Source organism: Amycolatopsis sp. WGS_07 (assembly GCF_045278895.1).
GTDB lineage: Bacteria > Actinomycetota > Actinomycetes > Mycobacteriales > Pseudonocardiaceae > Amycolatopsis.
On the sequence record NZ_CP136053.1, the window covers coordinates 2,960,971 to 3,073,865 of the forward strand.

Below are 112,895 nucleotides of genomic sequence, written 5' to 3' on the forward strand. Positions count from 1 at the left end.
CTCCACTGTCCCTCCACGCTTTGTCGTCCCGGGCGGCGCATCTTGCGGGATGCACCTGTCCCGGCAGATCTGTGTCGTCGGGTCCATCGCTCTCCGTGATCGCTGCGGGTGTCCGGGCGGTGACGGAGATCTGGCAACTACAGTGAAGTGAAACCGGGTGCGAGAGAAGGTCGAAACCGCGTCATAGCGGTGACCGGACCGCGTTCCACGGTAAGCGGTCAGCGGAGTTCGGCCCTGCCGATCAACCCCGCTGGTCGCGCGTTTCACAAGGTTCTCGCGTGTGCTTAGGGTGCTGATCAGACGCCCACGAGACGGTGAGGGGGCGCAGTGGCAATGGATGCCAGTGCTGGCAGTGGTTCCGGAGTCTCTCACGCAGACGCCCGGTCAGGCAGTCCGGTTCCGGCCGACGCCTGGGAACAGCCCGAGATGCGGGAGGCGCTCGCCGCCCGCGAGGTCAGCGCCGTGTACCGGCTGTTGCGCAAACACGGAGTATCGCAGCGCCAGATCGCCGCGATGACCGGCCAGTCGCAGTCCGAGGTGTCGGAGATCCTCAAGGGTCGCCAGGTCATGGCCTACGACGTGCTCACGAGAATCGCCGACGGCCTGGGTGTCCCCCGTGGATACATGGGTCTCGCTTACGACGAGACCACGGCGATACGGGTCGTCGGCGCGTCCGACGGCCGGCAGGCTGAGGAGGACGAGTCCGTGAAGCGACGGAGGTTCCTCGCGCACGCCGCCCAGGTCACGATGGGTGCGGCGGTGTTCGGTCCGGAATCCGGCACGTGGTCGGAGGCGCCCGCGCGCACTCCCGCCCCCGGGCGCATCGGGACGACCGACGTGCGCCAGGTCGAGGCGGCGACCAGAGCGTTGCGCGCGCTCGATTACCAGTACGGCGGCGGATTCTGCCGCGACGCGGTCGTCGCGCAGCTGTCCTGGGGACAGCAGATGCTCGACTCCAGTGCGGCCGATCCGGTGAAACAGCGGCTGTTCACCGCGATCGCCGACCTGCACAGCCTCGCCGGGTGGACGTCGTTCGACACCGGTCTCATGGACTCCGCCCGCGGCCATTTCGCGCAGGCGCTCGACCTGGCCAAACAGGGCGGCGACCACCATCTGGTGGCGAACGTGCTCTACCGGATGGGCCGGGTCTACCTGCACCAGGACGCCGCGAACGACGCGCTGAAACTGTTCCAGCTCGGCCAGATCGCCGCGCAGGAATCCGGTTCCGAGCTGGCCGTCGCCGTGCTCTGCGCCAACGAGGCGTGGGCCTACGCGATGATGGGCAACGAGGAACAATCGGTGAAGCTGCTCGGCCGGTGCAAGGACGAATTCGCGCGCGCCGACCTGGCCAAGGCCGAATCGTGGGTCAAATTCTTCAACGAGACCGACGTCTACGCGATGACCGGCACCGTGCACACCGTGCTGGCGATGAAGAACCCCGAGCACACGAAGTACGCGATCCCGGCGCTGAGCCGCGCGGTCGACGCCTACACCGACGACATGGCGCGCAGCAAGGCGTTCATGCTCAGCGCGCTCGCCACGAACCACCTGCTCGAGGGCGATATCGACCACGGCGTGAAGATCGGCGGCAAGGCCATCGAATGCGCGGAAAGCATCAAATCCGCGCGGGTCAAGGACCGGATGCGGCCGCTGCAGGCGGAGGCCGAGCGGCGGAGCAACAACCCGGACGCCCGTGACCTCGCCGACCGGCTCAAGATTTTCTACGCGGCCTGAGCCGACCGGATCCGCCTTGCCCGAAGGCAGGTTCACCCTTGCGAAACTGCACCGGGTGCTGGTCGCCACGTGCGCTCGGCTCGGCCTCGATCCGGCGGGCGCGCGCCTGCTGCGATTCACCAACAACGCGGTTTTCGCGCTGAACGGCGCACCGGTCGTCGTCCGGATCGTCGGCTCCACCAAACTGCGTCACCGCGTCGGCACGGTCGTGCGCGTCGCCGAGCATTTCGCCCGGCACGACGTGCCCGCGGTCCGGCTGCTTTCCGGGGTCGAGCAACCGCTTGACGTGCAAGGACATCTGGTGACGGTGTGGGATCTGGTCCCGCTGTCCGGACCCGCGCCGACGCCTGCCGACCTGGCCGGTTTGCTGCGCCGGGTGCACGCGCTGCCGCCGCCGGACGGGCTGCCCGCGTGGGAACCGCTGCGTTCGGTCGAGGCGAGGGTGGCCGACGCGGAGGAACTTTCCGACGACGACCAGCGGTTCCTGCTGGAGCGCTGCGCCGAGGTGCAAGACCGGCTCGACACCCTGGATTTCCCGCTGGCCAGGGGATTCGTGCACGGCGACGCGCATCCGGGGAACGTGCTGCCCGGCCCAGACGGCCCGGTGCTGTGCGATTTCGATTCCTCGTGCGTCGGTCCGCCGGAATGGGATCTGACGCCGCTGGCCGTCGGCCGCGAACGGTTCGGTGACCCGCCTGCCCGATATGCGGAGTTCGCGTCGGCTTACGGTTTCGATGTGACCGCGTGGCCAGGGTTTTCGGTGCTCCGGGCGGTGCGGGAGCTGAAGCTGACGACCAGCGTGCTGCCGATTCTGCGCAGTCATCCGCCGGTACGAGCCGAATTGCGCCGCCGGTTAGCGGACCTGCGTGCCGGGCGGACGGCCACCGCCTGGACGAGATACCGCTGAACGGCATTCTGCACGTGCATTCGCCGACTGCAGATGACCGTTCGCCGCTTTCCCGTCGATGGCTGATGTCGTATCGCTGCGCAGCGATAATTCGGTCCGGCGGGTCGCCCTACTTAGCGTAGTGCTAGTCCCATTGTGCAAGTTGCGGCTACCCGCCGTCACTTCGGCCGGTCAGGACACCGCGACCGGGGCTCGGGTCAGCACCACGGCGAACCCGAAAGCCAGCCCCATCACGGTCAGTTCCAGCGTGGCCCACGACGCGAGCGCCGTCCGCTGATGCCGAACGATGCGCGGCATCAGCCGCCACCGCAAGTTGGCGGCCAGCAGCGCGATCGCGCCGGTGCACAGCACCTTTAGCACCATCAGCTGGCCATACGGCGTGGTGAAGACGCCCGCCCAGAAGCCGATCGTCGGGTTGGCCAGGATTTCCACGATGCCGTTGAACAGACCGGTCACCGCGGAGAGCAGCAGGCAGAGCGTCGCCAGTTTCGAGAACCGCGGCAGCGCGTGCGCGAGCAGCGTCCGGTTGGCGGCGAGCAGCACGATCATCGCGCCGAGCCCGCCGCACCAGGCGACCGCGCTCATCACGTGCAGCTCCATCGAGATCATCGTGTAGTCGTGATAGGCCCAGTTCGACGCGTGGCCGGTGACCGGCAGCGGCAGCAGCGCGAACATGCCAAGGCCCACCCGCACTTCGGCGGGCACCTTCTCGCCCTTGCGCAGCGCGACGAAGCCGAGCGCGGCGTGCAGCAGCGCGAGCACCGCGACGATCACCAGCGCCTTGCCCGCGCCGACGTCGGCGATGTAGCTGCCGATGTCGCCCGCGGTCAGCATCTTGTTGCCCGGCTTGTACTCCGCCGTCTGCAGGATCAGCGCGATCACCGCGGTCGCCGCCCAGATCAGCGCGGCGGCGACGGCGGCGGGCCGAGCCCGGCGCATGACCGGCTCGGTGAGCTTCGGCCGGTCGTAGCCGACCAGTACGGACAACAGGGCCAGCCCGATCGTCGCGACCGCCGCCAGATCCAGCAGCACGCGCACGATCGGGATGGCCGCCGAGACCACCTCGCTGGGTTCCACCACGCCCGGAATGGGCGAGGACGCGGTGAGCGCGATGCCGATCAGCGCGCCCAGCAGCCCCGCGACGACCACGCAGGCGAGCGTGGCCCAGCGGACCGCGGAGGTGGTCTCGGCTCGCGTCACTGGTCCGCCTTGTCCGATCCGGGGTCGCGGCCGGTGCGCAGCGCGACGGTGAGGCCGATCGCGAGCAGCACCACCGCACCGGCGATCCACACCCAGATCGGCACCCCGCTCGACGACGAGGACTCCGCCGGAGCGGCCTGGGCCGGAGCCCCGGCCGCCTTGGCCGCGTCGCCCTTGGCCGGGGTGCCGGTGCCCGCGGTGGTGAGGGTGAACGGGATCTCGCCGGACACCGGGTGGCCGTCGGCGGAGAGGACCCGGTAGCCGACGGTGTACTTGCCCGCCGGGCCGAGCGGCCGCAGCGGCGCGCTGAGCACGTTGTTCTCCACCGTCACCGGACCCTCGGCCCACTGGCTGCCGTCCGGTCCGGTGACCGCGATCTGGTTGACGTCGGCGTTCTGCACGTACTGGTCGAACGTGAGCGTGACCTTCGCCGGGCCCTTGGCGAGCGACGCGCCATTGGCCGGGTCGGAGTTGATCAGTACGTTGTGCGCCAGCGCCGGGGTGGCCGTGCCGAGCAGGGCCACCCCGGAAATCGCCAGCGCGAGAAGCGCTTTACGCATTACTTGGTTCCTTCGGTCTTTCCTGCGGCTGGGCGGCGGGAGCGCAGCACCGCGCCCGCGCCGACGCCGAGCCCGAGCGCGCCGACCACGAGGCCGGCCCCGCCGAGCCAGCGCGCTGTGCTGTCGGACGACGACGACGCGGCTTCAGCGTTCTCTCCGGCGGCTGTGGTCTGCGTGTGGCCGCCGTGCTCCGAGGATTCGGCGGCGGCGAGCTTGATGGTCGGGGCCGGGTGCTCCGGCTCCTCGCCGCTGGGCGGGGTGGGCTGGTTCCAGTCCACCACCTTGCCACCCTCGTAAGTCTGGATGGCCGGGAACTCCAGCTGGTCGACATTGGACGGCAGCGGGCCGCCGCTGATCTGGAACTCCTGGAATTCGGTGGCGCCGATCTTCGTGCCCGGCTGCGCGGTCCAGACGACCTTCGTGACCGCCTCGGTGATCTTGGTGCCGGACGCGGTGGTCACCGGCTGCGGCAGCTTCGACTTGGTGACCTCGGCGGTCCAGCCGGGGATCGGCTTGGTGCGGATGTTGCCGATGCCGTAGTCCGGTTTGACGTCGATCTCGACCTTGACGGTGCCGAGCTTCGCGTCCTCGTTGGGAACACGGAAGAAGATCGTGCCGTAGCCGCCCTTGGCCGGCTGTTCGCCGTAGACGTTGGCGGTCACGTGCGCGGAGGCGATACCGGCACCGAGCAGACCGGTGGCGGCGACGGTCGCGGCGAGCACGCCGGCGCGACGGAAGACATGGTGGGACACAACTGCTCCTGAACAGGGAAGGGCCGACGGAGGGCGAAGCCTGCGCCGGAAAAGGGGGAAGGGGTGGTCGTGAGCGGCAATCACGGTTAGAACCGGGATTAACACTCACGAGGGGTTCAGGAGCCCCCTCGGCGGCCCACGCCGCCCACGCACGCGCCGCAACTCAACGCTCAGCAACGGCACCACCCGCACCGCACGAGGCCGCGCGACTCCACCCGCCGCCGCGGGCACCGGCAACGGCCGAACCAGCAGCGGAAGGATCACCCGCACCACGTGCAGCACCGCGAGCAGCATCGCGTCCGCCCGCGCCAGCACGAGCGCGGTGAGCAGGGTCGCGACGGCGTGCGCCGCGGTCATCGCCCAGCCGTCCGACGGAGCCGCCCCGCTCGGGTCGTGTCCGCCGAGCGTCGTCAGCACCAGGTGCATCACGAGCTGCCCGCCGCCGAGCACCGCGACCGTGCCGAGCGGTCCGCGGGCACGGCCGGCGAGCGCGGTGGCGGTCCAGCCGAGCAGGCCGGTCAGCAGAAGAGTGAGCGCCGGATCCGGCAGCCCGCCGTCGGCGGCCGCGTGCGCGGTGACGGCGAGTGACGCCGAACTCAGAGCGAGCAATCCGCCACGGACAGCGGCGAGTGCGCCGCGGTGCCGGGCTGGAGTGCTCATTCGGGCAGCTTAACGGCACTCCGGTGGGTGACTGAAGCGTCTCGAATGGTGAGCTTCGACGGAAAACGCACAGGTAGGCGGGTCTCGATCCGGTAAAAACCGCTCGGTCGAGCCCGGCGCTTCGGTTGCCGACCCCTGGCTGATGCGAAACGGTGGGTAATCACAACCGAGAAGTGGGGGTTTCGACCGTATCCGTTCCGGGTAGTCACCCTGCCGATTGTTGGGCTACTCCGAACGGGTGACGTCCGGGGCTCGCAAGCTGGCGGGAGAACGAATACGGATGAACCTCTTCGAGTACATCTCGGACCGGTGGGGAAGGCTGCTGCTCCAGGCGTGGCTACACACCAGCATGGTGGTGCAGTGCACGATCCTCGCCGCGATCCTTGGCGTGCTGATCGGCATCGCCGTCTATCGCAGCCCCATCGGCTCCGCCGTCGCCACGGCACTGGCCAGCACGATCCTCACCGTCCCGTCGTTCGCCCTGCTGGGGCTGCTGATCCCGCTTTCGGGGCTCGGCTCGACCACCGCGGTGATCGCGCTCGTGCTGTACGGCCTGCTGCCCATCGTCCGCAACACGATCGTCGGCCTCGACGCGGTCGATCCGGCGATCACCGACGCCGCCCGCGGCATCGGGATGAGCAGGCTTTCCGTGCTCACCCGGGTCGAACTGCGGCTGGCCTGGCCGGCGATCCTCACCGGCATGCGGGTCGCCACCCAGATGCTCATGGGCATCGCGGTGATCGCGGCGTACGCCAAGGGCCCCGGCCTCGGCGCCGAGGTCTTCTCCGGCCTCACCAACGCCGGGAGCACGAACTCCCTCAACCAGGCCCTCACCGGCACCGTCGGCGTCGTCATCCTCGCGCTGGTGCTCGACGGCATCTACGTCCTGATCAAGCGATTCACCATTTCTAGGGGTGTCCGTGGCTGAGCACACTGCGACCGAAGAAAACGTCTCCGGCGTCGAGATCGAACTCGACCACGTCACCAAGCGCTACTCCGGTACCCGCGCCCCCGCGGTCGACGACTTCTCGATGGTCGTGCCCGCGGGCAAGATCGTGGTGTTCGTCGGCCCGTCCGGCTGCGGCAAGACCACCACGATGCGGATGATCAACCGCTTGATCGAGCCGACGTCCGGCCGCATCACCATCGGCGGCCAGGACGCGCTGAAGCTCGACGTGGACACCCTGCGCCGCCAGATCGGCTACGCGATCCAGCAGGCCGGGCTGTTCCCGCACTTCACCGTGGCGCAGAACATCGCCGTCGTGCCGGGTCTGCTCGGCTGGGAAAAGAAGAAGATCACCGCGCGGGTCGAGGAGATGATGGACCTGGTCGGGCTCGACCCGGCCGATTTCCGCGACCGCTACCCGCGCCAGCTGTCCGGCGGGCAGCAGCAGCGCGTCGGCGTGGCCCGCGCGCTCGCCGCCGACCCGCCGGTGCTGCTGATGGACGAGCCGTTCGGCGCGGTCGACCCGATCACCCGCGGCAACCTGCAGGACGAGCTGCTGCGGCTGCAGACCGACCTGAAGAAGACGATCGTCTTCGTCACGCACGACTTCGACGAGGCGGTCAAGCTCGGCGACCGGATCGCGGTGCTCGGCAACCAGTCGAAGATCCTGCAGTACGACACGCCGGAGTCGATCCTGGCGAACCCGGCGGACGACACCGTCGCCGGTTTCGTGGGCGCCGGCGCCTCGCTCAAGCAGCTGACCTTGCTGCGGGTGCGCGACGTCGAACTGCAGCAGGACGCGCTCACCACGACGATCGACGAATCTCCCGCCGACGTGCGGGAGAAGCTGAGCAAATCGCGCAAGCCGTTCGCGCTGGTGCTCGACCAGCGACGACGGCCGATCCGCTGGGTGCACGTGCGCGAGCTGACCAACGCCACGTCGCTGGGCTCGGTCGGCAAGCCACTGCGTGACATCGTGAGCCTCCAGTCGACTCTGCAGGACGCGCTCGAGGCGATGCTCGCCGAAGGCGGTTCGGTGCCGGTCACCGGTGCGCGCGGCGAATACGCGGGCACGATCAAGCTGGACACCGTCATCGCGACCATCCAGCAGCTGCGCGACGAGCACGCCGACGACCACGTCGACGAGGACGGGGCCACGGCATGACCGCTGCCGTCGATACCGGATTCAGTACCGAGTCAGGCTCCCGTCGCGCGGAACGCGTCCGCCTGTTCGCCCAGCCCGCCGTGGTCGTGCTGATCGTCGCGGTGACGCTCATCTGGGTGTTCGCCAGCGGGCTCACCGCGACCGAGAAGGAAACGCTCAACGCGGAGTCGCTGCTCACCGCGCTGCGCGACCACGTGGCGATGACCGTCGTGGTCACCGCGATCGTGGTGCTGGTGGCGGTGCCGCTCGGCATCATCGTGACCCGGCCGTGGGCGAAGTGGCTCGCGCCGGTCTTCCTCGCGGTCGCCAACATCGGACAGGCCGCGCCCGCGCTGGGCGTGCTGGTGCTGTGGTTCATCTTCACCGGCGCGGTCGGCGGGCTCTGGGTCGCCGCGCTGCCGCTGGCGTTCTATTCGCTGCTTCCGGTGCTGCGCAACACGATGGTCGGCATCCAGCAGGTGGACCCGTCGCTCATCGACGCGGGCCGCGGCATCGGGATGTCCGCGCAGAAGGTGCTGTGGCGGGTGGAGGTCCCGCTCGCCGTCCCGCTGATCCTGGCCGGCCTGCGCACGTCGCTCGTGCTGGCGGTCGGCACCGCGACGTTCGGCATGTTCGTCAACGCGGGCGGGTTCGGCCTCCTGATCGACACCGGCTACAAGCTCAACCTCACCAAGGTGCTGATCACCGGTTCGGTGCTGGCCGTCGCGCTGGCGCTGCTGGTGGACTGGCTGGGCGCGGTCGCCGAGCAGTACTTCGGACCGAAGGGACTGCGCTGATGAACGTCCTGAAAAAGGCGGGTGCGCTGGTCGGCGCCGCCCTGCTCGCCGGGACGCTCTCGGCGTGCGGGCTCGACGTCAACACCTCGATCCCGTTCAAGATCGAACCGGGGTCGATCCGGCCGATCCCCTCGCTGCAAGGCCAGCGGGTGGTCGTCGGGTCGAAGGACTTCACCGAGAACATCATCCTCGGCTACATGGCCGAAATGGCGCTGAGCGCGGCGGGCGCGGACGTCATCGACCTCACCGACATCAAGGGGTCGAACTCGTCCCGGCAGGCGCTGCTCAACGGGCAGACCGACGTGACCTGGGAGTACACCGGCACCGGCTGGATCAACTACCAGGGCAACGAGCTGCCGGTGCCGGGCGGGGAGAAGGCGCAGTACGAGGCCACGAAGAAGGCGGACGCGGAGAAGTACGGCGTCACCTGGCTGAACTACTCGCCGCTGAACGACCAGTACGCGTTCGCCACCACCGAGGCGTACGCGGCGAAGAACAACCTCAAGTCGACCTCGGACCTGGCGAAATTCCTCACCACGCATCCGGACCAGAACCGGTTCTGCCTGGAGACGGAGTTCACCAGCCGCCAGGACGGGTTCCCGGCGGCGGTCAAGGCGTACGGGTTCAAGAACCCGAAGATCGAGAACTTCGGGATCGGCACCATCTATTCGGCGGTGGCCAACGGCACCTGCCCGATCGGCGAGGTGTTCACCACCGACGGCCGGATCTCCGGGCTGAACCTGCGCGTGCTCGAGGACGACAAGAAGGCGTTCCCGCAGTACAACGCGGCGGCGACGCTGCGGACGGAGTTCCTGAACAAGTACCCGGAGATCCGCGGTCCGCTGGAGACGGTGGCGGCGGCGCTCGACAACAAGCAGATGGTCGAGCTGTGCAAGAAGGTCGACGTGGACGGCAAGGACGCCGGCACCGTCGCGCACGACTGGATGCTGCAGAAGGGCTTCATCAAGTAGTGGCTCGTGCGTGGCTGTGCCGGTGCTGACCGGCACAGCCACGCACGAGGTCAGATGCCCAAACGGTGCAGCAGCTGGTCTTCCAATCGCTCGAGTTCGCCGGTCACCGCGCGGTGTGCGGCCTTGCGCCGAGCCGCCGGCATGCGCTCTGCGGCACGCACCGTCGCCGACAGCTGCTCCAGCGTCGACTGCGTCTCAGCGGCGAACTTCTGGTCCTGCTCGGTCGCCTTCGCCGACTTCTTCAGCTCGCCGAGCCCCTGCACGAGACCCGCGATCCGGGCGTGCAGCGCCGCGCCGCGGCCGGTGTACTCGCCGAGCTGGTCGACGGCGACGCCCAGCTTGCGGGCCTGGTAGCGGTCGTACGCCTCCCGCGCCGCGCCCGCCGCGCGGACCGCGTACGGCGCGAGCACCGGCAGCACCGCCGGCCCGAGCACCTTGGCCACCGCGACCGCGTTCTTCGCCTTCTTCGGGGTGATCCGGGCTTCACCCTCGTCTTGCTTGGCCTTGCGCGCCATGGCCGTTACCTCCCACGCCTTCTCCGGCATGAACTTACTGGTCCCCGACGTGACGGGCATGTCGGCTCGCGCAGGGAATGTCGTACCCACGATCTATTGTGATCGCTATGGGAGATGAGGTGTTGCTCGACGCGGGAGCGGTGAGCCGTTGCCGCCGCCGGGTGCACCTGGAGCACGACCCGGCGATGCGCGACGTTCCGCTGCCGCCACCGGATCCGACCGCGCAACAGCGCATCGACGACGCGACCGCGCACCGCGAGGAAATCCTCGAACAGCTGGTCGCGGCTTCGGGGCCGGATGCCACGTGGGCGCGGGTGCCGCGCACGCTGCCCGCGGGCGAGCGAGTGCGGCTCACCGAGCAGGCGTTCGCCGACGGTGCGCAGTACATCTGGGGCGCGCTGCTGCCCGCCGATCCGGTCGGGCACCGGCGCGGCGGCATCGACCTGCTGGTGCGGGTCGGCGAGGGTTACGTGCCGGTGCTGGTGGTCCGGCACCGGATCACCGATCGCGGCCAGGGCGCGCCCACCACCGCGATGACGGAGCTGGATCCGGCCCGCCGTTCGCCGGACGAGCTGCGCAAGGTGCGTTCGCAGCCGCGGGACCAGCTGCGGCTCGCGCATCTGCGGCGCATGCTGGAGGCGTACGGGAAGGCAGCCAGCGGGCGCGCGGTCGGCGGGGCGATCGGCCTCGACGCCGATGTCGTCGTGTGGCACGACCTCACCGCGGGCACCTGGCCGGGCGGCCGCAGCGCACTGGACGAATACGACGCGCGGTTCGCGGACCGGCTCGCGGTAGCGACGGCGGCCGCCACCGGCGCGGAGGCGCTGGCCGCGCCCTCGCGGGTGCTGGAGTGCCGGCGGTGCCCGTTCTGGGCGACCTGCGAGGTCGTGCTCACCGAAACCCGCGACGTGAGCCTGGTGGTGCGCGGGGAGGACGCGGGCGAGCTGCGCCGCGTCGGCGTGTCCACTGTGGACAAGCTGGCCGCGCTGGATCCGGCCGCGGAGCCGCCGCCGATGAACTGGACCGGTGGCACGTTCTCCGACGCGATCATGCTGGCAAGGGCGTGGCTGGCGGATCTCACCGTGGTGCGCCGCACGCCGCAGGTCGAGGTGCCGCGCGCGGACGTCGAGGTCGACGTGGACATGGAGAGTTTCGGCGACGCCGGGGCTTATCTGTGGGGGACGCTGCTGTCCGGGGCGGACATCGGGGTGCCGCAGGGATACCGGGCGTTCGCGACCTGGGAGCCGCTGCCGACGGTGGACGAGGCGCGGTCTTTCGCGGAGTTTTGGGCTTGGTTCACGGATGTTCGTTCGCGGACTCTGGCCGCGGGGCTCACGTTCCGGGCCTATTGCTACAACGCGCTCGCGGAGAACCGGTGGCTGTTCGGGTCGGTGGATCGGTTCGGGGAGTATCCGGGGGTGCCGGAGAAGCGAGCCATTCAGTCCTTTGTGGACTCTGACGAGTGGGTGGATTTGTTCCGCAGTGTCACGGATCAGTTCCTGTGCTCGCGGGGCAAGGGGTTGAAGGTGATCGCGCCGGTGGCCGGGTTCGCGTGGCGGGATCCGGAGGCTGGCGGGGAGGCGTCGATGCGGTGGTATCGCGACGCCGTGGGGATGGATGGCGCGGTTCCCGATGATGAGCAGCGGGAGCGGTTGTTGCGGTACAACGAGGATGATGTGCTGGCGACCAAGGCGTTGCGGGAGTGGATGAGCGAGCGGGCTCAGGGTGAGGTTCCGTACATGCTGGATATCTGACGCTTTTTTTGGGGAGTGGGCACCCCTCAGCCTGATTGTGACTACGGCGCGGAGGTGCTTGTCAAGGCGGGAAAGATGCCTTGACAAGCACCTCCGCGCCGTGTTTTTGGCTTCGTATCGGGGTGCGGGGGGTGTGGGTGCCTGGGTGGTCGGCTTGGTGGGGTGGGCTCGTAGCCGAACACCACTAACGAGACGACCGGCACCCAGGCCGACCGGACACCACCAACTAGCGAGACCACCGGCACCCAAGCTGACCCGGACATCACCAGCTAACGAGACCGCTGGCGCCCAAGCCGACCCGGACACCACCAGCTAACGAGACCGCTGACGCCCAAGCCGACCGAACACCACCAACCAACGAGACCACCGACGCCCAAGCCGACCCGAACACCACCAGCTAACGAGACCGCTGACGCCCAAGCCGACCGAACACCACCAACCAACGAGACCACTGGCACCCAAGCCCGACCGAACACCACCAACCAACTTGTGGTGTCTTGCTGGCTGACCTCGCGGGCCGTCTGTGCTTGCTCGTTGCCGTCCGGTGCGGTTCTGCATATACTCGTCGGCGAGTACTCGTCTGCGAGGAGGGTTCGTGAAGCGGCGGAAAGTGTCCAATATGCTGGGCCTCGCCGTGCTGGCCACGTTGTGCGAGCGGCCGATGCATCCGTACGAAATCGCCACTCTCCTGCGGGAACGAGGTAAAGAGGGCGACCTGAAGATCAAGTGGGGCTCGCTCTACACGGTGGTCGGCAACCTGGAAAAGCACGGCTTCATCGAGGCGGTCGAGAACGTCCGGGACGGGGCCCGGCCGGAGCGGACCGTTTATCGGATCACTGGGGACGGTCAGGCTGAGCTGGAGGATTGGGTCGCCGAGCTGCTGGGCGTGCCGGATCGGGAGCCGACGCGGTTTCACGCTGGGCTGTCGGTGATGCTCGCGCTCGGGCCGGACGTCGTCGACCAGCAGCTTGAGCAGCGGGTCGGCGAGTTGGAGCGGATGATCGACGACCGCGTGGAAGCGCTGGCGAAGACGCGGACCGAGGTGCCGCGGCTGGTGCTCGTCGAGAGCGAGTATCAGCTGGCGATGTGGCGCGCGGAGGCCGAGTGGGTGCGCGGGCTGCGTGACGAAATGGCTACTGGCGCGCTGCGCGGGGTCGAGGAATGGCGGCGCTACCGGGAAACCGGGGAGGTGCCGGACATGGCTGCCCTTGTGGAGAACGAGGGCGAATAAAGAGGTCCCGGAGGAGGTGCTGGCACACCGCCGCCGGGACCGGGAACCGTCGAACTGGAACCGCGAGCGGAATCCTGTCCTCAGGCTGCGATCTACAGGGTACGGGTTGTCCCTTTCGCGGTGCGGTTCGGTAACCAACCGAACAGGGAGAAGCACTATGGGGAACACCCAGGTAAAACGGCACCGCACGAAGCTGCTGCCGGAGATGGAGGGGCCGGTCGCCCGGGCGTACGCGCGTGGGCGGAGAACCGAACCGCAGCTCGTGCAGTACCGGGAATCGGCCGAGATGCTGGCCACCGACCTGCCCGAGGGCGCTGACGTGCTCGAGGTCGCGCCGGGGCCGGGATTTTTCGCCGTCGAACTGGCTCGTACCGGGCGGTGCACGGTGACCGGGCTGGACGTCAGCCGGACGTTTGTCCAGCTGGCCAGGGAGTACGCGCAAGAACAGGGCGTGACGGTCGATTTTCGTCGTGGTGACGTGGCGGCGATGCCGTTCGCGGACGGATCGTTCGACTTCCTGGTGTGCCAGGCGGCGTTCAAGAACTTCGCCGATCCGGTGGACGCGCTCGACGAAATGCACCGGGTGCTGCGGCCCGGCGGCGTCGCGCTGGTGCAGGACCTGAGCAAGAGCACCACGGACGCGCAGCTGGACGACGAGGTCGCGCGGATGAATCTCGGTCCGGTGGCCACGTTCACCACCGTCCGCACGCTGCGCGGGCTGAGGCGGCGGGCGTACACGCCGGAGCAGTTCGTCGCGACGGTCGCGGAGAGCCGGTTCCGCACGTGTGTGGTGACGCCGGACGGGATCGGGCTTGAGGTGCGGATGCGTAGGGAGTGACGTCGTGAGTGGCAATCCCGGTTAGAACCGGGATTGCCACTCACGAGCAGGTCAGCGCGGGGCCATCCGCAGCGAGCCGTCCATACGGATGACCTCGCCGTTCAGGTAGTCGTGGTCGATCAGCGACAGGGCGAGCTGCGCGTACTCGTCCGGCCGCGCCAGCCGCTTCGGGAACGGCACCCCGGCGGCGAGGCCGGCGCGGAACTCTTCGCTGACGGTGGCGAGCATCGGGGTGTCGACGATGCCGGGCGCGATCGTCAGCACGCGGATGCCGTGCGAGGCGAGGTCGCGCGCGGCGGGCAGGGTCAGTCCGACCACGCCGCCCTTGGACGACGCGTAGGCCACCTGCCCGATCTGGCCGTCGTACGCGGCGACGGACGCGGTGTTGATGATGACGCCGCGTGCGTCGTCGGCCAGCGGTTCGGTCTTCGCGATCGCCTCGGAGGCGATGGTGAGCACGTTGAAGGTGCCGACCAGGTTGATCTGGATGACCTTCGCGTACAGCCCCAGGTCGTGCCTGCCCTTCTTGGACAGAATGCGCGCGGACGGTCCGATGCCCGCGCAGTTGACCACCGTGCGCAGCGGTACGCCGGAGCCCGCCGCGGTGTCGACGGCGGTCTGCACCTGGTCCGGGTCGGTGACGTCGGCCTCGACGTAAGTGATGCCGTCGATCTGCTCGGCCTTCTCGATCGAGGGCGCGAGGTCGAGGGCGAACACTCGAGCGCCCTTCGCGGCCAGTGCCTTGGCGGTCGCGCCGCCGAGACCGGACGCGCCACCCGTGACGAGCGCTGCGGTGTCGGTGATCTGCATCTTCAGCCTTCCTCCTGCTCTCCGGTGCCGCGGTGCACCTCCGCGCCCAGGTTAACGCTCGTTCGCACCCGCGCTGGAGTGTGTCGCCTCACCCGCTTCTCGTCGCGAGGAGTATTCGGCCACGACTGCTTCCGTTAGCACTGAGGTCAACTCCGGCTGTCACCTTCAGCAGCATGAGCGCAGCTCGGATCGTGGTGGTAGGGACGGGATACGTCGGATTGACCACGGGGGCATGTCTCGCGAGCCTCGGGCACCGCGTCACCTGTGTGGACGTGGACGTGGCGAAAGTGAACCGGCTGTCGGCCGGTCGCGTGGACATCCTCGAACCAGGACTGGCCGAATTGGTCTCCCGCGGACTGGCGAACGGACGGCTGTCGTTCGTGGTCGGCGCGCGGGAAGCCGTTCGCGGTGCGGAGGGCGTGTTCCTCTGCGTGCCGACGCCGATGGGCGCGGGCGGGTCCGCGGACTTGCGCGCGGTGGAGGCGGTGACCGCCGAGATCGGCGACGTGCTGCCGCCCGGCTGCGCGCTGATCACGAAGTCGACGGTGCCGGTCGGCACCGCGAAACGGATCGCCGCGATGGTCGGCCGCGACGACGTGCCGGTGGTGTCCAACCCGGAGTTTCTGCGCGAAGGCACTGCGGTGCAAGACTTTCTGAACCCGGACCGGATCGTGGTCGGGTCGGATTCGCGAGCCGCGGCCGCGTGGGTCGGGCAGCTGTACGGCGATCTCGCCGCCCCGATCGTGGTCGCCGACGCGGCGAGCGCGGAGCTGGTCAAGTACGCGGCGAACTGCTTCCTCGCGCTCAAACTGTCCTATGTGAACTCGATCGCCGAACTGTGCGAACGGCTCGGCGCGGACATCGACCTGGTCACCGAAGGCATGGGCTACGACCGGCGGATCGGCCGCACCTTCCTCAAACCCGGCCCGGGCTGGGGCGGTTCGTGCCTGCCCAAGGACACCAGCGCGCTGGTCAAGGTCGCCGAGTCGGTCGACTACGACTTCCGGATGCTGACCTCGGCGATCGACGAGAACATCGCCCAGCGCGACCGCATTGTGGCGAAGATCGCTGGAGCCTGCGGCGGAACGCTGGCCGGTGCGCGGATTGGCGTGCTGGGCTTGGCGTTCAAGGCGGGCACGAACGATCTGCGCGATTCCCCAGCGCTGGCAGTGTCTTCGGTGCTGGGCGCGCTCGGCGCGGAGATCACCGCGTACGACCCGGCGGTGTCCGGCGGGATCGCCGGGATGACCGTCGTGGACGATCCGTACCAGGTCGCCAAGGACGCGGATGTTGTTGTGGTGCTTACCGAATGGGCTGAGTTCCGCAACCTCGACTGGGTCGCGATCGCGGACGCGATGGAGGGCGACGACGTCGTCGACACCCGCAATCTGCTTGACCCGGGGATGATTCTCGACGCGGGGTTGTCCTGGCAGGGCGTCGGCCGCCCGCGCGCGGCCCGGCGACGGGTTCCGGTTTCCTGATTGGAGATCCGCTTCCGCTGCGCTATGCTTCCCGGCGGCATCGCGTGTCGGTCACCGGCTGGGTGAGACATGGAGGTGCTGGGATGCCTTCTGGAGGCATTGCTTCGTGTCAGTTTCTCTTGAGTTGAATCACCTGATGGTCCCGTCCCGGAACAACCGGGAATCCGCCGAGTTTTTCGCGAACCTGCTTGGCTTCGAGATCGGCGAGGAATGGGGCCCGTTCGTCCCCGTCGAAACCAGCAACGGCGTGCGGCTCGACTTCGCCACGGTCCCGGATGAGGATCGGAAGCTGCAGCACTACTGCTTCCTCATTCCCGAGGACGACTTCGACGCGTTTTTCCTGCGGCTGAAGGAATCTGGGGTCACCTACCACGCCGACCCGATGGGCAAGCAGGTCGGCGAGATCAACCACAACCACGGCGGCCGCGGCGTGTATTTCCTTGATCCGGGCGGCAACGGGATCGAGGTCATCACGCAGCCGTACGAGCCGGAGCGGAAGCGCCCGGCCAGCTGGTAGGTCCTTTGTGGACGGACGGCGGGCGGGTCACAGCGGAAGCGAGGCCCACCCGCCGCCCGCGGCCAGCAAAGTACGCACGCCTTCCGCGTGATCGGCGAACGCGGCCAGATCGGCGTGCAGCAGCGCGGCGCGTTCGGAATCGAGCGGATTCGCGTCGTCGCGCCAGAGTTCGAGCGTCCAGTTGGCGGCCAGGATCATCGAGCGCACCAGCCCCGCGACCGCGGAGTCCGGCTGGTCGTACGCGGCGAGGATTTCGTCGCAGGTGGTGAAGCACCGTTCCAGGCCGCGGACGGCCTCGGCCGGCGTGCCGTCCCAGTCCGGTCCCGGCCAGGCGCACGAGCCCAGGGCGAGCCACAGCTGCCAGCCGACGGTCAGTTCGGCTTCGTCGCGGGGCGTCCAGTGCGCGGCCATCTGTCGAGTGTGCGCCCTGGCGGCCGATTTGCCGCCAGGGCTTTGGGCTATGTCACGTGCGTGGCTGTTCCCACAACCAGAACTCGATGCCCTGGTCGTCGGCACAATCCGCCGATCGGCCGTACGGCTGGTGCTCCACCTCGCCTGCCCGGCCGCCGTGCTCGCGGACCCGGCCGAGAGCGGCCTCGAGGTCGTCGACGGCGAACATCAGCTTCCAGCCGGTCTGCAGTTCCGACCCGCCCCACAGCCCGCCGGGCAGGCCGTGGCCCTCGATGCCCCACGCGGTCGGCAGGCTGCCCTTGCTGAACTGCCAGCCGAGCACCGCGCCGTAGAACGCCTTGGCCCGGGCGTCGTCGGGCACCTGGAAGGTGAAGTACCCGGCCTCGCCGTGCCGATACGTACGCTCCTCCGGCGCCTTCGCGCGCGGCGCGGCCAGCCCGATCATCCACCGCTGGCCGAACGGGTCCCGGATCGCGCCGTGCAGTCCGTGGCCGCGGTCCTCGACCGGCCCCAGCTGCTCCGCGCCCAGTTCCACGGCTCGCTGCACAGCGCGTCGAGGGTCGGGCACCTCGACCCGCATCGTCGTGCCGCTCTGCGGGGCCACGACCAGGCCCATCTCCGGGAACTCGTCGGCCAGCATGAGCACGCTGCCGCCGATGTCCAGTTCGGCGTGCCCGACCCGGCCGTCGTCCATCACGATCGGCTCGGCCCGGCGGCGCGCCCCGAAGACCTCGACGTAGAAGTCGAGGGCGGCACGCGCGTCGGTTACCGCCAGATACGGCGTCAGCGCGCCCACTTCGGCCTGCTGGGACGTGGTTTCGGTGGTGGTCATCTCCGCTCCGTTCAGGATCAGGCGGCGGAGGTCGTCGCGCAGCTGGTCGGCGAAGGCCGGATCCGGGTCGGCCGGAGTCGAGGGCAGTGCGAGCGCGTCGAATGGTTCAGGCATCGCGTCCCTCCTTCTCCTGGTAGCTGCGGCGGAACGCGGTCTTGGCCCGCGTCAGCAACGCCTCCGTCGCGTGGATGGTCCGGCCTAGGTGCGTCGCGACGTCGCGCACCGGAAGGCCGTCGACGTACCGCAAGGTGAGCACCGCCTGATGCGAGACCGACAGCGATCCGAGCACCTGCCGCGCGCGCAGGGCGTCGAGCTGTTCGTCCCACGGGTCCTCGACGTCGCATTCGGCGTCGTGCACGAGCCGCAGCCCGCGCTGTTCCCGTTCGGCGCGCCGCCAGTGGTCGGCCAGTTTGTGCCGGGCCACCCCGATCAGCCAGGGCGTGCTCACCGGTGGTGCGTGGTCCTTGCGGCAAGCGGCGACCGCGCCGAGGAACGTCTCCGAGGTCAGTTCCTCCGCCAGCACGCGGTCGCCGCACCTCGCGAGCAGGTAGCCATAGACCTCCGGCAGGGCCGTCTCGTAGAGGCCGAGCAGCGCGAAGGCCGGGTCTGGCTGCACCCGAGGTTCCGTCACATTCCCATCGTCGTCCGGGAGCGGGGTTTTCCGTCGGTCGAATTTTCTCAGCGCGGGTCGGGCAGTTTCCGTGCCAGCCCGCTCACCAGCAGCGCCAGCGCCGCCAAGATCCCGATGACCAGCACGAACGCGCCCTGGTAACCCATCGCGCCGGGCACGCTCAGACTCGCGAACAGGCTGCCGAGCACCGCCACGCCCAGCGCCAGCGAAGTCTGCTGGGTCGTGGTCAGCACTCCGCCGCCGACTCCGGCCAGGTCCGCGGGCACTCGCGAAAGCACGACCCGGAACAGCGTGCTCATCGCGAGCCCGTTGCCGACGCCGATCAGCACCATCGCCGGGGCCAGCTGCCAGATCGACAGATCGGGCCAGTCCAGCAGCGCGGTCCCGGCGAGCGCGAGCAGGCCGACGGTGAGGATCAGCCCGCCGATCGGCACGATCTTGCGGCCGAACCGGGCGACCAGATGGCTGCTGACCAGCGAGGTCGTGAAGTACGCGACGGCCATTGGGGTCAGCGCCAGTCCAGCTCCGAGCGGGCCGAGGTGCAGGCCGTTCTGCAGGGTCACCGCGTAAACGAACATGAACGACCCGAAGGAGCAAAAGAACGGCACCGCGACGGTCAGGCCGTGCCGCACGCTCGCGGTGCGCAGCAGGGCTGGTGGCAGCAACGGCGTGCCGCCCGAGGCTTCCAGCCTCCGCTCAACCCGCGCGAAGCCGAACGCCGCGAACGGGAAGAGCACCAGCAGCGCGATGCTCCACCACGGCCAGCCGAGCGCACGGCCTTCCATGATTGGGATCAGCAGCGACAGCAGCGAAACGGCCAGCAGCACGGTTCCCCAGCGGTCGACGCCGAGCGGGTTGCTCGCCCGGCTGTCGGGCACCGTGCGACGCGCGAGCAGCAGCCCGATGATCCCGATCGGCACGTTGACCAGGAAGATCGGCCGCCAGCTCAGGTCCCACAGATTGGCGGCCACCAGCGCGCCGCCGAGCAGCTGCCCGACCACGGTGGCGATCCCGCCGGTCGCGCCGAAGAGGCCGATCGCGCGGGAGCGGCGTTCCCCGGTGGTGCCGGCCTGGATGATCGACAGCACCTGCGGCAGCAGCATCGCCGAAGCCGCGCCCTGTGCGACGCGGGCGATGACCAGCGTGCCCGCGTCCGGGGCGACCCCGCAGGCCAGCGAGGTGAGCGTGAACAACGTGAGCCCGAGCAGGAAGAGCTTGCGGCGGCCGAAGGTGTCGCCGAGCCGCCCGCCGAGCACGAGCAGCACCGCGTACGCGATGCCGTAGCCGGCGACGACGAGTTCGAGCGTCGCGGTGGAGGCGTGCAGGTCGGCATCGATCGTGGGCAGGGCGACGTTGACGATGAAGAAGTCGATGATCGGCAGCGCTGCCCCCAGCAGCACGGTGATCAAGCCGGCGGACGTGAGTCCCGTTCTCGCCGGCGTCCCGACAGCGGCGGTGGCCGACGTCGGGGCGGAGGTGGTAGTCGTCATGAGTACTACGTTCCGCCGCCGCACACCCTGGTACCAGGTGTGCTTTTATCCTGGTACTGGAACTACCTGGTAACAGGGTCGACGCTGTGCTTACCTGGTAGTCGTGACCACTGGCATCGAAGACCGCCTGCGCCGGACCGAGCTGGGCGAGTTCCTCCGCAACCGGCGCGGCCGGATCACGCCCGAGCAGGTCGGCCTGCCGGTCGGCGGGCGGCGGCGCACCCCAGGGCTGCGCCGCGAGGAGGTCGCGCAGCTCGCCGGGGTCGGAGTCACCTGGTACACGTGGCTCGAACAGGGCCGCGACATCAACGCGTCCGAGCAGGTGCTCAGCGCGATCTCCCGCACGCTCCGCCTCGATCCGCACGAGCACGTGCACCTGTTCACTCTGGCCGGAGCGCCGGAGCCGGTCACCGAGAAGAAGAACTGCTCCGCGATCACGCCGTCGATGGACGACATGATGACCCAGCTGGAGCCGTTCCCGGTCGCGGTCCGCAACGCGCGCTTCGACGTGATCGGCCACAACGCCGGTTACGACTGGCTGATGGGCGGCGTCGACGCGATCCCGTACGAGGAACGCAACACGCTCGTCCAGTGCCTGCTCAACCCGGAGTGGAGGAAGCGGATGGTCGACTGGGAGCAGAACGTGCCGCGGATGGTCTCGTCCTTCCGCGCCGCGATGGCCGAGCACATGGGCGAGCCCGGCTGGAAGTCGCTGGTCAAACGGCTGCGGGCGGAGTCGCCGTGCTTCGCGGAGCTGTGGGACCGCCACGACGTGAACACCGAGCAGGCCAAGACCAAGCGGTACCTGCATCCGGAGGCGGGCCTGCTGACGTTCGACTTCACCTACCTCTACGCCGGCCGCCGCTCGGAAATCCGGATGTCGGTCTACACCCCGGGCAACACCGAGACCCTGGAGAAGCTGCGCGAGTTCGTGCCTGTGACCGGATAGCGCAGGTGCGTCACGCCCTCGCCGACGGTGACGTCCGGCGTACCGAGGCGCACCGGGTCGAGCCCGAACTCGCCGAAGAGCGGCACTCCGCCGCCGAGCAGCACCGGCACCAGATCAATCCGCACCGCGTCGAGAAGCCCGGCTGCCAGGCATTGCCGGGCCATCTCGCCCGCGTTCACGCCGACGTCGCGGCCGTCGGCCAGTTCCTTCGCGCGTGCCACCGCGACCTCGATGCCCTCGGTGACGAATGTGAACGGCGAGTCCTCCCATCCGGCAGGCGCTCGATGCGTCACCACGACCACTGGTCCGCCGAACGGATGCATCCCGCCCCACCCCGAGGTCAGGTCGAACAGCCGTCTTCCGACGAGCAGCGCCCCGGTCGATTCCAGCTGCGCGTGCAGCACCTCGGCGCTCGCCGGGGACATGCGCAGCACGCGATCCGGCTGCGCGGTCGGCACCTCCTCGGAACCGCCGCCCATCCAGCCGAAGAGCAGATCGAACCCCGATTCGCCCGGTCCCGCCACGAAACCGTCCAGCGACATGCTCGCCCCGGCCACTACCTCGCCCATCACCGTCTCCGTTTCCGTCGTTTGCCCAGTGAACGGAGCCGGACGAGCGTTCTCGACATACCGCGCCGCGCGTAGCCCGATCCCACGCTCCACGACGGACGCGCCGCACGCGGTTCCCCGGTAGTTTTCGCACCATGTACTGGTGGCGGGCGCAGAACCCGTGGTTCGGGCGGGTGTTCCGGACCCTCGTCGTGCTCGCCTTCGTGCTCGGCGGCTCCAGTGCGTCCGGCCGCTGGCAGCACGCCGAGCATCCGCTGAGCCCGCTCGGTGCCGCCTGGCTGGCCGCGACCGTGCTGACGCTGCTGCTTGTCCACCGGTATCCGCTGCCGCTGTTCGTCCTCACCGCGGCCTCGGCCTACGCCTACTACCTGTCGCCGGAACCGGGCGGGCCGGTGATCCTCGTCCCGACCATCGCGCTGTTCGTCCTGACCCGGCACAAGGGTCCGGTGGTCGCCGGAAGCACCGGCGCGGCGGTGCTCGTGGCGGCGTACGTGACCCACATCGTCGTCGCGCAAACGTTTGCGATCAGTGCTTGGGCGTTGTTCGCCGTGGTCTGGATGGTCGCCGTGATCGGCATCGCGACCGCGGTGCGGTTCCAGTTCGCGGCCGTCGCCGCCCGGCGCGAGCAGGCCGACGAGCATCGGCACCGGATGGCTGAGCAGGAGCGGCTTCGCATCGCCCGCGAGGTGCACGACGTCGTCGCGCACAGTCTCGCGATGATCAACGTCCAGGCCGGCGTCGCCGCGCATGTCGCGGATCGGCGGCCCGAACAGGCGAAAGAGGCGCTGCTGAACATCAAGGCGGCCAGCGCGTCCGCGCTCAACGACCTCCGCGCGACGCTCGCGGTGCTGCGTTCCGGCGAGAACCGCGCGCCCGCGCCGAGCCTCGCGCAGGTCGACGAGCTGCTCGACCACGCGCGCACCGCCGGGCTGGAAGTCGAGCTGCACGGCGAAGCCGGTGAGCTGCCCGCCCCGGTGGACGGCGCGGCGTACCGGATCCTGCAGGAATCGCTCACCAACGTCGTCCGGCACGCCGACGGGGCACAGCGCGTCGAGGTCCGTTTCGAGCGCAAGCCGGGCACGCTGGTCCTGACCGTGCGCGACGACGGCCGCGGCACCGTCCAGCCGACGCCCGGCCACGGCCTGCGCGGCATGCGGGAACGCGCGACGGCGCTCGGCGGCAGCGTCGAGGCGAGCGTCACTGGGCAGGGTTTCCAGGTGCGGGCGGAACTGCCCGTGGAGGGGGAGAAATGACCATCCGCGTCGTACTGGCCGACGACCAGGCCCTGGTCCGCGCCGGATTCCGGCTGCTGCTGGACACCGAGGACGGTTTCGAGGTGGCCGGTGAGGCGAGCGACGGCGAGCAGGCCGTCGCGCAGGCGGTCGAGCACCGGCCGGACATCGTGGTGATGGACATCCGGATGCCCGGCACCGATGGGCTCGAAGCGACCCGCCGGATCACCTCGCATCCCGACCTCGCCGGGGTAAAAGTGCTGGTACTGACCACCTTCGACGTCGACGAGTACGTCTACGAAGCACTCCGCGCCGGGGCCAGCGGCTTCCTGCTGAAGGACACCGAACCGGTCGAACTGCTGCACGCGCTGCGCGTCGTCGCGGCAGGGGAGGCCCTGCTCGCGCCGACCGTCACGCGCCGGTTGATCGCCGAGATCGTCGGACGGCCGGAGCACCGGCGGATCGACACCTCGGCCGTGCAGGAGGTGACCGAACGCGAACGCGAGGTGCTGGCGCTGGTCGCGGGCGGCTTGTCGAACGACGAAATCGCCGCCCACCTGGTGATCTCCGCCGCGACAGCGCGGACGCACGTCAGCCGCATCATGACCAAGATCGGCGCGCGCGACCGGGCGCAGCTGGTGGTGCTGGCCTACGAATCCGGCCTCGTCACCCCGCGTCGCGGCTCGCACGAGTGAGCTAAGCCGGGAGTGTGAGTTAGGCCGTGTCGGTGAACGCCCTCCCACCTTCGCACGCCCTACAGGCAGAGCATCACTCAGCGAGGGGTGTGGCGGAAGGAGTTCCGGTGGCGTGGGAAATCGTCCTGGTCGCCGCGCTGGGCCTGGTTTTCCTGGTCCGGCTGGTAGCGCAGCTCCGGCGGAGCTGACGGCCGACGGCGCGGCGGCATCGCCCGGCGCACCGGCGGTTCGGCGGTGCGGTCGACGCCCGATTCGGCGGGACGCGCCCGGTGCGCGCCGCCATTAGAACGCATCGCTCGCGGCTGCTCGTCGCCATTCGCGCGAGGCATGCGTGGCTGCTCGCCGCGCGGGGCGTCGTTCGGCGGCGGAGTGCCGTTCCTCGGCATCCGCCCGTTCGGCTGCGGACGCGGCCGAGGTGCCGGACGGCGCGGCGGCCTCGGATCGGCGGGCACCTTCGGGATCTCGATGGTCACCTCGGCGGCGTCCACGAGCTGCGTGGCTTCCCCCGGCGTTTCGACCGGCGGCTCGACCGGAGGTTCCGGCTTCTCCGGCTCGGGCGGAGTCGGCTTCTGCCGATGCGACAACCGCCGCGCCAGCGAATGGCTCGGCCGCTCCACGAACCGGTAGCTCACCTCGACCACCCCGAACACCGCCGGGATCACGATCAGCAGTGCGATCGGCAGCGGCACCGCCGGGCGCAGCAGCTGCAGCAGCACGAACGTGACCAGCATGTGCAGCAGGTAGATCGAGTAGCTGCGCTCGGACAGCATGGTCCAGACCTTGCGCTGCTTCAGCCGGTCCTCGGCGAACATGCCCATCAGGAAGCAGGCGACGGCGAAGGCCAGCGCGAGGTTGTACGAGCTGTCCACGCGGCCGACGTTGATGATGTCCGCCAGCACGTACAGCGACCACGCGCAGCCGCCGTACAGCGCGCCGGTCCAGAGCGGGATCTTCTTCTTGGTCGTCGCCCAGATGACCTGGCCGATCACCATGGCGGGCAGGTACGAGACGTTCACCGCGAACAGCGACCACGACGGTCCCAGCTGCGAGCGGCTCATCATCACCACGAAGATGAACGTCAGCTCCACCGCGATCCCGAGCCACACCCACCGGCGCAGCAGCGGCAGCACCGCCATCAGCAGCACGTAGAAGATGACCTCGACGATCATCGTCCAGGCCACCGGCACCAGCACGACCTGCGGGAAAATCAGGTAGTTGACCAGCGCGGTGTTGGTGAAGACGGTGAGTGGGTTGAGCGTCTGCGCCTGCCCGGTCGACGGCGGGTGCAGGTTCACCAGCAGCAGGAACACCGTCAGCAGCACCACGAACAGCATCGGCGCGTACACCCGGATGAACCGGTTGAGCGCGAAGCGTCCCGGCCCCTGGCGCAGCGCGATCGGCGTCACGACGAAACCGCTGACCAGGAAGAAGAACGGCACGGCGATCTGCCCGATGCCCTGCTTCGACATGTGCATCGGGTCGCTCGTGAGCGCCTCGATGAAATCGGCGTACGGGGCGTTCTCGTTCTTCGCGATGATCCACGGATGGACGATGTGGCTGTAGAAGACCAGCAGCGCGCCTAGACCGCGGCCGATGTCGATGAAGACGATCCGGGTCTTCTTCGGCGTCGCGGACGAGGGGTCGGCCAGGGCAGCGGAATTCGGCTCGGCCAGCGTGATCACCCCCGTCTTCCGCTACCGACAACCTCGTGAAGGTTACCGCCTCTCCGGCGGGCCACGGACGTACTCCCCGCATTTGGCGGAGACAAGGGGATAATTCACAAAACCCGGTCTGGCCTCGGATTATGTGGTTGCCAGGTACGATCAGGCAGGAATTCGTCCGGTTTTGCGCGAGTGAGTTCAGGAGTTCGGGGAGCGTGCAGCAGTCCAGTCTCGACGGCGCCGTCGAGCGTTCACCGACCCTGCGTGCCGCGTTCCGCCAGGCCGCCCCCGCGATCAGCCTCTACCTGCTGTTTCAGGTCCTCGCGTTCGGCGTGCTGTGGATGATGAGCTGGAAGGCCGACGTGTCGCCGGGCCGGTTCATCGACAATTTCGACGCCAACTGGTTCCTGTCGGTCGCGCAGCACGGCTACGACCAGCCGGTCACGCTCGGCGCCGACGGGCTGCCCGGCGAGAACAGCCTGGTGTTCTTCCCGCTGTATCCGGCGATGGTGGCTCTTCTCACCCTGGTCGGCATCCCGCCGCTCGGGGCCGGGATGACGATCTCGCTGCTGGCCGGATGCGCGGCCGCGTGGGGTCTGTTCGTGCTGGGCCGCGACCTGGCCGGACCGCGGGTGGGCCTGCTGGTCGCCGTGCTGTGGTCGATCGGGCCGGGCTCGACGGCGCTGCATCTGGCGTACTCGGAATCGCTGCTGATGGCGCTCGTGTCCTGGACGTTCGTGATGCTCGCGCGCCGGGAATGGCTGGTCGCGGGCGGGTTCGCGGTGCTCGCCGGGCTGACCAGGGCGAGTTCGGGAGCCCTGATCGCCGCGGTCGGCATCGCCGCGCTCGTCGCGGTTTTCCAGCGCCGCGACGGCTGGCGGCCGTGGGTCGGCGGGCTGATCGCGCCGCTCGGCCTGCTGGGCTATCTCGGCTACGTCTGGATCCAGACCGGCCGCCCGGACGGCTGGTTCTGGCTGCAGAACGCGTGGCAGATGCACTTCGACTTCGGCGTCTTCACCTGGACCCAGGTCCGCGACGGCCTCACCTCGGACCACGCCAGCTGGATCACCGTGACCGCGCTCGTCGTGCTCGCCGCGGTGGTGCTGCAGTTCTGGACGTGGGCCACGCGGCTGCCGTTGCCGTGGCAGATCTACGGCACGCTCACCGTGGTGATCGCGCTGTGCTCCTCGAACTTCTTCCAGTCCCGCGCGCGCTTCCTGCTGCCGGCGTTCGTGCTGACCGTGCCGGTCGCGCTCATGCTGGCGAAGCTGCCGAACCGGGTACTGGCGGTGCTGCTGCCGGTGATCACCATCGGAAGTGCCTGGTACGGCGCGTTCCTGCTGACCATCGCGCACGTGGCGCCCTGAGGCACCACGTGCGCGATCAGCTCAGGGCGCCAGCCAGAGGGTGACGAATTCCTTCTCGTCCGCCTTGGCCGCGGCGATGATCGCCGGGTCGTCCAGCACCTTGTCGGCCGGACCGTCGTCGGTGACCACCTTCGGCGTGTAGCCGAGCGAGCGGTACCCGGCGAGCACGGCGGCCGGGTCGTCGCCCAGTTCGGTGATCGCGCCCGGGTCGAATTCGCAGACGACGTGCGGCTGGTCGCGGCGCAGCACCTCGGCCAGCCCCGCCAGCGCACGGTGGTCGCGGCCCTGCAGGTCGACCTTCACCAGGCCGATCCGCTGCTCGGTCACCTCGGGCACGGAGTCCAGCCGGACCGCCGGGACCTCGACGCCGGAGCCGTCCGTGGTGACGCGGTTGTCGCCGCTGTTGCCCGGGGTCGCCTGCGCCAGGTGCACGGTGCCGGGCTCGTCCCACGCGGCCGACTCGACCACGGTGACCAGCTCACCCGCCGCGGCGGGCAGGTTGACCTCGACGTTGCGGCGCAGGTACGCGGCGTTGACCGGGTCGGCCTCCACCGCGATCACCCTGGTCACCTCCGGCGTAGCCCGCAGCAGCCGCAGCGTGTGGTAGCCGACGTGCGCGCCGACGTCGAGGAACGCGCCCTTGGCCAGCGACGCCATCAGCTCGGCCTCGCTGTCCTCCCAGGACCGGTGGAACAGGATCCAGGGCAGCATGACCTCGTCGATCGGCATCAGCAGCGCGCCGACGTCGCACTGGACGACGTCCGCGCCACGCGGCACCGGAGCGTGCCGGAGCCGGGCGGCGTCCCGCATCGCGCTGACATCGAGGGTCACCCGCTGGATGGCCTTCTCGTCGGCGTCGAGCCGTTCGTCGCGGCTCGCGAACATCTTGTGCACGGTGCCCGCCGCGGTTTCGACCTGCGCGCCGACGCCGTCGTAGCCCTCGGCCAGCTTCGCCACGTCCGCTTCGAGATTGCGCAGCGCGAGGTCCGTTTCCGGGGCCTGCCGGCGCAGTTCGTTGACCGTGCCGCGCAACGCTTCGAGCCGTTCGCCGAGCGTGCGCGTGGACAGCGCGGCGCGGCGGGATTCGTCGATGCTGCGTTCCAGGCCTTCGATCCGGTCCAGCAACCGCCGGTTGCTTTCCTCGGTGGCCGCGAGCAGCGCGCTCATCACGTGCCGCTGATGCACGTCGTAGTGGTCGATCGCGCGCAGCACGGCCTTGCGCAGCGCGGGCGCGAGCGGCAGCCGCGACGGCGTGTCCGCTTCCGGACGCCAGCGCAACGCCTCGGTCGCCTGCTGCAGCGGGCTGAGCGGGTGCTCCGGTGGCGGTGCCGCGGCGCGCTGCCGCTCCTGCCACGTCTCGTGCGCCTGCTCCAGCTCACGCCGCATCCACTCGGCCGCGGTCGCCATCGACCGCTCGCGCAGGATGACCTCCCGCGCGCGCTTGCCGCGGGCGATCGCCTCGGCCGGGTCGTCGGCGATCCGCACCATCGCGGCCGCGGCGGCGTCGAGATCGGGCTCCGCCCAGACCGCGTCGGCGTGGTACGGGTAGTTGCCCTCGCCGACCGGAACCAGCCGGTACGGGATCGGCCAGCCCGTGGACGCGTCGAGGAATTCGGTGGTGCTGGAGTAATCCGTCGAGATCACCGGCATCGCGCGCGCCATCGCCTCGGCGACGGTGAGCCCGAAACCCTCGCTGCGGTGCAGCGAAACGTACGCGGTGCTGGTCTCGTACAGCTCGTGCAGCTCAGTGACGCTGAGGTAGCGCTCGATCAGTTCGATCCGGTCGTCGCCGCGAACCGCCGCGCGCAGCCGTTCGGCCGCCTGCGGGTGCAGCTTCGAGTTGATCGCCTTGACGGTGAGCCGGACGTCGTCCCGGCCGGGGAACGCCCGCTGGAACGCAACGACTGCGCCCCAAGGGTTTTTGCGTTCCGCGACGCTGTTGAAGTCGAAGGCGAAGAGGAACCGAACCGGCTCGCCCTTGTCCCGCGCGGGCGGAGACGGCTCGCCCGGATCGCGCACCGGCACCGGGATCGTCTTGACCGGGATCGTCGAATGCGCGGCGAACGCCCGGCGGCAGAAGTCGCTGACCGTCCAGATCTCGTCGAGCATCCCGAACGCTTCGTGCTGCCACTGCGGGAAATCCTCGAGTTCCCACGCCCACAGCCCGATCCGGTAGCGCCCGGCGCCGACCTCGGGGTGGTTGGTGAGGATCGTGCGGGTCTGGTCCGCGTTCACCGCGAACACGCTGACCGGGAACCGCGGGTCGCCGACCGTCGCCGGCCGCTCGATCCCGGTGCGGTTCGAGACCGCCTTCTCCTCCAGCACCGTGACCACCGGCACGCCGCCGGTCTCGATCGCCTCGAGCACGATCCGGCCCATCTCGCCGAGCCCCAGCTCAGCGGTCAGGTAACCGAGCAGGTTCACGCCGAACTCGTCGTGCGGCGGACGCGTGGCGACCGGTTCGGACGGCAGCGCCCACTCCGGCAGCCCGGCCTCGGCGACGCCGGACCCGGCGCACCAGTGCCGGAAACCGTCGGCGTCGTCGCCGTAGGGATGCGGGAACGCCATCTGCAGGTCGATCCGCGACGCCCAGATCGCGTGCGTCAGCCGGTTCAACCCGGCCGCGGCCTGGCCCTGGTCCTCCGGGGTCGCGAGCCATTCGCGCAGCGCGAGCCCGCCGTCCTCGGCGTACGCGTGCGGCGGCGCGGGCTTCTTCTTGCGCTCGGACTTGATCCAGCCCTCGCGGAAGACGCGCCGGGCGAGCTTCGGCACCGGCGTGCCGTCGCGGAAGTCCTTGAAGCCGTACGGAATCGAGTCGAGCGACTCGGCGTACCCCGCTTCGCGCAGCTTCGTGCCGTACGAGTCACAGATGGCGCGAAGGTCGTCGTTGTGCGACAGCAGCACGCGAGGCTTGCGCGCGCAGTGGAAGCTGAGCAGCCACGGCTTCTCCGGCCGATAGCCGCTGAAGTGGAAGAAGCGCAGCTTCGCGCCGCCGGCGGTCAGGTTGCCGTCCTCGTCGCGGCCGATCGGACGCTCGTGGAGGTTCCAGTACGCGACGTCGAATCCGGGGTCGGTGACGACGTGGTGCCGGAACAGCGACGGCACCTGGTCGACCCAGCGCTGGTCGGTGAACAGCTGCTGCTCGGGCGCGACGATCGCGTCGTGGCGCAGCCTGCCCGCCCAGAAGTCGAGGAACGGCCCGGCGCCGCGGCCGACGCCGATGAAGCCGAGGTTGAACATGCCGGTGCCCATGATCACCGCGTCGTCCGGCTCCATGCCGTCCTGCGGCAACGGGGTCAGGAAGTGCGGCGCGAGCACGATGTCGTGCTCCTTGGCGAGTTCGGCGACCTCGGGGATCGGCGCGAACAGCTCGATGTCCGGATCGAGGTAGATCGCGGCCTCGGACTCTTTCAGCAGCTCGCGCAGCAGGTACGGCTTGACCGACGTGGCGAGTTCGGTGACCGAGTACGCGGTCGCCATCCGCAGGTAGTCGTCCTCGTCGATGCCGAACGCGGCCGGGCCGACGACGGTGAGTCCGTCGCCGGCCCGGTCCGACTGGTCGCGCGGGGCGTCGATGACCGCGATGACGAAGCGGCCGCCCGGATGGTGCTCGAGGTACGAGCGGGCCAGCACGCGCGCGGCTGGCACATAGTTGCGGGCGACGATCGTGCAGGCGGTGGTCCCGGGCTCAGGCATCGGCGGTCAGAACCGTGAGCTGCTGGTTCAGTGCGGTGGTGAAGTCGGTCTTCGTCTGGGCGGCGGCCTTGCCGGACACCTCGACGCGGACGATCACGTTGCCGTGCGCGTAGTGCCCGCGCGCCTGGGCCGACTGGCCTTCCTTCGCGTCGATCGACGTGGCGTACACGCCGTTCGGGGCGGTGGTGTCGCGCTTGGCCCCGTTCGTGACCTGGACCTCCATCAGCTTCTCGGCCGCGGTCTTCGCCGCGGTCGGGCTGCTGGCCTGGGTCAGGAAGAGCGTGATCAGGTTGCCGTCGTCCAGGTGGTACACGACGAACTTGACCTTCGACGCGCCCGCTGACTGGTAGGCGCTCAGCTCCTGCGGGTTCAGGTACTGCAGCGTGTCGACCTGCGAGAACGACGTGATGTCGTCGTGCGTCTCGGCCTTGCCCGGCATGTTCGCGACGCCGAGCGGGTCCGGCGGCTTCGGCGCCGCCGACGAGCTGTGCTGCGCGGTGGTCTGCTCGGTGCCGCCGCCTCCGCTGTCGCGGCCCCACAGCCAGTACGCGCCGAACGCGATGCCGGCCAGCACGACCACGGCGCCGACGATCGCGCCGATCTTCTTGCCGTTGCTCTTCTTCGGCTTGTCGCTGAAGTACTCCGGACCCTGGCGGACCCATTCGGAGTCGCCCCCGGACGGGCCGAGCGGAGGCAGATCGCCGCCGCCCCACGGCGGGGTCTGGTCGCTTTCGGCCGCGTTCCACGGCTGCTGCTGCGGGAAGCCCCCGGGCGGCGAGGACGGCGTGCCCTGCGGGAACCCGCCGGGCGGGGAGTAGTGCGCCTGCGGCTGGTGCTGCTGCGGCTGCACCACCTGGGTGCGCTCGGGACCAGCGTCCGCGGGCGGCTGCTGCTGTTGCTGCTGCCACGACTGCACGACCTGGGTGCGCTCCGCGCCGCCGTCGGCGGGCGGCTGCTGAGCCTGCGGGGCCTGCGGCTGCTGCTGCGGCACTCCGCCGGGCGGGCTGACCGGGGCGATCACCTGGGTCGAGTCCGCGCTCTGGCTCGGCGGCGGCGGGGCGGGCTGATCCTGCTGGCCCACGGCCGAGGACAGCACCTGATCACGCCGGATGCGATAGTCGTCCGCGGAGAGGCGCCCTGACGCGAGCTCCTCGTCCAGCCGGCGCAGCTCCTCCTGCCAGGACACCAGGGCCCCCCTTATCTGTCGGCATGGCGACGGGTCAATGCGTCGGCACTACCCGATTGTGGTGTGACGACGTGGACATTGTGCACGGGTCCGACCCCACGTGACCTGGCGGGTCGCCTTCCGAGCCGGGGTGAGTTCAGCTGGCGGGCAGCGCGGCCGCGACCTTCGCGCGGATCTCTTCCATCCGCGACCGCAGCGCCGCCGGATCCTGGCCGACCGGGCCCGACACGCCGATGCCGATCGACACCCCGCCCGAGGTGTACCAGAAGGCCAGCACGCGTCCGGCCGGGCTGCTCGCGCCATAGAGCAGGTCGGTGGCCGCCGGGCCGAGCGGGCTGCTGTCGAACCCGCCGGTGACGAGGTTCTGCCGCAGCCCCTGGACGAGCTGACCCGCCTGTGCCTTGGACGGCGTCGGGACGGCGATGAGCGTCGTGCCGCCTTCGGGCGCGGCGTAGGCGTGGTAGACGAGCTGGTCCGCGCCCGCCGCGCGCATGAGGTTCGCGTCGGCGTCGGAGACGGCCTTGGCCTGGACCGCCTTGTCCAGCGCCATGGTCGAGTTCTCCGGGCTCGCCGTCCCCGGCAGCGTGGGCAGCTTGTCTTCGAGCGAGGGCGGCTGGGTGTTCGGCGTGGACGACGCGGGCGGCGGCGAGGCCGTGCCGGACGTGTCGTCCTTGTTGCCGATGAACCAGATGACGCCGACGACCAGCGCCAGCACCACGAGCACGGCCAGCGACAGGAACAGCCAGGTCGGCTTCGACCCGCGCGGTTTGGCGTCGTCCTCCCAGAGCCGGCGCGGCTCCGGCTGCCCGCCGTTGGCCGGGACCGCTCCGAAGACCGCGGTGGGCCGGTCGTCGGCCGGGCTGGGCGCGGTCGTCGGCCGATCGGTGGAGAACGGGGTGCCCGGGGTGTGGGAGAACGCGGGCTGGGTCTTCTCCGCCGACGGGACCGTCGCCCCGGAGTTCAGGAACGACTCGACCGCGGGCGGTTCCGGCGCGGGCATCGCCGGGTTGGTGCTGGCCCATCCGACGACCGGCTGCTGCTGTTGCTGCTGACCAGGGGTATTCCACTGCACGGGAGCGACACCGGGCCACGTTCCCGGCTGCGCGGGCATCTGCTGCTGGGGCTGGTGCGGTGCGGCCGGGTTGGGGTTTGGCGGTGGCGTGGCCGGGCTCGGTTGCTGGGCGAAGAACGGGGGCGCTGAGCTGGTCGCCGGGGGTGCCGGGGTGGCGGGAGCCGCCTGACTGGGCGTGGAAGGGGCGGCGGGGTTGGTCGTGGCGGAGGCCGCCGGGCTGGCGGCGGAAGAGGCTGCCGAACTGGTCGTGGAGGAGGCTGCCTCGCTGGTGGTGGAGGTTGCCTCACCGGCTGCGGAGGCCGCGGCGGGACTGGTGGCGGACCCTGCCGGGTTGGCCGCAGCGGAAGTCGCCGCGCCGCCGGACTGAGCCGAGCCGGTGCGGTCCGATCCCACCCGCTGGGTGGCCGCCGCATCCCCGGAGCCGGGCTCCGCGATCGCCGCGACGTCCTGCGGAGCGCTCGCCGCCGGGCTGCTCCAGGTGGGTGACCCGCCGTTCGAGGGCGCGTCCTGCCGCAACGGCGACGCCACTGGCGAAGCCGCCCCGCCGCCCGACGCCTCGGCGAGCAGTTCGTCGCGCTGGCGGCGGTGTTCGGCGTGGCCCAGGCGGCCGGCGGCCAACTCGGCGTCCAACCGCCGGAGTTCTTCCTGCCAGCTCATCACGCAACCCCCTGTCACCGGTTCGGGCGACAGTGTTCCATGCGTCCCGGCTCCGTGGGGCTCAGGCGCACAAGATCAGCCGAGATCAGCGGCTCGTAGGGGAAACGGCGTCCGTACGATCGGGAGCATGTCCTCCGCGCGCGGTGCGCTCGCCGCCCTGGCCGTGGATCGGCTCGCCGGTCTCGACATCACCGCTGCCGAACTCGTCGAGGCCGGGGCGCGGGCCGTCAGCGAGGGCCTCGACGCGCCGTCCCTGCCCGAACTGGCCGCCCTCGACCACCGGAATCACCAGGCGGTCTCCGACGCCTTTTCGCACGTCGTGGAGGAGTTGGGCATCGAGCTTCCGGCCGATGCCACGGCCGCCCAATGGCAACTGCTCGGCGAACATCTCGGCGAAATGGTGCGCGGCGACGTCCCGCTCGCCGAAGCCGCGAAGGGCGTCAAAGCCTTCGACGGGCGGCTCGGCCACCCCGCCGCGCTCGCCGAACTTCGCCAGTGGCTGGCGATGCTCGCGACCTGGATTCCGACCGACGTCACGCCGGTCAGCTACTGCGAGCAACAGGTTCTGCAGCAGGCGCGCGCGGTACTGGCCGGTCCATGGCCGCCGGTCACCCGTTGAGCGGCAAAAACTGTCGTACATATGTTCTAAAATTGGCCGTGTACTGGGGAAACCATCCACCGGAAGGCGGCCGCCCATGACTGCTCCCAAGCCCGCTTACGTCACGCTGCCCACGTTCGTCGGATACAGCGCCAGCAAGGGCCCGTCGCGTTCGTCGTTCGTGCGCAGGCAGCGCCGGCTGTACGAGGACCCGGCGCGGGCGGCGTTCAACTACTACCGGCGCGCGGCGAACGCGGTCCGGGCCGGCCGGGCGGCGCGGCAGGACGAGGTCGCCATGCGCGCGCTGGTCAACAACGCCGACGAGCGCACCCGTCCGCACTACGCGGCCATCGCCGAGGGCTGGCTGCGCTACCTCGGCCGCCGGGATCCGAAGCTGATCGAGGTCGGGCGGGCGAAGTTCGCGCTCGGCGAGCTGGAAATCGGCATCAGCCCACAGCTCGGGCTGCGGAAATCGAACGGCCGCCGGTATGCCACCTGGCTGTACTTCAAGGAGGAGCCGCTCACCCGGGACGCCGCGCAGCTCGCGTTGTGGCTGCTCACCGAGGGCATGCCGGATCTGCTGCCGGGCGGTGAGGCGCTGGTCGTGGACGTGCGCCGGGCGAAGGAGTTCACCCTGTCCGCGCGGGACCGGGAGCGGCTGCGGCCGTGGGCGGCCAGCGAGGCGTCGGCGTTCGTCACGCTGTGGCGCGCCGCATAACGGCTGCGTGCATGACCGGCGGGCCGGTCGGGTAAAGGTAGCTGCGGACCGGGTCGTGGTTCCCGGTCCGCAGGCCACCCGGTCGAGTGACAGCTTCGCGCTCGGCTCCCGTGGACTGGACAATCCCGGCCCCGGACACGAAGCTTTCGGCAGTTTCGAGCCCGGTCGATGACTTCGAGGTCGACAAGTGAACGCTGCTGCAGCCTGGGAGCCGCTCTCGCGAGTGGCCGACGAGCCCGCTTGGTATTGGGTGCACGACAAGCTCAGGTTCTGGCCGAGCACCTTCGCGCACGATTGGCCGGGCTTCCATGAGCCGCGCCCGTCGGCCGCCTGGGATCTCTCCACCGGCGAGTACGACCGTGCCTCGGCCGAGTTCCGCCTCGGCCCGTACGCGGTGGAGGAGCACGACGTCGCCCGCGCGGTGCTGGCCGCGCTGAAGGAAACGACCGCCGAGGACGAGTGGCTGTGGGTGCTGCACTGGCAGCACCAGTCGTTCAAGTTCTGGCCGCACCGCATGCGGCCGGACGCGCCCTGGCTGGTGTCGGTCTTCCCGCGCGGCGACTACCACCTGTTCCTCGCCGCGGACTTCAGCTACGGCACCCTCGGCCACCCGTGGGAGCGCACCCTGTGCGTCTTCGGGGACAAACTGCTCCCGGCGGTCGAAAAGCACGCCGACGGCATCCTCACGAACCAGCTGCGCCGGGACGGCCAGCCCTCTGCGCTGACCCGCTGAGCAGTGCCGCTGCTACCGTCTCGCACGTGTTCGAATACCACGGCTGGGTGACCATCGCCGCCACCGCAACGGGCGACGACGACGCGGCTTTGCTGCAGCGGCTGGTCGAGCGCGTCAACCGGTCGTTGCGCGACGCGGGCATGCTGGATTTGGTGGATCTGCGGTGGAGCGCCGGGCTGCCGATGCTCCACCTGGGTGGTCTGGACAAGCACGGCGGCGCGATCGGACCGCAGCTGCTGGAAACGTTCGCGCGGGTCGGCGAACTGGCCCCCGGTTCCTACGGCCTGCTGCACGTGTGGGACGACCAGGACCCCGAACACGACAACGACTTCCGCGTGTACCGGATGGCCCGCGGTCAGGTCACCGACCACAGCGATCCGCATTTGTCGCCCGTCGCGCCGACCGCGCTGGACGGCTACGAGTTGTGAGCCCCTGCCCGGCTGCGGACAGGGGCTCAACAGCTCAGCGCGGCGGGGTTTGCGGCCGGTTGCCGGGTTCCTGCCGCGGCGGTTTCTGGTCAGTGCCGGGGAATTTCGGCGCGGGCAGGTGCGCGGCCTCGTAGCGGGAGAGCGTCAGCGGCCCGGAGGTGTCGGGCAGCGCCGGCGGCTTGGCCTTGGTGTCGCGGAACCGGAACGCCGAGGTCAGGTCGCCGAAGGTGGAACGCCGCCAGTCGGAGATGTTGGGCTCGGCCACGCCGGTGACCTTCTCCAGGAACTGCAGGGTCGACGTGTGGTCGAAGCGTTCGGTCGCGACCCAGCCGCCCGCGGTCCACGGCGACACGATGATGCACGGCACCCGATAACCGGCCCCGACGGACAGCCCGTTGCCCTTGGTGCCGCCGGGCGAGGTCTTGGTGACGAACTCGTGCGGCGTCCCGGGTTTCGGGATGGGCGGGATGACGTGGTCGAAGAGGCCGTCGTTCTCGTCGTAGTTGAGGATGAACGCGGTTTTGGCCCAGACGTCCGGGTTGGAGGCGATCGCGTCGATCTTGGACGCGACGAAAGCCGCGCCTTCGGCAGGCGTGTAGTCCGGATGCTCGGACGCGGTCGAAGTGCAGATGATCCACGAGACGGTGGGCAGTTTGTCGTTGCGCGCGTCGTACTCGAACTGGCCCTCCGGCCGGTGGGTCGTGCCGTTGACGACGAGCGGTGAGTCCGCGTCGGCGTTCTTGAAGTTCGCGAAGTTCTCGAGCATGTTGCAGCCGTAGGTGTCGCTCTGCTCGTACACCTTCCAGCTCACGCCCGCTGCCTGAAGCCGCTCGGCGTAGGTGGTCCAGGTGTACCCGCCAGCCGGAGCCTTGTTGTCCAGAATCGGCCCGCCGTGCTTCCCGTCCGGGTCGATCGTCCCGGTCATCCACATCATCCGGTTCGGCCAAGTAGGCCCGAGCACCGAGCAGTGGTAGGCGTCGCAAATCGTGAACGCCTCGGCCAACGCGAACTGAAACGGCAGGTCAGCCCGGGTGTGATAGCCCATCACGTAGGGCCCGTTCTTCCCGTCGGCCTTGCGGTGCGCGGGCAGCCAGTTGTCCATTTTGCCGCCGTTGAGGGCGTCGTGCTGGACCTGCCAAGCATGCGAGGTGGAGGGAATCTTCTGTGCGTTGGTCGCATGCGTGTCCAGATGAAACGGCAACGCGTACCCAGCCGGATTCAGCGCATCAGGCTGATAAAACACCGACCGCCCATTAGGCAACCGAGCCGCGCCAGGATCGGAAAACCCCCGAACCCCGGACAACGTCCCAAAGTAGTGGTCGAACGACCGATTCTCCTGCATCAGCAACACAACATGCTCAACGTCCGCCAGAGACCCCCGCCCCGGCACCCCCCGAGCCAACGCCTCCCGAACACTGCCAGGCAACAAAGAAGCAGAAGCCGCCGCAGCCCCAGCCACCCCAAGAACCCGCCGCCGAGTCAACTCAGTCATGCAGCCACGGTCCCGCGCCCTAGCGACGCCAAAAACCAACCAAGTAAAAACAATCCATGAACGCCCCCAACACAAGGTCGGGCAGCAGCTCAAGATCGCAAGTGGCCTAGACCAGCCATGCTTCTCCGCTCGCTTCGCGAGCTACAAAGCCTCCCCGCCCCCAACCGCAGCTCACCGCACCGTGGGGGTCCGGGGGCTCGGCCCCCGGGTGAAATGGCGAGAGGCCCGTATCCACGCTTTCCGTGGATACGGGCCTCTCAGCCGCGAGCGGATGACGGGATTCGAACCCGCGACCCTCACCTTGGCAAGGTGATGCGCTACCAGCTGCGCTACATCCGCGTTAACCGCTTGGTGCTCGGTGTTGAAGACACTCTATACCGTCGCCTCGGTGACACTTTCGGGGGCCCCGACATACGCGTGGACCTGCTGAGACTTGGTGCTCGCGCGTCACGTCGGGCGCACAAGGGGTGACGACGGGCGCTCTGCTCCGTATGGTGTCCCCAATCGACTTCAGTGGTGAGTCCTTCGGGGGAGGAGGTGCCTTGCCGGATGACCGAGCTGGGCACGGCGCCGCCACCAGCGGCCTCGGAATCCGACGAGCAGGCACTTTTGAAGCGGCTGCGCGACGGCGAGGATGCCGCGTTCGGGGAGTTGTTCGAGCTGCACGCGGCGGCGGTGCGCAGATTGGCGCAGAGCCTTGCCTCGGATCGCTCCGAAGCTGAAGACATCACCGCGGAGACCTTCTTCCGCGTGCTGCAGGCGTTGCGCCGCGGTGCGGGTCCGCGGGATTACATCCGGGCTTATCTGCTGACGGTGGCGCGCCGGGTGTCGTGGGAGTGGCACGGCGCGCGGCGCGATGTTCCGGTGACCGACGACGAGCTGACGTTCCGCGCCGGCGCTGGGGTGGACACGCCCGCGCGGACGGCTGAGCACACGTTGATCACCACGGCGTTCACGAGTTTGCCGGAGCGCTGGCGGACCGTGTTGTGGCAGACCGAGGTCGAGGGCGAGCAGCCGTCGATGGTGGCTCCGCATTTCGGGTTGTCGGCGAACGCGACGGCGGCGTTGGCGCGGCGGGCGCGGCAGGGGCTGCGGGCGGCGTATCTGCAGGCGCATCTTTCGGTGAATCGTGGTCCGGAGACGTGCCGGGCGGTGGTGGAGAAGCTGGGCGGGTTCACCGCGGGCAGCGTCACCGGCGCGGAGGCGGAGCGGATCAAGGCGCATTTGCTGGGGTGTCCGTCGTGCCGGGCGACGCAGGACGAGCTGCGGGATGTGTGCTCGTCGCTGCGGGCGCATGCCGAGGTGCTGGTGGTCGCGGTTCCGGCGCTGGCCGGGATCGGGAAGGCCAGCGGCGCGCTCGCGACGGTGAAGAGCGTGGTGTTCGGCTCGAAGGTGAAGGTCGGGCTGGCGCTGGCGTCGACCGCGGCGGCGGGTGCGGTGAGCCTGACCGCCGGTCCGCTGGTGTTCGGGTCGCATCCGGCGCAGGACGTGGGGCTGGGCGGCGGTGCGCCGGAGCTGGCGTTGCAACCGCCGGAGCAGCCTCCGCCGCCGGCGCAGCAGGGTCCGCGGGTCATCGCCGGGAAGCTCTACGGCAGTGCGCGGCCGGTGCGATCGGCGATTCATCCGGGGATTTCGCCGCATCTGGGCGTGGCCGAGGTGCCGAATTTGCCGCCGGTGCATCAGCCGGTTCCGCAGGAGGAGTCGTCGACGTCGGATACCTCCGGTACGACGCCGCGGGACGATCTTCCTGGTCAGGACAGCAGCAGTTCGGGTACGCCGATGACGAGCCGGTCGTCGAGCACTGAGTCGCGGTCGGATCTGGACACGTCCACCAACTCGTCCAGCCCGGGGGTCATGAGCACGACGACGGACACCACGAGTTCGTCGTACGCTCCGCCGCACTCGTCGTACGTGCCGTCGCCGGATTCGTATCTGCCGCCGTCGGTCACCACGACGCCGGCGGGGTCGCGGCACGTCGCTTCGGCCGCTCCGGAGTCCTCCGCCGCGGCTGGTTCCGCTGGTTCGGAGAAGCCCGTCCGGTCCGCGAAGTCTGCCAGGACCGGCTCCACGGACGAGCAGGATGTCACCAATTCGGCCGATTCCTCAGCGGACGCAGGTCGCCGAACAGGCAAAACCCGGCATAACGCCAATCACTCTCGGTGACCACCTCGCGCTCGACCGCGCGGTCACGGTAACGTTGACCGAGTTCGGCGTCGCCCGGGAGGCAACAGGATGAACCGGCTGGTACGCGGCGAAGACGGTCGCGACTGGGTGGTCCGTGCCCAGATGGAATGGCGGGCTCCCGCCACCGCGGACGATTTCGAACACGACGTCGCGGGCAGTTACGGACCTGGCATCGCGATGATCGTGGTCATGGTGTTCCTGGTGGCCGCGCTGGTGATCTGGACGCCGGATGTGGTCAAGGTGCCCGCGTGGGTGCTGCTGGCGTTGCTGCTGGTGGTGTTGTTCTTCCCGCTGCGGTGGATTCTGCGCCGCCCGTGGACGGTGGTCGCCGAGACCGAGGGCGACGTCGCGGGAGACCGGCCGTCGGAGCGCTGGGTCGGCACGATCCGCGGCATGTTCACCGTGTCCGGCGAGGTGAAGCGGATCTCGAAGACGATCCAGAAGCACTCGCTGCCGGACTTCGACGGTCCGCTGCACCCGGTCGAATAGACCTGGCCGGAACGGGACTGGCGCGCGAGACTGGTGCCATGCCCGAGCTGCCCGAGGTCGAAGCACTGGCCCATCACCTGCGCGAACACGCCGTAGGGAGCACCGTTTTCCGGATCGACGTCGCGTCGCTCAGCGTGCTGAAGACCGCGGTGCCGCCGTACACCGAACTGCATGGCCGCGAGATCACCGGCGCGACCCGTCATGGCAAGCATCTGGATGTGGTCCTCGGCGACCTGCATCTGGTGGTGCATTTGGCCCGCGCGGGATGGTTGCGCTGGTCGGACGGGCTGGCCCCGGCTCCGTTGAAGCCCGGCAAGGGGCCGATCTCGCTGCGCGTGCACCTGGAGTCCGCGTCCGGTCCTGGCTTCGATCTCACCGAGGCGGGGACGAAGAAGGGCCTGGCGGTGTGGATCGTCGCGGACCCCTCGGAGGTGGCGAGCGTGGCCCGGCTGGGTCCGGACGCGCTGGCGGTTGACGCGTCGCAGCTGCGGGAGTTGTTCCAGGGCAAGGGGACGCGGCTGAAGTGGGCGTTGACCGATCAGTCGGTGATCGCGGGGATCGGAAACGCTTATTCGGACGAGATCATGCACCGGGCGAAGCTCTCGCCTTACGCGACGGTGGGAAAGCTGGACGAGGGCGCGCTGGAGACCCTGGCCGAGGCTATCCGTGAGGTGGAGACGGACGCTGTTTCGCGGTCTGTCGGGCAGAAGGCCGCGCGGTTGAAGGGGGAGAAGCGGTCTGGGCTGCGGGTGCATGCTCGGACCGGGTTGCCTTGTCCGGTTTGCGGGGACACTATCCGGGAGATTTCGTTCGCGGATAAGTCGTTTCAGTATTGCGCGACTTGTCAGACCGGGGGAAGCCGTTGGCGGATCGGCGGATGTCGCGGTTGTTGAAGTGAATTGTGGTGGCGTGGGGCACCCCGAAGCCTGAATTGTGCTGACGGTCTGGGGGTGCTTGTCAAGGCGGGAAAGATGCCTTGACAAGCACCCCCAGACCGCAGGGAGGCTTCGTATCGGGGTGCGGGGGTGGGGCTGGGTGCCTCGATGTTTGGGTGCGTCGGCGGCGGTTCTTGCGGTGGGGTGGGGCTGCGCCCAAATTCGGAAAAGAGGGGCCGGGCCGTCGGCAAATTGGGCTGGGCTATCGGCAAACACGGCCGGGCCGTCGGCAAAGACAGCCGGGCCAAAGGCAAAGAGGGCCGTGCCAAGGAGCCGAGGCTGTGGGGCGCTCGACCATGGGGCACCCGACCACAGGCCTCAAGAACCCTCATCCGCACTAGCCAAGCAATGAAGGGACCCTTCACCCCTAACCTTCCGTAGTGATGAAGGGTCCCTTCACCCCACTCATCGGCGACCTACAGCCACCGCCACCACCCGAATGGCGCAAGATCCTCACGCTCACCGGGAGTGACGGTAGGGTTTGCCCACCCTCGGTCGTCGCTACTGGACAGAAAGTGGGAAGCAGACCTTGCACCCGGTCGGTCGAGCGCAGAGCATGGACGTCGTGTCCGACTTCCCCTATGCGCTGGTCGTCCCGTGGGTACTGGTCGGCATCCTGGTGATCGTGGTGCTGGTCCTCGCCTTCCGGGCGCGCCGGCCCAAGGGCGTGATCCAGGACGCCGTGTTGCAGGCCGTCCACCGGATGTCCAAAGCCACGCCGAATTTGCGGGCGGGGCTTGACGAGGAGGCCGCCAACCGGATGACGGCGGAGCTGCTCGAGGTGCTCGACTGTCTCGCGGTCGGCATCACGGACAGTGAAGGCACGCTGCTGTCCTGGGCGGGCGAGGCCACTGACCACTACCTGGACGTCGTCGAGGACATCGGCACCGCGCTGCGGAAACACCGGCGGGCGGTCGCTGATCACAACAAGATGCCGTGCAATCACCGTGGCACCTGCAAGATGAAGACCGCCGCGATCGTGCCGATTCTCGTTGAGGGCGAGGCCGAGGCGACGCTCATCGTTGTCGGGCGCACGCGCGGCAAGCTGGTGCAGATGGCCGAGGCGGTGGGGCAGTTCGTCTGCACGCAGTTTGAACTCGCACGGCTGGAGGAGTCGCGCAATCAGCTGCAGCAGGCGGAAATCAAAGCCCTGCGCGCGCAGATCTCGCCGCACTTCGTCTACAACGCGCTCAACACGATCTCCGCGCTGATCCGCACCGATCCGGAGGAAGCGCGCGAGCTGCTTCAGGACTTCTGCGGACTTCACGCGCTATTCGTTCCGCACCTCCGGCATGTACACCACGCTCGCCGAGGAACTGCGCAACATCGACCGGTACCTGACCATCGAAAACGCTCGTTTCGGCGGGCGGCTCGAGGTGCGGATGAAGATCGCGCCCGAGGTGCTGAGCGTCGTGGTGCCGTTCCTGATCATTCAGCCGCTCGTCGAAAACGCCGTGAAACACGGGCTGGCCAGCAAACCGAGCGGTGGCTGCGTCACGGTGATCGCGCGGGACGACGGGCACGAGGCACTGATCACGGTCGAGGACGACGGCATCGGCATGGATCCGCGTCAGCTCACCGATCTGCGCAACGCGCACCGCACCGGCGCGCACGTCGGGCTCGGCAACATCAACCAGCGCATGCGGCAGGTGTTCGGCGAGGACTACGCGCTCACCGTCGAGACCGCGCCGGGCGCGGGGATGAAGGTCGCGCTGCGGGTGCCGAAGTTCAAGCTCGGGGTGCGGCCGAACATGCCGGACTACTCCGCCGACGTGCCCCAGCAGCCGCCCGCGCCGGTTCCCCGGCCCGCGGACCCGGAGCCCGAACCCGACGGGGTGCACGGCTCGCGTTCGGGCATGCTGCCCGCGCACTGAACTGGTTAGCCTGGGCTGATGAGCGTGACCGACAAGCTGACTGCCCGCCTTCCCGTGCTCGGCGACCGGGGCGACCGCAAGGACGTGGTCGCCGTCGTGAAGCTGCACGGGGTGATCACGCCGACGCCGTCGCCGCTTGCCCGCGGCGCGATCAACCTCGGTGCCGTCGAATCCGCGCTCACCAGGGCGTTCGCGCACGATCGGCTCAAGGCGGTCGCGCTGCAGATCAACTCGCCCGGCGGCGCGCCGACGCAGTCCGGCCTGGTCGCGGAGCGGATCCGGCAGCTGGCCGACGAGAAGGGCGTGCCGGTGCTGGCGTTCGCCGAGGACGTTGCCGCTTCCGGCGGCTACTGGCTCGCGTGCGCGGCGGACGAGATCTACGCGCACCGGACGTCCATGGTCGGCTCGATCGGCGTCATCAGCGGCGGGTTCGGGTTCACCGGGCTGCTCGAACGGTTCGGCATCGAGCGCAGGCTGCACACCGCCGGCGCGAACAAATCGCGGCTCGACCCGTTCAGCCCGGAGAAGCCCGAGGACGTCGAGTGGCTGAAGAACATGCACAGCCAGCTCCACGAACTGTTCGTCGAATGGGTCAAGGAGCGCCGCGGCGATCGGCTGACCGATTCCACCGACCTGTTCACCGGCGACGTCTGGCTCGGGCAGAAAGCCGTCGACCTTGGGCTGGTCGACGGGCTCGGTTCGCTGCGCGAGATCGTCCGCGAGCGGTATCCGGACGCCGAGATCACCGTGGCCGAGCCGAAGAAACCGCTGCTCGCGCGGCTGGGCATCGGTGCGCCGGCGGCCGCGAGCGCGCTGCTGGACGCGGTTACCACGAAGGCGGCTTGGTCGCGGTTCGGCCTGTGACCGCGGGTGAGTGGCGACTCCGGTACGCCACTCACAAGGGGCGAGCTTCGATCGGGTCTGGACAATGCACCTCGCAATCGGCAGGATGCGTCTCACTGTGAGTGCTCACGACGACACCCGGAAACTCATCGTCCTCGCCGTGGACGACGAGCTGGCCGGGCTGGACGAACTCAGCCACGGACTCCAGAACAACCCGCACATCCACCGCGTTTTCCAGGCCTCGGACGCCTCCGACGCGCTGCGGCTGTTCTCGCACGACGACCCGGAACTGGCTGCCCGGCGGGCAAACGGCCTGCCGACGGTCGACGCCGTGTTCGCCGACATCGACATGCCCGGCTTGTCCGGGATGGAGATGTCGCGGGTCATCGCGGCGATGAACCCGTCGCCGGTACTGGTGTTCGTCACCGGGCACGCCGAGGAAGCGGTGAACGCGTTCGACCTCGGCGCGGTGGACTACGTGCTCAAGCCGTTCCAGCAGGACCGGCTCGACCGGTCGGTCTCGCGGGTTCGCGAGAAGCTGGCCACGGCCGCCGGCCCGCCCGCGGGCCAGGGCGGCGGCGAACCGGTGAAGACCGATGACGAGGTCATCCCGGTCGAACTGGCCGGCACCACGAAGCTGATCCCGCGCTCCTCGGTGCGCTGGGTGGAGGCGCAGGGCGACTACGCGCGGCTGTTCACCACCGAGGGCAGCCACCTGGTCCGCATCCCGCTCGCCCAGCTGGAGGAACGCTGGGAGAAGGCCGGATTCGTGCGGATCCACCGGTCGTTCCTGGTCGCGCTGCCGCTGATCACCGAAATGCGGATGGGTCAGGGCGGCTACCAGGTCGTGATCGGCAACGAGGAGAAAGTGCTGCCGGTCAGCCGACGGCACACCCGGGCGCTGAAGGACCGCATCGTCGGCTCCGGCCGGGGCGGCTAGCCGTCGATGTCCTCGCCCGAAGACCCCTACCACCGGCTCTCGAACGGAGTCCGCGAACCGGACCCGACGCTGGGCGTGCGGCCGGAGGACCGCGCGGTGGTCGAACCGGTTCCGCCCGCTCCCGAACCGGCCCCGCGGTCAAGCGAACCCGCGCACGTGCGGCCGAAACGAGAGCGCGTGGTGCTCGCCGACTCGCGGCAGTCGTCCGGCCGGATGCGCGGGCGGGTCGAACTGGAAGAACAGACCAGCTGGGGAAAACTGCTGGTCCGCGACCTGGTGAAGGTGCAGCTGCGCACGTCGGTGTGGCTGGCGGTGCTGGTGCTGGTCGTGCTCGGGGTGCTGCCCGCGCTGTTCTACTTCCTCCCGGCGGTCGCGCGGTTCACGGTGATCGGCATCCCGATCCCGTGGCTCGTGCTCGGCCTGCTTCCGTTCCCGTTCCTCTTCGCCGTCGGCCTCTGGTACAACCGGCTCGCCGAGCGGCACGAACGCGATTTCGTCGACATGATCGAGAACTGACCCGCGCGGGGGATGCGCGCACTGGTGGCGGCGCGTCCGGAAACCGTGCGGTCGTGCGAGGATTCACGCCGTGCAGCTGACCCCGTGGACGTTGACCGGCCTCGCGCTGGTCGCCTTCGCGACGTTCTACCTTGGCTTCCGTTCGTCGCGCGGGGCCACCAGCACGCACGACTTCCTCGTCGCCCGCCGCACCGTGCGGTCCAGCCGCAACGCCGCGGCGATCTCCGGCGAATACCTCTCGGCGGCTTCGTTCCTCGGCGTGGCGGGCATGGTGCTCAAGCAGGGGGCCGACGCCACCTGGTACCCGATCGGCTTCACCGCTGGGTACCTCGCGCTGATGCTGTTCGTCGCCGCGCCGCTGCGCCGGTCCGGGGCGTACACGCTGCCGGACTTCGTGGAGGCCCGCCTCGGCTCGCTCGGCCTGCGCCGGTTCGCGACCGCGTGCGCGGTGTTCATCGGGATCCTTTACATGGTCCCGCAGCTGCAGGGGGCTGGGCTGACGCTCGCGCAGATCATCCCGGTACCGGCGTGGGTCGGCGCGCTTGTCGTCATCGTCCTGGTGGCGGTCAACGTGATGGCCGGCGGGATGCGTGCGATCACGGTGGTCCAGGCGTTCCAGTACTGGCTCAAGCTGTTCGCGATCGCCGTGCCGACTTTCGTGCTGTGCATGGTTTTCTTCTCCGGCGGCGGGCCGGGCGGCGTGCGTGCGCTGGGTGCGCCCGCGCCGCCGGTGTTCCCCTCGGACACCAAGGTGACGGTGCAGACCGACGTGACCGTGAAGGTCACCACCGAGACGTTCTTTTACGCACACGGCCGCATCGACGGCGGTCCCGCGGGCGGTATGGCGCGCTGGTCGCCGCTCGTGCCGCACAAGGTTTCCTCAGGCACCACACTGGAATTCGCCGCCGGAACGCCGGTGCCGATCGTGAGCGACGCCCCGACGTCGAACGACGCGTGGCTGCATCCGGCGTCGAGCGGCATCAGTGATCTGCTGCAGACGTACTCGCTGATTTTCGCGTTGTTCCTCGGCACCATGGGCCTGCCACACGTGCTGGTCCGCTTCTACACCAACCCCGACGGCAAGGCCGCGCGCCGCACCACCGTGCACGTGCTGCTGCTGCTCGGGTTGTTCTACCTGTTCCCGACGATGCTGGGCGCGCTCTCGCGGATGTACGTGCCGCAGCTGCTGCTCACCGGCAACACCGACGCGGCGGTACTGCTGCTGCCGACCGCGGTGCTGCCCGGCTGGCCAGGGCAGATCCTCGCCGCGGTGACGGCGGCGGGCGCGTTCGCGGCGTTCCTGTCGAGCTGCTCGGGGCTGCTGGTGAGCGTGGCCGGGGTGGTGTCGACGGACCTGCTGCCCGGCCGGGTCCGGGACTTCCGGGTCGCGACGCTGCTGGTCGCGGTGTGCCCGATGGCGCTGACGCTGATCTTCCGCACCGAGGACATCTCGCTGTCGATCGGGATGACGTTCGCGCTCGCCGCGTCCACGTTCAGCCCGCTGCTGCTGCTCGGCATCTGGTGGCGCAAGCTCAGCTGGCCGGGCGCGCTGGCCGGGATGATCGTCGGCGGCGGGATGGTGCTCGGCGCGCTGGCGTACAACATCGTCTGCGAGTACACCGGAGACAAGATGCCGTGGTACACCGTGCAGCCGGCGCTGATCTCGGTGCCCGCGGCGTTCCTGGCGACCTACGTGGTGAGCAGGCTGACCCGGTCCGGCCGCCCGGAACTGGTGAACGACATCATGCTGCGCCTGCACGCGCCCGACCCGCTCGGCCTGATGCGCGACCGCGCGGTCGCCCGGTTCGGCCAGGCCGACGAGAAGCTGCGCGCCGGCCGCGGACGACACCGCAAGGCGTAGCGGTTAGCGTTCCTCACACGCGTACAACGTCATGACATGGGAGCATGGAACCTGTGGTGAGCCCTGCTGAAATTCCGACCGCTGAAGTCCGCGACCTTCCGGCGGACGTCGCACTGCTCGACGTCCGCGAGGACGACGAGTGGGCCGCCGGGCACGCCCCCGCCGCGGTGCACATCCCGCTTGGCGAACTGCCCGCACGGGTCGGCGAGCTGTCCGAGTTCCCCGAGGACGACCCGGTGTACGTCATCTGCCGCTCCGGCGGCCGCTCGGCGCGCGCCGCGGCCTGGCTGAACGCGAGCGGCTGGGACGCGGTCAACGTCGCGGGCGGCATGGGCGCCTGGGCCCGCGAAGGCCGCCGCATGGTGAGCGAACACCCCGACGCCGAACCCGAGGTTCTCTGACGGATGCCTGCCCAGTCTGTTCCCGAGCCGCCGGAATCCGCGGATCCGGCGTCTTTCGTGCCGGGCTTCGGCCGGGACGAAGGGGACGCTGGGGACGGTTCCCGGCCTGATCCGGCGGGCTTGCCGCCGGTGACCGGGGGCCCGGCGACTGGCGGGGGACACTTTGGAGCGGCGGGTGCTCCGGCAGCGAACGGACCGGTTCAAGGCTGGGCTGGCTCGGCTGCGCAGCCTCCCGCCCAGCCCGGCGTGAATGCCGCTCCGGGCAGCTTCGTCCAGCCGGGGACGCCTCCTGGCTACCCCGGCGGGCCGGGTGGTCCCGCTCAGCAGGGGATGTCTCCCGGCCAACCCGCTGGACCAGGCGGCCCCGCCCAGCCGGGCGGCCACTGGGCACCGCAACCGGGCCCAGTGCATCCTGGCCAGCAGTTCGCCCATCCGTACCAGCCGCAGTACCCAGTGCACCCGCAGTACGCGGCGCGGGCGTACCCGCGCCCGTTCACCGCGGCACCGCAAGGCGCGGTCCACCGTGCCGCGCAACAGCCGCAGCCGATTCCGCCGAAGCGCGCGCCCAAGCTGCGCTGGGTCGCCTCCCCGCCGCCGAGCGCGATCCGGCGTCGCCGTGCCGTGCCCGCGACGCCCTACTCCGGTCCGCCGTCCTATCCGGTGCCGCCGCGATGGGGCTTTCCGAATCTGACCTGGCGCCGTCCGACAAATGTGCCCGGCACCGCCTCCGGCGAGATCCGGCCGATCGACCGGATTCCGGTGCTCGCGCGGAGCCTCACGACGATTCTCTGGACGTTCGCCGTCCTCGCCGTGGTCGCGGCGGCGGCGGAGATCTGGCGGTACGCGCTTCTCGTGGAAAGCCGGGATTCCGCGCTGAGCACCGGCGTCGTCGGGTTCTCCGACGCGTTCGTCATGCTCGCCGGCCTGCTCACCACGATCTTTTCGCTGCTCCCGGCGGGGCTTTCGGTCTGGTGGCTGCTGGTCGCCCGGCAAGCCGCCGCCGACGAAGCCGGGGAAGCGCCGCCGCGGCCCGTCTGGCAGGTGCTCGTGGGAGTGCTGGTGCCGATCGTGAATCTGCTGGGCGCGTTGTCCGTGGTCAGCGAGCTGGAGCACGCCGTGCTCCGCCGGTCCCGCGACGAGCGGCCGAAGCCCTCACGGCTCGTGCTCGGCTGGTGGGGCGCGTGGGTGGCGAACTGGGTCCTGCTCGTCGTCACGATCATCTGGCGGATCCGGCCGGGTGTGCAAGCGATGGCGGACAGCGTCCTGCTGGTCGCGCTCACCGACCTCGCCGCGGCGGGGCTCGCGATCGTCACCGCGCTCGTGATCCGGCGGTTCTCGCACCTGCTGATGCCGATCGCCCCGGAGCGGCTGCGCGACCTCCGCGTGCTCAAGATCGAGGGCGCGCCGGAGCCGGAGCTGCGCACCGCGCGCCCGGTCGGCGCCGCGCGTTAAAGGTCGCCGAGCGCCGGTTCCAGCTGGCCGAACCCGACCGCCGCCGATTCCCGGATCTGCTCCACCAGGTCGTCCATCTTGACGTCCCGCCAGATCAGCTGCCAGACGTCCTCGAGAAGCAGCCGCAGCACTGACGTCAGGTGCGCCCCGGCGGTCCGCGACAGCATTTCCCGGTCCGGATGCCGGTCGAGCAGCGCGGCGACGAGCTGGACCTCCCGTTCGGCGTGCATCTCCATGAGCGCGGTCGTGAGGCGCTCGCTTTGGCGCACCATCCGCACGAAGGACACGTCCGCGAACCCGAGCAGCGCGCTCTGCTTGTCCAGCTCCGCGAAGAATCCGTCCCGCACGGCGTCGAGCGCCGGCGTTTCCGGGCTGGCCCGGACCAGGTTCGCCGGCCAGTCCGTGAAGTCCATCCGGATGTCGAAGACCAGGTCTTCCTTCCGGCTGAAGTGATTCGTGACGGTCATCTTGGCGACCCGCGCCGCCTCCGCGACCTCGGCGATCGTCACCTGGTCGAACCCGCGCCGGATGAACAGCCGGGTCGCCACCGCGGAGATCGTCTGCCGCGTCTCCAGCTTCTTCTGCTCCCTGAGGCTCACGCCGCCCAGTGTACTAGGTCCGACCTAAATTTGTGCTTGACCCATTCGCTAGGTCCGACCTAATCTCAGGTCCGACCTAACGAAGGGGGTGACTCGATGACCACGCACGTTCCGGTCTCCGATTCCGGGCTTCGCCGGCTCGGCGGGGTGCTGATCCTCGGTGCGGTGCTGTCGATCCTCGACGCGACGATCGTGTCGGTCGGGATCGGCGTGATGGCGCGTGACCTGGACAGTTCGCTGCCGACCGTGCAGTGGGTGGCCAGCGCGTACCTGCTGGCCGCCTCGCTGACCATCCCGTTGTCCGGCTGGCTCGCCGACCGGTTCGGCGGGCGTCAGGTGTGGATCGCGGCCGTCGGACTGTTCACGCTGGGCACGGTGCTGTGCGGGTTCGCCTGGTCGGCACCGGCGTTGATCGCGTTCCGCGTGCTGCACGGCCTCGGCGGCGGCCTCATGCAACCGGTCGGCCAGGCGATTTTCGCGCAGGCGGCCGGTCCGAGGCTGGGCCGGATGATCGGCGTCGTCACGCTGCCCGCGACCGTCGCGCCCGTGCTCGGCCCGATGCTCGGCGGTGCGCTCGTGCAGGATCTGGGCTGGCGCTGGCTGTTCTTCGGAATCGTGCCGTTCGGCGTCGCGACCTTGCTGCTCGCCGTGCGAGTGCTGCCGCGCGAGGAACCCGCCGGCATGCGCGACCCGCTCGACGTCCGCGGCCTCCTGCTGCTCCCGCCGGGACTCGGCGCACTGGGCTACGGGCTAGGCGAAGGCTCCGAATCGTTCGCCGTCCTCGGCGCAGTGCTGCTGATCGCCTACGCCTTGCACGCCCGTCGCGCACAACGGCCGCTGCTCGACCTGAAATTGTTCACGCACAAGGCTTTCGCTGTCGCCAGCGCGAGTACTTTTCTGCTGGGCGCGTCGCTGTACAGTTCGATGTTGCTGCTTCCGCTTTACTACCAGCAAATCGAGCACACCTCCGCACTCGCCGCCGGACTCCTGCTCGCTCCACAAGCCTTGGGCTCAGCCGTCGTCCTCATCGCCGGCGGAAAGCTCTTGGACCGATTCGGCTCGCGCACGGTCATGCTCGCTGGCATCGGATTGTCGCTGGTGGGCACGATCGCCTTTACCCAGCTCGGCGATTCCCCCGGCCCGACCCTGCTGACCGTGTCGCTGCTGATTCGTGGGCTCGGCCTAGGCGCGACGACCACGCCCGGCATGACGATGCTCTACACCTCGCTGGAACGCAGCCAGATCCCGCGCGCGGCGAGCGCGATCAACGTCGTCAACCGCATCGGCGGCTCGCTGGGAACGGCGTTGCTGGTCGCCGTTCTCCACGCGCAACCGCCAGGTGCCACCGCATTCGGTACTACTTTTACTTGGGCGCTGGGCCTTTCGCTGCTGAGCCTGGTACCTGCTTTTTCTTCCCGAAAGGAACCCGCGCATGACCCTGCGGCTCTTGGCTGTACACGCCCACCCCGATGACGAATCAAGCAAAGGCGCCGCGACTCTCGCCCGCTATGCCGAGGAAGGTGTCGATGTCCTAGTCGCCACCTGTACGGGCGGCGAACGCGGCGATGTACTCAACCCAACTTTGGACCGAGAGGACGTCCGCCGGGATCTCCCCGCCATCCGTCGCCGAGAAATGGCTGAAGCCGCAAGGATTCTCGGCATCCGGCAGGTGTTTCTTGGCCACGTCGACTCGGGCTTGACCACGCCGTCCCCGGCGGGAAGCTTCGCGGAGATTCCGTTGGCTGAGGCGACGAAACCGTTGCTGGAGTTGATGCGGGAATTCCGTCCACAGGTAGTGGTCACCTACGACGAGACCGGCGGTTATCCACACCCGGACCACATCCGCACGCACGAGATCACGACGGCCGCGTTCGACGAGTCCGACGACGGCACCCCGCGCAAGCTCTACTACCTGGCCACGCTCAGCCGATCCTGGTTCGAAGCCATGCACGAGGCGACGCTCGCGGCTGGTGAAGAGTCTTTGATGGGCCCGGTTCTGGAGGAGTTGCCGCCGACCGACGTGCTTACCGTTACTGCTCGCGTCCGATGCGAGGAGCACTTCGCGACCCGGGATGCCGCGTTGCGCGCGCATGCTACGCAGATGGATCCGGGGCATCCGTTTTTCGCGCATTCTCGCGAGATCGAGCGGAAGGCCTGGCCTTGGGAGGACTACCACCTTGCCCGCACGAATGGTCCCATCGCGGTGGGCGCGGGATTGGAGGACGACTTGTTTGCCGGATTGCGCTGAAGCCGCGATGGGTTCCGGACGGTGGTCCCTGCGGGGATCCCGGACCGGTTGATGGTGGGAGATTGAGGACGGGGCCTTGGGCGTGCGTCGGCGTGCCGGATCGCAGCGGCAGGATCGAGGGGTGCAGTGGGGTTCGCGGTGCGGTGGCGGTGTGATGCGGCCGGGATCCCAGTGCGATGGCAGCGCGGTGCGGCAGGTTCGTGGCGAGGCGGCGGCACGGTGCGGCGAGGTCACACTGCACCGGGGTCTCGTTCCAGCCCTCGAGCATTCCATCCATTGTGGACAGACCGCCGAGCCCGCGCGGCCGCTGCGCGATTATGCAGCACCCGCCAGCCGAATCCGTTGTCAGCTCAGGCGGTCGTTCGCAGACGGCCAGCTCAGACAGCCTTAAACAGTCACCGGCAAAGTCCGCAGCCCCCGGATCACGAACTCCGGCCGCCGCTCCGGTTCCGCCGCTAGCCGCAGGCCCGGCAGTCGCTTCGTCAACGCCGTCAAAGCCGCCGCGATCTCTACTCTGGCCAGGGGTGCTCCGACGCAATAGTGGATCCCCATTCCGAACCCGAGGTGGGCGTTCGGCGTCCGGCCTACGTCCAGGGTGTCCGGGGACTCGAAAACCTTCGGGTCGCGAGCCGCGGCACCCAAGAGGGCTCCGATCTTCGAACCCTTCGCCACCCGGTGTCCGGCGATTTCCACATCCTCAGTCGCCGTGCGCTCGAACAGCTGCAACGGCGAGTCGAAGCGGATCAGTTCTTCCACAGCTGAGTCCAGCAACGTTGGGTCGGACCTAAGTCGCTCCCACTCCGTCCGGTGGGTCAGCAACGCGGTCACCCCATTGCCGATGACGTTCACCGTCGCCTCGTGGCCGGCCATCAGCAGCAGGACTGCGGTGGCGACGACCTCGTCGGCAGTCAGTTCGCTTGCCGTCAGGTCTCGGACGATCCCGCGCGGGGAGCCCGCGACGACGTCGCGCAGGTATGCCACGAAATCGGCCGCGGCCTGCTCGGCGGCGTCGCGGCCGTCTTCGGACAGGCCGTATTCGTACATCTTCACGATGGCGTTGCTCCACGTCACCAGCTGGGAGCCGTCCGACACCGGCACGCCGAGCAGTTCCGCGATCACCGCGACCGGCAGCGGTTGGGCGAGGTGTTCGAGCAAGTCCGCGCTGCCGTCGGCGGTGATCTTCGCTGCCAGAGTGTCCACCATGGACTCGGCGAGTTCCGCGACCATCGGGCGCAGGCGTTGCACGTGGCCCCGGCCGAACTCGCTGGCGATGACTCGGCGGAGGCGGGTGTGTGCGGGCGGCTCGTTCTCCAGCAACGAGTTGCGGTGCAGCAGGTTGAAGGACGCGAACCGTTCGAGCGGCTGCGCGTCGGTCCAGATCCGGCCTAGGCCGCGGTGCCGCAGGACGGCGGCCGACGCGGCGTGCGAAACCGTGATCGCGATGCCGAGGTCGTCGTGCTGGTGCACCTCGCCCTCGGCGCGCAGTGCGGCGAACGCGGGGTACGGGTCGGCGAGGAAGGCGGGATCGCGAGGGTCGAACACGAGCCGACTCTAACCCGCGGGCCCGTGCGGCCGGTCGCTTCGATAGCGTTTGAGACTGAGTTCCGAGGAGGCTGAAATGGGTAAGGGCGCGCGTAAGAAAGGTCCCAAGCCGGACCGCAAGCCGAAGGTGCGCGACGTCTTCGTCGGCCAGCCGTTCGAGGGTCTGGCGGCGGAGCCGGAGCTGATCGCGCTGCGCGAGTTCGTCCCGTCGGCCACGGCGAAGCTCACGCTCGCCGACGGCGGCGACGTCACGCTCGGCACGGTGCTGCCCATGGCCGCCGCGGCGTTCGTCCGCTCGGACGGTGAGCGCTTCCTCGGCCTGCAGGTGCAGACGCGTTCCTCGGACATCAGCCGCGACCTCGGCCGCGCGCTCCGCTGGCTGCTCGACGCCGAACCGGGCGACGTGCTGTCGGTGCCGGACACGACGTCGCCCACCGATCCGGACGAGCACAACCGGCTCCAGGACCTGCTCGTGCCGAGCGCGGAACTGGAGGTCGCGCTCCACACCGACTTCGCGTGGTGGCTGCCCGAGGACGCGGACGCGACCGGCGACGTCGCGGTGTCGCTCGAGCGCGCGAACGCCGCGATCATGCCGACCGACCGGCTCGGTTCCGGCGCGTACTGGGTCCTCGCCGGCGAGAAGGCGCACCTGCGCTGGGTCCGCCCGGAACCGGAGAACCTGCTGTTGCAAGCGCTTGCGCGGCTGTCCGCGGCCGGCACGCTCGGGCTCGGCGAGGGCACTCGCTACGCCGGATCGTTCCGTGCGCACGGCCTGCTCGTCCCGGTGTGGGACCTCGACCCCGAGGCGCACGCCCGGGAGTGGGCCGAGCCCAAGGACCAGCTCGGCGCCCGGCTGGACGAGGCGCTCAAGTCGCTCGACTCCGAGCCGCTCAACGCCACCGAACGGCGTGCTCGCGACGGTCTGATCGGGCGGCAGCTCACCATTCGCTGACATATCCACATGTGGACAACTCAGGCCGAGTTGTCCACATGTGGGTAAGTCGATGGGACGATCACAGCGTGATCCTCCACATCTGCACCCGCGACGAGTGGGCCGCGGTGCCCGCCGACGGCGAGTACCGCGCGCCGTCGCTCGATGACGTCGGATTCATCCACTGTTCGGACCCGGGCACGGTCGCCCTGCCCGCCAACGCGCTCTTCCGCGGCCGCGCCGATCTGGTGCTGCTCGAAATCGACCTCAAGCTGGTCGAGGCGCCGGTCCGCTGGGAGGACGGGGAACCGCCGGACCCGCGCGGAATCCAGTTTCCGCACATCTACGGCCCGGTCCCGCGAAACGCTGTGGTCTCGGTAACCGATTTCCCCACTGACGCGGACGGCGGCTTGACGCTGCCCGAGTCGCTTTCCGTGCGCTGACCTGAGTTGTCCACAGCTACGGAAAGTAGCGACGGAAACGGGACAACCCTCGGGGGCGCTCATGCGTGGTGGGGATGACGAGGAACCGTCGCTCGACGCGGTCATCCGGGGAGGGGGCGATACGGTGACGGCAGCCGCACCGTCCATCGCGAGCGGAGATCCGCCGTGGGCGGGACAGGCGGAAGCCGTCAACAGCCTCACGGACTTCGGCGACTTCGTGCGCGAAGCCCTGCCCGGGCTGCTCCGCTACGGCCACGTGCTCACCGGAAACCCGCACGACGCCGCTGACCTCGTCCAGACCGTGCTCGAAAAGATGGGCGCGCGCTGGTCGTACGTGCGGCAGAAGACCGGCGACCCGCTGGCCTACGTGCGGCGTTCGATGGCGAACGCGCACGTCAGCCGCTGGCGCCGGACGCGGCGGGAGAACCTCGTCGCGGACCTGCCGGACACCAGTCCGTGCGCGCCGAAGGATCCGTTCGAGCACGAGCCGCTGTGGCAGGCGCTGCGCGACCTCCCGCCGAGGCAGCGCACGGTGATGGTGTTGCGGTACTACGAAGGACTGTCCGAAGTGGAGATCGCCAAAGCGCTGAACATCAGTCAGGGGACGGTGAAAAGCCAAGCGAGCAAGGCGATCGCGTCCTTGCGGGCGAAACTGCGGAACCAGGAAGGAGGCGACGCCGGGTGACCGAGCCCGATGATCTCGAACAGCGGCTCCGCGCCCTCCTCGCCGACGAACGGCTGGCCGTCGAACCGAACGAGGACGCCGCGTCGGCCATCGTCGCGGGTGCGCGGCGGCGTCGTCGCCGACAGCGGATCCTGACGTCCGCGGCGGGGGCCGCGTGTGTGCTCGCGCTGGCGTCGGCTGGCGTGGTGGCGATCCAGTTGCGCACCCAGCACGCGACAACTGACGTCGCCGCCCGGCCGGTCGCTTCGGCCCAGCCCACGCCGCCTTCGTCGGTGCCCGAGCCGCCTTCGACCGTCGAATCGCCGCAGGCACAGGTGCCGATTCAGACCTCGGAGCCCGGTATCGCCGACCCGCCGACGGTGCCCGCGCGCCCGCATCACACCAAGTCGGCACCGCCGCAGACGACGCCGGCGAAGGCTGCTTCCGGCGCGCTGGTGACCGCGGACGGCCTGGGCGCGGTGAAGCTCGGCATGACCGAGCAACAGCTCACGGACCAGGGCATGAAGCTCACGGCGGTGAAGGAGTCGGCTGGCTGCACTTACTACGACGTCAGCGGAGCCGGAGTGCCCGACGCGACGGCTGTCGTGTCGAAGGACAACGGCGTGGTCGCGGTGAAGCCTGAAGGGGCCGCGCACACTCCGGAAGGCGTGGGCGACGGGTCGCCGAAGGACCAGGTCACGTCGACGTATCCGGGTACGTCGGAGTCGGGGAGCGCGTTGGTTTCGCCGACCGGCGACCAGGGTGCGTATCACTTCACGCTGAACTCGGACGGGGCTGTCGAGGGGGTCGAGGTCCGCGCGAAGACGCAGGACTGCGGCAGCTGAAAAATTCCGCCGGGCCGATGTCGATCTGGGTCCGCGCCGCTCGTGTAGCGGGTGACGGGCCGGCTCGCGGCCCGCGGAAGCGGAAGGACATCCCCGATGCGTTCGATCAGCGTCACCCTGAGCATCACCCTCGACGGCGTCGTCCAAGGCCTCGGCCGCCGTGATGAGGACACTCGCGGTGGGTTCGACCTAGGCGGCTGGGGCAACGGCTACAGCGACGACGTCATGGCGCGCGAGATGGGGAAGGGCATGAGCCGGCCTGGGGACATGGTGTTCGGCCGGCGCACCTGGGAGGACTTCAGCACGGCGTGGGGGCCGCGGACGGACGGGAACCCGTTCACGACGCACATGAACGCGGCGACGAAGTACGTCGTCTCCACCACCCTCGACAACGCCGACGCCTGGCAGAACTCGGTGCTGCTGCGCGGCTCCGCGGTAGAGACCGTGGCCGAGCTGAAAGCCTTGCCCGGTAAGGATCTTTCGATCATCGGCAGCGTTTCGCTCGTGCGCGCGCTGCACGCCGCCGGACTGGTCGACCGCTACACGTTCCTGATCCATCCGCTGACGCTCGGCAAGGGTGCGCGGCTGTTCGAGGGACCGGCCCCGCTGACCGAGTTTTCGCTCGCGGGCAGCGTCGCGACCACCACCGGCGTGCTCATCGCGCATTACGAGCGGCGATGAGGTTATCCACATGGGGAAGCCCGGTTGTCCACACTGGGGACAACCGGGCTTCCGGGCACGTTTCGTGCGTTACAGCGCGCCACCCGCGACCGGGGGCATCCCAGAGTCCGCGCCGGCGTCGCCGACGGCCTCGCGGTGCAGGAACTTCTCGATCTCGTAGACGTTGTCACCCGCGCGGCGCGCGACCGTGACCAGCGTCGACATCTGGGAGATCTCCTCGACCTGCTCCTTGAGGAACCACTGGACGAACTGCTCGCTGATGTAGTCCTCCTCGGCCCGCGCGGCCTTCGCGAGCGCGGAGATGTCGGCAGCGACCTCCTTCTCCTGCTCCAGCGCGAGTTCGATCAGCTGGAGCGGGGTGGAGAAGTCGTTGCGGACCTCGCCGGTGCCGGGGATCTCGACGTGGTGGTCCCGGTCGAGCATGTACTGGACGAGCGCCATCGCGTGATTGCGCTCCTCGACGGACTGCTTGTAGAAGTGCTTCGCGAGCTGCGGCAGGTCCTCGTTGTCGAACCAGACCGCGAGCGCGATGTACTGCTGGGAGGCGTTGAACTCGTTGTGAATCTGCGCCTGCAGCAGTTCGTAAAACTTCGAGCGCGGTTCTTTCTTCGTAGCGGCCATGTCCATCACGGTACGTCAATGCCCGATTGTTTTCCACTTTTGGCTGGTGATCTCCACCCCATTAGGGTTACCATTCCTCAAGAAGGAAACACTTATTTTGATTAGCCTTCCCTTAATGAAGCAACCCTTATTAAGGAAAGGCTAACTTCGCCTTAGCGCGGATCCCGGCGCACCGGACACGACATGCAGCGCGGCCCGCCGCGTCCGGAGCCCAGTTCGGACCCGGTGATCGGCAGCACCTCGATACCGGCCGCGGTGAGCCGTTCGTTGGTCTCCGCGTTGCGTTCGTACCCCACGACCACGCCGGGGGCCAGGGCCAGCGTGTTGTTGCCGTCGTCCCACTGCTCGCGCTCCGCGGTGACCGGGTCGAGGCCGGTGTCGATCACCCGCAGCCGGTCGATCTCCATCGCTTCCGCGGCGGCCTCGAGGAATGGCGCCGGGCCGGCCACTTTCACGCCGCCGTCGCCGGTCGGCTTGATAGTGAACGCGGTAAGGGAATCGCGGGCGAGCGGATACATCACGACGGCGTCGACATCGACCATCGTGCATACGGTGTCGAGATGCATCGTCGCGCGCGATTGTTCGATCGGCACCGCGACGACGGTATGCGCGAGCCCGTCGGCGAATACGGAACGGGCGAGCGATTCGGCTCCGGCGGGCGTCGTGCGTTCGCCGACGCCGATCGCGACGACGCCGGGGGACAGCAGCATCACGTCGCCGCCTTCGATCGGCGCGGAATGCGCGCCGTACGCGCGGGCGGCGTGGCGGAACCGGGGGTGATAGGCGTAAATCAGGTCGAGCAGCGCCGTTTCCCGCCGCCGCGCGGGCATGGTGAGCGACGAGATCGCGACCCGGTCGCCGATCCACGCGGACGAATCGCGGGTGAAGAGCAGATTGGGCAGCGGATCGACGGCGAAGTCGCGCGGGTTGTGCATCATCCGCACCAGCGACGCGCCTTCGGCGGACGGCAGCTCCTCGAACGTCATGCCCGCCATCAGGACCTCGGCGAGCGTGGGCGCGTCGACGCTCGTTAGGTGCGACCTAAGCGAATCCGCGAGGTCGTTGCCGAGGCGACGGTCGTCCACCGCGGCGTGGACCCCGGCGGCGTGCGCGCGCTGATCTTCCAGCGCGGTGCGGAGAACGTCGGCCAGCAGCAGCACCTCGACGCCGCGGTCGCGCAGGACCTCGGCGAACGCGTCGTGTTCCTGCTGCGCCCGGCTCACCCACGGGATGGAGTCGAAGAGGAGCTTGTCGTTGTTGCGGGGAGTGAGCCGTTTCAGCTCGTTTCCCGGCCGGTGCAACAGGACTGCCCGAAGAGGCCCGACTTCGCTGTCCACCCTGGGAGGTGCGGTCATCTCGCTCACGAGCCGGAGCCTAATGAGCGGGCATCACGGTAGCCAGGAAAGACGGCCTTTCAGCAACGAATAGCCGACGAAGGACACCACATCGAACAAAGTATGCGCGGCGATGAGCGGCCACAGCCGGTTGGTGCGCTGCCATACGCGGCCGAACACCAGCCCCATCACGAGGTTGCCGACGAACCCGCCGAACCCTTGGTACAGGTGGTAGGAACCGCGCAATACCGCCGCGCCGAACAGCGACGCGTTCTCGCGCACGCCGAGCTGCCGCAGCCGGGTGAGCAGGTAGCCGATCACGAGCACTTCCTCGGCGAAAGCGTTGCCGAACGCGGAAAGCGTCAGCGCGATCGGCCGCCACCAGGTATCGCCCAAAGTGGACGGTTGCACCGCGAGGCTGAACCCGAGGTGGTAGGAGACGAAGTACAGCGCGAGCCCGGGAATGCCGATGAGCGCGGCGATTCCGACGGTGATCAGCGCGTCGGTGCGGATGCGGCGGCTCAGCCCGATCTCGCGCAGTTTCAGCCCGGCCCGCCACAGCAGGTACAGGCCGAGCCCGCCCCAGCCGATCAGCTGCGCGGCGCTCAGCAGCTGCTGGAGCAGGTCCAGCAGGCTCGCGGCGGCGCGCGGGACGTTGAGCTGGACTTGCTGCTGCGCCAACGGGGTCGGGCGCAGCAGGGAGTCCACAAGGGACAGCAGACTGCGTGCCCCGGACATCCCGAGCGTGATGCCGAAAACCAGCACCAGCTCGATCTTGACCGCGCGTCGTTCGCGGGGATCGGTGAGCTGGGCCGGGAACGCCGGAAGTGCCGGATTGAGCCAGGATCGCAGGCCGGACGGCCCTCCGGAACGTTCTGTGGTGCGCATGAACGCACGCTACCGTCGGGGTATGCCGAGGACTATCGCCACCAACACGAAGGTCGAGCGCGCCGAGCTGGTCGCGTTCCTCAAGCCGCGTCACCGCGCGATCCTGGTGACCACCCGCGCCGACGGGCGGCCTCAGCTGTCCCCGAACACCTGCGGCGTCGACGACGAGGGCCGGATCGTCATCGCGACCTACCCGAAGCGCGCCAAGGCGGCCAACCTCCGGCGCGACCCGAAGGTGTCGGTGTGCGTGCTGTCGGACGAGTGGAACGGGCCGTGGGTGCAGGTCGACGGGACCGCGGAGGTGATCGATCTGCCGGATTCGGTCGAGCCGCTGGTCGACTACTTCCGCAGCATCTCCGGCGAGCATCCGGACTGGGACGAGTACCGCGAGGCGATGCGCAAACAGGGAAAGAGCCTGATCCGGATCACGATCGACCGGTGGGGGCCGATCGCGACCGGCGGCTTCCCTCCCGAGCTGGCGGACGACTGACGGGTCAGGCCTCGCCGTGTTGATGGCGGAGGAACGGGCAGCCCAGCAGCCGCCGCAGTTCCGCGGCTAGCTGCGGCGGGCTGTCGACCGTCCGGGAGAACGCGAGCCGGACGTCGTGGTCGCCCGCCGTCGATTCGACGCGCAGGCGCAGGCCGTACCGGTCGAGGCCGAGCGGGCGGATCCGGCCGCCGCGCAGGTCCGCGGGCAGGTGCCGGGCCAGCTGTTCCACCACGTCCGGATGGTCGCTCTCCAGGTGCCGCAGCCATTCCGCCTCGTAGTCGTGGAACGGGTCCGGCGGGGCCGCGCTGAACATGTGCGGCCGGAGCGAATGCGTGCCCTCCGCGTCGGCGAGAACCAGCGATGCCGGGGTCAGCCGGAGCAGCGTGAGGCCGTGTCCGACGTCGAGGAGCCGGTGGTCCGGCCGCTGTTCGGCGATCGACACCGCACGCGCGCGGGCCGACACCTCGGTCAGCGGCCGGAGCCATCCGGTGATCCACAGCAGGCCGCGGACCGGTTCCCGCAGCGCCACCGGGGCGTGGTCGGCGAGCTCGACCATGACGGCGAGCTCGCCGCGTTGAGTCTGCCGGGAAGCGCGCACCATCGGGTGCTCGTCCGGCAGAAGAATGCTGACGCTTCCGCTGTGGTGCACGTGATGCAGGACGGGCTCGACGCGTTCGGCCTCGCAGCCGGCGTTCTCGACGGTCGGCATGATCGTCGCCGGGCCGCCGCGGGTCGCGATCGTCTTGGCGCGTTCGGCGGGGTTCGGCGCGGGCGGGCGGCGCACGGATACGGGTGCCTCGGTCACGGCTCACCTCCTACTTAGGTGAGCCTAACCTGAATTACCGCGCGAAGGGAAGAGCGCGCGCGAAGATCACCCACGGGGCGGGAAAATGCTGGTCAGCGGAGCGGGGAGATGCCGGTGCCGGGCGGATTCGGCCGGTTGGCCCGGTTGATCCCGGGGCGGGAGGCTCCTGGGAGGCGTCCGCAGAGCGAACGATTTTGTCCCCTTGCCGTACGCTACTAGCGTGTCAGTCGTGTCAAGCGCTGTGGAACTCACGCCCCCCGGCCCCCGTGGAATTCCTCCCCTGTTCGCGCGGCTCGTCGACGACTCGGCGCTCTTCCCGCCCGCGGACGTCGCGATGCCGGAGGCGCTGCGCGCGCACTTCGCCTCGCGCGGCGGGGAACACGCCGGGGTGCTCGGGGTTTTCCTGTGCCAGGCCTCGCGGCTGCCGGAGCTGATCACCGAGCTGATCAAGATCAAGCCCAAGGAGCCGCTGCCGCTGTCGCTGATCATCGACACCGGGCTCGGCGGCGTTCCGAAGGCGATCTCGATCGTCGAATCGCGCAGCGAGCTGCTGTCGCTGCGGATGGTGGAGATGCCCGCCCCGTCCGACGTCGACGAGGTGTGGCTCGAACGCGTTTCGGAGTTCGTGCCCGAGGACGTCATCCGGGTGGTCGAGCCGCGCCGCGGCGTCGGCTGGCTGGACGGCGTCCGCAACGTGATCGAGCACGGCAGCTGGCCGAAGATCCGCTGCGGCGGCAAGGCGGGGGAGAACTTCCCCAGCGTGGACGAGGTCGCCGATTTCCTGTCGGTGGTCAGCGGCTCGCCGGGAGCGTCGTTCAAGGCGACGAACAGCCTGCACCGCGCGGTCCGGCACGTCGACCCGGAAACCGGCTTCACGCATCACGGCTTCCTCAACCTGCTGGTCGCGTCGGCACGCTGCCTCTCCGGCGGCGACGTGCGCGGCGCGCTGGAATCGACCGACGGCAAGGCGCTCGCGGACGAGGCGCGCGCGTTGCCGGAGCCCGCGGCGAAGGCGGTGCGGGAGCTGTTCGGGTCGTACGCGGCGGCGTCGTTCGCCGAACCGGTGGCCGACCTGGGTGAACTCGAGCTGCTGTGAGCAGGGAGGGGTCGCTGACCCTCGACCGCGGTCTGGCGCTGCTGCAGGCGGTGGCCGATTCGGGCGAGCAGGCGGCGACCATCTCCGAGCTTGCGGTGACCATCGGCGCGAGCCGAGCGGCGGTGTACCGGCTGCTCGTGCCGCTGTCCGAACGCGGCCTCATTTGGCGAGACGGCACGAAAGTGCGGCTCGGCGTCGGAGTGCTGCGGCTGGCCGGTCAGGTGCTGCCACAGCTGCGTGAGGCCGCGCGGCCGGTGTTGCGGGAGCTGGCCGAGAAGGTCGGCGCGACGGCGCATCTGACGGTCGCGCAGGGCGATCACGCGCAGGCCGTCGCGGTGGTCGAGCCGTCGTGGACGAGCTATCACGTGGCTTACCGGGTCGGCAGCAGGCACGCGCTCGCCGCCGGTGCGGCGGGGCGGGCGATGGCGTTGCGACCGGGCGGTACGGACCGGTGGATCGTTTCGACCGGTGAGATCGAGGCGGGTGCTTCGGGCGTCGCCGCACCGGTGCGTGGGGTGCCGGGGCTCCGGGCGAGCGTCGGGGTGATCTCGTTGGAGCCGTTGGTTTCCGACGAGGTCGGTCCGTTGGCGGTGGAAGCGGCTGCGAAGTTGGCCGAGGTACTGCGGACCTAGCGGCGGGACGCGGCGACCAGCGGCCGGACCATGGTCAGCAGCAGCGCCAGGTCCACCGTGAACAGCAGCCGCTCGAACAGCCCGAGCGTCACTTCCTGCTGTGCGGGCCCGGTGATCAGGGTGAACACGAAGCTGCCCAGCACCACTGCCACGCTGGCGAAGCTCGCGACGGCCAGCCTTCGGATTGTGGTGCGACGCGGTTCCCACGGGCACGCTCGGCCGCCGCGCCGGGTCAGCAGCCAGGCGGCGGTGGGGAGTGCGAGGAACGCGGTGAGGGCGGCGGCGTTGTGCAGCTGGCCGTCGAAGGAACGGGCTTCGCCGTTCGGGTCGACCGGGACCATCGCGCACACCGTGAGGCCGGCGCACCACACGCCGAGCAGGACCACGACCGCGGGTGAGCGGCGAGCCTTGACGAGCCCGGCGAGCAGCGCCAGCGAACCCAGCGCGAGCGCCAGGCACATGACGGCGAACAGCCGCGCGGCCGAGTGGTCGCCGAGCCTGCCGTAGACGTACTCCGACAGCGTCTGCCAGATCGGGCTGATTTGCGAGGAGAGCCGCAGGTGCAGGTCGGTGGCGATGACCACGGCCGCCCCGATGCCGACCAGCGCGAGCCGGCCGTGCACCGGCGACACGGCGGCGCGGGAGGTGGTCGGCACGGGTGCTCCTCGGCGGTCATGGCGGAGGCCATGGCGTCACCGGGGGTTCACCTGGTCCTCGTTCGGGGGTTCCGAAGAGGTTACCTGGCGTTCCTGTGAAACGGCGGTTACCAGAGCAGCTGGGCCAGCGCGAACACGGCGAAACCGGCGAAGACGAACCCTGCGGCCCGCTGGATCAGCTTCGGGCGGATCCGGTCGCGGATCTTCGCACCGATGAACACCGCCAGCCCGGCGACCGACACCAGCGCGACGAACGCGCCGAGGCCGACCGCGAACGGGTTGCCGAGGCGGGCGACGAGACCGGCTGTCGCGAGTTGCGAGGCGTCGCCCCACTCCGCGGCGAAGAGCACGCCGAACGATGTGAGCGCGGAGCGCAGGAACGAGACCGGTCCGGGCCCGGACCGCGACGCGTCCTCGCCCGCGTCGCGGCCTTCGCTGAAGCCTTCGCGCAGCAGCAGGAACGCGCCGACGCCGAACATCGCGGCGACCAGCACGGAAACCAGGGTTTCCGGCAAGAGGGTGAGCAGGCTTCCGAAAGCCACCGCGATCACGCATTGCACGGCGAACGCCACGCATACTCCGGCGAATACCGGCCAGGCCCGGAAACGGGTGGTGAGCACGAGGGTCGCGACGAGCGTCTTGTCCGGCAGCTCGACGGCCAGTACCAGGCCGAACGCGCTGAACAGAGCGATCAATGCGGGAGACATGGGTTTGTGCTCACCCCTTTCACTGCAACGATAAAGGGGCGATTCAGAAAACCGCAAGCTGATGGGTTTCGCGAATTGCCTGATCAGGTCCGCAGAATGCTCAATGGCGGGCTGCCGGATAATTTTTTCGGTGCGCCGAATTCTATTTTCCGGCTGCGGTACGGTGCGGGTCATGTCTGTTGACCACGTCGTCGTGACCACCACCGTCGACTCCGAGGCCGCCGCGCGCACGATCGCCGCGAGCGCCATCGAGGCCCGGCTCGCCGCGTGCGCCCAGATCGTGGGGCCGATCACCAGCGTTTTCCGGTGGGAGGAAGAGGTGCAGACGGCGACCGAGTGGCGGGTCGAGTGCAAGACGGCGGCCGACCGGTCGGGTGCGCTGGAGGAGTTCCTGAACGTGCGGCACCCGTACGACCTGCCGGAGGTCATCGTCACGCCGATCATCGGCGGCAGCCCGCGGTACCTGGCGTGGCTCGTCGAGGAGACCCGCTGAGCGCCACCTGATCGGGGGTAGCTCTGCTGTCTTCCGCTGCTGGGTTTCGGCAGGTCGGCGGGACGTTGGTCCCGGTGAGTTCAGGACGTGTTGAACTGGCTGGCTCCGGTGCGCGCGCGGAGGATCGGAGCCGTGGATGTCCTTGAGCTAGCGCGGTGGCAGTTCGGCATCACCACCGTCTACCACTTCCTGATGGTCCCGCTGACCATCGGACTCTCGGTGCTGGTCGCGGCCATGCAGACGGCGTGGGTGCGCACCGGCGAGCTGCGGCACCTCAAGATGACGAAGTTCTGGGGCAAGCTGCTGCTCGTCAACTTCGCCATGGGCGTGGTCACCGGGATCGTGCAGGAATTCCAGTTCGGGATGAGCTGGAGCGCCTACTCGCGGTTCGTCGGCGACGTCTTCGGCGCTCCGCTCGCGATGGAAGGCCTCCTCGCGTTCTTCGTGGAGTCGGTGTTCCTCGGACTGTGGATCTTCGGCTGGGACCGGCTGCCCAAGCGGGTCCACCTGGCCTGCGCGTGGGCGTTCTCGCTGGCCACGATGGCCTCGGCGTACTTCATCCTGGCCGCGAACTCGTGGATGCAGCATCCGGTGGGCGTCGAGTTCGTGGACGGCAAGCCGACGATGAACTCGATCGGCGCAGTGCTCACGAACAACACCGCGCTCGCCGCTATCCCGCACACCCTCGCGGGCGCGTTCTCGGTGGCGGCGGCGTTCCTGGTCGGCGTGGCCGGATGGCACCTGTGGCGGAAGCGTTCGGCTTCGGACGAACACCGCGAAGTCTGGCGCTCGTCGCTGCGACTCGGCGGCTGGGTCGGCGTGGTGGCGTTCGCCGTGCTGGCGATCACCGGCGACATGCAGGGCAAGCTGATGTTCGAGCAGCAGCCGATGAAGATGGCGTCGGCGGAAGCGCTGTGCCACACGGAAAAGCCGGCGAGCTTCTCGATCATCGCGATCGGCGACGTGGCTGACGCGAACTGCGAGGACGTCAAGACGTTCAACGTGCCCGCGCTGCTGTCTTTCTTGGCGCACAACGACTTCTCGACCGAGGTCAAGGGCGTGGAGAACCTGGTTTCGGAGTACCAGGCGAAATACGGCACGAACTACCCGGACGACCCGGCGCTCGGCTCGCTGGCCGGGAAACCGATCGACTACGTGCCGAGCCTGCCGGTGACGTACTGGGGCTTCCGGATCATGATCGGCTTCGGCGCGATCTCGGCGGGCATCGGCCTGCTGGCCCTGTGGCTCACCCGCCGCGGCCGGATCCCGCGCGGACGGTGGTTCCCGTTGCTGGTGCTCGGCGGCATCGCGACGCCCTTCATCGGCAACAGCGCGGGCTGGATCTTCACGGAGATGGGGCGGCAGCCATTCGTGGTCGCGCCCAACCCGACTGGTGTCGAGGGCATGTGGATGTTCACCGCACAGGCGGTGTCGAAGCTGACGGCCGGCGAGGTGCTGACGTCGCTGATCTCGCTGACGGTGCTGTACGCGGTGCTGGGGGTGGTGGAGCTGTATCTGATGCGCAAGTACGTGCGGGGCGGGGTTGACGCGGTGATGCCGCCTGCTGCTCCTTCTGACTCGGACGGTTCTGGTGATTCCGATGACTCCGATGGTTCCGATGACCAGGCGCTTTCGTTCGCCTACTGACCCGGTGGAGCGGGCCGGGGTGCCGCCAGAGAACCCGGAGGGCCGGGTTTGGGCGCGGCCCGCTCCACTGGCCTGGACAAGGAGCCGAAGCATGCTCTCCGCCGCGAACGCAGCCCCCACCCTCACCGGGGGGACGCCCCGTACCCAGCGTAATCGGTTCGTGGCTCTCGCGGGTTACCCACAGCGAATCTGTGGACAACTCGCTGGGTTGTGGATAACTCAGGGCCATCGTGGGGACAACCCGGTGGCCGACCGGAGGACGACGGCAGGCGCCGGACGAGGTGAGTGGGGATGACACTCGAAACGCTGTGGTTCGCGATCGTCGCGTTGTTCTGGTTGGGGTACCTCTTCCTCGAAGGGTTTGACTTCGGGGTCGGGATGCTGCTGCCGGTGCTCGGGAAGACGAACACCGAGCGGCGCGTCCTGGTCAACACCATCGGGCCGGTCTGGGACGGCAACGAGGTTTGGCTGATCGTCGCGGCCGGGGCCACCTTCGCGGCGTTTCCCGGCTGGTACGCGTCGCTTTTCTCCGGCGCTTACCTTCCGCTGCTGCTCGTCCTCCTCGCGCTCATCGGGCGCGGCGTCGCGTTCGAGTACCGCGGCAAGGTCGACTCCGACCGCTGGCGGCGCGTCTGGGACCGCGTGATCATCATCGGTTCCTGGGTGCCCCCGCTCGGCGTCGGGCTGCTGCTCGCGACCACCGTGCTCGGCCTGCCGCTCGACGCGCACGGCAACCGCGTCGGCTCGCCGTTCGAGTCGGTTCGGTGGGACACGCTGCTGGGCGCGTTGGCGATCGTCGGGTTCTCGCTCGTGCACGGGGCGGCGTTCCTCGCCCTGAAAACCACTGGTGACCTGCGGGAACGTGCACGGACGCTCGCGCTGCGGCTCCTTCCGGTCGGGCTGCTGCCGCTCGTCGCGTTCCTGGTGGTCGTTCAGGTCCGCGAAGGCGAACTGTGGACGCTCGTCTCGCTGGTGATCGCCGTCCTCGCTGCGGTGGTCGCGTGGCTGCGGCTCTACGTCGACCGCGACGGGCAGGCGTTCGCCGCGCTGGCGGTCATGATCACGGCCGCCGCGGTGACGTTCTTTGGGGCGCTCTACCCGAATGTCCTGCCATCCACGCTCGACCCGGCGCACTCGCTCACGATCATGAACACCGCGGTCAGCCACTACACGCTGACGGTCATGACCTGGGTCGGCGCGTTCGGCGCACCGGCGGTGCTGATTTACCAAGGTTGGACCTACTGGGTTTTCCGCAAGCGCATCGGCATCCAGCACATCCCGGCGGCGCACTGACCATGAACGAACTTCCCGGCCGCGCACCCCTTTCCGCCACGAGGTCCCCAATGGACCCAGTGCGGCCGGGCAAGGGTCCGCTCGGCGCGCTCTCGGCCCTGGGGCCGGCCGCGCGCCGAGCGTTGATCCTGGTCGCGGTGCTGTCGTTCGGGAACGCGGTTTTCCTTGTCGGACAAGCTTTTCTGTTAGCGGACATCCTCGCGGACGTGGTCTCCCGGGGGCTGGGGGAAGGGGGCCGCACCGTCCAGTTGGCCGTCCTGCTCGCGCTCGTGATCGGCCGGGCAGGCACCAGCTGGGCGGTGCGGGTTGTCTCCGCACGCGCCGCCGCGACCGCGCAACGCGACTTGCGCGCCCGCGTCGTCGACCACGCGCTGCGTCTGGGGCCGGAATGGCTGGCGCGGCGTGGCCACGGCGAACTGACCACGCTCGTCACGCGCGGTCTCGACGCGCTCGATTCCTATTTCCGCGAGTACCTTCCCGCGCTCGTCACCGCCGCGGTCGTCCCGATCGCGGCGGGCGCGGCGATCCTGTGGACAGATTGGCCGTCGGCGGTGATCATCGCCGCGACGGTTCCGCTGCTGCCGATGTTCGCTGTCCTGGTCGGAAAATTCACCGCCGATCGCGTCTCCGGCGCGACGGACGCGGTGCATCGGATGTCCGGGCTGCTGCTCGAACTGGTGCGGGCGTTGCCGGTGCTCACCGCGTTCCGGAGGGCGGACGCACAGGCCGAAACCGTGCGAAAGCTGTCCGAACGGCATCGTCGCGCGACGCTCAAGACGTTGCGGGTGGCGTTCTCTTCGGCGTTCGTCCTGGAACTGGCGGCGACGCTGTCGGTCGCGTTGATCGCCGTCGTCATCGGCGTCCGGCTGGTGTCCGGCTCGCTCCCGCTGGCGATCGGACTCGGCGTACTGATCCTCGCTCCCGAGTGCTACCAGCCGATTCGCGCGGTCGGCGCGGCATTCCACGCGAGCGAGGACGGGGTGGAAGCGGTCCGCCGGGTGACCGCGGTGCTCGCGGAGCCGGTCCCGGCCGAGGGGACACAGACCGCGCCCTGTGGATCATTGGTTGTGTCGGACCTAAAAGTCGCCCGACGCGGCGGATTCGCCCCGGACGGCGAGAGCTTCTCCGTCCGGCGCGGCGAGATCGTCTGGCTACGCGCACCAAGCGGTGGCGGTAAATCGACAACGTTGGCGACGCTGCTGGGCTTCATCCCGTCTTACGACGGATCGGTGCTGGCCGGCGACGTCCCGCTCGCCGAAGCCGACCTTGAACGGTGGCGCGCTGGTATCGCGTGGGTGCCGCAGTCGCCGGTCTTCAGCGGCGGCACCGTGCGGGAAGAACTTGCCGCGCCAGGCCAGGACGTCGATGCCGTGCTCGGTGAGCTGGGCCTGCATGGCCTCGCTGACCGTCCGGTCGACCGGCTTTCGCTGGGGCAACGGCAGCGTGTCGCCGTGGCCAGGGCGTTGCTGCGCGTTCAGTCGGGCGCGTGGTTGCTGCTGCTCGACGAGCCGACCGCGCACCTGGACGACGTCAACGCCCGGCGAGTGCTGGACGCCGTCGAACGAGCCGTCGACAACGGCGCGGCGGCGGTAATCGCCGCTCACGAACGTTCTGCTGCGGTGGCGATCGAGGACGAGACGCCCGCCGCGGTTGTCGAGTCTACTTCGGACAGTGTCGAGGCGCGACCGCTTCCCTGGCGAACGCTGCTCGACCGACGACTGTTCTCCGGCGCTCTGCTCGGCGCGCTGGCGCTCTTGGCCGGGATCGCCCTCACCGCGACGTCTGGCTGGCTGATCGCCAAAGCGTCGCTGCAGCCGCCGATTCTGACGTTGACGGTCGCGGTCGTCGGGGTACGCGCATTCGGTCTCGGCCGGGCTGGGCTCCGGTATGTCGAACGGCTCGTGACGCATGACGCCGCGTTCCGGATCGCCGGGCGGTTGCGGGTCCGGTTGTGGAAGGCGCTGGTGCGGTTGGGGCCGGCGCGCAGCCTCGAAGCCGGGGAGAGCCAGCGGCGGTTGGTGACGGACGTCGACACCGTGCGGGACTTGCTGCCGCGAGTCGTGTCACCGCCGATCGTGGTCGGTTTGGTTGCGGTGGGGGCGATCGCGGTGCAGACGGCGGTGCTGCCGTCGGCCGGGTTGGTCCTGGCGCTGACGGTCTTGGTGGGCCTGGCGGCACCGGCGGTCGCGCTGCGGTTGGAGCGGCGGGCGACGTCGGCACTGGCGGCGGGACGGCGGGACGTCGCGGCGCGGGTTCTGGTGCTGTTCTCGTCGGCGGCGGAGCTGCTCGCTTACGGCCGGGCGGCTTCGCGTCGTCTCGAGCTGGCTTCGACGGACACCCAACTGGCCGCCGACACCCGACGGCAGGCGTTCGGCGCGGGCGCGGCGGACGCGCTGATCACGCTGGCGACCGGGGCGGCTGCGGTGGTGAGCACGATGCTGGCCGCGGGGGCGGTCGGCCGCGGCGAGCTGCCGGGGGTGCTGGCACCGCTGCTGGCGTTGGTTCCGTTGGCGCTGGCGGAAGTGCTGGCGTTGCTGCCGCAGGCGGCGGTGCATTGGGACACGCTGCGGGCGGCCCGGGTTCGGCTTGGCGCAGTGGTCGGCGATTCGCTGGGTGCTGCTGGGCTCGAGCGTTCGGCGGCTGCGGTCGAGGATCGACGGCTCTCGGCGGAGGTTCCTGCTGAGGTCTCGCGTGATCCGGCGGAGAAGCGGGACGGTGACTCGAAGGCCGGTGCTCAGCCCACGAGTGAGCACGATGTGGTGCGGTTGCGAGGCGCTGAGCTGGGGTGGCCCGGCGGCGAGGCCGTGTTGAAGGACGTCGAGTTGAGTGTGCCGGCCGGGGCTTACGTGGCGGTCGTCGGGCCGAGCGGGGCGGGGAAGTCGACGCTGGTGGCGGCGTTGCTGGGGTTCCTCCAGCCTCGGGCGGGGGAGGTCGTCGTGCCGGCGAAGGTCGCTTGGGCACCGCAGGAGCCGATGCTCGTGTCGACCACCGTGGCGGAGAACCTGCGGCTCGCGGACCCTCGCGCTGAGGCGTCCGATTTGCGTCGGGCGCTGGATCAGGCGCAGTTGCCGGACCTGGATTTGTCGACGGTGCTCGACAGCGCGGGGGCCGGGTTGTCCGGCGGGCAGGCGCAGCGGGTGGCGTTGGCGCGGGCGTTGCTGGCGGCTCCGTCGGCGGACTTGGTGCTGCTGGACGAGCCGACGTCGCATCTCGACGAGCCGACGGCGCGCGCGTTGCGGGCGACGTTGCGTACGGAGCTTGCTGGCCGGACGGTCGTGCACGTAACGCACAATGCGGACGAAGAGCTGCAAGCGGACGTCGTTTTCGAAGTACGGGACGGACGCGTCGTGCGGCGATCGTTGCCGCGGGTGGCGGCGTGATGGAGGGTTGTTGGTGACGGTCACGATTTCGGGTCTGGGGCAAGGGGCCGCGCTAAGGTCTGAGTTGCTCATGGACCCGACACTTGCCGCGCGCGCCCTTTCGGCGGCCACCGAGATCACCAGTACCGCGCTGTCTGGGGACGACCCGGAAGCGGTGCTGGAAACAGTCGTGGCCAGGGCGGTCGAACTTGCCGACGCGGACCTCGGCCTCGCGATGGTGAGCGCCGATGACGGACGCGTCGTGGTCGAGGCCGCGTATGGGGTCGATGGCTCGCTCGCGGAGGGGGCGGAAGGCGGACCGGTCGGAGAGCTGCGCGGACTGACGCTCGAGACGGATTCCGCGGCAGGCCAGGTCGCGCGAGGCAGCGAGCCGATCGCGGCGGAGAACTTCATCGTCGATCCGCGCACAGCACCGTATGTACCGGACGAATTGCGCGGGTACGGACCGTTCGCAGCCGCGCCGTTCGGCTCCGGCGGTCGGGTGCTCGGCGCGCTTACCGTCTACCGGCGACAGGGCCGTGAGCCGTTTTCCGCGGGCACGGTCGAGATGCTCGCGGCGTTCGCGGCACAGGCCGGCGTGGTGCTCGCGCTGGCGGAGGGGGCGAACGCACGGCATCGCGTGACCCTCTACCAGGAGCGCGAACGCATCGCCCGCGAGCTGCACGACGTGATCGTGCAACGGCTTTACGGCACCGGGATGCAGTTGGATCGCGTCCGCCGCAACATGCGCAAACGCTTCGCGCAGGCTGATGGAGCCCGGCTGTCCGACGCGATCGACCAGCTGGACCAGACCATCGAGGAAATCCGCGGCACCGTACGCGCACTGCGCTCGCCAGAGCCGCGCCACGACCCCGGCACCCCGACCGACCTCGCCGAATCCGCGCGCGGCGAAGTGCGCATCGCCGGGGAACTGCTTGGTTACCCGCCGACGCTGGAGCTGTCCGGCGAGTTCGCCGACATCCCGGCCGAGCGCGCCGACCACATCCGCGCGGCACTGCGCGAGGCACTGTCCAATGTGGTCCGACACTCCGGCGCGAGCGAGACCCGCGTGACGCTGACCCGCGACGCCGAAGGCGTGAAACTTCGGGTTCGGGACAACGGGTCTGGTGTGCCGCAAGGGGTCGCGACCCGGGGGCTACGCCATCTCTCCGAGCGTGCCGATGCTGCTGGTGGCCGGTTTTTCCTCAATTCTTCGCCTAGTTTGGGGACGCTTGTCGCGTTTGACCTCCCGTTGGAGTGAGCGTCGTTAGTGGCGATCGTGTTGCGGGGCGGGGTGTTTCGGTGCTGGCGTCAGGTTGACCCGTGCGGTGCCCGCGTCGCGGGTCCAATCGCCACGCGGAGCCGACCGCATCGCGGAGGACGCATTGCGGAGCGGGCGCATTGCCTTGGCCTGCAACGCATTGGCTCGCACCGCACCACACCGCCCTGGCCCGCACCGCACCGGCCCGCACCGCAGCGAAGCCGTGTGGCGGTTGCCGCGGCGTGTGGCGGTTACCGCGGCGTGGCGAGCACGTCGCGGTAACCGCATCGCACCGACGGGACTGCGTCGGCTGCGTCGCCTCGACCGCACTTGCGTTTCACTCAGCACTGGGTCGTCGACCCCGCGTTGCGGCGACCTAGTACCGCGTCACAACCGCTGTGTCAGCCTGGCGTCGCGACGGATTTGCCACCTCGGGCTAGCCACCTCGAGCCCGCCATCGCGCACCCGCGACCTTGAGTCCGCCACCTCGAACCCACGGCCTTGAGCCCGCCATCGCGCACCCGCGACCTCGAACCCATCGTCGCGGACCAGCGACCTCGAGCCGCCACCTCGGACTCGCCGTCGTGAACCCACGATCTCGAATCCGCCGCCTCGGATCGCGTCGCCCGTGCCGCATCGCGCTGAACCGCGTCGTACTGAACTGCCTCGAATCCGCATCGAATCGCTCGCAGCAACCACGCTGTATCAATCTCGCGCCGCTGTGAACCCACCGCTGTGAACACACCGCGCACCAAGAGATTCAGCCTTCACGAGTCATCGAACACGCTCCTTCCCCAGGTTCTCCCGCCATCACGAGCCGCTCCCCATGGTATCGACAAATCGAACATCTATTCGGCACTCAATTGGGTGAATAAACCGGCCTCGGTCGGCTACCCTCAGCTCCGTCTTGGACGCCGAGAACCCCGTCCGCAGCAATGCGGACGGGGTTTGGACGCGGAATCCGGCGAAATCAGTCGCGGTTAGCGAAGAAAGCGCGGATGTCGTAAGCGAGGAGGTCGGGGCGTTCCATCGCCGCGAAGTGGCCGCCCTCCTCGAAGCGGCTCCAGTGCACGATGTTCGTATTGTCGCGTTCGGCGAACGTCTTGATGGTCTGGAAGTCGTCCTTGAACACCGCGACTCCGGTGCGCGCGCCGCTCACTCGCGGTTCGGCCTCGGCGCGGGCGTTCTCCAAGTAGCTGCGGCTCATCCCGGAAGCGGCGTTGGCGAACCAGTTCACGCTCACCTCGAGCAGGATCGTTTCCAGTGGTACCAGCGAGGTTCCGTTGCCGAAAGAGTTGAACAGCTCGCTGTAGGCGAGTAATCCGATCGGGGAGTCACTGAGGCCGACGGAAACCGTTTGCGGGCGTGAGGCGTTCATCGTGTTGTAGCCACCCACTGAGTGAAACCATTGCATGTGTGCGAGACCGGCGTGGTCGGCCGGTTCGAGGCGCTCGAATTCGGCCGGGTCGCCGGACGGGAACGAGAACAGCTGCAGGACGTGCAGACCGAGGAAACCGTCCGGATTCAGCAGGCCGAGTTCCCGGGCGATCAGCGCGCCGTTGTCCGAACCGTGGATTCCGTAGCTCTCGTAACCGAGGTCGCGCATCAGCTGGTCGTACGCGGCGGCGACGCGGGCGACCGTCCAGCCTGCTTCGGCGACGGGCTGGGAGAAGCCGTAGCCGGGGGCGTCGGGGACGACGACGTCGAAGGCGTCTTCGGCGCGGCCGCCGTGTGCGACCGGGTCGACGAGGCGGTCGATCAGGTCGAGGTAGTCGACCGACGAGCCGGGATAGGTGTGCGCGAGCAGCAGCGGCGTGGCGCCGGGATGGGCCGAGCGGACGTGGATGAAGTGGAACGGCTGGCCGTCGATCTCGGTGGTGAAGTGCGGGACCGAGTTGATCCGCGCTTCGGCGGCGCGCCAGTCGAAGGCTCGCCACGCTTCGAGCGCCGTGCGGAGGTAGGAGTTCGGCGTGCCGGCGTCCCAGTCGTCGGTCGGCGACGGCTGCGGGAGGCGGGTGCGGGCGAGGCGGTCGTGCAGGTCGGCGAGTTCGGCGTCGGTGATCTCGACGGTGAAGGGGCGGAGGGCGAGGGAGGCGGTCGCGTTCGTCATGAGGAAGACACTAGGAGGCTATTAGGTAGGATCAGTTCCTAATAGAATAAGGAGTTTCGATGGCTGATCCGACGGCGCGATTGCTGGCGCTTCTCGCTCTCCTCCAGACCGCTGCTGGACGGAGTGGGCGGGAGCTGTCCGAGCGGCTCGGTGTCTCGGCTCGGACGATCCGCAACGACGTCGAACGACTGCGTGACCTGGGATATCCCGTCGAGGCGACGCGCGGGAACGTCGGCGGTTACCGGCTGGGGTCGGGCGGAAAGCTGCCGCCGTTGCTGCTGGACGACGAGGAGGCGGTGGCGGTCACGGTCGGCCTGCGGGCCGCGGCGGGCATCTCCGGCGTCGACGAGGCAGGCACGCGGGCGCTCGCGAAGCTGGAGCAGGTCTTGCCGGCGAGGCTGCGTCCGACGGTCGACGCTCTGCGGTCGACGATCGATCGCGGTCCGGAGAACACCGGCACGGACGCGCCCGATCCGGAGGTCGACGCCGCGGTCCTGCAGGAGGTCGCGCGGGCGATCCGGCATGTCGAATGGCTCCGGTTCGACTACGCGGACGAGTTGCGGCTGGTCGAGCCGTACCGGCTGCTCAGCTGGCAACGACGCTGGTACCTGGTGGCCCGCGATCCGCAGGACAGCAGCTGGGCGACTTACCGTGTCGACCTGATGCAGCCGCGGATGCCGACGCGCCGCCGGTTCGAGCCGAATCCCTTGCCCGGCGGGGATTACACCGCCTTCGCGATGCGCACGATCGCGGCGAGCGGCTGGATCGTGCACGCTCGCCTGCGCGTCAAAGCCCCGGCGGAAAAGGTGCTGGCGCGGATCAACCCGGCCGTCGGCGTTGTCGAGCCGATTGACGAGAACCAGTGCGTGCTCGTCACCGGCGCGGACAGTCTGGACACGCTGGCTGTCTACAGTGGAATGTTGATGATGGACTTCACCGTCGAGTCGCCGCCGGAGCTGATCCCGTTGCTGCAGTTGCTGTCCGAACGCTACGGACGCGCCGTCGCGGGCAGCTGATTCACTTGCCGCGCCGCGCGATCCACGCCGCGGCCTGAGTCCGGCGCTGCATGCCGAGCTTCGCGAGGACCGACGTCACGTAGTTCTTCACCGTTTTCTCGGCGAGGAAGAGACGTTCGGCGATCTCGCGGTTGGACAGCCCCTGCCCGATCAGCTCCAGGACGTCGCGTTCGCGGTCGGTGAGCGTCGAAAGCTCGTCCGTGGGCGGATGGCGCAGCTTGTCGAGCACGCGAGCGGTGCTGACCGGGTCGAGCAGCGACCGGCCAGCGGCGACCTCGCGGACCGCGTTGACCACGTCCTGCCCGCGCACCTGCTTCAGCAGATAGCCCGAAGCACCCGCCATGATCGCGCCGACCATGGCCTCCTCGTCGTCGAACGCGGTGAGCATGAGGCAGGCCGGCGGATTCGGCTTGGACCGCAGCTCGCGGCAGAGCGTGATGCCGTCGCCGTCCCCGAGCCGAACATCCACGACGGCGACGTCTGGCTCGACGTGCATGGCCACCGCGAGCGCCTCTTCGACACTCCCGGCTTCGGCGACCACCTCCAGGTCGGCCTCGTCGCTGAGCAGGTCGCGCAGGCCCCGCCGGACGAGTTCGTGGTCGTCTACTAGCAGCACCTGGATCGGCATATGTCCAGGTTACGGCGCGTGGGGCGGTTCGTCTGCCAGTGGTGCCGCAGGACACCACGCGGCACCAGGCGCGGCTTACCGTTCGCAGGCGACCCCGTCGCCGTCGCGGTCCAGCGCAGGGCGATAGCCCGGATCGCCGCGGTGCAGCGGGGCCGCTCCAGCGGCTTTCGCGGCGGCGCAGTTCTTGTAGTACGCGCTGCTCGGCTGTTCGGGTTCCGGCTGGTCCTGGACCGGGTCAGGCGGTGGCGGCGGGGCGGCTTGTTCGGAGGTGTGCGGAGCGGGCGTTCCCGGCGGCGGCGCCAGAGTCGGGGTCGAAGCCGGGGCAGGCGCGGTGATCACGCCCTTGCAAGGTTCCGCCCACAATCCCGTCGCCGCTTGCTGAGCCGCAGAAGCCGCGTTGCGCAGCGAATCCGACACGACATTGGAGGCCAGCCGCGCGTAACCCGCAGTGAGCGTCGCGGTCGCGTAGTCGGTGCCATCACTCAAAGCCAGCGCTACGCCGTCGGTGGTGTCGGTGGTGATTTTCACCGCCGCGCCAGCGAGCTTGTTATTGGCCCACACGGCAGTTTCGCTTGCGTAGCAGTTGTTTCCGGTTGCGACTTCAAGGCCGAGGATGCGCACGGTCCGGTGGCTGCCGTCGGAACCGGTCAGCTCGACATTAGCGGCGTCGGTGACTTTGTCCACGGTGTACGTCACTGGTGCCGGGCTGGCAGATGTTGTCACCGTTGTCGGGGGCGGAGTTGCCGGTGCGGCAACCGGTTCCGGTTCCGGCGCGGGCTTTCCCAGCACCGCGCCCAGAATGAAGAGAACCGCGAAGGCGCTGAGGGCGACCATGATCCAGGTCGGGAATTTCAGCTTGGGGCGCAACGGCGGCGCGGGCGTGGAGTGCATTCGGAATTCCTCTTCGTGAGGCGGGTGCCGAATGGTGTTCGCGTCACGAGCGGTCAGTGTTACGCGCCAGCGCATCTCAGTTTGGCGAAAGCGAAGAACAAGTCACGGATAAGTCACAAAGCCAGCGTTTTTCCGCCGCGGCTGTGACGGTTCGCGGGTTTCTTGCGATGGCTATTCGAACCCAGGAGAAAGCGCATCCACGATGGCCGAGCTGATCGAACGACTGTCCCTGTCCTCGACCGGGCAGGTGCCCGTGCGCGACACGGAGTTCACCGCGATCGACGTGAAGACGACCGGGTTGCCCGCTGGCCGCGTCCTGGAGATCGCCGCGGTCCGGTTTCGCGGGGACGGGACGTTCCTCGGCGAGTACGCGACGGTCGTCGCCGCGGACGCGGACTGGCGGAATCCGCACCGCATCAGCGCGGCGGAACTGGCTGGCGCGCCGACGCTCGGCGACGTCCTCGGGCCGGTGCTGGACCTGCTCCAGGACGCGGTGGTCGTGGCCAGCGACCTGTCCGCGGTGGACGGCCTCCTCGCCGAGGTCGAAGGGCTGGGCGTCCGGCTGCCGCCGCTGCCGGGAATCTCGCTCCGGGACACCGCGCGGGCGACTTTGCCGCTGCCCAACTACCGGCTCGCCACCATCGCCCGTGCCTTCGGCATCGAGGACTTTCCCGGTTATCTCGCCGAAGCGGCCGCTCGGGCGTGCGCGCGGGCGGTGATCGCCCTCGTCGGCACGCACGGGTTGCGGTTGGCGGAGCCAGTGCGTTTCCCGGAACTGCCGAGGTACGCCGCTGGAGCTGCGGCCCTGCGCCGGCCGGTGGCGGGTGCGGGCAAGGGCTGGATGGCCGAGGCGGTGGACCGGGTTTCCGCGGGAGACGGCGGACCGGTCGCGCAGGCCTACCTCGATCTGCTGGCCGAGGCGGTCGGCGACGAGTTCCTGTCGGACGAGGAGGTCTCGGCGCTCGCCAGTGCCGCGGCCGAAGCCGGGATGCCCGCGGAGGAGGTACAGCGGCTGCATGCCGGCTTCGTCGCCGAGCTGCGGTGGGTCGCGGAATCCGACGGGGTGGTGACGCCCGTCGAGTACCGCGAACTGTGCCAGGTCGCTGACGCGCTCGGCGCGCTGGAAGTGATGGTGGACCTCAAGACCACCGCCACCGGGCACAAGCCGACGAGGGTTCTGGTGCTCGGCGCGACGGCTGGCGCGGACCAGTTGCGGGCGCGGGTGTTGTCGGAGGGGTTCCAGCTCGCGAAGAACCTGACGGGTTCGGTCACGCACCTGGTGCACGACTCGGGCGTGCGCGACTCCGAGCCGCGGCTGTCCCGTGCGCTCGAACTCGGCGCGCGCGTCGTGCCGTTGGCCGAGGCTCCGGCTCTGCTGGGATTCGAGACCGGTCCGAAGCCGCAGACCAGAAACCAGACCAAGCCCGCTCCGGCCTCGATCCCGGCGGGGAACGTGACCCTTGGACGGGCGCTGATGGGCCTGGGCCTGGCCCTGATGGTCATCACCGTGGCCGCGATGTTCGGCGGCGCCGGGCTCGGCCCCGGGATCGTGCTGGCCCTCTTCGCGGTCGGGGCGCTGCTCGGCGGCTGGTACCTCGACGAGACGAAGCGAGCCCGGTCAGCGGGCTAGCGGAGGGAACCGCTTCTCGTTTCGGTCCACCTTCGCGTTCGCTGCCGCCAGCAGGTCGATTCCCAGTACGTCCGCGAGCCGGACCAGGTACAGCATCACGTCGGCGATTTCGTCCTGGACGTTGAACTCCTGTGCCGGGTCGGCGCGCCAGTTCGCGGCCTCCTCCGGGGTCAGCCACTGGAACAGCGCGATCAGCTCGCCGACCTCGCCGGACAGGGCCATGGTCAGGTTTTTCGGGGTGTGGAACGGTTCCCAGTCGCGGGCGGCGGCGAAGTCGCGGAGGCGCTGGGTGAGGTCTTCTAGGGTCACCGGACCTGACTATCACGCGCAGTGCTCACCTGGGGTGTCCGGGTTGGGCCGAAAAGAGTACGCCGTTGGCCCACACGCCGGTTACGGGCGATACGGCAGACTGTTCGCGTGAGCGTCCCCGACCCGGTCGAGTACACCGCCAAAATCGGTGCGGTTCTCGATACTGTGCGGCGGCTGCTCGACTCCGGCAGCCGCGCCGATCTCGCTCCGCTGGCCCGGCGGGCGGTGGACGACATCGTGGGCATGCTCGAACAGCACGGCGACCTGGCCGGTGAGCTGCAGGAGCGGCTTGACGAGGCGGTCGCGTTGTATGCGCGGGCTTGTGCGGCCCGGCCGCCCGATCCGGAGCAGCTCGCGGACTGGGTGCTGGAGGCGGCTTTCAGCGGGCGGGCGATCGCGGTGGCGGATTTCGCGGCGGCGCTCGGGGAGCCGGGGCTCAACCGGATGAAGTCCATAGTGGACAAGGCATTGACGGGGCCGCGGCGGGAAATCGCGGAGCGGCTGCAGGAGGAAATCGCGGAGGCCAGCGGGGACGTGGACGGGCTGGTCGCCATTCTGTCCGGCAAACCGCCGCGGGTGGACGTCAGCCTCAAGATTGTCCGGGTGTTGCGGGCGGCTGGGCGGCACAGCGAGGCGATCGCTTACGCGGCGCGAGCGTTGACTCCACAACGGACCGAAGAAGAGTCCATTCCGGAGTATCGCGAACGGGTCGAGCAATTGATCGCGCAAAAAGAAGCCAGCGCGTATCGGGAAGCCGCGCAGTGCCTCAAAAAACTGCGCGCGTTGCACAGAAAAGCGGGCACGGCGGAGGAGTTCACCGGCTACGTCGCCGAGCTGGTGAACGTCCACCGCCGTAAGACCCGGTTGCTCGCGGAGATCCGGTCGGCCCGGATCGCGCTGCCGAAGGGCTAGATCTCGGCCAGTGCGGCGCGGTAGGCGTCGAGGTCGTAGTCCAGCTGGTCTTCTTCCTCGGTTTCGGTCAGCTGTCCTTCGAGGACGGTCACCAGCCGGTCCAGGACATCGGCGCGGGAAAGGTCCTGCTGCAGCAAAGCCTTGGCCGCGGTCCACACTTCGGCGGGCTCGTCGTCCCACAGCTGGTCCACAATGGACGTCTCAAGGGCGAGGCGGAGACCGTCGGCTCCGTCGAATTCTTCCGCGGCCAGCGACTCGTGGTACTCCGGGTGGTCGCCGATCACCAGCAGCCGGCGCTGTTCCGGGTCGCCGGGGTCGAGGTCGGTCAGCTCCTCGTCACCGATCACAGTGGACAGTTCGGGCACCGCGAAACGGCGGCGGGCCACCACTTCCAGTGCTTCTTCGGCGGACTCGGTGCCGTCGAGGTAGTCGCTGAAGTCTTCTTCCTCGTCTTCGTCCGAAAGGTATTCGCCGAGATATTCGGTGACTTCTTCCAGCAACGCGGCGATGGCCACTTCGGACAGTCCGGCGCGCGCGGCGGCCCAGCCTGCCCAGGAGAGCACGACCGGCGCGACGGCGTCCTCGTCCTCCAGTTCGTACTCGCCGTCCAGCAACGATTCGAGGAAGCGCGCCAGCTTTTCCGGACCGACGCGCAGCGGGTTCGCCGGTTCGGTGCGGCAGCCGTGGTCCACCAGCAGGTTGGCGATTTCGCGGGCGGCGTCGGCGTCCGGCAGGTTCGTGTCGGCGAGGAACTGGGTGACGGCTTCCGCGCGCTCCTCGGCGGTCCATTCGGCGACCGGCGAAACCTCGGAGGGCTCCGGCAGCGAACGCGCCCAGGTCAGCGCGATCGCGTGGAAGCGCGTGTAGTCCTCGCCGACGTCGGGCTCGTCCAGCGCGTCGGTGGCCGCGATTCCGGACACCAGCAGCCGGTGCGCGTCGGCGGGTTCGATCTTGTCCAATACGACCAGTTCGCCGTCTTCCTCGACCTGCGAACGCATTTCGGCGAGCACCTCGTGCGGTTCCTCGATGACCACCAGGTCGCGCACCCGGCCGCCCTCGGTGAAGTCGAGCAGCGCGAGCAGGCCGAGCGAGTGGTCGCCCCGGGAGAAGACGCACAGCAGCGACGACTCGTCGCCGTAGACATCCCCGGTGCGCCAGCATTCGCCGACGGTGACCTGTCCGACCTCGGCGGCCCACTCCGGCTCCGGGATGCCCCGGCCCAGCACGACCCCGAGCGCCTCGGCCGCCGCCGAACGCTCCTCTTCGGACTCGGCCAGCACCTTCAGCGCGGCCAGCAACGCGGCCGCTCCCGGCGTGATCTTGCGCTGTGCGAACGCGATCAGCTCGAGGCCGAGCTGGCTTTCCGGTTCGTCCTCCACGACGACGTCCCGCCACTGCCCGACGACCTCGGAACCGAGCAGGTCGATGTCGAACGGACCGGGCTCGGCCGCGACCGCGGAGAAGTCCCGCAGCACGTCCTTGAACAGACCGTTGACGCTGGGGGCGGTGGGTAGGGAACTCTTCTTGCGCGCGCGGCTCACCGGACTCATGCCGCACATCTTGCCTCGGCCCGAAGACGCGGCCTCAGCTGGTCGGCCCCGCCGTGCTGCGCGCCTTCACGCGCCGTTCGCGCATCGCCTCGTCGAAGTCGACGACGAACGCCCCCGCGGCCATCGCGACCAGCAGCGTCAATCCCAATACCGCGCCGACCCAGGTCAGGACGATAGTCAACATCGTGGCCTCCTTCGCAGGTCAGGTGCGACTTCCTGCTGCTTTCAGGGTCGCTCGCGAAGGGGGCCGCTGGTATCGGCCAAGTGGTTACGAAGACGCTGGCCGATCGGTCGAAAACCCCAGCCCGTGCGCAGCACGAGACCGGTGAGACGCGTGTGGGTGACCTAGAGCTTCCGCAGCCGGACCCGGTTGATCGCGTGGTCGGCGTCCTTGCGGAGCACGAGAGTCGCACGTGGACGGGTCGGCTTGATGTTCTCCATCAGATTCGGCTCGTTGATGGTGTGCCACAGATGCCGCGCTTCTTCACGGGCCTCGTCGTCGTCCAAGCCGGCGAAGTGGTGGAAGTGCGAGGCCGGATCGGCGAACGCGGTGTGCCGCAGCTTCAGGAACCGTTCGACGTACCAATGCTCGATGTCGTCGATGTGCGCGTCGACGTAGATCGAGAAGTCGAACAGGTCCGAAACGGTCAGGCTCGGTCCGGGCTGCAGGACGTTCAGTCCTTCGAGGATGAGGATGTCCGGCCGCTCCACGACCTGTTCCTGGTCCGGGAGGATGTCGTAGGCCAGGTGCGAGTACACCGGCGCGGACACCCGCTCGGCCCCGGACTTCACCTCGGTGACGAACCGCAGCAGCGCGCGCCGGTCGTAGCTTTCCGGGAAACCCTTGCGGTGCATGATCCCGCGCCGGGTCAGCTCGTCGCGCGAGTACAGGAATCCGTCGGTCGTCACGAGGTCGACGCGCGGGTGGTCGGGCCAGCGGGCGAGCAGGGTGCGCAGAATCCGGGCGGTGGTCGACTTGCCGACCGCGACGCTGCCCGCGACGCCGATCACGAACGGCGCTTTGGTGTTGCGGCAGTCCTCGCCGAGGAACGTGGTGGTGGCCTCGTACAGCTGTTGCCGGGCCTTCACCTGAAGGTTGATCAGCCGCGAAAGCGGCAGGTACACGTCGGCGACCTCGGCGAGATCGATTTGTTCCCCGAGACCGCGGAGCCGGACCAGCTCGTCCGCGGTCAGTGGCAGCGGTGTGGAGCTGCGCAGCTCCCGCCACTGTTCCCGGTGCAGCTCTACATAAGGGCTGAGTTCACGCACCCGTGGGGGCATCGCACACTCCTCGGCCGTCGCCTGCGCTGGCTCCGTCTGCGCTACTTCCGTAACGCCGTATCAACGGTAGGGCTTACCGCGCGTGAACGCGCTGTGATGTGGTGCACGCACCCCTGATCCGGCAGGGATTTGATCACCGAAGGTGACCGTCGCCCCCGAACACTTCCTGCCACGCCGCCGCGACCTGACGGGCGCAGGTAGCCGGAGCCACGCCGCCGACTCCGGTGCCGAGACCGGGCATCGCGATCGTCCGCACCGCCGAGGAGACCGGACCGGAATCCAGCTGCCCGCGCTGCCACTGCAGGAACACCGCGCGCGCCGCGAGATACGGGTGGACGGTGTCGGCGGGCAGCCGTTCGCCGGGCTCGCGCATGGTCGGCGCGCTGATCAGCCACGCCGGTTCCGCTTCGCCGGTCGGCACGATCACCGATTCGCCAATCGGCAGCTCACCGCCGTAAGAGGCCAGCACCGCGCTGCGCACGCTCTGCTCGACGCCGGGGAACGCCCGCGCGTAGACCGCGTCGATTCCGCCGCGCATCCAGCCGTAGGAGTTGGCCGGGCTGACCACCGCCTGTGCGGCGATGTCGAGCACCGAACCGCGATGCACCCGCACGGACCCGGCGAAGCTCGCCGCGGCGGAGGTCCACGCCTCGGCGAGGGGTTCATCGACGGCGCACAGCACCAATTCCGGCGTTCGGGGAGAATCCGGCAATCCGGCTTCCCCGTGCCCGGCGTGTGTGCCTGAGTCGGCGGTCACCGTTCCAGCATGGCAAAAAACGCCACCCGGCGTAACCGGTTTAGCCACCGGCTGTCCGAGTGAAAAGCGCCACGCACGCGGTCGCTAGCCTGACGTTCGTGTTGCGGATCGCGTATTTCGGCCCTCAGGGCACGTTCACCGAGCAGGCCGCCCGCGCGCTCGCGCCGGGCGAGGACCTGACCCCCTACGAGACTGTCCGGCTGGCGCTGCAGGCCGTCCGCGACGGCGCCGCGGACGCCGCGTGCGTGCCCATCGAGAACTCCGTCGAAGGCGTGGTCCCGGCGACGCTCGACGGGCTCAGCGACGGGGACCCGCTCGTCGCCACCGCCGAGACGATCCTGCCCATCCACTTCAGCGTGCTCAAGCGGCCGGGCAGCGGCGAGATCCGGACCGTCGCGAGCCATCCGCACGCGCTCGCGCAGGTGCGCGAGTGGCTGGAGGCGAATCTGCCGGACGCCACCCCGGTCGCCTCGTCGTCCACCGCCGCGGCGGCGGTCGGCGTGGTCGAGGGCGATTTCGACGCGGCGGTGTCCGCTCCGGTCGCGATCGAGCACTACCCGCTTGAGGAGCTGGCGACCGGCGTCGCCGACGTCCGCGACGCGCAGACCCGGTTCCTCATGGTGCGCCGCCCCGGCGAGCTGCCCGCGCCGACCGGAGCCGACCGCACGTCGGTCGTCGCGGCCGCGGTCAACCGCACCGGGACGCTGTCCGACCTGCTGGTGGAGCTGGCCGGCCGCGGGATCAACCTGACCCGGATCGACGCCCGGCCGACGCGGAACAACTTCGGCGAGTACCGGTTCTTCATCGACTTCGAGGGCCACCTCTCCGAACCGCGGATCATCGACGCGATGACCGCCCTGCGCCGTCGCTGTCACCTGCGTTTCCTCGGTTCGCACCCGCGCGCGGACGAGGTCGCGGCCACCATCGAGGACGGCGCGGGGAACCAGGATTTCCTCGACGCACAAGCGTGGGTCGACGCGGTGTTGAAGGGGAGGGCGCATGAGGCTGCTGCTGGTCCGGCATGGACAGACCGAGGGGAACGTCCGCCGCGCGCTGGACACCGCGTTGCCTGGCCCGCCGCTCACCGACCTCGGCCGGGAGCAGGCCGCGGCGCTGGCCGAAGAGCTGAAGTCCGAGCCGATCGTGGCGGTGTACGCGTCGGAAGCCGTGCGTGCGCAGCAGACCGCGGCACCGCTGGCCGAGGCGTTCGGGTTCGACGTGCAGGTGATCGAGGGCGTCAAGGAGGTCGACGCTGGCGACCTCGAAGGCAACACCGATCTGGATTCGATCGGTGTCTACCTGCGCGTGGTGAAGGCGTGGACGGAAGGCGAACTGGACGTCGCGATTCCCGGCGGGGAGACCGGGGTCCAGGTGCGCGAACGGATGCTCGGCGCGGCCGAAGAGCTGCGGGCGAAGCACGAGGAGACGTCGCCGGATGGGGTGGTTGTGCTGGTCAGCCACGGTGGGGCGATTCGGCTCGCCGGGGAATGGCTGGCCTCGAACGTGCCGGCGGAGCTGGCGAACGAGGCGCTGATCCCGAATACGAAGTTCGTCGAGCTGGCGGCCCGCGAGGGTGGCTGGGAGTGTCTCCGCTGGGTGGATACCCGCCTTTCGTGAGCGGTTGATCACTCGTGCGGGGAAACGCTGAGTGAAGCCGGGGCCGGTGGGGAACTCACCGGATGCGGAGCAACCCCGTCCGGACCTGGCACGTCCTCCGGATGAAGGTTTCACCAGATCGGCGTTCACCAGCACAGCGAGGCGAGTGAGATGGCAAACACGAAGAAACCGTGGATTTCCCTGGTCTTCCTGTCCGCAGTGGGCGCGTCGGGTGCCCTGCTGCTTTCCGCGTGCGGCCAGGGCGCCCCGCCGCGAGCGGTCCGGCGAGTTCGGATACCCCGTCCAGCAGCCCGACGTCGTCGGCTTCGTCCGCCGCGTCGTCCGCCCCGTCTTCCTCGTCGTCCGCTCCGAGCGGCGGTACGGCTCCGGCCGAGAAGCCGCCCGCCGACAACGGCCTGTGCAAGGCGGGCGACGTTTCCCTGTCTTTGCGCGACAACGGCGCCGGCGCGGGCTCGATGTACCGGTCGCTGCTGATCAAGAACACCAGCGGCAAGCCGTGCACCATCCAGGGCTTCCCGGGCGTGTCTTACGTCGGCGGCGAAAACGGGACCCAGATCGGCGAGGCCGCCCAGCGCGACGGCGCCAAGGGCGCGCCGGTGAAGCTGGCTCCCGGCCAGACCGCCGCGGCCGACGTGCAGTTCGCCCAGGTGCGCAACTTCGAACCGGCGGCCTGCAAGCCGACTCCGGTCAAGGGCCTGCGCGTGTACCTGCCGCAGGAGACGGCGTCGAAGTTCGTGCCGCTCGACGGGCTCGGCTGCGCGGGCACGAACCTCCCGGGCAAGCAACTCGGCGTGAAGACCGTGCACAAGGCCTGACCGGTCGCTCTGCGCGTGGGTCAGCCCCGCGCGCAGAGCTGTTCCACCTGGACGACGGCGGCCTGCTGCTCGCGGTTGTCGAACCGGCTGCTGAGCACCATCTTGTTGACCGTGTCGAGGGCTTTGGCCAGCGGCTGGTAGTTGCCGTCGAAGGTCGCCGCCGCTTTGGCCAGCTCCATCGCGCCGGTGACCCGGTGCACCGCGTCGTCGGACATGCGGATGAACTGCGCCGCGTCGACGCCGTCGGTGGTGTCCGGGATCCGGCCCACGCGGGCGAACGCGGCGCAGGCGGCCGCGGCGTCGACATTCGCTCCGGTGCGCTGGCCGGACAGCCCCCACAGCAGCCCGAGCACACAGCCGCCGAGCACGAAACCGGCGACGGTGGCCAGGACGATCGGCCGACGTGCGGCAGGAGGCGGCGATTCAAGCTCGGTGTCGCGGTCGTCATCCGGTAGCGGCGGAGTGTCGAGCGTTCTCATCACGTACCTCCGGGCAGCCGGGGTGAGGTGCTATTTCAGCACCAAAACCGCGCCGGATCACTGCTGCGAACGGACTCCGTCCCCGGTCGAGGCCGTTTTGTCATCGAGCGAGCGCCCGCGCAGTGCGAATAGTGCGTAAGCGGTCACGAACAGCAGCAGAACGCCGGACGCGGTGAAGGTGTCGCCCGCCGAACCGAGCAGTTTGGTGAGGAGCCCGCCGAGCAGCGCGCCGAGCGGGATCGCGCCCCAGACGACGGTGCGCCAGACCCCGAGCACCCGGCCGAGCAGTTCGCCCGGCACGAGCGTGTGGCGCGCGGTCGCGAGCACGACGTTCACGGCCACCACCGCCGCCGCGAAGACGCCGAACAGGACGGCGGACACCACCGGCTGCCTGATCAGCCCCATGCCGCCGAAGCCGAGCGCGCAGAACAACACCCCGCCGACCAGGACCGCTCGCCGTCCGATCCGCCGGACCAGGCGCGGCGTCACCGCGGCACCGAGCAGGCCGCCAGCGCCGCCGACGAACGCGAAAGCGCCGAAGGTGGCGTCGGACAACCGCAGGTCTTCCAGCGCGTACAGCACCAGCTGCGCCTGGGCCAGTTCGCTGATCAGGCTGAGCAGACCGGCGATCGCGAGCAGCCGCAGCAACAGCGAATGCCGGCGCAGCCAGCGGAAGCCGTCCGCGAAATCCGCCCGGATGTGCGACTTGGTTTCCTGCCGCGGCCGGTAGCTGCCCGCCATGCCCAGCAGCACCGCGGCACCGATCGTGAAGGCGACCGACGACAGCAGGAACGGGAAAACCGCGAACATCGCGAAGGTGGCACTGCCGACCGGACCGCCGAGAAAGGTCTGACCGACGATCTCCCCCGCCTGCAGTTTGCTGTTGGCGCTCTCCAGCCGGTCCGCCTTGACCAGCGCGGGCGGCAGCACGTTCGCCGCGCTCTCCGCGACCGTCTCCGCGATGCCCACGAGCAGCGACGCGACGTAGATCGTCCAGATCTCCACCGAGCCGAACGCGATCAGCGCGGTGACCCCGGCGACCACGAGCGCGCGCACCGCGTTCGCCGCGATCATCGCCTTCTTGCGGTCGATCCGGTCGACCAGCGTGCCCGCCGGGATGGCGAACAGCAGCCACGGCAGGAACTGGACCGCCGACAGCGCGGCGATTTCCACCGGATCGCGGGTGAGCGTGGTGGCTAGCAGCGGGAAGGCGACCTTGGCGATGCCGTCGGCGAGGTTCGACGTGCCGTTCGAGGCGAGCAGCCAGCGCAGCCGGCTGTCCGTCGTCCGATGCGACACGAACCACCTCACGGGAAGAGGAAACTGCCTGATCAGGCCAGTCTAAAGAGGTCGGCCGCGTTCCGTGACGCTTTGGTGACCTTCGGTGTTTTCCGTGGTGGCGGTGCGGTGTTGAGCAGAGAAGAGCAGCGGGCTGGCGGGGTTCCGCCGGAATCAGCCCCAGCCGAGTTCGTGCAGGCGCTCGTCGTCGATGCCGAAGTGATGGCCGAGTTCGTGCATCACGGTGATGAGGACTTCTTCGACGACGTCGTCCTCGGTGTCGCAGATGTCGAGGATCGGCTCCCGGTAGATCGAGATCCGGTCCGGCAGCGCCCCGCTGTAGTGGCTGGTGCGCTCGGTGAGCGCGATGCCGTGGTAGAGCCCGAGGATGTCCGGTGCCTCTTCGTTGAACTCCTCGACCAGCACCACGACGTTGTCCATCGCCGCGGCGAACTCCGCGGGCACCTGGTCGAGTGCGTCGGCCACGAGTTCCTCGAACCGCGCCTGGCTCATCTCGACCGGCATGGCTCAGTTGCCTCCGCCGGAACCGGAGCTGGAGCTGGGCGGCGTGCTCTGCTGGCCGGACGAACTGGACGATCCGGTCTTCACGCTGCCGGTGACCGCCTGGAATCCGCTGCCGTCCTGCAGCGTGGCCGCGACCTTGCAGTTGACTTTGGTCGACCCGGCGTCCCAGCTCTCCTGCTCGCGCGAGTCCCAGCCCAGCGTGAGCTTCTTCGACGAGAGGTCGGAGCTGCCGGTGTACTCCTTCGCGGCCTTGTTGCACTCGGTGTCGAGCCAGGACTTCTGGTCGTCCAGCTTCGGGTAGCCGTCCTTGAAGTGCGAGGCGAGGTCGAGCGTCGCGATCATTTCGTAGGAGTGCGGCTTGCTGCAGTCGACCGGGTCGCCGACGCCCTTGCCGACCAGAGCGAGGCAGGTGCCGGGGGCCCACACCATCGACTGGTCCTGGGTCTTCGCCGCGCCGGTGGTGGGCTGCAGCCCGCCGCCCGGACCGGCGAACTGCAGGCCGCAGCGCAGCTGGCGGTCGCCCTCGGACCACTGCGCCGCCGTCGGCCGCAGCAGGTTCGTGGTGAGCTTGCCGTACGGGTCGAGCGGGTGGCCGAGGTACGGCCGCACGTCGCTGTTGCACTGCTGCTGTGCGATGTCCTGCCACTGGTCGAGGGTGGGGAACGGGGCCTGCTGCGGGTACTTCGCGCCGATGTCGACCACGGTGGTGACCTCGAACAGGTGCGGCTGCGTGCACGGCACCTGGTGCGCGTCCGAGGCGTCCTTGGCATTCCAGGTCAGGCAGGTGCCCGGCGGCGAATGGAACGCCTGCTGGGCGGCCTCGGTGAGCTTGCCCTCGCCGCCGCCCGCGCCGCCGGCGAGCGTGTCGGTCCAGGAGAAGGCGACGCTCAGGGCCAGCGCGATGACCGCGCCAAAGAACACCCCGGCCATCACCACGCGGGTGGTCAGGGTCTGCATACGCGAAGGGAACCGCTCGGCGCCTCGGGACATCGATACCCATGATGCCCGCGCCGCATGAACCGCGCGTGTGGCGGGTCGATTAGGGTGGAACGCGGGGTTTGCAGTGCTGGGGGATTACGGAGCGCACATGACGCAAGACGACAGCAGCGGCGTGCAGCCGCCCGAGGAGCCGAAGAAGCCGGGCTCGATGCGTTTCCAGGACGCGAACACGCAGCCGCGGCAGCCCTCGGTGGCCGAACAACGGGCCCGCAAGCAGGCCATCGCCGACCAGGAACGCGAACGGCAGGAAGCCCTCGCGGCGCGGGAGGCGGCCGACGCGAAGGCGGCCACCAAACGCAAGATCCTGATCGGCAGCGGCGTCACCGTCGGCCTCGTCGGGCTGGTCGCGACGTTCTACACGATCGCGAAGCCCAAGGAGGTCACCGCGTCCTGCGTCTCGTCGGACGGGGTCATCCAGGACGACAAGTACTGCTCCGAGGACTACGCGGTCGCCAACCACGGCCACTACAGCGGCGGGTTCTGGTTCATCCCGATTCCGGGCGGCACCGGGTACACCCAGTACCGCTACAACTACGGCGGCACCGGAAGCATCGGGCAGCACGTGTCCGGCGGCAGCTACACCGCGCCGTCGGGCAACACCAACGTTTCGACCAAGTCGGGCACCAGCATCCAGCGCGGCGGGTTCGGCATCAGCGGCAAGAGCGGCACCTCCGGCGGCACCGGCGGGACCGGCAAGAGCGGAGGCTCGTAGGTGTATCGGGACCGGCGGGAACCGCGCCGCGACTGGCAGCGGATCGTCGAAGAGCAGGGCCTGGTCTACGGCACCCCGGCGCGCGACGGCACCGGCAAGCCGCGGCCGTACTGGGACGAATCGGTGCACTACGTCTTCAGCATGGACGAGGTGCTCTCGCTCGAGGCGGACGTCGAGCTGCTGCATTCGATGTGCCTGGAGGCCGTCGACAACGTCGTGACCACCGAGCAGTACCACCGCTTCGGCATCCCGGAGTGGGTGTGGCCGCACATCGCGGAGTCGTGGAAGCGCCAGGATCCGCACGTCTACGGCCGCTTCGACCTGCGCTACGACGGCAAATCGCCGGCCAAGCTGCTGGAGTACAACGCGGACACGCCGACCACTCTGCTGGAGGCGTCGCTGCTGCAGTGGCACTGGAAGACCGACGTCTTCCCGGAAGACGACCAGTGGAACTCCATCCACGAGAAGCTGGTGGAGCGCTGGGAGGAGATCGGCGGCAAGCTGCCGTCGAACGAACTGCACTTCACCTGGTCCGCGGCCGATCCGAGCGGCGAGGACCACGTGACCACGGCGTACCTGCAGGAGACCGCGGCCGAGGCCGGGCTCGACACGGTCGGCCTCGCGATCGAGGAGATCGGCTGGGACCCGGTGCTCAAGCGGTTCGTCGACCTCGCCGAGGGACAGATGTCCACGGTGGTGAAGCTGTACCCGTGGGAATGGGTGGTCGACGAGGAGTTCGGCAAGTTCGCGGTGGAGACCATGCCGCGCACGCTGTGGGTCGAGCCGCTGTGGAAGATGCTGCTGTCGAACAAGACGCTGCTCGCCGTGCTGTGGGAGAACTACCCCGGACACCCGAACCTGCTGCCCGCGTTCGCCGACGACCCCGGCCTGCTCACCGAGTACGTGCGCAAGCCGAAGCTCGGCCGCGAGGGCGCGAACGTGCAGATCGTGGCTACCGGGTACGAGACGCAGACCGACGGCGTCTACGGCGCGGAAGGCTACGTCTACCAGGCGTTCGACCCGCTGCCGGAGTTCGACGGGTACCGGCCCGCGCTGGGTGCGTGGATCGTCGGTGATCAGTCGGCCGGCCTTGGCATCCGCGAGACCAGCGGGCTCGTCACAGACGACGGCGCGGCGTTTGTGCCGCACCGGATCCCGGAGTCGTGATACAACCCTGGATGTCCGATTTGATCGGCTGACTCGGCCATCCAGGGAGACCCCGTGACCTCGACGCTCGCGCTGCCCGAAACGTTCGGTTCCGACCTCGTGCGCGGGATCGGCGCGATCCTGTTGTACGGCATCGTCGGCCTGCTGCTGATGTTCGCCGGCTTCTACGCGATCGACTTCACCACGCCGGGCAAGCTGTCGAAGCTGGTCACCCGCGGGCTGCCGAACGCGGTGATCGTGACCGCCTCCGGGCTGCTGTCGATGGCGTTCATCGTGGTCGTGGCGATCTACAGCTCCGCGAGCGATCTGACCGCCGGGTTGATCACCTCGCTGGTCTACGGCCTGATCGGGGTCATCGTGCAGGTGCTGGCGGTGCGGCTGCTGGAGTGGGCGACCCGGATCGACGTCGGGTCCACGATCCAGAGCGAGAAGTTCGCTCCGGCGAGCGTCGTCGTCGCGGCGGCGCACCTCGGGCTCGGCCTGGTCGTCGCGGTGGCGATTTCGTAGCGTTCGCGCACTGCCGCCCGGTGCCGTTCCCACTAACGTGGGAACCGTGCGATTGCTCAGGACGCCGGAAGACCGGTTTGCGGATCTGCCCGACTTCGCGTTCGAACCTCAGTACACCGACCTGTCCGACCCGGACGGCGGCCTGATCAGAGTCGGCTACGTCGAGGCGGGACCCGCCGACGGGCCGCCGGTGCTGCTGCTCCACGGCGAGCCGAGCTGGTCCTTCCTCTACCGGAAGATGCTGCCGGTGCTCGCCGACGCCGGCCTGCGCGCGATCGCGCCGGACCTCGTCGGGTTCGGGCGGTCGGACAAGCCCGCGGAGATCGTCGACCACACTTACGCGCGGCACGTCGAGTGGATGCGCCGGTTCGCCTTCGACGTGCTGGGCCTCGAAGGGGTCACGCTGGTCGGACAGGACTGGGGTGGGTTGATCGGCCTGCGGCTCGTGGCCGAGAACCCGGGCCGCTTCGCCGGGGTGGTCGCGGCCAACACCGGGCTGCCGACCGGCGACGTGGACATGCCGCCGGTGTGGCACAAATTCCGGGAAGCGGTGGAGAACGCGCAGGTCCTGGACGTCGGACGGTCGGTGCAGGCGGGGTGTCGCACTTCGCTGTCGGACGAGATCAAGGCCGCTTACGACGCGCCGTTCCCGAACGAGATGTACAAGGCCGGTCCGCGGGCGATGCCGGGGTTGGTGCCTACGCGGCCGGATGATCCGGCTTCGGAGGCTAATCGGGCGGCTTGGGCTGTATTGAACGAGCTGGATGTGCCGTTCCTGTGCGCGTTTTCCGACGGGGATCCGATTACTGGGGCGATGGGGCCGATTTTGCAGCGTTCGATGCGTGGGGCGGCTGGGTTGGAGCATCCGACTGTCGCGGGGGCTGGGCATTTCTTGCAGGAGGATGCGGGGGAAGCGTTGGCTGAGCACGTGGCGCGGTTTGTGCGGCGGTGAATTGCGTGGGGGGCCGAAGAGTTGCGTGGGGGCACCCCGAAGCTGATTGTGACTACGGCGCGGAGGTGCTTGTCAAGGCGGGAAAGATGCCTTGACAAGCACCCCCGCGCCGTGTTTTTGGCTTCGTATCGGGGTGCGGGGGGTGTGGTGCCCTCGATGGGTGGTTAGGTCAGTGCGGTTAGGGAGTCTTGGAGGATTTGCAGGCCTTCTGCTGCTTCGGATTCGGTGAGGGTCATTGGTGGGCCGATGCGCAGGACGTTTTTGTGTAGTCCGCCTTTTCCGATTAGCAGGCCGCGCTTTTTCGTTTCTTCTAGCATTTGCTTGGCCGCGGCGGTATTCGGCGTTGTGGTGCCGGGTTCGATTAGTTCGACGCCGATCATCAGGCCCTTGCCGCGTACCTCGCCGACGAAGGGGCTGTTCGCCGCGCGCAGGCCCCGTAGCAGCTGGTCGCCGCGGGCTTTGCAGTTCGCTTGCAGGTCGTGGTCGTCGATGTAGTCGAGGACGGCCAGCGCGCCCTGCATGGACACCGGATTGCCGCCGAAGGTGGAAAACGACTCGGCTTGGAAGCAGTCCATGATGTCTCCGCGGGCCACCACGCCGCCGACCGCGAGGCCGTTTCCCAGGCCCTTGGCGAAGGTCATCATGTCCGGCACCACGTCGTGGGCCTGGATGCCCCAGTAGTGGTCGCCGGTGCGGCCCCAGCCGGTCTGGACCTCGTCGGAGACGAAGAGGATGCCGTGTGCGTCCAGGACTTCCTTCATCGCCTTGAACAGGCCGTCCGGGGGCGAGCTGAAGCCGCCGACGCCCTGGATCGGCTCCGCGATCAGGCAGGCGACGTCGCCCGCGGTGGCGGTTTCCAGCAGTTCCACCAGGTCGGCGACACAGGCGTCGATGTAGGCCGCGTCGGGCAGGTCGCGGAAGGGGCTGCGGTAGCGGTAGCCGCCGTGGACGTAGTTGACCTTGATCGGGCTCAGCGAGGACGCCGACCAGCCGCGGTTGCCGGTGATCGCGACCGTGCCGAACGACCGGCCGTGGTAGGAGTTGCGCATCGCCAGCACCTGGTTGCTGCGGCGGTACTGGGTGGCGAGCATCAGCGCGGTGTCGTTGGCTTCGCTGCCGGAGTTGGTGAAGAACACCTTCGCGTCCGGGATGCCGGAGCGTTCCGCGATCCGTTCGGCCAGCTCCACCTGCGAGCGGATCAGGTACAGGGTCGAGGTGTGCAGGACGCCGGTGTCCAGCTGCTTGCGGACCGCGTCGCTGATCGCGGGGATGTCGTAGCCCATGGCGTTGGTGAGCACGCCGGCGAAGAAGTCGAGGTAGGTGCGGCCGTTCGCGTCGGTGAGGCGGCGATCTTGGGCCTGCACGATTTCGATCGGCTCGTCGTACAGCAGGGACATCCAGGACGGGAGCACCGCGCGGTGGCGCGCGAGCAGGTCGTCGGTCATGTGAGTTCCCTCCGCTCCGGGGTCTAGCGAGTATGGGGAGCGCGGGAAACGGGCGACAACGATCAGACTGTCGGGTTGTCTTCGGGGCGCCGCACAGTGTGTACGGGAAACCGCGTCGAAGTCGAGGCTGGCCTGCGACTACCCTTCTGTCCGTGATTGACCCCAGGACTCTGCGCGAAGACCCGGAAGCCGTGCGCGCGTCGCAGCGTGCCCGTGGCGAGGACGAGGGAGTGGTCGACAAGCTGCTCGACCTCGACACGCGCCGCCGCTCTGCGATCGCGACCGCCGACAAACTGCGGGCCGAGCAGAAGTCCGTGTCCAAGCAGGTGCCGAAGGCCTCGGCCGACGAGAAACCCGAGCTGCTCGCCCGCGCCAAGGACCTGTCGGCGCAGGTCAAGGCCGCCGAGGTCGAGCAGAACGAGGCGTCGGAGGAGTTCGACAAGCTGTTCCGCGTCCTGCCGAACCTGGTGCACCCGGACGCGCCGATCGGCGGCGAGGACGACTTCGCGGTGCTGAAGACCGTCGGCGAGGTGCCGTCGTTCAATTTCACCCCGCGCGACCACCTCGACCTGATGGAAGGCCTCGGCGCGCTCGACATGGAGCGCGGCGCGAAGGTTTCGGGCTCGCGGTTCTACTTCCTGTCCGGCGTCGGCGCGCAGCTGCAGCTCGCGCTGCTGAACATGGCCGTGGCGCGCGCGATGGCGAACGGCTTCACGCCGATGATCACGCCGTCGCTGGTCCGCCCGGAGATCATGGGCGGCACCGGCTTCCTCGGCGCGCACTCGTCGGAGGTGTACCGGCTGCGCGACGACGACCTGTACCTCGTGGGCACGTCGGAGGTCCCGCTCGCGGGCTACCACTCGGACGAGATCCTCGACCTCGGTGCCGGTCCGCGCCGTTACGCCGGCTGGTCGTCGTGCTACCGCCGCGAGGCCGGGTCGTACGGCAAGGACACCCGCGGCATCATCCGGGTGCACCAGTTCGACAAGGTCGAGATGTTCGTCTTCGCGAAGCCGGAGGACGCCGAGGCCGAGCACGAGCGCCTGCTCGGCTGGGAAGAGGACATGCTCGCCGCGATCGAGGTCCCGTACCGGGTCATCGACACCGCGACCGGCGACCTCGGCACGTCCGCCTACCGCAAGTACGACTGCGAGGCGTGGGTCCCGACGCAGGACACCTACCGCGAGCTGACGTCGACGTCCAACTGCACCACGTTCCAGGCCCGCCGGCTGTCCGTCCGCTACCGCGACGACAACGGCAAACCGCAAACGGCCGCCACGCTGAACGGCACGCTGGCGACCACGCGCTGGATCGTCGCGATCGTGGAAAACCACCAGCAGGCGGACGGTTCGGTCCGGGTGCCGGTGGCGCTGCGTCCGTTCCTCGGCGGGCTTGAGGTGCTGGAGCCGGTCAAGCGCTGAGTTTCCCGTCGCGATCGCCGGGTTGATCCTCCCCGTTCCGCAGGTGCGGAACCGCGCTGGTCAGTAGGGTGCGATGCGGTGCGGAGGAGGAATCAGCCGATGAGGTTCAAAGGTGCGGCGGTCGCCATGGCGGCGGTCGCGATGCTGCTCGCCGGGTGCACGCAGCAGGTGAGCGGCGTGGCTTCGCCGGTGCCGGGGCAGGGGCCGGTCACGCCGGTCGTCGATCCGTGCACGCTGCTCGACGCGCAGCAGCTCGCCGGGCTTGGCTACAAGCCGCAGGGCAAGCTGGTCAAGGCGCGCAAGGAACAGCGCGCGCCCGCGATGTGCCTGTGGACCGGGACGGACACCGACCACACGGTCGTCATGTCCGTCGGCTGGTCGGTCGACCTGAGCCTCGACGACTACCTCCAGGGCGCGATCAAGAAGGCCGATCCGGTGCAGCTCGGCGGGTTCCAGTGGACCCGCTATGCCGCGTTCATGGGCGGCAGCTGCGACCTGTACACGACGCTTTCGCCGAAGTCGTTCGTCTTCGTGAGTGTGTCCTATCCGGACGACGCGCAGGCTTGCGAGCGCTCGAAGAAGGTCGTGCCGCAGGTCTCCGCGCATCTGCCGGGCGGGCAGCCCGCGCCGTCGATCGCACCGAGCACCCCGCCGGAGGGCACCGCGCCGACGGGGCCGCTCGCGTCGGTCAATCCGTGTCAGCTGCTGAAGCCGGAGCAGGCGCAGCAGCTGAAGATGGTGCCGAAGGGCGAGCTGGACAGTTCCAAGGTCATCTCGCCGAACGTGACCTACTGCCTGTGGAAAGACACCGACGGCGACGGCGGGCAGAAGCCGTTCGAGGTGTGGGTCGGTCCGGACGTGCCGCTGAAACGCTGGCCGGGCATGGACGTCGCGCCGACCGAGCAGATCGACGCGAACGGGCGGAAGTGGTCGCTGTTCCCGAACTTCAACGATTCCGGCGGCGTGATCTGCGCGGCCGGGCTCGCGGTTTCGGACACCGCCTCGATCCAGATCGTGAGCGGACAGCTCGCCGATCCAGCCAAGGCTTGTGACGCGATCAAGGCCGGAATCCCGATGGTGTCCGGGAATCTGGCCGGCTGAAGCCGAACCAGCCGGACCAGCCGGTTCAGTCGGTGACCCGGTCGGCGATGTACTTGGCGATCTCCAGCGCGCTCGTCGCCGCCGGGCTCGGTGCGTTGAGCACATGCACCTGGTCCTTTGTGGACTCGATCAGGAAGTCGTCCACCAGCGAGCCGTCCGGGCGCAGCGCCTGCGCGCGCACGCCGGAGCCGTGGCGGACGATGTCGTCCTCGGTGACCGCGGGCACGAGCTGCGCGAGGCTGGCCGCGAAGCGCTTCTTCGAGAACGACCGCAGCACCTCCTCCAGACCGGTCGGGTACGCGTACTTGCGGGCGAGCTTCCAGGCACCGGGGAAGCGGGCGACGTCGGCGAGATCCTTCACCGACACGTCCGCCCAGCGGTAGCCCTCGCGGCGCAGCGCGAGCACCGCGTTCGGGCCCGCGTGGACGCTGCCGTCCAGCATCCGGGTCAGGTGCACGCCGAGGAACGGCAGCGTCGGATCCGGCACCGGGTAGATCAGGCCGCGCACGAGGTGGCGGCGCTCCGGCTTCAGCTCGTAGTACTCGCCGCGGAACGGCACGATGCGCGCGCTCGGCTTGAGACCGGCCAGTTCGGCGACGCGGTCCGCCTGCAGGCCGGCGCAGTTGACCAGTGCGTCCGCGTGCAGCACCTCGGAGCCGGTGGCCACCTCGACTCCGCCGCCGCGGGCCGGGCGGATGCCGAGCGCGGGGGTGTTCAGCCGCAGGTCCGCGTCCGCCTCGTCGAGCAGTCGCACGAGTGCTGCGCACACGGCCGGGAAGTCGATGATCCCGGTCGACTCGACGCGCAGCGCGGCGACGCAGGAGACCTCCGGCTCGTACTCGCGGGCCTCCGCCGGGGTGATCCGCTTGGCGGGCACGCCGTTGGCCTCGGCCCGCTCGGCGAGCGTGTCCAGCGCGGGGATCTCCTCCTCGCGCGTGGCCACCACGAGCTTGCCGCACACCTGCACCGGCACCCCGTACTGCCTGGCGAAATCCACAATGGACCGGTTGCCGCCGACCGACATCCGCGCCTTGAACGAACCCGGCTTGTAGTAGAGCCCAGCGTGCACGACATTGGAGTTGTGCCCGGTCTGGTGCGCTGCCCAGCGAGCTTCCTTTTCGAGCACCGTCACGTCCTGACCGCGCTGGGAAAGCTCCCACGCGACCGCCAGCCCGACGATTCCCCCACCGATCACAACGACGTTCCGCACGGCAGGGAAGGCTACGCGCTCTCCGGCGGCGCTGCGTACCCCCCGACGGCGTGGTACCGGTTCACTGAACCGGGGACAATCCGGCCAACACGAGCCGTTGATGCGGTTCAAGCTGCTTACCGGCGGTGTAAGCGGCGGCGAACCCGTCCGGTCCGAGCGCCTTCTCCGTGACCGCGGTGACCTGCGCGACATCGTGCTGCCCGGGCACGGCGGTCCCGCGCACCGCGGCCGCCGCGCCGAGCAGAGTGGCGGCGTCGGCGTACCCGCCCTCCTCGGCGAACACTCCGGCGACGCCCTCGAACGCGGTGGCCAGTGACCCGTGGTCATGCCAGCGGTGCGCGGTCTCGACCCCGAGCCGCATCCGCTCGCGGGCGTCCGCCGGGCGGTGCTCGGCCACGTCGATCCAGCCGAGCGCGATCGACGCGTTCGCCCGCACGATGGCGGCCGAGAACGAGTCCGCCGCGCATTCGGCGAGGGCTTGCTCGGCGAGCTTTCGCGCGCGGGTCAGATCGCCGGAGCGCCGGGCGAGACCGGACAGCCCGACGTGGCCGCTGGCACGCGTCTCGGGCATGCCGGTGCGGCTGGCCAGCTCGATGGTCCGCTCGTAATCGGCCTTAGCTCCGTCGAGATCGCCGCGCAACGCTCGGCTGTCGCCGCGTCGGCAGAGCAGGTCCGCGTAGTCGTCGGTCGCGCCGAGGGTCTGCATGAGGGTCAGGGATTCGGTCATCGCGGCGAGCGCTTCCTCGTGCCGTCCGCGCAAAACCAGCAGCTGCGACAGGTGATCGAGCGCCATCGACAGGCCCCAGCGTTCGCCGAGTTCCCGGTAGCGCGCTTCGCCTTCTCGCAAGCCACGCTCGGCTTCGTCCAGTTCTCCGGCGAGCATCGCGCGCAGTCCGTCGCCCATCGGCACGAGCGCGGTGAGCCACGGGTCGCGATGTTGCTGGAGCCCGGACAGTTGGAGCCGCGCGTCATCGTCCTCCGGCGGGCCGAGCACGACACCGGACAGCATGAGCATCATCGGATGCTCCGCGGCCCACGCTCTGTCCACTAAGTACTGCTCCACATAGGACCGGTAGCTCGCCGTCTCGGCGGCTTCGGGAGCGCCAGCCATCGCGGTCAGCAGGCACATGAGGAATTGCTCGCGGTGTCCCTCCGGCGGTTCCGCCGCGCAGTGCCGCACGATTTCCCGCGCCAGCGCCGCGCCTTCGTAACGTCGTCCGCGCAGCCACCAATACATCGAGAGCGCGGTGGAGATTCGCAAGGCGGTCGACGGATCCGCAGCGGCGGACCACCGGAGCGCGGCCACGATGTTGTCGTATTCGGCGTCGATTTTGCGCAGCCAGTCCAGCTGTTCCGCAGTACGCAGCTTCGGGTCGGCTTCTTCCACGAGACGCAGGAAAGCCTGTGCGTGCGCGTGCCGGAAGCGTTCGGTCTCGCCGGCTTCGTCGAGCTTCTCCGCACAGAAGGCGCGGATCGTCTCCAGCATCCGGTAGCGCCCGCTCGAAGGTTCCACCAACGACTTGTCGGCGAGTTCGGGGAGCAGGTCGACCGGGGCGTCGCATACCTGCTCGGCGTACGCGAGCGTCGCGCCGCCGGTGAAGACAGTCAGGCGGCGGGCGAGGCGGCGTTCGTCATCATCGAGGAGATCCCAGCTCCACTCCACGACGCCCCGCAGCGACCGGTGCCGCTCGTCCGCGGTCCGGCTGCCTCGGGCGAGGAGCTGGAAGCGATCGTCGAGCCGGGCGGCGATGTCGGCGACCGGCAGCGTGCGTACGCGGGCGGCGGCCAGTTCCAGCGCGAGCGGGAGGCCGTCGAGCGCGGCGCAGATCCGGATGACGTCGGGTGTCGTTTCGTCGGTCAGCCGGAAGGCCGGGTCGCTCGCCCGAGCGCGGTCGAGGAACAGCCGGACCGCGGGATAGGTCTCCGCGGCCTCGGCGTCCGGCGGCGGAACGGCGAGCCGGGGGACCGGCGCGAGCTGTTCTCCGGTGATGCCAAGCGGTTCCCGGCTCGTCGCCAGCACGCGCAAACCTGGGCACGCTGGCAGCAGCTGCGCGACCAACCGGGCCGCAGCGGCGATGACGTGCTCGCAGTTATCCAGTACCAGCAGCGTTGCCTGGTCGCGCAAGGTCGACACGAGGCGGTCGACGGGGTCCTGGCGGCCGCGGGCCCCTTCGCGCAGGCCGAGCGCGGTGAGCGCGGCCTGGGGAACGTCGTCGGCGACGTGCGGGGCCAGCTCCACGAAGACGCACGGACCCGCGTCCGCCGCGGCCTCGATGGCCAGCCGGGTCTTGCCGGTCCCGCCCGGACCGAGCAGCGTGACGAGCCGGGCGTGCCGCAGGAGATCCGCGACCTGCCGCAGTTCGCTGTCGCGGCCGACGAAGCTGGTGAGCTGCGCGGGCAAGGGCGTCGCGGAGTTCGCCGACTCGCCGCGCAGGGCGGCCAGATGCGCCTCGGACAGGTCTGGACCAGGGTCCGCGCCCAGCTCGTCGGCGAGCGTGCGGCGGGCGTCCTCGAACGCGGCGAGCGCCTCGGCGGTCCGGCCAGCCGCGTGCAGCGCCCGCACGAGCTGGGCTCGCGGCCGTTCGCGCAGCGGGTGTTCGGCGATCGCGGTGCGCAGTTCGTCGATGACCTCCGCGGCGCGGCCGAGCGAGATCTCCGCGTCGACCCGGTCGGCCGCCGCCTCAGCCCGTAGCTCAGTGAGCCGCGTGGCCTGGACCTCAGCGGCGGGGACGTCAGCGAACGCCGGCCCGCGCCACAGCGCCAGCGCCTCGCCGAGCAGGTCGCTGGCCCGCGTCGGATCGCCCGCGGCCAGCTCGCGGCGGCCCTCGCCGGCCAGCCGCTCGAAGCGGTGCGCGTCCACTTCGTCCGGTTCGATCCGGAGGCGGTACCCCGCCGAGGTGAATTCGATCGGCAGTTTCAGCGCGCCGCGCAGCCGCGACACCTGCGACTGGAGCGCGTTCGCCGCGCCGTCGGGCGGCTCCTCGCCGTAGAGCCCGTCGATGAGCCGCTCGGCGGACACGAACCGGCCGGCGTCCGCCGCGAGCAACGCCAGCAGCGCCCGGCCTCGCGGGCCGCCGACCGCGACCGTCCCGCCCGCGCCGTCCCACGCGACGACGGCCCCCAGCACCCCGATCCGCATTCCGTGAGCCTAAGCCCCCGATCGGGTGCTTACCGGCGGGTTCCGTCCCCGAAAAGGACGTCAAGCGCGACTTCTATACACTTCGGCGCGACCCCGCGCAATGCGGGACACCCCGATGCACAGGAGATCTACAGTGGGCGAACCCGTCCTGCTCGGGAAGCCGACCGTCGGCGACGAGGAGCTTGCCGCCGTCGCCGAAGTGTTCCGTTCCGGCTGGCTGGCCGGCGCGGGCCCGGCGTGCCGTCGCTTCGAGGAGCGGTTCGCGCAGGTCACCGGCACCGCGCACGCTCTGACCACCAGCAACTGCGGCTCCGCCCTTTTCCTGGGCCTGAAGGTGCTCGGCGTCCAGCCCGGCGACGAGGTGATCGTCGGGGACTACACGTTCCCCGCCACCGGCCACGCCGTGCTGCAGGCCGGGGCGAAGCCGGTGTTCGCCGACATCCGCCCGGACCTCTTCAGCGCCGACCCGGCCGCGATCGAGGCGCTGATCACGCCGCGCACGGTCGGCATCCTGGCGGTCGACGTCGCGGGCCAGCCCGGCGACTTCGACGAGTACCGCGCGATCGCCGACAAGCACGGCCTGTGGCTGTTCGAGGACGCCGCCTGCTCCGCGGGCGCGACCTACCGCAACCGCCCGGCGGGCAGCCTCGCCGACCTCGCCGCGTTCTCCTTCCACGGCCGCAAGGGCATCACCGCGGGCGAGGGCGGCGCGCTGGTCTCCGACCGCGAGGACCTGATCGCGCACGCGCGCAAGATCCACACCTACGGCATCGAGCCCGCGATCAGCCGCGAAGGCTCGGACGCGCTGCCGATCCCGTCCTTCCACGAGCTTGGCTGGAACTTCCGGCTGTCGGACATCCAGGCCGCGATCATGGGCGTGCAGCTGGACCGGCTGCCCGACCTGCTCGCCGCCCGCCGCTCGGTGGCCAAGCGCTACCACGAGGCGTTCGAGGATGTCGACGCGCTGACCGTGCCGGTCGAAGCCCCCGACCGCGAGCACCCGTGGCAGGCATACTTGATCACGGTGGCCCCGGAGATCAGCCGCGACGCGCTGGCCCTGCGGATCCGCGAGCAGGGCGTCCAGTGCAACTTCGGCACCTACGCCTCGCACCTGCAGCCGGTGTACGGCGAGCAGCAGCCGCTGCCCGTCTCCGCCGACGCCTTCCGCCGCCAGCTGGCGATCCCGATGCACGCGGAACTCACCGACAGCGAAGTCGAGCGCGTGGTCACCACCGTGCGCGAAGCCGTGTCCGCCCTTTCCTGACCCGCCGACCTTCCTGAGGAGAACCCATGTCCGACAAGAAAGTTTTCTTCACCGGTGCCGGCGGTTTCATCGCCTCGCACGTGATCCCGATCCTGCTGGAGAAGGACTACACGGTCCGCATCTTCGACAACATGACCCGCGGCGACCGTGACCGCGTCAACGAGTTCGTCGCCACCGGCAAGGTCGAACTGGTCGAGAAGGACGTGCGCTACGGCGTCGGCGTCCGCGAGGCCATGCGCGGCTGCACGCACGCGATCCACTTCGCCACCGTGTCGATCAACAAGTCGATCGCGGACCCGGGCGAGTCGATCGACATCAACATGGTCGGCAACAACAACGTCTTCGCGGCCGCTGCCGACGAGGGCGTCGAGCGCCTGGTGTTCGCCTCCAGCGCCTCGGTGTACGGCGAGCCGGAGCGGCTGCCGATGCACGAGGACGACAAGCTGAACCCGCTCACCCCGTACTGCATCTCCAAGCGCGCGGGCGAGGACCTGCTCGGCTTCTACGAGCGCACCAAGGGCCTCTCCTGGAACGCGCTGCGGTTCTTCAACGTGTACGGCCCCGGCCAGAAGATCGAGGCGTACTACACCTCGGTCATCAACCACTTCATCCAGCGCCTGCGCGCCGGCCAGCCGCCGATCATCGACGGCGCGGGCGACCAGTCGATGGACTTCGTGCACGTCACCGACCTCGCCAAGGGCGTCGTCGCCGCGCTGGAGTCGGAGCAGTCGAACCTGCCGATCAACATCGGCACCGGCATCGACACCTCGATCGCCACCCTGGCGAAGATCCTGATCGAGGCCGTCGGCGTCGACGTCGAGCCGGTGTTCAACAAGCGCGACGTCCTCGTGTCCCGCCGCGCCGCGGACATCACCCGGGCCCGCGAGGTGCTCGGCTGGGAGCCGGAGATCACCGTCGAAGAAGGCATGCGCGCCCTGGTGCGGGACTCCGCGTGAGCCTCTCCGCCGACGCGTCTTCCGAGGGGAATGCGTAATGAGCACTGCGGGCCCGGCCGAAGGAAAGCCCATGCGGATCGTGGTGGTGAACAACTTCTTCCCGCCGCGAGTGGGCGGAAGCGCGCACATGTCGGCCTCGCTGGCCGCCGAGTACGCCGCCGCCGGGCACGAAGTGCTGGCGATCACCGCTGCCTACGGTGACGCGCCGGCGGAAGAGGAGCGCGACGGATACCGCGTCGTGCGCCTGCCCGCGGTGAAGATGCCGCAGCTCGGCCTGTCGATCGACTTCGACATGACGTTCGCGTCGATGCGGCCGGGCAACTGGCGGCGGCTGTGGAAGCTGCTGAACGAGTTCAAGCCGGACGCGGTGCACCTGCACGGGCAGTTCTTCGACCTGTCCTGGATGGTCGGCGTGTACGCGCGCCGCCGCAAGCTGCCGGTTCTGCTGACCATCCACACGCTGCTGATCAGCGAGAACAAGATGTACGGCCGGGTGTTCCGGGCGCTCGACGCGATGCTGGTGAACCCGGTGCTGAAGTACCTGCGCCCGCGCTACGTCATCCTCGACAAGCTCGGCGTGGACTACTGCGTCGAGCGCTACGGCACGAGCGACGACAACTCCGAGTACTTCCCGATCGCGGTGGACACCGGGCACTTCGCCAAGCCGGTGACCAAGGACGTGCGCGAGGAACTGGAAATCGGGGACGCGCCGCTGATCGTGTCGCTCGGACACGTGATCCCGCTGCGCAACCGGCTCCCGCTGATCGAGGCACTGCCCGCGATCCTGGAACGGCACCCCGGCCTGCGCGTGGTGATCGTCGGCCGGGTGTACCACGACGCTTTCCAGCGCCGGGCCGAGGAACTGGGCGTAGCGGACGCCCTGATCGTCACCGGCGCGGTGCCGAAGGCGGACGTACCCGCGTACTTCGCGGCCGCGGACATCGTGACGCACGATCTCAACGGCGGCTGCGGCACCGCGTCACTGGAAGCGATGCTGTCCGGGACGGCGACCATCGCGTCGGTTACTGAGGACAACTACCCCGGCATCGAACTGCACAACGGCGAGAACATCCTGCTGGTGCGGCCCAACGATTCCGAGGCGGTCGCGACGACCGTACTGTCCCTTTTGGACAACCCGAAGGAACGCGCGCGGATCGCGGAACGGGAAGCCGCGATGGTCCGGGACAACTTCGGACTGGACGTAGTGGCCGAGGAACACCTGCGAGTGCTCACGAAACTGGTGGCGGACAACTGATGTTCTTCGACGACGAGCGCAGCAACCGGTTGCGCCCGATGATTCTCAACGATGTGGTTTCGCAGTACCTGAACGATGCCGAGCGGGCCAAGTTCTATGGCCTGCCGGAATCGTGCCGGGTGCGCGAACGGGTCAAGATCGTCAGCCCGGACAACCTCACCATGGGCGAACACTGCTGGGTCGGCGAGGGCGCGACCCTCGACGCCAGCGGCGGACTGGAAATCGGCGAGCACACCAGCATCGGGCTGAACACGCTCGTGTTCACGCATTCGAGCTGGCTCGCGAACATGGCGCTGGAAAACCATTCCGGCAGCGATTTGATCGAACGCAAGCCGGTGAAAATCGGCAAAGGCTGCTTTATCGGCGGCCTCGTGGTGATCATGCCGGGCGTCACGATCGGTGACTTCGCGACGGTGCAGCCGAACTCGGTGGTCGCGAAGGACGTCCCGGCCCGTTCGTTGGTGGCGGGCAACCCAGCGCGCGTGTTCCAGCGGTACGACGAGGAGTACATCGAGGCGGAGGTGAAGCGGGTCCGCGAGGAAAACGCCCGCCGCCGCGCATTGTCGGACGACCCGTCCGGCTGGGGCTCCCCGTCGGGAGACTTCAGCGAGAAGTGACTCGGACACGGTGCGTGAGGCGCTGGCGGATGCTCCGGGTAACATGGGACACTGCTCTCAGTCACTGACGGTGAAGGAGACCCCATGAGCGTCCTTGAGTGGCCTCACCACCTCCTGACCCTTGACGACTGGGCGGACCTGCCGGAACACCCGGAGGTCCGGTTCGAGGTCGTCGAAGGGGTCCTGTCCGTGTCGCCGCGTCCGATGTCGCTCCACCAGCTGATCATCAGCAGATTGCCGTATCTGCTGACGACGCAGCTGCCGCCGGAGCTGGTCGCGGTCGGAGAATTCGAAGCGGTGCTGGCCGAGGTCCCGCCTACGGTGCGGGTGCCGGACGTGTTGGTCGCTCCGTCGGACCTCATCGAGGCCAATGTCCCCCGGGTCGGGGCGAGCGACGTTTCCCTGGTGGTCGAGGTGCTTTCGCCGGGGACCAAGGACGTCGATCAGGGTGCGAAGCTGTTTGAGTATGCCGATGCCGGTATCGAGCATTACTGGATCGTCGATTTGGACCCGCCGGTCAGCCTGATTGCTTACCGGTTGGTCGATGGCGATTACGAGAATTTCGGTGAGCATTCTGGCAGCGTGGCGCTGGAGGTCGCGGGCACGCCGGTGAAGCTCGATCTCAACGCGCTCATCGATCCGCGCGCCCAGCGTTGACCCTTGATCAATGGGCGGTTCTCCTCGCAGACCCGGAGAGTCGGATCGAGGTCGTTGCCGGAGTTCTAGTCCCGTCGCCGCGTCCGATGTGGTTCCACCTGCGGTCAGTCACGCGGTTGGCGTTCCTTCTCGACGAGCAGTTCGGCCCGGAGATGAGCGCTGGCGCGGAGGCGGAGCTGCTCCTGTGCGAGAACCCGCTCACGATCCGTGTCCCCGATGTCGTCGTGACGTCGGCCGAGGTCGCGGAGGCCAACCCGCCACGCATTGCGGCGGCCGATGCCGAGCTGGTGATCGAGGTGCTTTCGCCGGGTACGAAGCACGTCGACGAAGGTGCGAAGCTTTTCGAATACGCCGATGCCGGTATCGAGCATTACTGGATTGTCGATCTGGACCCGCCGGTCAGCCTGATTGCCTACCGGTTGATCGACGGCGATTACGAGAATTTCGGTGAGCATTCCGGCAGTGTCGCGCTCGAGGTCGCGGGCGCGCCGGTGAAGCTCGATCTCAACGCGCTCATCAACCCGCGTGCCCAGCGTTGAGACGAGACTGACCAGCCATTACATCGACGCATCCCTCGCTCACCCGTAACCTGGACAGCAAGGCCCGCCGCGTTTCGGGTCGGGACCGGGAAGCAGGGGTGGGATGGTGCGCGGGGACGACGAGTTCGCCGACTTCGTGCGGTCCTGTTCGGCCCGGCTCACCCACGCGGCCTACCTGCTCACCGGCGACCGTCATCAGGCCGAGGACGCCGCTCAGACCGCCTTCACCCGCACCTATGCCGCCTGGCCGCGGGTGCGCCGGAAGAACCCCTACGCCTACGCCCGGCGCGTGCTCGCCAATCACGTCATCGACATCTGGCGCCGGCCGATTCGCGAGTACGCCACCGAGGAGATGCCGGAACCGGCGAAGGTGCCCGACATCTCGCACGCCGTCACCGATCGGGAATGGCTTTCCCACGCCTTGGCCCGGCTCACCGCGCGAGAACGCGCCGTAGTGGTTCTCCGGCATTTCTTCGATCTGCCGGAACACCAGGTGGCCGAGGAATTGGGCGTGTCTGTCGGCACGGTCAAGAGCACCAACTCGCGCGCGCTGGCGAAGCTGCGCGTTGACGGAGACGCGCTGGTCGGGGAGGTGACCGCGTGACGGACGAACTTGACCGGTTGCGCGCCGCGCTTCAGGAACCGCCCGCGGAACCGTTTGCTGAGCCCGATCTCGACCGGATTTTCAAAGAAGGCGGCCGGATCCGGAGGAGGCGGCGGTTTCTGACTTCCTCGGGCGCGGCGTTGGCGGTCGTCGCGGTCGTCTTCGGGGCGGTGTGGTTGCGTTCGCCTGGCAGTGCGCCGGAACAGATACACGCGGCCGCGTCGCCGCCGCCGGTCGTGACGAGTGTGGCTTCATCGAGCCCGGCACCGGCTGCGCCGCGTCCCCTCGGCGAGGTGATCTCCACCGGCACGTACACCGACGGCGCGGAACTTGTCTTCTACGCAACGGAAATCGACGACCCGGAGAACCTCCCGGCCGTCCAATTCGGAGTCATGGCCAGCCTGTACGAACCGGACGGCGACCTGCGTCCGCTCTACCTGGCCAACGAAACCGACGGCAAAGACCGCTCGTTCGGCTTCCACGCCACCTCGGGCGGCACCACGATTTCCGACACCTGGGTGCCGGTCTACGGCTATTTCAGTGGACCGGCCGCCCGCATCGAGACCACAGTGGACGGTCGCGCGGTACCGGCGCACACCGCGCGCTGGAGCGAGGATCCGGATGTGGTCGTGTTCTGGTTCGACCAGGACGACGTGCCGTCCGCCGAGCGGGCGAGCCCGCTGGTCGCCTACTCCGCGGACGGCAAACGCCTCACCAAATAAGGTCAGGCTGCCTCGGCCAGCACCTGGGCCACGACCTCGTGCGACGGCAGGATCAGCGCGCGCTCGACGTCCGCGTCCACCTTGCCCTCGAGCAGATCGACGAAGCGGTCCAGTTGGGTCGCCAGCGGTTCGCGCGCGGTGACCAGCTCCGGGATCTCGATCACGGTCTGCTGCCGGTAGCCGAGGCCGTCCGGGGTGACCGAATCGTGCGAGACGTGCCGGTAGATCGTCACGTCGCGGCGCAGCAGGTCGATCTCCACCATCCGGTCCAGTTCGGACACCGTGAGCGACCGGACCTTGCGCTGTGCCAGCCGCGAAGCCGACACGGTGGCCAGTCCGTTCGGGAACGACAGCACCGTTTCGATGGTGTCCTCGGCCCCGGTGACCGACTGCGGGTGGAAGTAGCCCGCGCTGGAGGTGACCCGGCCCGGCGTAGCCCCGCCGAAGAACTGGATCGCCAGGTCGACGTCGTGCACCAGCAGGTCCCACGCGACGCCGGTCTTGATCCGCGGCGCGTACGGGCCGTGCCGGCGCGCCATCAGGTGCACCGGTTCGTTCACCAGCGCCCGCGCGGTCATCACGGCCGGGTTGTAGCGCTCCAGGAGCCCGCACATCAGCGGGACGTCCTTCTTTGCCGACAGGGCAACGATTTCCTGCGAGAACTCGAGGCTGTTGCACACCGGCTTCTCGACCAGCATCGGCTTGCCCTGGCCGAGAATCTCCTGCGCCAGCTCGTAATGCACCTCGGTGGCCGAGGCGAGTACCACAGCGTCCACATCGGACAGTGAGCCGATTTCCGGCGTCCACTCGGTTTCGTACCGGTCAGCGACCGCGCGGCCGGCTTCCTCGCGCGGGTCGATCACGCGGGCGAGGTCCACCCGGTCGTTCTGGGACAGGACTCGCGCGTGCAGCGAGCCCATGTTGCCGGTGCCGACGAGTGCGATGCGGTGTGTCATGCGCCGAGCACCTCGCGGACGGTCTCGATGATCTTGTCCAGCTCGGACTCGGTCAGCCGCGGGTGCACCGGCAGCGAAAGCGCTTGCGCGGCAACGGCGGACGCCACCGGGAAGTCCTCGACGCGGGCGTCCGGGATCAGCGGGTGGCCGCGGTAGCAGTCGTAGTCGAAGACGATCTTCGGGTAGTAGATCCCGTTGCCGATGCCGCGTTCGGTCAGCGCGCTGGCGAACTCCTCGCGCGAGAGCATCGCGTGCGGGCCGACCAGCACGGTGTACTGGTGCCACACGTGCTCGCGGCCGGGCAGCACCTGCGGCACCTCGAGGCCCGGCGTGCCGGCGAGTCCCTCGGACAGCCGCTTCGCGTTGGCCTGGCGGGCCGCGGTGAGCTGGTCGAGCTTCTCCAGCTGCGGGATGCCGACGGCGGCGTGCAGGTCGGTCATCCGGTAGTTGTGGCCGGCCATCTCGTACTGGTAGCGGGCCTTCATGCCCTGGTTGCGCATGACGCGCAGCTTGTCGGCCAGCTCGTCGTCGTCCGTGGTGATCACGCCGCCCTCGGCGGTGGTCACGTTCTTCGTCGCGTACAGCGAGAAGCAGCCGATGCCGTACGAGCCGGCCTGCTTGCCCTCGAACGACGCGCCGACGGCCTGCGCCGAGTCCTCGATCACCTGCAGCCCGTGCTCGGCGGCGAGCGGCGCGAGCTTGCCCATGTCCGCAGTCTGGCCGTACAGGTGCACCGGCATCAGGACCTTGGTCCGGTCGGTGACCGCCGCGGCGACCGCGTCGGAGTCGATCGCGAAGTCGTCGCGCCGGATGTCGGCGAACCGGACGGTCGCGCCCGCCTCCAGAATCGCGTTCAGCGTCGCGACGAAGGTGAACGGCGAGGTGACCACCTCGTCCCCCGGCTGAAGGTCCAGCGCCTGCAGCGACGCGACGAGCGCGGTCGTCCCGTTGTTCACGGCGATGGCGTGCTTCGTGCCCGCGACGTGCGCGAACGCGTCCTCGAAGCGCTTGACCATCGGCCCCTGAGCGATGGCGCCGGATCGCAGCACCTCGACGACCAGGTCCTCCGCGTCTCGGACGTCGACCACGGTAATGGGGATCATCGGCAGTCTCTCTCGGCTGGGGAAATCGATGCGTCCGGTACAGTGCTAGGCGCTCCGGCCGCGAGGCCGGAAAGCCACCGGTTCTGCGCCCGGACGCCCTGCGTGCACGCGGGCCACACGTTACCGGGCGCCGCCGCCAGCCCTTGACCCCAGGCCGTCCCGGCCGGAAGCGACGAAACGGATCATCGACTGTGTCACCTGCGGCACCCAACCGGATCCACCCCACCGCAGTCCTCGGCGAGGGCGTTGAGCTGGGCGAAGGCAATGTCATCGGCCCGTACACGGTCATCGTCGGCCCGGCCCGCATCGGCGACGGCAACTGGATCGGCCCGCACGTGACCATCGGCACCCCTGGCGAGGATCGCGGGGGCCCGCACCCGGTCGCCTGGGAGGGCGGGCCGACCGGCGACCCGGCTCAGGACGGCCACGGCGTCGTCATCGGCAGCCGCAACCGGATCCGCGAGTACACCAGCATCCAGCAGGGCACCTGGCGCGCCACGACGCTCGGCGACGACTGCTACGTGCTGCGCGGCAGCCACATCGGGCACGACGTGCTGGTCGACGACCAGGTCACGCTCGCCTGCAACGTCATGCTCGGCGGACACACGCACGTCTGGCCGTTCGCGAACCTCGGCATGGGCACGGTCGTGCACCAGGGCGGCAGCATCGGCCCCGGCGCGATGGTCGGGATGGGTTCGGCGGTCCGCCGCGAGGTGGGTGCGTTCACCATCACGGTCGGCAACCCGGCCCGGGTGACCGGCGTCAATACGGTGGGCCTGTCGCGTCGCGGCCTGGACGAGGCCGCCGTCGAAGCCCTCGGCCCGTGGGTCAAGGGCAAAGGCGACCTCCCGGACGACGGGCTGCCCGAAGACCTCTCTACCTTGGTGAGGGCGTGGGACGCACGCCCGCGCGAAGAACACTAGGAGCTGTGAAGATGTCGGAAGTCGCCCCCAAGCTGCGCGAGGTCTTCGTCGAGGCGCTGGACCTCGACGGGGACGTGGACGTCGAGAACCTCAAGTACCGCGACCTCGAGGCGTGGGATTCGGTCGGCCACATGGCGCTGGTCGCCGCGATCGAGGACGAGTTCGACATCGAATTCGACACCGACCAGGTGATCGACATGTCGAGCTTCAAGGTCGCCGTCGACATGGTCACCGACCTCGTGTCGAAGAATGACTGATCTGACCGGACGCGTCGCGCTCGTCACGGGCGGGACGCGCGGAATCGGGCTGGCCACCGTGCGCGCGCTCGTCGAAGCGGGCGCCACCGTCGTGCTGACCGGGCGGGACGAAAGCCGGGCGAAGGAAGTCGCCGCCGAGGCGGGAGCCACTGCCGGTCTCGCGCTCGACGTCACCGACGCGAAGGCGGTTTCGTCGCTGGTGCGCGGCGTCGCGAAGGAACACGGGGCGCTCGACATCGTCGTCGCCAACGCCGGGGTTCTCGAGGACGCGCTGCTCGGCATGATCAGCGAAGACCTGGTCGACCGCATGTTCAAGACGAACGTCGGCGGCACGATCAACACCGTGCAGGCCGCGTCGCGCGTGATGAGCAGGCGCAAGTCCGGTGCGATCGTCCTGCTGGCCTCGATCGTCGGCGAGAACGGCAGCGCGGGGCAGACCGCGTACGCCGCGTCCAAGGCCGCTGTCGGCAATATCGCCCGGTCCGCGGCGAAGGAGCTGGGCAGGCACAACATCCGGGTCAACGCGGTCGCGCCCGGGGTGATCGAAACCGACATGACGTCCCACCTCGGCGAGAAGGTCATCGCCGAGCGCATCGAGGACACCGCGCTGGGCAGGCTCGGCAAGGCCGAGGAGGTCGCGAAGGCGATCCGCTTCCTGGCCAGCGACGAGGCGTCCTTCGTGACCGGCCAGGTCCTTGGCATCGACGGCGGCTTGGTGTTGTGAGTGCTGATGCCGGTTCTTACCGGCACGCGCACTCACGAGCACGACGAGGAGGTTCGGTGAATCTGGTTGGCGAAGGGGCCCGGCTGGTCGACGTGGCCGGCGGCGCCACGCTGGCGGGCGACGAGCTGGCGGCGGAGATCAAGCGGTCCGCGGCCGCGCTGGCGGACCTCCCGCCCGGCGTGCTGTTCGCGCGGATGTCACTGGACCTCGACAGCGTGCTGCGGTATCTCGGCGCGTTCGAGGCGGGCCGGGCGATCGCGCTGATCGACCCGGCGCTCGACGCGGACGTGCTCGCGGGCCTCATCACCCGGTTCCGCCCGGCCGCCGTGCTGGCGTCGCCGGAAGCGGACGCGCCCGAGGGCTACCGGGCCGAAGACGGGCACTGGGTGCGCGAGTCGGCCGACGGCGCGGTTCCGCACCCTGACCTCGCGGTTCTGCTTCCGACCAGCGGATCCACCGGCAACCCGAAGCTGGTCCGGCTGTCCCGGAAGGGCCTGCTGGCCAACGCCGACGCCATCGCGCAGGTGCTGGCGATCGACGAGAACGAGGTCGCGCCCACCTGCCTGCCGCTGCACTACAGCTACGGCCTTTCGGTGCTGAATTCGCACCTTTTGCGAGGTGCGACGGTGGTTATCGAATCATCCGGCGTGCTTGGCCGCGGATTCTGGGATTCGGTGAAGGAATACGGCGTGACGTCGTTGTCCGGCGTGCCCTATCACTACGAAATGCTGCGCCGGCTGAAATTCGACCCGGCGAAGTACCCGACCCTGCGGACGCTCACCCAGGCGGGTGGGAAACTGCGGGACGAACTGGTCGCCGAGTTCAACGACAAGATGCTCGCGGTCGGCGGCCGGATGTACGTCATGTACGGCCAGACCGAGGCGTCCCCGCGCATGACCACGGTGCCCGCCGAGCGGCTCGCGGACAAGATCGGCTCGGCCGGTCCGGCGCTGCCCGGCGGCGCGTTCGCCATCCGCCGCGACGACGGCGAGGAGACCACGCATCCCAAAATTGTCGGTGAGGTCCTTTACCGTGGACCCAACGTGATGATGGGTTATGCCGAGGACGAAGCCGGGCTGAGCGCGGGCGACGAATACGGCGGAACGCTGGCCACCGGTGATCTCGGGTATCTCGACGACGAGGGATACCTGTACATCACCGGCAGGCTCAAGCGGATCGGCAAGGTATTCGGCAACCGGGTCAGCCTCGACGACCTGGAGCAGGCCGTGCGCACCGCCGCGGTGGGCATCGACGTGGTGGCCGCGGTGCCCGCGGGCGACAAGGTCGTGCTGTTCGCCGAGCTGCCCGAGGGCGACGGCGCGAAGGCGATCTGCAAGGACGCCGCGCGGGCGCTGGCGGAGCGGCTGCACCTGCACAGCAGCGGGTTCGACGTGCGTCCGATCGACACAGTGCCGTTGCTGGCCAGCGGCAAGATCGACTACCGGTCGCTGGAAGGACGGGTATGAGTGTGTTCACGCGCTCGCAGGCGGAGCGAGAGGCGGCGCTGCTTCCTGAGCTGGCGGAGCTGACCGCGCACCACCGGGCGAACTCCGCCGGGTACGAGCGCATCCTGGCCTCGCTCGGTTTCGCGCCGGACGCGTCGTTCGCCACGATCGCCGACCTGCCGTGGCTGCCCGTGCGCATGTTCAAGACGCATGACCTGAAGTCCATTCCGGACGCCGAGGTGTTCAAAACCCTCACGTCCTCGGGCACTACCGGGGCCGGCGCGTCGCGGATCTACCTGGACAAGGAGGCGGCGGGCGCGCAGACGAAACAGCTCGGCGCCACCCTGCAGGAGGTGCTCGGCGGCGAGCGGCTGCCGATGCTGATGGTCGACACCATCGGCATCATCAAGAACCGCCGGTCGTTCTCCGCGCGCGGCGCGGGCGTGCTCGGCATGGCG

The 112,895-nt window shown here is 69.2% G+C and carries 108 protein-coding genes, 1 tRNA gene and 3 pseudogenes (2 of these 112 only partly in view); 69 read left to right on the top strand and 43 right to left on the bottom strand.

Going from position 1 to position 112,895, the window contains the following annotated elements:
- Positions 1–6, bottom strand: the start of a protein-coding gene (locus tag RPX00_RS13900; protein ID WP_116205318.1) for a hypothetical protein. Its footprint begins 354 nt before the window's first position; 6 of the gene's 360 nt are visible here — the first part of the coding sequence; the start codon lies at positions 4–6; the stop codon falls past the left edge of the window.
- 420 nt (positions 7–426) lie between these two features.
- Between RPX00_RS13900 and RPX00_RS13905 the strand changes: the two genes are divergently transcribed.
- Positions 427–1,734 (top strand): tetratricopeptide repeat protein, encoded by a 1,308-nt coding sequence (locus tag RPX00_RS13905; protein ID WP_406639933.1) that lies wholly within the window; start codon positions 427–429, stop codon positions 1,732–1,734.
- Positions 1,735–1,750: 16 nt separating this feature from the next.
- Positions 1,751–2,641, top strand: coding sequence for a phosphotransferase family protein (locus RPX00_RS13910; RefSeq protein WP_406639934.1), 891 nt, complete (start codon positions 1,751–1,753; stop codon positions 2,639–2,641).
- A 171-nt stretch (positions 2,642–2,812) separates the two neighbouring features.
- Here the strand turns inward: RPX00_RS13910 and RPX00_RS13915 are convergent, their stop codons facing one another.
- The 4 genes from RPX00_RS13915 to RPX00_RS13930 all read right to left on the bottom strand — a co-directional run bounded on the left by RPX00_RS13915 (position 2,813) and on the right by RPX00_RS13930 (position 5,813).
- A complete protein-coding gene (locus RPX00_RS13915) occupies positions 2,813–3,841 on the bottom strand; it encodes a copper resistance D family protein (RefSeq protein WP_406639935.1) in 1,029 nt (342 codons plus the stop codon).
- Positions 3,838–4,401, bottom strand: coding sequence for a copper resistance protein CopC (locus tag RPX00_RS13920; protein WP_406639936.1), 564 nt, complete (start codon positions 4,399–4,401; stop codon positions 3,838–3,840). The genes RPX00_RS13915 and RPX00_RS13920 overlap by 4 nt, the downstream gene beginning before the upstream one ends.
- Positions 4,401–5,153 carry a YcnI family protein gene (locus RPX00_RS13925; protein WP_406639937.1) on the bottom strand — a complete coding sequence of 251 codons (753 nt, stop codon included), beginning with the start codon at positions 5,151–5,153 and terminating at the stop codon, positions 4,401–4,403. Before RPX00_RS13925 ends, RPX00_RS13920 begins: the two co-directional genes overlap by 1 nt.
- Before the next feature lie 105 nt (positions 5,154–5,258).
- On the bottom strand, positions 5,259–5,813 hold the full coding sequence (locus tag RPX00_RS13930; protein ID WP_406639938.1) for a hypothetical protein: 555 nt from the start codon (positions 5,811–5,813) through the stop codon (positions 5,259–5,261).
- Between the two features lie 280 nt (positions 5,814–6,093).
- Here RPX00_RS13930 and RPX00_RS13935 point away from each other — a divergent pair, with 280 nt between their 5' ends.
- Genes RPX00_RS13935 through RPX00_RS13950 form a run of 4 tightly spaced genes read left to right on the top strand, consistent with a single transcriptional unit; the run spans position 6,094 to position 9,671 of the window.
- Positions 6,094–6,741, top strand: a complete 648-nt coding sequence (locus RPX00_RS13935) for an ABC transporter permease (protein WP_037806896.1) — start codon at positions 6,094–6,096, stop codon at positions 6,739–6,741.
- Positions 6,728–7,924 carry an ABC transporter ATP-binding protein gene (locus RPX00_RS13940; protein ID WP_406639939.1) on the top strand — a complete coding sequence of 399 codons (1,197 nt, stop codon included), beginning with the start codon at positions 6,728–6,730 and terminating at the stop codon, positions 7,922–7,924. Before RPX00_RS13935 ends, RPX00_RS13940 begins: the two co-directional genes overlap by 14 nt.
- Positions 7,921–8,700, top strand: coding sequence for an ABC transporter permease (locus RPX00_RS13945; protein WP_406639940.1), 780 nt, complete (start codon positions 7,921–7,923; stop codon positions 8,698–8,700). Before RPX00_RS13940 ends, RPX00_RS13945 begins: the two co-directional genes overlap by 4 nt.
- A complete protein-coding gene (locus tag RPX00_RS13950) occupies positions 8,700–9,671 on the top strand; it encodes a glycine betaine ABC transporter substrate-binding protein (protein ID WP_406639941.1) in 972 nt (323 codons plus the stop codon). Before RPX00_RS13945 ends, RPX00_RS13950 begins: the two co-directional genes overlap by 1 nt.
- Before the next feature lie 50 nt (positions 9,672–9,721).
- Here RPX00_RS13950 and RPX00_RS13955 read toward each other — a convergent pair whose 3' ends face one another.
- Positions 9,722–10,186 carry a DUF6474 family protein gene (locus RPX00_RS13955; protein ID WP_406639942.1) on the bottom strand — a complete coding sequence of 155 codons (465 nt, stop codon included), beginning with the start codon at positions 10,184–10,186 and terminating at the stop codon, positions 9,722–9,724.
- Between the two features lie 107 nt (positions 10,187–10,293).
- Between RPX00_RS13955 and RPX00_RS13960 the strand changes: the two genes are divergently transcribed.
- From RPX00_RS13960 to RPX00_RS13970, 3 genes are all read left to right on the top strand, one after another.
- Positions 10,294–11,940: a TM0106 family RecB-like putative nuclease gene (locus RPX00_RS13960; protein ID WP_406639943.1), complete on the top strand. Its 1,647-nt coding sequence runs from the start codon at positions 10,294–10,296 to the stop codon at positions 11,938–11,940.
- 595 nt (positions 11,941–12,535) lie between these two features.
- Entirely contained in the window at positions 12,536–13,171 is a 636-nt protein-coding gene (locus RPX00_RS13965) for a PadR family transcriptional regulator (protein ID WP_406639944.1), read from the top strand.
- 157 nt (positions 13,172–13,328) lie between these two features.
- Positions 13,329–14,009 (top strand): methyltransferase domain-containing protein, encoded by a 681-nt coding sequence (locus tag RPX00_RS13970; RefSeq protein ID WP_406639945.1) that lies wholly within the window; start codon positions 13,329–13,331, stop codon positions 14,007–14,009.
- Between the two features lie 51 nt (positions 14,010–14,060).
- On the opposite strand, the gene RPX00_RS13975 is transcribed toward RPX00_RS13970, so the two are convergent.
- Positions 14,061–14,819, bottom strand: a complete 759-nt coding sequence (locus tag RPX00_RS13975) for an SDR family NAD(P)-dependent oxidoreductase (RefSeq protein ID WP_406639946.1) — start codon at positions 14,817–14,819, stop codon at positions 14,061–14,063.
- Between the two features lie 173 nt (positions 14,820–14,992).
- Between RPX00_RS13975 and RPX00_RS13980 the strand changes: the two genes are divergently transcribed.
- Together RPX00_RS13980 and RPX00_RS13985 are read left to right on the top strand one after the other, a co-directional pair.
- Positions 14,993–16,300, top strand: coding sequence for a UDP-glucose dehydrogenase family protein (locus tag RPX00_RS13980; RefSeq protein WP_406639947.1), 1,308 nt, complete (start codon positions 14,993–14,995; stop codon positions 16,298–16,300).
- Between the two features lie 136 nt (positions 16,301–16,436).
- Positions 16,437–16,817, top strand: a complete 381-nt coding sequence (locus tag RPX00_RS13985) for a VOC family protein (RefSeq protein ID WP_406639948.1) — start codon at positions 16,437–16,439, stop codon at positions 16,815–16,817.
- A 27-nt stretch (positions 16,818–16,844) separates the two neighbouring features.
- Here the strand turns inward: RPX00_RS13985 and RPX00_RS13990 are convergent, their stop codons facing one another.
- From RPX00_RS13990 to RPX00_RS14005, 4 genes are read right to left on the bottom strand one after another with little or no spacing between them, the layout of a single operon-like run.
- Positions 16,845–17,228: a hypothetical protein gene (locus tag RPX00_RS13990; protein ID WP_406639949.1), complete on the bottom strand. Its 384-nt coding sequence runs from the start codon at positions 17,226–17,228 to the stop codon at positions 16,845–16,847.
- Positions 17,229–17,280: 52 nt separating this feature from the next.
- Entirely contained in the window at positions 17,281–18,174 is an 894-nt protein-coding gene (locus RPX00_RS13995) for a VOC family protein (protein WP_406639950.1), read from the bottom strand.
- Entirely contained in the window at positions 18,167–18,691 is a 525-nt protein-coding gene (locus tag RPX00_RS14000; protein WP_406639951.1) for an RNA polymerase sigma factor, read from the bottom strand. The genes RPX00_RS13995 and RPX00_RS14000 overlap by 8 nt, the downstream gene beginning before the upstream one ends.
- A gap of 47 nt (positions 18,692–18,738) precedes the next feature.
- Positions 18,739–20,181, bottom strand: a complete 1,443-nt coding sequence (locus tag RPX00_RS14005; RefSeq protein WP_406639952.1) for an MFS transporter — start codon at positions 20,179–20,181, stop codon at positions 18,739–18,741.
- Positions 20,182–20,284: 103 nt separating this feature from the next.
- Between RPX00_RS14005 and RPX00_RS14010 the strand changes: the two genes are divergently transcribed.
- Positions 20,285–21,130 carry a helix-turn-helix transcriptional regulator gene (locus RPX00_RS14010; protein ID WP_406639953.1) on the top strand — a complete coding sequence of 282 codons (846 nt, stop codon included), beginning with the start codon at positions 20,285–20,287 and terminating at the stop codon, positions 21,128–21,130.
- Here RPX00_RS14010 and RPX00_RS14015 read toward each other — a convergent pair.
- Positions 21,067–21,699 carry a dihydrofolate reductase family protein gene (locus RPX00_RS14015; protein ID WP_406639955.1) on the bottom strand — a complete coding sequence of 211 codons (633 nt, stop codon included), beginning with the start codon at positions 21,697–21,699 and terminating at the stop codon, positions 21,067–21,069. The two genes, RPX00_RS14010 and RPX00_RS14015, sit on opposite strands and share 64 nt — an antisense overlap.
- 134 nt (positions 21,700–21,833) lie before the next feature.
- Between RPX00_RS14015 and RPX00_RS14020 the strand changes: the two genes are divergently transcribed.
- Both RPX00_RS14020 and RPX00_RS14025 read left to right on the top strand, forming a co-directional pair.
- Entirely contained in the window at positions 21,834–22,952 is a 1,119-nt protein-coding gene (locus tag RPX00_RS14020; RefSeq protein ID WP_406639956.1) for a sensor histidine kinase, read from the top strand.
- Positions 22,949–23,626 carry a response regulator gene (locus tag RPX00_RS14025; protein ID WP_406639957.1) on the top strand — a complete coding sequence of 226 codons (678 nt, stop codon included), beginning with the start codon at positions 22,949–22,951 and terminating at the stop codon, positions 23,624–23,626. Before RPX00_RS14020 ends, RPX00_RS14025 begins: the two co-directional genes overlap by 4 nt.
- 77 nt (positions 23,627–23,703) lie before the next feature.
- Here the strand turns inward: RPX00_RS14025 and RPX00_RS14030 are convergent, their stop codons facing one another.
- Positions 23,704–25,308: an acyltransferase family protein gene (locus RPX00_RS14030; RefSeq protein WP_406639958.1), complete on the bottom strand. Its 1,605-nt coding sequence runs from the start codon at positions 25,306–25,308 to the stop codon at positions 23,704–23,706.
- 194 nt (positions 25,309–25,502) lie between these two features.
- Between RPX00_RS14030 and RPX00_RS14035 the strand changes: the two genes are divergently transcribed.
- Positions 25,503–26,654 carry a hypothetical protein gene (locus tag RPX00_RS14035; protein ID WP_406639959.1) on the top strand — a complete coding sequence of 384 codons (1,152 nt, stop codon included), beginning with the start codon at positions 25,503–25,505 and terminating at the stop codon, positions 26,652–26,654.
- 21 nt (positions 26,655–26,675) lie between these two features.
- Here RPX00_RS14035 and RPX00_RS14040 read toward each other — a convergent pair whose 3' ends face one another.
- The 3 genes from RPX00_RS14040 to RPX00_RS14050 all read right to left on the bottom strand — a co-directional run bounded on the left by RPX00_RS14040 (position 26,676) and on the right by RPX00_RS14050 (position 33,265).
- Entirely contained in the window at positions 26,676–30,350 is a 3,675-nt protein-coding gene (locus RPX00_RS14040) for an FkbM family methyltransferase (protein ID WP_406639960.1), read from the bottom strand.
- On the bottom strand, positions 30,343–31,536 hold the full coding sequence (locus tag RPX00_RS14045; RefSeq protein WP_406639961.1) for a hypothetical protein: 1,194 nt from the start codon (positions 31,534–31,536) through the stop codon (positions 30,343–30,345). Before RPX00_RS14045 ends, RPX00_RS14040 begins: the two co-directional genes overlap by 8 nt.
- Before the next feature lie 136 nt (positions 31,537–31,672).
- Positions 31,673–33,265, bottom strand: a complete 1,593-nt coding sequence (locus RPX00_RS14050) for a hypothetical protein (protein ID WP_406639962.1) — start codon at positions 33,263–33,265, stop codon at positions 31,673–31,675.
- 127 nt (positions 33,266–33,392) lie between these two features.
- On the opposite strand from RPX00_RS14050, the gene RPX00_RS14055 reads away from it, so the two are divergent.
- The 4 genes from RPX00_RS14055 (at position 33,393) to RPX00_RS14070 (ending at position 35,742) form a co-directional block, all read left to right on the top strand.
- Positions 33,393–33,884, top strand: a complete 492-nt coding sequence (locus RPX00_RS14055) for a hypothetical protein (RefSeq protein ID WP_406639963.1) — start codon at positions 33,393–33,395, stop codon at positions 33,882–33,884.
- Positions 33,885–33,960: 76 nt separating this feature from the next.
- Positions 33,961–34,581 carry a hypothetical protein gene (locus RPX00_RS14060; RefSeq protein WP_406639964.1) on the top strand — a complete coding sequence of 207 codons (621 nt, stop codon included), beginning with the start codon at positions 33,961–33,963 and terminating at the stop codon, positions 34,579–34,581.
- A gap of 223 nt (positions 34,582–34,804) precedes the next feature.
- On the top strand, positions 34,805–35,314 hold the full coding sequence (locus RPX00_RS14065) for a DUF2716 domain-containing protein (RefSeq protein ID WP_406642908.1): 510 nt from the start codon (positions 34,805–34,807) through the stop codon (positions 35,312–35,314).
- A gap of 26 nt (positions 35,315–35,340) precedes the next feature.
- Positions 35,341–35,742, top strand: coding sequence for an Imm7 family immunity protein (locus tag RPX00_RS14070; RefSeq protein ID WP_406639965.1), 402 nt, complete (start codon positions 35,341–35,343; stop codon positions 35,740–35,742).
- A 34-nt stretch (positions 35,743–35,776) separates the two neighbouring features.
- Here RPX00_RS14070 and RPX00_RS14075 read toward each other — a convergent pair whose 3' ends face one another.
- Together RPX00_RS14075 and RPX00_RS14080 are read right to left on the bottom strand one after the other, a co-directional pair.
- Entirely contained in the window at positions 35,777–37,234 is a 1,458-nt protein-coding gene (locus tag RPX00_RS14075; RefSeq protein ID WP_406639966.1) for an alkaline phosphatase family protein, read from the bottom strand.
- A 266-nt stretch (positions 37,235–37,500) separates the two neighbouring features.
- Positions 37,501–37,573 (bottom strand) — tRNA-Gly (locus RPX00_RS14080).
- Positions 37,574–37,783: 210 nt separating this feature from the next.
- On the opposite strand from RPX00_RS14080, the gene RPX00_RS14085 reads away from it, so the two are divergent.
- From RPX00_RS14085 to RPX00_RS14130, 10 genes and pseudogenes are all read left to right on the top strand, one after another.
- On the top strand, positions 37,784–39,397 hold the full coding sequence (locus RPX00_RS14085) for a zf-HC2 domain-containing protein (protein ID WP_406639967.1): 1,614 nt from the start codon (positions 37,784–37,786) through the stop codon (positions 39,395–39,397).
- A 69-nt stretch (positions 39,398–39,466) separates the two neighbouring features.
- Positions 39,467–39,907, top strand: coding sequence for a DUF983 domain-containing protein (locus RPX00_RS14090; protein WP_378308847.1), 441 nt, complete (start codon positions 39,467–39,469; stop codon positions 39,905–39,907).
- 38 nt (positions 39,908–39,945) lie between these two features.
- Positions 39,946–40,805 (top strand): annotated as a pseudogene (locus tag RPX00_RS14095) (Fpg/Nei family DNA glycosylase).
- Between the two features lie 593 nt (positions 40,806–41,398).
- Positions 41,399–42,716: pseudogene (locus tag RPX00_RS14100) on the top strand (sensor histidine kinase).
- Between the two features lie 18 nt (positions 42,717–42,734).
- Positions 42,735–43,580 carry a S49 family peptidase gene (locus tag RPX00_RS14105; protein WP_406639968.1) on the top strand — a complete coding sequence of 282 codons (846 nt, stop codon included), beginning with the start codon at positions 42,735–42,737 and terminating at the stop codon, positions 43,578–43,580.
- Positions 43,581–43,665: 85 nt separating this feature from the next.
- Positions 43,666–44,499, top strand: coding sequence for a LytR/AlgR family response regulator transcription factor (locus tag RPX00_RS14110; protein ID WP_406639969.1), 834 nt, complete (start codon positions 43,666–43,668; stop codon positions 44,497–44,499).
- A gap of 6 nt (positions 44,500–44,505) precedes the next feature.
- Positions 44,506–45,015, top strand: a complete 510-nt coding sequence (locus RPX00_RS14115; protein ID WP_406639970.1) for a hypothetical protein — start codon at positions 44,506–44,508, stop codon at positions 45,013–45,015.
- A gap of 70 nt (positions 45,016–45,085) precedes the next feature.
- A complete protein-coding gene (locus RPX00_RS14120; protein WP_406639971.1) occupies positions 45,086–46,876 on the top strand; it encodes a cation acetate symporter in 1,791 nt (596 codons plus the stop codon).
- 44 nt (positions 46,877–46,920) lie between these two features.
- Complete coding sequence (locus RPX00_RS14125) at positions 46,921–47,277, top strand: rhodanese-like domain-containing protein (RefSeq protein ID WP_406639973.1); 357 nt, start codon at positions 46,921–46,923, stop codon at positions 47,275–47,277.
- A gap of 405 nt (positions 47,278–47,682) precedes the next feature.
- On the top strand, positions 47,683–48,729 hold the full coding sequence (locus tag RPX00_RS14130; RefSeq protein WP_406639975.1) for a DUF4328 domain-containing protein: 1,047 nt from the start codon (positions 47,683–47,685) through the stop codon (positions 48,727–48,729).
- Here RPX00_RS14130 and RPX00_RS14135 read toward each other — a convergent pair.
- Positions 48,726–49,328: a TetR/AcrR family transcriptional regulator gene (locus RPX00_RS14135; protein ID WP_406639977.1), complete on the bottom strand. Its 603-nt coding sequence runs from the start codon at positions 49,326–49,328 to the stop codon at positions 48,726–48,728. The two genes, RPX00_RS14130 and RPX00_RS14135, sit on opposite strands and share 4 nt — an antisense overlap.
- A 96-nt stretch (positions 49,329–49,424) precedes the next feature.
- Here RPX00_RS14135 and RPX00_RS14140 point away from each other — a divergent pair, with 96 nt between their 5' ends.
- Both RPX00_RS14140 and mca read left to right on the top strand, forming a co-directional pair.
- Positions 49,425–50,801 (top strand): MDR family MFS transporter, encoded by a 1,377-nt coding sequence (locus RPX00_RS14140; protein ID WP_406639978.1) that lies wholly within the window; start codon positions 49,425–49,427, stop codon positions 50,799–50,801.
- Positions 50,761–51,576, top strand: a complete 816-nt coding sequence (gene mca / locus RPX00_RS14145) for a mycothiol conjugate amidase Mca (protein WP_406639979.1) — start codon at positions 50,761–50,763, stop codon at positions 51,574–51,576. Before RPX00_RS14140 ends, mca begins: the two co-directional genes overlap by 41 nt.
- 387 nt (positions 51,577–51,963) lie before the next feature.
- Here mca and RPX00_RS14150 read toward each other — a convergent pair whose 3' ends face one another.
- Positions 51,964–53,118 (bottom strand): cytochrome P450, encoded by a 1,155-nt coding sequence (locus tag RPX00_RS14150; protein ID WP_406639980.1) that lies wholly within the window; start codon positions 53,116–53,118, stop codon positions 51,964–51,966.
- A 76-nt stretch (positions 53,119–53,194) separates the two neighbouring features.
- Between RPX00_RS14150 and RPX00_RS14155 the strand changes: the two genes are divergently transcribed.
- The 5 genes from RPX00_RS14155 (at position 53,195) to RPX00_RS14175 (ending at position 56,682) form a co-directional block, all read left to right on the top strand.
- Positions 53,195–54,070 (top strand): DUF5926 family protein, encoded by an 876-nt coding sequence (locus tag RPX00_RS14155; RefSeq protein WP_406639981.1) that lies wholly within the window; start codon positions 53,195–53,197, stop codon positions 54,068–54,070.
- A 68-nt stretch (positions 54,071–54,138) separates the two neighbouring features.
- Positions 54,139–54,492: a DUF952 domain-containing protein gene (locus tag RPX00_RS14160; protein ID WP_406639983.1), complete on the top strand. Its 354-nt coding sequence runs from the start codon at positions 54,139–54,141 to the stop codon at positions 54,490–54,492.
- Between the two features lie 124 nt (positions 54,493–54,616).
- On the top strand, positions 54,617–55,177 hold the full coding sequence (locus tag RPX00_RS14165; protein ID WP_406639984.1) for a SigE family RNA polymerase sigma factor: 561 nt from the start codon (positions 54,617–54,619) through the stop codon (positions 55,175–55,177).
- Positions 55,174–56,001 carry a hypothetical protein gene (locus RPX00_RS14170; RefSeq protein WP_406639985.1) on the top strand — a complete coding sequence of 276 codons (828 nt, stop codon included), beginning with the start codon at positions 55,174–55,176 and terminating at the stop codon, positions 55,999–56,001. The genes RPX00_RS14165 and RPX00_RS14170 overlap by 4 nt, the downstream gene beginning before the upstream one ends.
- A 96-nt stretch (positions 56,002–56,097) precedes the next feature.
- Positions 56,098–56,682: a dihydrofolate reductase family protein gene (locus tag RPX00_RS14175; RefSeq protein ID WP_406639986.1), complete on the top strand. Its 585-nt coding sequence runs from the start codon at positions 56,098–56,100 to the stop codon at positions 56,680–56,682.
- Positions 56,683–56,751: 69 nt separating this feature from the next.
- Here the strand turns inward: RPX00_RS14175 and RPX00_RS14180 are convergent, their stop codons facing one another.
- From RPX00_RS14180 to RPX00_RS14190, 3 genes are all read right to left on the bottom strand, one after another.
- On the bottom strand, positions 56,752–57,303 hold the full coding sequence (locus RPX00_RS14180) for a ferritin (protein WP_406639987.1): 552 nt from the start codon (positions 57,301–57,303) through the stop codon (positions 56,752–56,754).
- Positions 57,304–57,455: 152 nt separating this feature from the next.
- Positions 57,456–58,640: an arginine deiminase gene (locus RPX00_RS14185; RefSeq protein WP_406642909.1), complete on the bottom strand. Its 1,185-nt coding sequence runs from the start codon at positions 58,638–58,640 to the stop codon at positions 57,456–57,458.
- A 51-nt stretch (positions 58,641–58,691) separates the two neighbouring features.
- Positions 58,692–59,525, bottom strand: a complete 834-nt coding sequence (locus RPX00_RS14190) for a CPBP family intramembrane glutamic endopeptidase (protein ID WP_406639988.1) — start codon at positions 59,523–59,525, stop codon at positions 58,692–58,694.
- A gap of 22 nt (positions 59,526–59,547) precedes the next feature.
- On the opposite strand from RPX00_RS14190, the gene RPX00_RS14195 reads away from it, so the two are divergent.
- Positions 59,548–60,015, top strand: coding sequence for a PPOX class F420-dependent oxidoreductase (locus RPX00_RS14195; protein ID WP_406639989.1), 468 nt, complete (start codon positions 59,548–59,550; stop codon positions 60,013–60,015).
- A 4-nt stretch (positions 60,016–60,019) separates the two neighbouring features.
- Here the strand turns inward: RPX00_RS14195 and RPX00_RS14200 are convergent, their stop codons facing one another.
- Positions 60,020–60,820: a DUF2470 domain-containing protein gene (locus RPX00_RS14200; protein ID WP_406639990.1), complete on the bottom strand. Its 801-nt coding sequence runs from the start codon at positions 60,818–60,820 to the stop codon at positions 60,020–60,022.
- Between the two features lie 241 nt (positions 60,821–61,061).
- Here RPX00_RS14200 and RPX00_RS14205 point away from each other — a divergent pair, with 241 nt between their 5' ends.
- Both RPX00_RS14205 and RPX00_RS14210 read left to right on the top strand, forming a co-directional pair.
- Positions 61,062–61,916: a hypothetical protein gene (locus tag RPX00_RS14205; protein ID WP_406642910.1), complete on the top strand. Its 855-nt coding sequence runs from the start codon at positions 61,062–61,064 to the stop codon at positions 61,914–61,916.
- A complete protein-coding gene (locus RPX00_RS14210) occupies positions 61,913–62,548 on the top strand; it encodes an IclR family transcriptional regulator (protein ID WP_406639991.1) in 636 nt (211 codons plus the stop codon). Before RPX00_RS14205 ends, RPX00_RS14210 begins: the two co-directional genes overlap by 4 nt.
- On the opposite strand, the gene RPX00_RS14215 is transcribed toward RPX00_RS14210, so the two are convergent.
- Both RPX00_RS14215 and RPX00_RS14220 read right to left on the bottom strand, forming a co-directional pair.
- Positions 62,545–63,204, bottom strand: coding sequence for a DUF998 domain-containing protein (locus RPX00_RS14215; protein ID WP_406639992.1), 660 nt, complete (start codon positions 63,202–63,204; stop codon positions 62,545–62,547). The genes RPX00_RS14210 and RPX00_RS14215 overlap by 4 nt on opposite strands.
- A gap of 107 nt (positions 63,205–63,311) precedes the next feature.
- On the bottom strand, positions 63,312–63,911 hold the full coding sequence (locus tag RPX00_RS14220) for a TMEM165/GDT1 family protein (protein ID WP_378301939.1): 600 nt from the start codon (positions 63,909–63,911) through the stop codon (positions 63,312–63,314).
- Positions 63,912–64,083: 172 nt separating this feature from the next.
- On the opposite strand from RPX00_RS14220, the gene cutA reads away from it, so the two are divergent.
- From cutA to RPX00_RS14245, 5 genes are all read left to right on the top strand, one after another.
- Positions 64,084–64,404, top strand: coding sequence for a divalent-cation tolerance protein CutA (gene cutA / locus RPX00_RS14225; RefSeq protein ID WP_406639993.1), 321 nt, complete (start codon positions 64,084–64,086; stop codon positions 64,402–64,404).
- Positions 64,405–64,536: 132 nt separating this feature from the next.
- On the top strand, positions 64,537–66,051 hold the full coding sequence (locus tag RPX00_RS14230) for a cytochrome ubiquinol oxidase subunit I (RefSeq protein WP_406639995.1): 1,515 nt from the start codon (positions 64,537–64,539) through the stop codon (positions 66,049–66,051).
- Positions 66,052–66,342: 291 nt separating this feature from the next.
- Positions 66,343–67,344, top strand: coding sequence for a cytochrome d ubiquinol oxidase subunit II (gene cydB / locus RPX00_RS14235; protein ID WP_406639996.1), 1,002 nt, complete (start codon positions 66,343–66,345; stop codon positions 67,342–67,344).
- A gap of 50 nt (positions 67,345–67,394) precedes the next feature.
- Positions 67,395–70,724 (top strand): thiol reductant ABC exporter subunit CydD, encoded by a 3,330-nt coding sequence (gene cydD / locus RPX00_RS14240; protein WP_406639997.1) that lies wholly within the window; start codon positions 67,395–67,397, stop codon positions 70,722–70,724.
- 70 nt (positions 70,725–70,794) lie between these two features.
- On the top strand, positions 70,795–71,964 hold the full coding sequence (locus RPX00_RS14245) for a GAF domain-containing protein (RefSeq protein WP_406639998.1): 1,170 nt from the start codon (positions 70,795–70,797) through the stop codon (positions 71,962–71,964).
- 970 nt (positions 71,965–72,934) lie between these two features.
- Here the strand turns inward: RPX00_RS14245 and RPX00_RS14250 are convergent.
- Positions 72,935–74,074: an epoxide hydrolase family protein gene (locus RPX00_RS14250; RefSeq protein WP_406639999.1), complete on the bottom strand. Its 1,140-nt coding sequence runs from the start codon at positions 74,072–74,074 to the stop codon at positions 72,935–72,937.
- 59 nt (positions 74,075–74,133) lie between these two features.
- Between RPX00_RS14250 and RPX00_RS14255 the strand changes: the two genes are divergently transcribed.
- Entirely contained in the window at positions 74,134–75,090 is a 957-nt protein-coding gene (locus tag RPX00_RS14255) for a helix-turn-helix transcriptional regulator (protein ID WP_406640000.1), read from the top strand.
- Position 75,091: 1 nt separating this feature from the next.
- Here RPX00_RS14255 and RPX00_RS14260 read toward each other — a convergent pair whose 3' ends face one another.
- Both RPX00_RS14260 and RPX00_RS14265 read right to left on the bottom strand, forming a co-directional pair.
- Positions 75,092–75,718 carry a response regulator gene (locus RPX00_RS14260; RefSeq protein WP_378301924.1) on the bottom strand — a complete coding sequence of 209 codons (627 nt, stop codon included), beginning with the start codon at positions 75,716–75,718 and terminating at the stop codon, positions 75,092–75,094.
- A 75-nt stretch (positions 75,719–75,793) separates the two neighbouring features.
- Positions 75,794–76,609, bottom strand: a complete 816-nt coding sequence (locus RPX00_RS14265) for an excalibur calcium-binding domain-containing protein (RefSeq protein ID WP_406640001.1) — start codon at positions 76,607–76,609, stop codon at positions 75,794–75,796.
- A 202-nt stretch (positions 76,610–76,811) separates the two neighbouring features.
- On the opposite strand from RPX00_RS14265, the gene RPX00_RS14270 reads away from it, so the two are divergent.
- Entirely contained in the window at positions 76,812–78,239 is a 1,428-nt protein-coding gene (locus tag RPX00_RS14270; RefSeq protein WP_406640002.1) for a PolC-type DNA polymerase III, read from the top strand.
- Here the strand turns inward: RPX00_RS14270 and RPX00_RS14275 are convergent.
- A complete protein-coding gene (locus RPX00_RS14275; RefSeq protein ID WP_406640003.1) occupies positions 78,228–78,548 on the bottom strand; it encodes a nucleotide pyrophosphohydrolase in 321 nt (106 codons plus the stop codon). The two genes, RPX00_RS14270 and RPX00_RS14275, sit on opposite strands and share 12 nt — an antisense overlap.
- 108 nt (positions 78,549–78,656) lie before the next feature.
- Here RPX00_RS14275 and RPX00_RS14280 point away from each other — a divergent pair, with 108 nt between their 5' ends.
- Positions 78,657–79,460: a hypothetical protein gene (locus RPX00_RS14280; protein WP_406640004.1), complete on the top strand. Its 804-nt coding sequence runs from the start codon at positions 78,657–78,659 to the stop codon at positions 79,458–79,460.
- Here the strand turns inward: RPX00_RS14280 and RPX00_RS14285 are convergent.
- The 4 genes from RPX00_RS14285 to RPX00_RS14300 form a co-directional block, all read right to left on the bottom strand.
- Positions 79,457–81,010: a hypothetical protein gene (locus RPX00_RS14285; RefSeq protein ID WP_406640005.1), complete on the bottom strand. Its 1,554-nt coding sequence runs from the start codon at positions 81,008–81,010 to the stop codon at positions 79,457–79,459. The two genes, RPX00_RS14280 and RPX00_RS14285, sit on opposite strands and share 4 nt — an antisense overlap.
- A 34-nt stretch (positions 81,011–81,044) precedes the next feature.
- Positions 81,045–81,194, bottom strand: a complete 150-nt coding sequence (locus RPX00_RS14290) for a hypothetical protein (RefSeq protein ID WP_406640006.1) — start codon at positions 81,192–81,194, stop codon at positions 81,045–81,047.
- Positions 81,195–81,355: 161 nt separating this feature from the next.
- Entirely contained in the window at positions 81,356–82,291 is a 936-nt protein-coding gene (coaA, locus tag RPX00_RS14295) for a type I pantothenate kinase (RefSeq protein WP_406640007.1), read from the bottom strand.
- 133 nt (positions 82,292–82,424) lie between these two features.
- Complete coding sequence (locus tag RPX00_RS14300; RefSeq protein WP_406640008.1) at positions 82,425–83,048, bottom strand: macro domain-containing protein; 624 nt, start codon at positions 83,046–83,048, stop codon at positions 82,425–82,427.
- 101 nt (positions 83,049–83,149) lie between these two features.
- On the opposite strand from RPX00_RS14300, the pseudogene pheA reads away from it, so the two are divergent.
- The 3 genes and pseudogenes from pheA to RPX00_RS14315 all read left to right on the top strand — a co-directional run.
- Positions 83,150–84,040 (top strand): annotated as a pseudogene (pheA, locus tag RPX00_RS14305) (prephenate dehydratase); the annotation flags it as partial.
- Positions 84,041–84,047: 7 nt separating this feature from the next.
- Positions 84,048–84,665: a histidine phosphatase family protein gene (locus RPX00_RS14310; protein WP_406640009.1), complete on the top strand. Its 618-nt coding sequence runs from the start codon at positions 84,048–84,050 to the stop codon at positions 84,663–84,665.
- 230 nt (positions 84,666–84,895) lie between these two features.
- On the top strand, positions 84,896–85,480 hold the full coding sequence (locus RPX00_RS14315; RefSeq protein ID WP_406640010.1) for a DUF4232 domain-containing protein: 585 nt from the start codon (positions 84,896–84,898) through the stop codon (positions 85,478–85,480).
- Between the two features lie 20 nt (positions 85,481–85,500).
- Here RPX00_RS14315 and RPX00_RS14320 read toward each other — a convergent pair whose 3' ends face one another.
- From RPX00_RS14320 to RPX00_RS14335, 4 genes are all read right to left on the bottom strand, one after another.
- Complete coding sequence (locus tag RPX00_RS14320; protein WP_406640011.1) at positions 85,501–85,959, bottom strand: hypothetical protein; 459 nt, start codon at positions 85,957–85,959, stop codon at positions 85,501–85,503.
- A gap of 57 nt (positions 85,960–86,016) precedes the next feature.
- Positions 86,017–87,258 (bottom strand): MFS transporter, encoded by a 1,242-nt coding sequence (locus tag RPX00_RS14325; protein ID WP_406640012.1) that lies wholly within the window; start codon positions 87,256–87,258, stop codon positions 86,017–86,019.
- A gap of 153 nt (positions 87,259–87,411) precedes the next feature.
- Positions 87,412–87,762: a metallopeptidase family protein gene (locus tag RPX00_RS14330; RefSeq protein WP_344281862.1), complete on the bottom strand. Its 351-nt coding sequence runs from the start codon at positions 87,760–87,762 to the stop codon at positions 87,412–87,414.
- Between the two features lie 3 nt (positions 87,763–87,765).
- The gene (locus RPX00_RS14335; protein ID WP_406640013.1) at positions 87,766–88,752 is read right to left on the bottom strand and encodes a septum formation family protein; all 987 of its coding nucleotides are present in this window, start codon (positions 88,750–88,752) and stop codon (positions 87,766–87,768) included.
- Positions 88,753–88,849: 97 nt separating this feature from the next.
- On the opposite strand from RPX00_RS14335, the gene RPX00_RS14340 reads away from it, so the two are divergent.
- Genes RPX00_RS14340 through RPX00_RS14355 form a run of 4 tightly spaced genes read left to right on the top strand, consistent with a single transcriptional unit; the run spans position 88,850 to position 92,099 of the window.
- Positions 88,850–89,473, top strand: a complete 624-nt coding sequence (locus RPX00_RS14340) for a hypothetical protein (protein WP_406640014.1) — start codon at positions 88,850–88,852, stop codon at positions 89,471–89,473.
- The gene (locus RPX00_RS14345) at positions 89,474–90,640 is read left to right on the top strand and encodes a glutathionylspermidine synthase family protein (RefSeq protein WP_406640015.1); all 1,167 of its coding nucleotides are present in this window, start codon (positions 89,474–89,476) and stop codon (positions 90,638–90,640) included.
- 54 nt (positions 90,641–90,694) lie between these two features.
- Entirely contained in the window at positions 90,695–91,147 is a 453-nt protein-coding gene (locus RPX00_RS14350) for a DUF350 domain-containing protein (protein ID WP_406640016.1), read from the top strand.
- A gap of 37 nt (positions 91,148–91,184) precedes the next feature.
- Positions 91,185–92,099: a haloalkane dehalogenase gene (locus tag RPX00_RS14355; RefSeq protein ID WP_406640018.1), complete on the top strand. Its 915-nt coding sequence runs from the start codon at positions 91,185–91,187 to the stop codon at positions 92,097–92,099.
- Positions 92,100–92,263: 164 nt separating this feature from the next.
- Here the strand turns inward: RPX00_RS14355 and RPX00_RS14360 are convergent, their stop codons facing one another.
- Positions 92,264–93,544, bottom strand: a complete 1,281-nt coding sequence (locus RPX00_RS14360) for an aspartate aminotransferase family protein (RefSeq protein WP_406640019.1) — start codon at positions 93,542–93,544, stop codon at positions 92,264–92,266.
- A gap of 152 nt (positions 93,545–93,696) precedes the next feature.
- Here RPX00_RS14360 and serS point away from each other — a divergent pair, with 152 nt between their 5' ends.
- Both serS and RPX00_RS14370 read left to right on the top strand, forming a co-directional pair.
- On the top strand, positions 93,697–94,965 hold the full coding sequence (gene serS, locus RPX00_RS14365) for a serine--tRNA ligase (protein WP_406640020.1): 1,269 nt from the start codon (positions 93,697–93,699) through the stop codon (positions 94,963–94,965).
- Positions 94,966–95,064: 99 nt separating this feature from the next.
- The gene (locus tag RPX00_RS14370; RefSeq protein WP_406640021.1) at positions 95,065–96,066 is read left to right on the top strand and encodes a DUF3558 family protein; all 1,002 of its coding nucleotides are present in this window, start codon (positions 95,065–95,067) and stop codon (positions 96,064–96,066) included.
- A gap of 25 nt (positions 96,067–96,091) precedes the next feature.
- On the opposite strand, the gene lhgO is transcribed toward RPX00_RS14370, so the two are convergent.
- Both lhgO and RPX00_RS14380 read right to left on the bottom strand, forming a co-directional pair.
- Positions 96,092–97,276, bottom strand: a complete 1,185-nt coding sequence (lhgO, locus tag RPX00_RS14375; protein ID WP_406640023.1) for an L-2-hydroxyglutarate oxidase — start codon at positions 97,274–97,276, stop codon at positions 96,092–96,094.
- 61 nt (positions 97,277–97,337) lie between these two features.
- The gene (locus tag RPX00_RS14380; protein WP_406640025.1) at positions 97,338–100,415 is read right to left on the bottom strand and encodes a BTAD domain-containing putative transcriptional regulator; all 3,078 of its coding nucleotides are present in this window, start codon (positions 100,413–100,415) and stop codon (positions 97,338–97,340) included.
- A gap of 115 nt (positions 100,416–100,530) precedes the next feature.
- Between RPX00_RS14380 and RPX00_RS14385 the strand changes: the two genes are divergently transcribed.
- The 8 genes from RPX00_RS14385 to RPX00_RS14420 all read left to right on the top strand — a co-directional run bounded on the left by RPX00_RS14385 (position 100,531) and on the right by RPX00_RS14420 (position 107,029).
- A complete protein-coding gene (locus RPX00_RS14385) occupies positions 100,531–101,679 on the top strand; it encodes a DegT/DnrJ/EryC1/StrS family aminotransferase (protein ID WP_406640026.1) in 1,149 nt (382 codons plus the stop codon).
- A 26-nt stretch (positions 101,680–101,705) separates the two neighbouring features.
- Complete coding sequence (locus RPX00_RS14390; RefSeq protein WP_406640027.1) at positions 101,706–102,635, top strand: NAD-dependent epimerase/dehydratase family protein; 930 nt, start codon at positions 101,706–101,708, stop codon at positions 102,633–102,635.
- Positions 102,636–102,672: 37 nt separating this feature from the next.
- Entirely contained in the window at positions 102,673–103,890 is a 1,218-nt protein-coding gene (locus RPX00_RS14395) for a glycosyltransferase family 4 protein (protein WP_406640028.1), read from the top strand.
- Positions 103,890–104,507 carry an acyltransferase gene (locus RPX00_RS14400; RefSeq protein ID WP_406640029.1) on the top strand — a complete coding sequence of 206 codons (618 nt, stop codon included), beginning with the start codon at positions 103,890–103,892 and terminating at the stop codon, positions 104,505–104,507. Before RPX00_RS14395 ends, RPX00_RS14400 begins: the two co-directional genes overlap by 1 nt.
- A gap of 84 nt (positions 104,508–104,591) precedes the next feature.
- Positions 104,592–105,164, top strand: a complete 573-nt coding sequence (locus tag RPX00_RS14405) for a Uma2 family endonuclease (protein WP_406640030.1) — start codon at positions 104,592–104,594, stop codon at positions 105,162–105,164.
- On the top strand, positions 105,161–105,703 hold the full coding sequence (locus RPX00_RS14410; protein WP_406640031.1) for a Uma2 family endonuclease: 543 nt from the start codon (positions 105,161–105,163) through the stop codon (positions 105,701–105,703). The genes RPX00_RS14405 and RPX00_RS14410 overlap by 4 nt, the downstream gene beginning before the upstream one ends.
- Before the next feature lie 103 nt (positions 105,704–105,806).
- Positions 105,807–106,307 (top strand): SigE family RNA polymerase sigma factor, encoded by a 501-nt coding sequence (locus RPX00_RS14415; protein WP_406640032.1) that lies wholly within the window; start codon positions 105,807–105,809, stop codon positions 106,305–106,307.
- On the top strand, positions 106,304–107,029 hold the full coding sequence (locus RPX00_RS14420; protein ID WP_406640033.1) for a hypothetical protein: 726 nt from the start codon (positions 106,304–106,306) through the stop codon (positions 107,027–107,029). The genes RPX00_RS14415 and RPX00_RS14420 overlap by 4 nt, the downstream gene beginning before the upstream one ends.
- 2 nt (positions 107,030–107,031) lie before the next feature.
- On the opposite strand, the gene RPX00_RS14425 is transcribed toward RPX00_RS14420, so the two are convergent.
- Positions 107,032–107,985, bottom strand: a complete 954-nt coding sequence (locus RPX00_RS14425) for a Gfo/Idh/MocA family protein (RefSeq protein WP_406640034.1) — start codon at positions 107,983–107,985, stop codon at positions 107,032–107,034.
- Positions 107,982–109,088 (bottom strand): DegT/DnrJ/EryC1/StrS family aminotransferase, encoded by a 1,107-nt coding sequence (locus RPX00_RS14430; RefSeq protein WP_406640035.1) that lies wholly within the window; start codon positions 109,086–109,088, stop codon positions 107,982–107,984. Before RPX00_RS14430 ends, RPX00_RS14425 begins: the two co-directional genes overlap by 4 nt.
- Positions 109,089–109,279: 191 nt before the next feature.
- On the opposite strand from RPX00_RS14430, the gene RPX00_RS14435 reads away from it, so the two are divergent.
- The 5 genes in view from RPX00_RS14435 to RPX00_RS14455 are tightly spaced (at most 56 nt apart) and all read left to right on the top strand, a layout consistent with a single transcriptional unit that may run on beyond the window.
- The gene (locus tag RPX00_RS14435) at positions 109,280–110,011 is read left to right on the top strand and encodes a UDP-N-acetylglucosamine acyltransferase (protein WP_406640036.1); all 732 of its coding nucleotides are present in this window, start codon (positions 109,280–109,282) and stop codon (positions 110,009–110,011) included.
- Between the two features lie 11 nt (positions 110,012–110,022).
- Positions 110,023–110,268 carry an acyl carrier protein gene (locus tag RPX00_RS14440; protein WP_406640037.1) on the top strand — a complete coding sequence of 82 codons (246 nt, stop codon included), beginning with the start codon at positions 110,023–110,025 and terminating at the stop codon, positions 110,266–110,268.
- The gene (locus RPX00_RS14445) at positions 110,261–110,992 is read left to right on the top strand and encodes an SDR family NAD(P)-dependent oxidoreductase (protein ID WP_406640039.1); all 732 of its coding nucleotides are present in this window, start codon (positions 110,261–110,263) and stop codon (positions 110,990–110,992) included. Before RPX00_RS14440 ends, RPX00_RS14445 begins: the two co-directional genes overlap by 8 nt.
- Before the next feature lie 56 nt (positions 110,993–111,048).
- Positions 111,049–112,458 (top strand): AMP-binding protein, encoded by a 1,410-nt coding sequence (locus RPX00_RS14450; RefSeq protein ID WP_406640040.1) that lies wholly within the window; start codon positions 111,049–111,051, stop codon positions 112,456–112,458.
- Positions 112,455–112,895: the start of an acyl-protein synthetase gene (locus RPX00_RS14455; RefSeq protein ID WP_406640041.1), read on the top strand. It continues 612 nt past the right edge of the window; the window shows 441 of its 1,053 coding nt (coding positions 1–441); it begins with the start codon at positions 112,455–112,457; the stop codon falls past the right edge of the window. The genes RPX00_RS14450 and RPX00_RS14455 overlap by 4 nt, the downstream gene beginning before the upstream one ends.

Coding starts and splice junctions, on each gene's coding strand:
- RPX00_RS13905 (WP_406639933.1), top strand. CDS start 427: ATGCGGGAGGCGCTCGCCGCCCGCGAGGTCAGCGCCGTGTACCGGCTG.
- RPX00_RS13920 (WP_406639936.1), bottom strand. CDS start 4,401: ATGCGTAAAGCGCTTCTCGCGCTGGCGATTTCCGGGGTGGCCCTGCTC.
- RPX00_RS13930 (WP_406639938.1), bottom strand. CDS start 5,813: ATGAGCACTCCAGCCCGGCACCGCGGCGCACTCGCCGCTGTCCGTGGC.
- RPX00_RS13935 (WP_037806896.1), top strand. CDS start 6,094: ATGAACCTCTTCGAGTACATCTCGGACCGGTGGGGAAGGCTGCTGCTC.
- RPX00_RS13945 (WP_406639940.1), top strand. CDS start 7,921: ATGACCGCTGCCGTCGATACCGGATTCAGTACCGAGTCAGGCTCCCGT.
- RPX00_RS13950 (WP_406639941.1), top strand. CDS start 8,700: ATGAACGTCCTGAAAAAGGCGGGTGCGCTGGTCGGCGCCGCCCTGCTC.
- RPX00_RS13955 (WP_406639942.1), bottom strand. CDS start 10,186: ATGGCGCGCAAGGCCAAGCAAGACGAGGGTGAAGCCCGGATCACCCCG.
- RPX00_RS13960 (WP_406639943.1), top strand. CDS start 10,294: ATGGGAGATGAGGTGTTGCTCGACGCGGGAGCGGTGAGCCGTTGCCGC.
- RPX00_RS13970 (WP_406639945.1), top strand. CDS start 13,329: ATGGGGAACACCCAGGTAAAACGGCACCGCACGAAGCTGCTGCCGGAG.
- RPX00_RS13975 (WP_406639946.1), bottom strand. CDS start 14,819: ATGCAGATCACCGACACCGCAGCGCTCGTCACGGGTGGCGCGTCCGGT.
- RPX00_RS13980 (WP_406639947.1), top strand. CDS start 14,993: ATGAGCGCAGCTCGGATCGTGGTGGTAGGGACGGGATACGTCGGATTG.
- RPX00_RS13985 (WP_406639948.1), top strand. CDS start 16,437: ATGGTCCCGTCCCGGAACAACCGGGAATCCGCCGAGTTTTTCGCGAAC.
- RPX00_RS13990 (WP_406639949.1), bottom strand. CDS start 17,228: ATGGCCGCGCACTGGACGCCCCGCGACGAAGCCGAACTGACCGTCGGC.
- RPX00_RS13995 (WP_406639950.1), bottom strand. CDS start 18,174: ATGCCTGAACCATTCGACGCGCTCGCACTGCCCTCGACTCCGGCCGAC.
- RPX00_RS14005 (WP_406639952.1), bottom strand. CDS start 20,181: ATGACGACTACCACCTCCGCCCCGACGTCGGCCACCGCCGCTGTCGGG.
- RPX00_RS14015 (WP_406639955.1), bottom strand. CDS start 21,699: ATGGGCGAGGTAGTGGCCGGGGCGAGCATGTCGCTGGACGGTTTCGTG.
- RPX00_RS14020 (WP_406639956.1), top strand. CDS start 21,834: ATGTACTGGTGGCGGGCGCAGAACCCGTGGTTCGGGCGGGTGTTCCGG.
- RPX00_RS14025 (WP_406639957.1), top strand. CDS start 22,949: ATGACCATCCGCGTCGTACTGGCCGACGACCAGGCCCTGGTCCGCGCC.
- RPX00_RS14040 (WP_406639960.1), bottom strand. CDS start 30,350: ATGCCTGAGCCCGGGACCACCGCCTGCACGATCGTCGCCCGCAACTAT.
- RPX00_RS14050 (WP_406639962.1), bottom strand. CDS start 33,265: ATGAGCTGGCAGGAAGAACTCCGGCGGTTGGACGCCGAGTTGGCCGCC.
- RPX00_RS14055 (WP_406639963.1), top strand. CDS start 33,393: ATGTCCTCCGCGCGCGGTGCGCTCGCCGCCCTGGCCGTGGATCGGCTC.
- RPX00_RS14060 (WP_406639964.1), top strand. CDS start 33,961: ATGACTGCTCCCAAGCCCGCTTACGTCACGCTGCCCACGTTCGTCGGA.
- RPX00_RS14075 (WP_406639966.1), bottom strand. CDS start 37,234: ATGACTGAGTTGACTCGGCGGCGGGTTCTTGGGGTGGCTGGGGCTGCG.
- RPX00_RS14085 (WP_406639967.1), top strand. CDS start 37,784: ATGACCGAGCTGGGCACGGCGCCGCCACCAGCGGCCTCGGAATCCGAC.
- RPX00_RS14090 (WP_378308847.1), top strand. CDS start 39,467: ATGAACCGGCTGGTACGCGGCGAAGACGGTCGCGACTGGGTGGTCCGT.
- RPX00_RS14105 (WP_406639968.1), top strand. CDS start 42,735: ATGAGCGTGACCGACAAGCTGACTGCCCGCCTTCCCGTGCTCGGCGAC.
- RPX00_RS14110 (WP_406639969.1), top strand. CDS start 43,666: ATGCGTCTCACTGTGAGTGCTCACGACGACACCCGGAAACTCATCGTC.
- RPX00_RS14115 (WP_406639970.1), top strand. CDS start 44,506: ATGTCCTCGCCCGAAGACCCCTACCACCGGCTCTCGAACGGAGTCCGC.
- RPX00_RS14125 (WP_406639973.1), top strand. CDS start 46,921: ATGGAACCTGTGGTGAGCCCTGCTGAAATTCCGACCGCTGAAGTCCGC.
- RPX00_RS14140 (WP_406639978.1), top strand. CDS start 49,425: ATGACCACGCACGTTCCGGTCTCCGATTCCGGGCTTCGCCGGCTCGGC.
- mca (WP_406639979.1), top strand. CDS start 50,761: ATGACCCTGCGGCTCTTGGCTGTACACGCCCACCCCGATGACGAATCA.
- RPX00_RS14155 (WP_406639981.1), top strand. CDS start 53,195: ATGGGTAAGGGCGCGCGTAAGAAAGGTCCCAAGCCGGACCGCAAGCCG.
- RPX00_RS14175 (WP_406639986.1), top strand. CDS start 56,098: ATGCGTTCGATCAGCGTCACCCTGAGCATCACCCTCGACGGCGTCGTC.
- RPX00_RS14180 (WP_406639987.1), bottom strand. CDS start 57,303: ATGGCCGCTACGAAGAAAGAACCGCGCTCGAAGTTTTACGAACTGCTG.
- RPX00_RS14190 (WP_406639988.1), bottom strand. CDS start 59,525: ATGCGCACCACAGAACGTTCCGGAGGGCCGTCCGGCCTGCGATCCTGG.
- RPX00_RS14195 (WP_406639989.1), top strand. CDS start 59,548: ATGCCGAGGACTATCGCCACCAACACGAAGGTCGAGCGCGCCGAGCTG.
- RPX00_RS14220 (WP_378301939.1), bottom strand. CDS start 63,911: ATGTCTCCCGCATTGATCGCTCTGTTCAGCGCGTTCGGCCTGGTACTG.
- cutA (WP_406639993.1), top strand. CDS start 64,084: ATGTCTGTTGACCACGTCGTCGTGACCACCACCGTCGACTCCGAGGCC.
- cydB (WP_406639996.1), top strand. CDS start 66,343: ATGACACTCGAAACGCTGTGGTTCGCGATCGTCGCGTTGTTCTGGTTG.
- cydD (WP_406639997.1), top strand. CDS start 67,395: ATGGACCCAGTGCGGCCGGGCAAGGGTCCGCTCGGCGCGCTCTCGGCC.
- RPX00_RS14245 (WP_406639998.1), top strand. CDS start 70,795: ATGGACCCGACACTTGCCGCGCGCGCCCTTTCGGCGGCCACCGAGATC.
- RPX00_RS14250 (WP_406639999.1), bottom strand. CDS start 74,074: ATGACGAACGCGACCGCCTCCCTCGCCCTCCGCCCCTTCACCGTCGAG.
- RPX00_RS14255 (WP_406640000.1), top strand. CDS start 74,134: ATGGCTGATCCGACGGCGCGATTGCTGGCGCTTCTCGCTCTCCTCCAG.
- RPX00_RS14260 (WP_378301924.1), bottom strand. CDS start 75,718: ATGCCGATCCAGGTGCTGCTAGTAGACGACCACGAACTCGTCCGGCGG.
- RPX00_RS14265 (WP_406640001.1), bottom strand. CDS start 76,609: ATGCACTCCACGCCCGCGCCGCCGTTGCGCCCCAAGCTGAAATTCCCG.
- RPX00_RS14270 (WP_406640002.1), top strand. CDS start 76,812: ATGGCCGAGCTGATCGAACGACTGTCCCTGTCCTCGACCGGGCAGGTG.
- RPX00_RS14285 (WP_406640005.1), bottom strand. CDS start 81,010: ATGAGTCCGGTGAGCCGCGCGCGCAAGAAGAGTTCCCTACCCACCGCC.
- RPX00_RS14290 (WP_406640006.1), bottom strand. CDS start 81,194: ATGTTGACTATCGTCCTGACCTGGGTCGGCGCGGTATTGGGATTGACG.
- coaA (WP_406640007.1), bottom strand. CDS start 82,291: ATGCCCCCACGGGTGCGTGAACTCAGCCCTTATGTAGAGCTGCACCGG.
- RPX00_RS14310 (WP_406640009.1), top strand. CDS start 84,048: ATGAGGCTGCTGCTGGTCCGGCATGGACAGACCGAGGGGAACGTCCGC.
- RPX00_RS14320 (WP_406640011.1), bottom strand. CDS start 85,959: ATGAGAACGCTCGACACTCCGCCGCTACCGGATGACGACCGCGACACC.
- RPX00_RS14330 (WP_344281862.1), bottom strand. CDS start 87,762: ATGCCGGTCGAGATGAGCCAGGCGCGGTTCGAGGAACTCGTGGCCGAC.
- RPX00_RS14335 (WP_406640013.1), bottom strand. CDS start 88,752: ATGTCCCGAGGCGCCGAGCGGTTCCCTTCGCGTATGCAGACCCTGACC.
- RPX00_RS14340 (WP_406640014.1), top strand. CDS start 88,850: ATGACGCAAGACGACAGCAGCGGCGTGCAGCCGCCCGAGGAGCCGAAG.
- RPX00_RS14360 (WP_406640019.1), bottom strand. CDS start 93,544: ATGACCGACGACCTGCTCGCGCGCCACCGCGCGGTGCTCCCGTCCTGG.
- RPX00_RS14370 (WP_406640021.1), top strand. CDS start 95,065: ATGAGGTTCAAAGGTGCGGCGGTCGCCATGGCGGCGGTCGCGATGCTG.
- RPX00_RS14380 (WP_406640025.1), bottom strand. CDS start 100,415: ATGCGGATCGGGGTGCTGGGGGCCGTCGTCGCGTGGGACGGCGCGGGC.
- RPX00_RS14385 (WP_406640026.1), top strand. CDS start 100,531: ATGCACAGGAGATCTACAGTGGGCGAACCCGTCCTGCTCGGGAAGCCG.
- RPX00_RS14390 (WP_406640027.1), top strand. CDS start 101,706: ATGTCCGACAAGAAAGTTTTCTTCACCGGTGCCGGCGGTTTCATCGCC.
- RPX00_RS14395 (WP_406640028.1), top strand. CDS start 102,673: ATGAGCACTGCGGGCCCGGCCGAAGGAAAGCCCATGCGGATCGTGGTG.
- RPX00_RS14400 (WP_406640029.1), top strand. CDS start 103,890: ATGTTCTTCGACGACGAGCGCAGCAACCGGTTGCGCCCGATGATTCTC.
- RPX00_RS14405 (WP_406640030.1), top strand. CDS start 104,592: ATGAGCGTCCTTGAGTGGCCTCACCACCTCCTGACCCTTGACGACTGG.
- RPX00_RS14415 (WP_406640032.1), top strand. CDS start 105,807: ATGGTGCGCGGGGACGACGAGTTCGCCGACTTCGTGCGGTCCTGTTCG.
- RPX00_RS14425 (WP_406640034.1), bottom strand. CDS start 107,985: ATGACACACCGCATCGCACTCGTCGGCACCGGCAACATGGGCTCGCTG.
- RPX00_RS14430 (WP_406640035.1), bottom strand. CDS start 109,088: ATGATCCCCATTACCGTGGTCGACGTCCGAGACGCGGAGGACCTGGTC.
- RPX00_RS14440 (WP_406640037.1), top strand. CDS start 110,023: ATGTCGGAAGTCGCCCCCAAGCTGCGCGAGGTCTTCGTCGAGGCGCTG.
- RPX00_RS14445 (WP_406640039.1), top strand. CDS start 110,261: ATGACTGATCTGACCGGACGCGTCGCGCTCGTCACGGGCGGGACGCGC.